This is a genomic window from Desulfosarcina cetonica JCM 12296 (genome assembly GCF_001311845.1).
In the GTDB taxonomy this organism is placed as follows: Bacteria; Desulfobacterota; Desulfobacteria; order Desulfobacterales; family Desulfosarcinaceae; genus Desulfosarcina; species Desulfosarcina cetonica.
In genome coordinates this window covers 1-114531 of sequence record NZ_BBCC01000001.1, presented here as the reverse complement: position 1 = coordinate 114531, position 114531 = coordinate 1, and the positions used below count along the sequence as shown (strand labels likewise).

General features: G+C 56.9%; 107 protein-coding genes, 2 tRNA genes and 13 pseudogenes. 64 read left to right on the top strand and 58 right to left on the bottom strand.

Translation table 11 applies throughout. The annotated features are described in order from the left end of the window. The 3 genes and pseudogenes from JCM12296_RS00585 to JCM12296_RS00575 all read left to right on the top strand — a co-directional run. Positions 1–1694: AMP-binding protein (locus JCM12296_RS00585; protein ID WP_054688804.1), on the top strand; the 1694-nt coding region annotated here is incomplete at its 5' end. A gap of 52 nt (positions 1695–1746) precedes the next feature. Continuing rightward, a pseudogene (locus JCM12296_RS00580) lies at positions 1747–2915 on the top strand (ABC transporter substrate-binding protein). Positions 2916–3120: 205 nt separating this feature from the next. Then, positions 3121–4278, top strand: coding sequence for an SPOR domain-containing protein (locus JCM12296_RS00575; protein ID WP_172683701.1), 1158 nt, complete (start codon positions 3121–3123; stop codon positions 4276–4278). 5 nt (positions 4279–4283) lie between these two features. Here JCM12296_RS00575 and JCM12296_RS41100 read toward each other — a convergent pair whose 3' ends face one another. From JCM12296_RS41100 to JCM12296_RS00555, 4 genes are all read right to left on the bottom strand, one after another. Continuing rightward, a complete protein-coding gene (locus tag JCM12296_RS41100) occupies positions 4284–4715 on the bottom strand; it encodes an amino acid ABC transporter permease (RefSeq protein ID WP_054688790.1) in 432 nt (143 codons plus the stop codon). A 157-nt stretch (positions 4716–4872) separates the two neighbouring features. After that, entirely contained in the window at positions 4873–5172 is a 300-nt protein-coding gene (locus JCM12296_RS41095) for a hypothetical protein (RefSeq protein ID WP_054688788.1), read from the bottom strand. Continuing rightward, positions 5169–5993 (bottom strand): transporter substrate-binding domain-containing protein, encoded by an 825-nt coding sequence (locus JCM12296_RS00560; protein ID WP_054688786.1) that lies wholly within the window; start codon positions 5991–5993, stop codon positions 5169–5171. The genes JCM12296_RS41095 and JCM12296_RS00560 overlap by 4 nt, the downstream gene beginning before the upstream one ends. Before the next feature lie 60 nt (positions 5994–6053). Next, on the bottom strand, positions 6054–6878 hold the full coding sequence (locus JCM12296_RS00555) for an amino acid ABC transporter permease (protein WP_246803878.1): 825 nt from the start codon (positions 6876–6878) through the stop codon (positions 6054–6056). Positions 6879–7362: 484 nt separating this feature from the next. Between JCM12296_RS00555 and JCM12296_RS00550 the strand changes: the two genes are divergently transcribed. Beyond that, positions 7363–7722, top strand: a complete 360-nt coding sequence (locus JCM12296_RS00550) for a DVU0772 family protein (RefSeq protein ID WP_054688784.1) — start codon at positions 7363–7365, stop codon at positions 7720–7722. Between the two features lie 172 nt (positions 7723–7894). Here the strand turns inward: JCM12296_RS00550 and JCM12296_RS00545 are convergent, their stop codons facing one another. Beyond that, positions 7895–8074: a YgaP family membrane protein gene (locus tag JCM12296_RS00545; protein ID WP_246803877.1), complete on the bottom strand. Its 180-nt coding sequence runs from the start codon at positions 8072–8074 to the stop codon at positions 7895–7897. A 249-nt stretch (positions 8075–8323) separates the two neighbouring features. Here JCM12296_RS00545 and JCM12296_RS00540 point away from each other — a divergent pair, with 249 nt between their 5' ends. The 3 genes from JCM12296_RS00540 (at position 8324) to JCM12296_RS00530 (ending at position 10251) form a co-directional block, all read left to right on the top strand. Further along, positions 8324–8785 (top strand): ferritin-like domain-containing protein, encoded by a 462-nt coding sequence (locus JCM12296_RS00540; RefSeq protein WP_054688782.1) that lies wholly within the window; start codon positions 8324–8326, stop codon positions 8783–8785. A 33-nt stretch (positions 8786–8818) separates the two neighbouring features. Then, on the top strand, positions 8819–9604 hold the full coding sequence (locus JCM12296_RS00535) for a ZIP family metal transporter (protein WP_281491888.1): 786 nt from the start codon (positions 8819–8821) through the stop codon (positions 9602–9604). Between the two features lie 140 nt (positions 9605–9744). Continuing rightward, a complete protein-coding gene (locus JCM12296_RS00530) occupies positions 9745–10251 on the top strand; it encodes a universal stress protein (protein ID WP_054688780.1) in 507 nt (168 codons plus the stop codon). A 62-nt stretch (positions 10252–10313) separates the two neighbouring features. Here JCM12296_RS00530 and JCM12296_RS00525 read toward each other — a convergent pair whose 3' ends face one another. The 9 genes and pseudogenes from JCM12296_RS00525 to JCM12296_RS00495 form a co-directional block, all read right to left on the bottom strand. Continuing rightward, positions 10314–11348 carry an EamA family transporter gene (locus JCM12296_RS00525; RefSeq protein ID WP_054688777.1) on the bottom strand — a complete coding sequence of 345 codons (1035 nt, stop codon included), beginning with the start codon at positions 11346–11348 and terminating at the stop codon, positions 10314–10316. Beyond that, positions 11333–11806 (bottom strand): thioredoxin-dependent thiol peroxidase, encoded by a 474-nt coding sequence (gene bcp / locus JCM12296_RS00520; RefSeq protein ID WP_054688775.1) that lies wholly within the window; start codon positions 11804–11806, stop codon positions 11333–11335. The genes JCM12296_RS00525 and bcp overlap by 16 nt, the downstream gene beginning before the upstream one ends. Before the next feature lie 55 nt (positions 11807–11861). Then, complete coding sequence (locus JCM12296_RS00515) at positions 11862–12392, bottom strand: acyl-CoA thioesterase (protein ID WP_054688773.1); 531 nt, start codon at positions 12390–12392, stop codon at positions 11862–11864. After that, positions 12389–13444 (bottom strand): NAD(P)/FAD-dependent oxidoreductase, encoded by a 1056-nt coding sequence (locus JCM12296_RS00510; protein ID WP_218187905.1) that lies wholly within the window; start codon positions 13442–13444, stop codon positions 12389–12391. The genes JCM12296_RS00515 and JCM12296_RS00510 overlap by 4 nt, the downstream gene beginning before the upstream one ends. A gap of 16 nt (positions 13445–13460) precedes the next feature. Then, positions 13461–13619 (bottom strand): annotated as a pseudogene (locus JCM12296_RS43110) (thioredoxin family protein); the annotation flags it as partial. 390 nt (positions 13620–14009) lie between these two features. Continuing rightward, entirely contained in the window at positions 14010–14879 is an 870-nt protein-coding gene (locus JCM12296_RS46860; RefSeq protein ID WP_054688771.1) for a DUF2231 domain-containing protein, read from the bottom strand. 102 nt (positions 14880–14981) lie between these two features. Further along, on the bottom strand, positions 14982–15656 hold the full coding sequence (locus JCM12296_RS51260; protein ID WP_479690842.1) for a citrate/2-methylcitrate synthase: 675 nt from the start codon (positions 15654–15656) through the stop codon (positions 14982–14984). After that, positions 15631–16146, bottom strand: coding sequence for a citrate/2-methylcitrate synthase (locus tag JCM12296_RS51255; protein WP_479690841.1), 516 nt, complete (start codon positions 16144–16146; stop codon positions 15631–15633). The genes JCM12296_RS51260 and JCM12296_RS51255 overlap by 26 nt, the downstream gene beginning before the upstream one ends. Positions 16147–16467: 321 nt before the next feature. Next, complete coding sequence (locus tag JCM12296_RS00495) at positions 16468–16887, bottom strand: Fur family transcriptional regulator (protein WP_246803876.1); 420 nt, start codon at positions 16885–16887, stop codon at positions 16468–16470. 413 nt (positions 16888–17300) lie between these two features. Between JCM12296_RS00495 and JCM12296_RS46855 the strand changes: the two genes are divergently transcribed. The 9 genes and pseudogenes from JCM12296_RS46855 (at position 17301) to nqrF (ending at position 23091) form a co-directional block, all read left to right on the top strand. Further along, positions 17301–17639 (top strand): hypothetical protein, encoded by a 339-nt coding sequence (locus JCM12296_RS46855; protein WP_054688769.1) that lies wholly within the window; start codon positions 17301–17303, stop codon positions 17637–17639. 46 nt (positions 17640–17685) lie between these two features. Continuing rightward, on the top strand, positions 17686–18276 hold the full coding sequence (locus JCM12296_RS46850; protein WP_054688767.1) for a hypothetical protein: 591 nt from the start codon (positions 17686–17688) through the stop codon (positions 18274–18276). Continuing rightward, positions 18252–18641, top strand: a complete 390-nt coding sequence (locus JCM12296_RS00480) for a 4Fe-4S dicluster domain-containing protein (RefSeq protein ID WP_054688765.1) — start codon at positions 18252–18254, stop codon at positions 18639–18641. Before JCM12296_RS46850 ends, JCM12296_RS00480 begins: the two co-directional genes overlap by 25 nt. Positions 18642–18671: 30 nt before the next feature. Next, positions 18672–19864 (top strand): annotated as a pseudogene (locus tag JCM12296_RS49985) (NADH:ubiquinone reductase (Na(+)-transporting) subunit B). Then, positions 19857–19994 carry a hypothetical protein gene (locus JCM12296_RS43095; protein WP_246803875.1) on the top strand — a complete coding sequence of 46 codons (138 nt, stop codon included), beginning with the start codon at positions 19857–19859 and terminating at the stop codon, positions 19992–19994. The pseudogene JCM12296_RS49985 and the gene JCM12296_RS43095 overlap by 8 nt, the downstream one beginning before the upstream one ends. 5 nt (positions 19995–19999) lie before the next feature. Next, on the top strand, positions 20000–20566 hold the full coding sequence (locus JCM12296_RS00470; RefSeq protein WP_054688763.1) for an FMN-binding protein: 567 nt from the start codon (positions 20000–20002) through the stop codon (positions 20564–20566). A 51-nt stretch (positions 20567–20617) separates the two neighbouring features. Further along, positions 20618–21235, top strand: coding sequence for an NADH:ubiquinone reductase (Na(+)-transporting) subunit D (locus JCM12296_RS00465; protein WP_054688799.1), 618 nt, complete (start codon positions 20618–20620; stop codon positions 21233–21235). A 5-nt stretch (positions 21236–21240) separates the two neighbouring features. Then, entirely contained in the window at positions 21241–21849 is a 609-nt protein-coding gene (gene nqrE / locus JCM12296_RS00460) for an NADH:ubiquinone reductase (Na(+)-transporting) subunit E (RefSeq protein ID WP_054688761.1), read from the top strand. 15 nt (positions 21850–21864) lie between these two features. After that, positions 21865–23091: an NADH:ubiquinone reductase (Na(+)-transporting) subunit F gene (nqrF, locus tag JCM12296_RS00455; RefSeq protein WP_054688759.1), complete on the top strand. Its 1227-nt coding sequence runs from the start codon at positions 21865–21867 to the stop codon at positions 23089–23091. 123 nt (positions 23092–23214) lie between these two features. Here nqrF and JCM12296_RS00450 read toward each other — a convergent pair whose 3' ends face one another. Beyond that, positions 23215–23547, bottom strand: a complete 333-nt coding sequence (locus JCM12296_RS00450) for a ferredoxin-thioredoxin reductase catalytic domain-containing protein (RefSeq protein WP_054688757.1) — start codon at positions 23545–23547, stop codon at positions 23215–23217. Next, entirely contained in the window at positions 23547–23801 is a 255-nt protein-coding gene (locus JCM12296_RS00445) for a glutaredoxin family protein (RefSeq protein WP_054688756.1), read from the bottom strand. Before JCM12296_RS00445 ends, JCM12296_RS00450 begins: the two co-directional genes overlap by 1 nt. Positions 23802–24172: 371 nt before the next feature. Between JCM12296_RS00445 and cooS the strand changes: the two genes are divergently transcribed. From cooS to JCM12296_RS46835, 8 genes are all read left to right on the top strand, one after another. After that, positions 24173–26146, top strand: a complete 1974-nt coding sequence (gene cooS / locus JCM12296_RS00440; RefSeq protein ID WP_054688754.1) for an anaerobic carbon-monoxide dehydrogenase catalytic subunit — start codon at positions 24173–24175, stop codon at positions 26144–26146. A gap of 172 nt (positions 26147–26318) precedes the next feature. Continuing rightward, positions 26319–26564, top strand: a complete 246-nt coding sequence (locus tag JCM12296_RS00435) for a hypothetical protein (RefSeq protein WP_054688752.1) — start codon at positions 26319–26321, stop codon at positions 26562–26564. 2 nt (positions 26565–26566) lie between these two features. Beyond that, positions 26567–28252, top strand: coding sequence for an ABC1 kinase family protein (locus tag JCM12296_RS00430; protein WP_054688750.1), 1686 nt, complete (start codon positions 26567–26569; stop codon positions 28250–28252). Positions 28253–28465: 213 nt separating this feature from the next. Continuing rightward, on the top strand, positions 28466–30481 hold the full coding sequence (locus JCM12296_RS00425) for a TonB-dependent receptor plug domain-containing protein (protein WP_246803874.1): 2016 nt from the start codon (positions 28466–28468) through the stop codon (positions 30479–30481). 11 nt (positions 30482–30492) lie between these two features. Further along, complete coding sequence (locus JCM12296_RS00420; RefSeq protein WP_054688748.1) at positions 30493–31059, top strand: YfiR family protein; 567 nt, start codon at positions 30493–30495, stop codon at positions 31057–31059. 8 nt (positions 31060–31067) lie between these two features. Beyond that, on the top strand, positions 31068–32831 hold the full coding sequence (locus JCM12296_RS37675; protein ID WP_172683700.1) for a hybrid sensor histidine kinase/response regulator: 1764 nt from the start codon (positions 31068–31070) through the stop codon (positions 32829–32831). Beyond that, positions 32780–33961 carry a response regulator gene (locus JCM12296_RS37670; protein WP_054688744.1) on the top strand — a complete coding sequence of 394 codons (1182 nt, stop codon included), beginning with the start codon at positions 32780–32782 and terminating at the stop codon, positions 33959–33961. Before JCM12296_RS37675 ends, JCM12296_RS37670 begins: the two co-directional genes overlap by 52 nt. Continuing rightward, positions 33958–36084, top strand: coding sequence for a putative bifunctional diguanylate cyclase/phosphodiesterase (locus JCM12296_RS46835; protein WP_054688742.1), 2127 nt, complete (start codon positions 33958–33960; stop codon positions 36082–36084). Before JCM12296_RS37670 ends, JCM12296_RS46835 begins: the two co-directional genes overlap by 4 nt. A 7-nt stretch (positions 36085–36091) precedes the next feature. On the opposite strand, the gene JCM12296_RS00400 is transcribed toward JCM12296_RS46835, so the two are convergent. From JCM12296_RS00400 to JCM12296_RS00390, 3 genes are read right to left on the bottom strand one after another with little or no spacing between them, the layout of a single operon-like run. Continuing rightward, positions 36092–37096, bottom strand: coding sequence for a PilZ domain-containing protein (locus JCM12296_RS00400; protein WP_054688740.1), 1005 nt, complete (start codon positions 37094–37096; stop codon positions 36092–36094). Beyond that, positions 37093–37896, bottom strand: a complete 804-nt coding sequence (locus JCM12296_RS00395; protein ID WP_054688738.1) for a methylenetetrahydrofolate reductase — start codon at positions 37894–37896, stop codon at positions 37093–37095. The genes JCM12296_RS00400 and JCM12296_RS00395 overlap by 4 nt, the downstream gene beginning before the upstream one ends. 10 nt (positions 37897–37906) lie before the next feature. Then, the gene (locus tag JCM12296_RS00390; protein WP_054688736.1) at positions 37907–39085 is read right to left on the bottom strand and encodes a sensor histidine kinase; all 1179 of its coding nucleotides are present in this window, start codon (positions 39083–39085) and stop codon (positions 37907–37909) included. A gap of 319 nt (positions 39086–39404) precedes the next feature. Here JCM12296_RS00390 and JCM12296_RS00385 point away from each other — a divergent pair, with 319 nt between their 5' ends. The 16 genes and pseudogenes from JCM12296_RS00385 (at position 39405) to JCM12296_RS00315 (ending at position 52854) form a co-directional block, all read left to right on the top strand. Continuing rightward, positions 39405–39593, top strand: coding sequence for a hypothetical protein (locus JCM12296_RS00385; protein ID WP_054688734.1), 189 nt, complete (start codon positions 39405–39407; stop codon positions 39591–39593). Positions 39594–39825: 232 nt separating this feature from the next. After that, positions 39826–39901: transfer RNA gene (locus JCM12296_RS00380), tRNA-Gly, on the top strand. A gap of 86 nt (positions 39902–39987) precedes the next feature. Beyond that, positions 39988–40611, top strand: coding sequence for a ribosome maturation factor RimP (locus JCM12296_RS00375; protein ID WP_054688732.1), 624 nt, complete (start codon positions 39988–39990; stop codon positions 40609–40611). Then, a complete protein-coding gene (locus JCM12296_RS48775; RefSeq protein WP_306303927.1) occupies positions 40611–40955 on the top strand; it encodes a NusA N-terminal domain-containing protein in 345 nt (114 codons plus the stop codon). The genes JCM12296_RS00375 and JCM12296_RS48775 overlap by 1 nt, the downstream gene beginning before the upstream one ends. Beyond that, the gene (gene nusA, locus JCM12296_RS00370) at positions 40904–42043 is read left to right on the top strand and encodes a transcription termination factor NusA (RefSeq protein ID WP_306303926.1); all 1140 of its coding nucleotides are present in this window, start codon (positions 40904–40906) and stop codon (positions 42041–42043) included. Before JCM12296_RS48775 ends, nusA begins: the two co-directional genes overlap by 52 nt. A gap of 67 nt (positions 42044–42110) precedes the next feature. Continuing rightward, complete coding sequence (infB, locus tag JCM12296_RS00365; protein WP_054688730.1) at positions 42111–44972, top strand: translation initiation factor IF-2; 2862 nt, start codon at positions 42111–42113, stop codon at positions 44970–44972. 7 nt (positions 44973–44979) lie between these two features. Further along, positions 44980–45267: a DUF503 domain-containing protein gene (locus JCM12296_RS00360; protein ID WP_054688728.1), complete on the top strand. Its 288-nt coding sequence runs from the start codon at positions 44980–44982 to the stop codon at positions 45265–45267. A 55-nt stretch (positions 45268–45322) separates the two neighbouring features. Continuing rightward, on the top strand, positions 45323–45709 hold the full coding sequence (gene rbfA / locus JCM12296_RS00355) for a 30S ribosome-binding factor RbfA (RefSeq protein ID WP_054688726.1): 387 nt from the start codon (positions 45323–45325) through the stop codon (positions 45707–45709). Continuing rightward, the gene (locus JCM12296_RS00350; protein ID WP_083455663.1) at positions 45675–46667 is read left to right on the top strand and encodes a DHH family phosphoesterase; all 993 of its coding nucleotides are present in this window, start codon (positions 45675–45677) and stop codon (positions 46665–46667) included. The genes rbfA and JCM12296_RS00350 overlap by 35 nt, the downstream gene beginning before the upstream one ends. Then, entirely contained in the window at positions 46652–47557 is a 906-nt protein-coding gene (gene truB, locus JCM12296_RS00345) for a tRNA pseudouridine(55) synthase TruB (protein WP_054688722.1), read from the top strand. The genes JCM12296_RS00350 and truB overlap by 16 nt, the downstream gene beginning before the upstream one ends. A 135-nt stretch (positions 47558–47692) precedes the next feature. Continuing rightward, positions 47693–47962: a 30S ribosomal protein S15 gene (gene rpsO / locus JCM12296_RS00340; RefSeq protein ID WP_054688720.1), complete on the top strand. Its 270-nt coding sequence runs from the start codon at positions 47693–47695 to the stop codon at positions 47960–47962. Positions 47963–48166: 204 nt separating this feature from the next. After that, positions 48167–50265, top strand: a pseudogene (gene pnp / locus JCM12296_RS00335) (polyribonucleotide nucleotidyltransferase). Next, positions 50240–51316: a M16 family metallopeptidase gene (locus tag JCM12296_RS00330; RefSeq protein ID WP_054688717.1), complete on the top strand. Its 1077-nt coding sequence runs from the start codon at positions 50240–50242 to the stop codon at positions 51314–51316. The pseudogene pnp and the gene JCM12296_RS00330 overlap by 26 nt, the downstream one beginning before the upstream one ends. Next, a complete protein-coding gene (locus JCM12296_RS00325) occupies positions 51286–51510 on the top strand; it encodes an insulinase family protein (protein WP_054688714.1) in 225 nt (74 codons plus the stop codon). The genes JCM12296_RS00330 and JCM12296_RS00325 overlap by 31 nt, the downstream gene beginning before the upstream one ends. A gap of 67 nt (positions 51511–51577) precedes the next feature. Then, entirely contained in the window at positions 51578–52036 is a 459-nt protein-coding gene (gene dut, locus JCM12296_RS00320) for a dUTP diphosphatase (RefSeq protein WP_054688795.1), read from the top strand. A gap of 29 nt (positions 52037–52065) precedes the next feature. Further along, positions 52066–52854: an MBL fold metallo-hydrolase gene (locus JCM12296_RS00315; protein WP_246803873.1), complete on the top strand. Its 789-nt coding sequence runs from the start codon at positions 52066–52068 to the stop codon at positions 52852–52854. A gap of 54 nt (positions 52855–52908) precedes the next feature. On the opposite strand, the gene JCM12296_RS00310 is transcribed toward JCM12296_RS00315, so the two are convergent. The 8 genes and pseudogenes from JCM12296_RS00310 to lpxC form a co-directional block, all read right to left on the bottom strand. After that, entirely contained in the window at positions 52909–53820 is a 912-nt protein-coding gene (locus tag JCM12296_RS00310) for a selenium metabolism-associated LysR family transcriptional regulator (RefSeq protein WP_054688711.1), read from the bottom strand. Between the two features lie 3 nt (positions 53821–53823). Continuing rightward, positions 53824–54306 (bottom strand): pantetheine-phosphate adenylyltransferase, encoded by a 483-nt coding sequence (gene coaD, locus JCM12296_RS00305; RefSeq protein ID WP_054688710.1) that lies wholly within the window; start codon positions 54304–54306, stop codon positions 53824–53826. A 60-nt stretch (positions 54307–54366) separates the two neighbouring features. After that, a pseudogene (gene rsmD, locus JCM12296_RS35590) lies at positions 54367–54865 on the bottom strand (16S rRNA (guanine(966)-N(2))-methyltransferase RsmD). A 154-nt stretch (positions 54866–55019) separates the two neighbouring features. After that, complete coding sequence (locus JCM12296_RS00290; protein WP_246803872.1) at positions 55020–56258, bottom strand: sigma-54-dependent transcriptional regulator; 1239 nt, start codon at positions 56256–56258, stop codon at positions 55020–55022. A gap of 61 nt (positions 56259–56319) precedes the next feature. After that, complete coding sequence (locus JCM12296_RS00285) at positions 56320–57804, bottom strand: sensor histidine kinase (RefSeq protein WP_246803871.1); 1485 nt, start codon at positions 57802–57804, stop codon at positions 56320–56322. A gap of 17 nt (positions 57805–57821) precedes the next feature. Beyond that, positions 57822–58559, bottom strand: coding sequence for a hypothetical protein (locus JCM12296_RS43070; RefSeq protein WP_246803870.1), 738 nt, complete (start codon positions 58557–58559; stop codon positions 57822–57824). A gap of 17 nt (positions 58560–58576) precedes the next feature. Beyond that, on the bottom strand, positions 58577–59104 hold the full coding sequence (locus JCM12296_RS00280; protein WP_083455667.1) for a DUF4390 domain-containing protein: 528 nt from the start codon (positions 59102–59104) through the stop codon (positions 58577–58579). Positions 59105–59243: 139 nt separating this feature from the next. After that, positions 59244–60131 (bottom strand): UDP-3-O-acyl-N-acetylglucosamine deacetylase, encoded by an 888-nt coding sequence (lpxC, locus tag JCM12296_RS00275; protein WP_054688701.1) that lies wholly within the window; start codon positions 60129–60131, stop codon positions 59244–59246. 437 nt (positions 60132–60568) lie between these two features. Between lpxC and JCM12296_RS00270 the strand changes: the two genes are divergently transcribed. Both JCM12296_RS00270 and JCM12296_RS00265 read left to right on the top strand, forming a co-directional pair. Then, on the top strand, positions 60569–61756 hold the full coding sequence (locus JCM12296_RS00270; RefSeq protein ID WP_054688700.1) for a thiolase family protein: 1188 nt from the start codon (positions 60569–60571) through the stop codon (positions 61754–61756). 27 nt (positions 61757–61783) lie between these two features. Next, complete coding sequence (locus tag JCM12296_RS00265; RefSeq protein WP_054688699.1) at positions 61784–63811, top strand: 3-hydroxyacyl-CoA dehydrogenase/enoyl-CoA hydratase family protein; 2028 nt, start codon at positions 61784–61786, stop codon at positions 63809–63811. A 216-nt stretch (positions 63812–64027) separates the two neighbouring features. Here the strand turns inward: JCM12296_RS00265 and JCM12296_RS00260 are convergent, their stop codons facing one another. Then, positions 64028–64387, bottom strand: a complete 360-nt coding sequence (locus JCM12296_RS00260) for a MarR family winged helix-turn-helix transcriptional regulator (protein ID WP_083455661.1) — start codon at positions 64385–64387, stop codon at positions 64028–64030. 382 nt (positions 64388–64769) lie between these two features. On the opposite strand from JCM12296_RS00260, the gene JCM12296_RS00250 reads away from it, so the two are divergent. From JCM12296_RS00250 to JCM12296_RS43060, 9 genes are all read left to right on the top strand, one after another. Then, complete coding sequence (locus JCM12296_RS00250; protein WP_054688693.1) at positions 64770–66311, top strand: YifB family Mg chelatase-like AAA ATPase; 1542 nt, start codon at positions 64770–64772, stop codon at positions 66309–66311. 42 nt (positions 66312–66353) lie between these two features. Continuing rightward, positions 66354–66722, top strand: a complete 369-nt coding sequence (locus JCM12296_RS00245; RefSeq protein ID WP_054688691.1) for a hypothetical protein — start codon at positions 66354–66356, stop codon at positions 66720–66722. Next, positions 66656–67675 (top strand): ABC transporter substrate-binding protein, encoded by a 1020-nt coding sequence (locus JCM12296_RS00240; RefSeq protein WP_083455660.1) that lies wholly within the window; start codon positions 66656–66658, stop codon positions 67673–67675. The genes JCM12296_RS00245 and JCM12296_RS00240 overlap by 67 nt, the downstream gene beginning before the upstream one ends. 23 nt (positions 67676–67698) lie before the next feature. Then, complete coding sequence (locus JCM12296_RS39545) at positions 67699–68016, top strand: hypothetical protein (protein ID WP_054688687.1); 318 nt, start codon at positions 67699–67701, stop codon at positions 68014–68016. Position 68017: 1 nt separating this feature from the next. Next, a complete protein-coding gene (locus JCM12296_RS00230; RefSeq protein WP_054688685.1) occupies positions 68018–69694 on the top strand; it encodes a HAMP domain-containing histidine kinase in 1677 nt (558 codons plus the stop codon). Continuing rightward, positions 69676–70056 (top strand): response regulator, encoded by a 381-nt coding sequence (locus tag JCM12296_RS00225; protein WP_246803880.1) that lies wholly within the window; start codon positions 69676–69678, stop codon positions 70054–70056. Before JCM12296_RS00230 ends, JCM12296_RS00225 begins: the two co-directional genes overlap by 19 nt. Positions 70057–70062: 6 nt before the next feature. Continuing rightward, complete coding sequence (locus JCM12296_RS00220; RefSeq protein WP_054688680.1) at positions 70063–71247, top strand: pyridoxal phosphate-dependent aminotransferase; 1185 nt, start codon at positions 70063–70065, stop codon at positions 71245–71247. Between the two features lie 76 nt (positions 71248–71323). Continuing rightward, positions 71324–72172: an NAD(P)-binding protein gene (locus tag JCM12296_RS43065; protein ID WP_246803869.1), complete on the top strand. Its 849-nt coding sequence runs from the start codon at positions 71324–71326 to the stop codon at positions 72170–72172. Beyond that, positions 72163–72738 carry an FAD-dependent protein gene (locus JCM12296_RS43060; RefSeq protein ID WP_246803868.1) on the top strand — a complete coding sequence of 192 codons (576 nt, stop codon included), beginning with the start codon at positions 72163–72165 and terminating at the stop codon, positions 72736–72738. The genes JCM12296_RS43065 and JCM12296_RS43060 overlap by 10 nt, the downstream gene beginning before the upstream one ends. 50 nt (positions 72739–72788) lie before the next feature. Here the strand turns inward: JCM12296_RS43060 and JCM12296_RS00210 are convergent, their stop codons facing one another. Genes JCM12296_RS00210 through JCM12296_RS00200 form a run of 3 tightly spaced genes read right to left on the bottom strand, consistent with a single transcriptional unit; the run spans position 72789 to position 76821 of the window. Next, on the bottom strand, positions 72789–73229 hold the full coding sequence (locus JCM12296_RS00210) for a hypothetical protein (RefSeq protein ID WP_054688678.1): 441 nt from the start codon (positions 73227–73229) through the stop codon (positions 72789–72791). Between the two features lie 33 nt (positions 73230–73262). Next, complete coding sequence (locus JCM12296_RS00205; protein WP_054688676.1) at positions 73263–76007, bottom strand: nitric oxide reductase activation protein NorD; 2745 nt, start codon at positions 76005–76007, stop codon at positions 73263–73265. A gap of 1 nt (position 76008) precedes the next feature. Next, positions 76009–76821: a CbbQ/NirQ/NorQ/GpvN family protein gene (locus JCM12296_RS00200; protein ID WP_054688673.1), complete on the bottom strand. Its 813-nt coding sequence runs from the start codon at positions 76819–76821 to the stop codon at positions 76009–76011. A 349-nt stretch (positions 76822–77170) separates the two neighbouring features. On the opposite strand from JCM12296_RS00200, the gene JCM12296_RS00190 reads away from it, so the two are divergent. Together JCM12296_RS00190 and JCM12296_RS48770 are read left to right on the top strand one after the other, a co-directional pair. Continuing rightward, positions 77171–78058: a TraB/GumN family protein gene (locus JCM12296_RS00190; RefSeq protein WP_306303925.1), complete on the top strand. Its 888-nt coding sequence runs from the start codon at positions 77171–77173 to the stop codon at positions 78056–78058. Positions 78059–78108: 50 nt separating this feature from the next. Further along, on the top strand, positions 78109–78339 hold the full coding sequence (locus JCM12296_RS48770) for a hypothetical protein (protein WP_306303924.1): 231 nt from the start codon (positions 78109–78111) through the stop codon (positions 78337–78339). 16 nt (positions 78340–78355) lie between these two features. Here the strand turns inward: JCM12296_RS48770 and purN are convergent, their stop codons facing one another. Then, on the bottom strand, positions 78356–79159 hold the full coding sequence (purN, locus tag JCM12296_RS00185) for a phosphoribosylglycinamide formyltransferase (protein WP_054688670.1): 804 nt from the start codon (positions 79157–79159) through the stop codon (positions 78356–78358). Between the two features lie 131 nt (positions 79160–79290). On the opposite strand from purN, the gene JCM12296_RS00180 reads away from it, so the two are divergent. The 5 genes from JCM12296_RS00180 (at position 79291) to rpmB (ending at position 82631) form a co-directional block, all read left to right on the top strand. Next, positions 79291–80508 (top strand): EAL and HDOD domain-containing protein, encoded by a 1218-nt coding sequence (locus JCM12296_RS00180; RefSeq protein WP_054688667.1) that lies wholly within the window; start codon positions 79291–79293, stop codon positions 80506–80508. A 155-nt stretch (positions 80509–80663) separates the two neighbouring features. After that, the gene (gene trxA / locus JCM12296_RS00175) at positions 80664–80993 is read left to right on the top strand and encodes a thioredoxin (RefSeq protein ID WP_054688665.1); all 330 of its coding nucleotides are present in this window, start codon (positions 80664–80666) and stop codon (positions 80991–80993) included. Positions 80994–81116: 123 nt separating this feature from the next. Continuing rightward, positions 81117–81812 carry an outer membrane protein assembly factor BamD gene (locus JCM12296_RS00170; RefSeq protein ID WP_054688663.1) on the top strand — a complete coding sequence of 232 codons (696 nt, stop codon included), beginning with the start codon at positions 81117–81119 and terminating at the stop codon, positions 81810–81812. After that, the gene (locus JCM12296_RS00165) at positions 81809–82255 is read left to right on the top strand and encodes a 2-thiouracil desulfurase family protein (protein WP_054688662.1); all 447 of its coding nucleotides are present in this window, start codon (positions 81809–81811) and stop codon (positions 82253–82255) included. The genes JCM12296_RS00170 and JCM12296_RS00165 overlap by 4 nt, the downstream gene beginning before the upstream one ends. A 184-nt stretch (positions 82256–82439) precedes the next feature. Then, positions 82440–82631: a 50S ribosomal protein L28 gene (gene rpmB, locus JCM12296_RS00160; protein WP_054688660.1), complete on the top strand. Its 192-nt coding sequence runs from the start codon at positions 82440–82442 to the stop codon at positions 82629–82631. Positions 82632–82634: 3 nt separating this feature from the next. Here the strand turns inward: rpmB and JCM12296_RS00155 are convergent, their stop codons facing one another. The 20 genes and pseudogenes from JCM12296_RS00155 to rpmF all read right to left on the bottom strand — a co-directional run bounded on the left by JCM12296_RS00155 (position 82635) and on the right by rpmF (position 99875). Further along, a complete protein-coding gene (locus tag JCM12296_RS00155; RefSeq protein ID WP_306303923.1) occupies positions 82635–84230 on the bottom strand; it encodes a RelA/SpoT family protein in 1596 nt (531 codons plus the stop codon). After that, positions 84125–84775 carry an HD domain-containing protein gene (locus JCM12296_RS48765; RefSeq protein ID WP_306303922.1) on the bottom strand — a complete coding sequence of 217 codons (651 nt, stop codon included), beginning with the start codon at positions 84773–84775 and terminating at the stop codon, positions 84125–84127. Before JCM12296_RS48765 ends, JCM12296_RS00155 begins: the two co-directional genes overlap by 106 nt. Before the next feature lie 71 nt (positions 84776–84846). Beyond that, positions 84847–86367, bottom strand: coding sequence for a proline--tRNA ligase (gene proS / locus JCM12296_RS00150; protein ID WP_054688658.1), 1521 nt, complete (start codon positions 86365–86367; stop codon positions 84847–84849). Between the two features lie 22 nt (positions 86368–86389). Next, a complete protein-coding gene (ispG, locus tag JCM12296_RS00145) occupies positions 86390–87493 on the bottom strand; it encodes a flavodoxin-dependent (E)-4-hydroxy-3-methylbut-2-enyl-diphosphate synthase (RefSeq protein WP_054688656.1) in 1104 nt (367 codons plus the stop codon). 14 nt (positions 87494–87507) lie between these two features. Continuing rightward, on the bottom strand, positions 87508–88158 hold the full coding sequence (locus JCM12296_RS00140) for an MBL fold metallo-hydrolase (RefSeq protein WP_054688653.1): 651 nt from the start codon (positions 88156–88158) through the stop codon (positions 87508–87510). Positions 88159–88200: 42 nt separating this feature from the next. Next, positions 88201–88653, bottom strand: a complete 453-nt coding sequence (gene nusB / locus JCM12296_RS00135; protein ID WP_054688651.1) for a transcription antitermination factor NusB — start codon at positions 88651–88653, stop codon at positions 88201–88203. A gap of 6 nt (positions 88654–88659) precedes the next feature. Then, positions 88660–89132 (bottom strand): annotated as a pseudogene (gene ribH, locus JCM12296_RS00130) (6,7-dimethyl-8-ribityllumazine synthase). A 20-nt stretch (positions 89133–89152) separates the two neighbouring features. After that, positions 89153–90377, bottom strand: a pseudogene (locus JCM12296_RS00125) (bifunctional 3,4-dihydroxy-2-butanone-4-phosphate synthase/GTP cyclohydrolase II). A gap of 251 nt (positions 90378–90628) precedes the next feature. Then, positions 90629–91162: a riboflavin synthase gene (locus tag JCM12296_RS00120; RefSeq protein WP_281491885.1), complete on the bottom strand. Its 534-nt coding sequence runs from the start codon at positions 91160–91162 to the stop codon at positions 90629–90631. A gap of 41 nt (positions 91163–91203) precedes the next feature. Then, a complete protein-coding gene (ribD, locus tag JCM12296_RS00115) occupies positions 91204–92304 on the bottom strand; it encodes a bifunctional diaminohydroxyphosphoribosylaminopyrimidine deaminase/5-amino-6-(5-phosphoribosylamino)uracil reductase RibD (RefSeq protein ID WP_054688649.1) in 1101 nt (366 codons plus the stop codon). Positions 92305–92388: 84 nt separating this feature from the next. Continuing rightward, entirely contained in the window at positions 92389–92850 is a 462-nt protein-coding gene (gene nrdR, locus JCM12296_RS00110) for a transcriptional regulator NrdR (RefSeq protein WP_054688647.1), read from the bottom strand. Positions 92851–93010: 160 nt separating this feature from the next. Beyond that, on the bottom strand, positions 93011–93529 hold the full coding sequence (locus tag JCM12296_RS00105) for a deoxycytidylate deaminase (protein WP_054688645.1): 519 nt from the start codon (positions 93527–93529) through the stop codon (positions 93011–93013). 8 nt (positions 93530–93537) lie between these two features. Then, positions 93538–94796: pseudogene (locus JCM12296_RS00100) on the bottom strand (serine hydroxymethyltransferase). Positions 94797–94842: 46 nt separating this feature from the next. After that, positions 94843–95265: a ribose 5-phosphate isomerase B gene (gene rpiB / locus JCM12296_RS00095; protein WP_340147727.1), complete on the bottom strand. Its 423-nt coding sequence runs from the start codon at positions 95263–95265 to the stop codon at positions 94843–94845. Positions 95266–95511: 246 nt separating this feature from the next. Then, positions 95512–96777, bottom strand: a complete 1266-nt coding sequence (gene fabF / locus JCM12296_RS00090) for a beta-ketoacyl-ACP synthase II (protein WP_054688641.1) — start codon at positions 96775–96777, stop codon at positions 95512–95514. Positions 96778–96811: 34 nt separating this feature from the next. After that, positions 96812–97039: an acyl carrier protein gene (acpP, locus tag JCM12296_RS00085; protein ID WP_054688639.1), complete on the bottom strand. Its 228-nt coding sequence runs from the start codon at positions 97037–97039 to the stop codon at positions 96812–96814. A gap of 156 nt (positions 97040–97195) precedes the next feature. Then, a complete protein-coding gene (gene fabG / locus JCM12296_RS00080; RefSeq protein WP_054688637.1) occupies positions 97196–97942 on the bottom strand; it encodes a 3-oxoacyl-[acyl-carrier-protein] reductase in 747 nt (248 codons plus the stop codon). Next, positions 97939–98478: an acyl-CoA dehydrogenase family protein gene (locus JCM12296_RS39540; RefSeq protein ID WP_083455657.1), complete on the bottom strand. Its 540-nt coding sequence runs from the start codon at positions 98476–98478 to the stop codon at positions 97939–97941. Before JCM12296_RS39540 ends, fabG begins: the two co-directional genes overlap by 4 nt. A 3-nt stretch (positions 98479–98481) precedes the next feature. Further along, positions 98482–99353, bottom strand: a pseudogene (locus tag JCM12296_RS35580) (acyl-CoA dehydrogenase family protein); the annotation flags it as partial. 340 nt (positions 99354–99693) lie between these two features. Beyond that, positions 99694–99875: pseudogene (gene rpmF / locus JCM12296_RS35575) on the bottom strand (50S ribosomal protein L32). A gap of 404 nt (positions 99876–100279) precedes the next feature. Here rpmF and gltX point away from each other — a divergent pair. The 3 genes from gltX (at position 100280) to JCM12296_RS00050 (ending at position 103831) form a co-directional block, all read left to right on the top strand. Beyond that, a complete protein-coding gene (gene gltX / locus JCM12296_RS00060) occupies positions 100280–101692 on the top strand; it encodes a glutamate--tRNA ligase (RefSeq protein WP_054688631.1) in 1413 nt (470 codons plus the stop codon). 73 nt (positions 101693–101765) lie between these two features. Continuing rightward, positions 101766–101839, top strand: a tRNA-Gln gene (locus tag JCM12296_RS00055). Positions 101840–102529: 690 nt separating this feature from the next. Then, entirely contained in the window at positions 102530–103831 is a 1302-nt protein-coding gene (locus JCM12296_RS00050) for a hypothetical protein (RefSeq protein ID WP_054688630.1), read from the top strand. Positions 103832–103925: 94 nt separating this feature from the next. Here the strand turns inward: JCM12296_RS00050 and JCM12296_RS00045 are convergent, their stop codons facing one another. The 4 genes and pseudogenes from JCM12296_RS00045 to gatB form a co-directional block, all read right to left on the bottom strand. Then, positions 103926–104645, bottom strand: coding sequence for a hypothetical protein (locus JCM12296_RS00045; RefSeq protein ID WP_157067259.1), 720 nt, complete (start codon positions 104643–104645; stop codon positions 103926–103928). 38 nt (positions 104646–104683) lie between these two features. Then, positions 104684–105268, bottom strand: coding sequence for an FG-GAP repeat domain-containing protein (locus JCM12296_RS00040; protein WP_054688627.1), 585 nt, complete (start codon positions 105266–105268; stop codon positions 104684–104686). Then, a complete protein-coding gene (locus JCM12296_RS00035; protein WP_054688625.1) occupies positions 105229–106395 on the bottom strand; it encodes an FG-GAP repeat domain-containing protein in 1167 nt (388 codons plus the stop codon). Before JCM12296_RS00035 ends, JCM12296_RS00040 begins: the two co-directional genes overlap by 40 nt. 109 nt (positions 106396–106504) lie before the next feature. Beyond that, positions 106505–107871 (bottom strand): annotated as a pseudogene (gatB, locus tag JCM12296_RS00030) (Asp-tRNA(Asn)/Glu-tRNA(Gln) amidotransferase subunit GatB). A gap of 343 nt (positions 107872–108214) precedes the next feature. Between gatB and JCM12296_RS00025 the strand changes: the two are divergent. Further along, positions 108215–108991, top strand: coding sequence for an enoyl-CoA hydratase/isomerase family protein (locus JCM12296_RS00025; protein ID WP_054688623.1), 777 nt, complete (start codon positions 108215–108217; stop codon positions 108989–108991). An 80-nt stretch (positions 108992–109071) separates the two neighbouring features. On the opposite strand, the gene JCM12296_RS00020 is transcribed toward JCM12296_RS00025, so the two are convergent. Then, entirely contained in the window at positions 109072–109359 is a 288-nt protein-coding gene (locus JCM12296_RS00020; RefSeq protein ID WP_157067258.1) for a hypothetical protein, read from the bottom strand. A 510-nt stretch (positions 109360–109869) separates the two neighbouring features. Here JCM12296_RS00020 and dnaK point away from each other — a divergent pair. After that, positions 109870–111785, top strand: a pseudogene (gene dnaK, locus JCM12296_RS00015) (molecular chaperone DnaK). A gap of 114 nt (positions 111786–111899) precedes the next feature. Here dnaK and JCM12296_RS00010 read toward each other — a convergent pair. Then, a complete protein-coding gene (locus tag JCM12296_RS00010) occupies positions 111900–113249 on the bottom strand; it encodes a sigma-54 interaction domain-containing protein (RefSeq protein ID WP_054688617.1) in 1350 nt (449 codons plus the stop codon). A gap of 650 nt (positions 113250–113899) precedes the next feature. Here JCM12296_RS00010 and JCM12296_RS00005 point away from each other — a divergent pair. Then, a pseudogene (locus JCM12296_RS00005) lies at positions 113900–114531 on the top strand (FAD-dependent oxidoreductase); the annotation flags it as partial.

Sequence of the window (114531 nt, the reverse complement as noted above, 5' to 3'; positions counted from 1 at the left end):
CCGGCACCCTTTCCGGGGGCGAGCAGCAGATGCTGGCCATGGGTCGCGCCCTGATGGCCCGCCCGCGCCTGCTCTTGCTCGATGAACCCAGCCTGGGGCTGGCGCCGCTGATCACCGATGAGATTTTCGATATCATTCACCAACTGTCGCGCGCCGGCGTGACTATTTTGCTGGTCGAACAGAATGCCGCCCGGGCACTGTCCGCCTCCCACCGCGCCTTTCTGATGGCCGGTGGGCGTATCGTCCAGAAGGGACGCAGTGCCGACCTGCTCGTCGATCCGGCCCTGCGCGCCGCATTTCTGGGCGCCGCCAGCGAAGAGAAACCCGCGGCCAGCCGGTTGGGGGCCGCCGGCCTGACCAATATCCGTTTGGAGAAACCTGCCATGCACAACCAGACCTTTATGCCTGACTTCACCGATGAAGCCGCCCTTGCCGCCCGTCAGCTCGAGGGGCTGAAGTGGACCGTGCGCCATGCCTACGAGGGATCGAGTTTTTACCGCGAGCACATGGATGCGGCCGGCGTCGATCCGGAGGCGATTCGCAGCCTGGACGACTTGCGGCGGCTGCCCTTTACCTCGGCCCAGGACCTGCGCGACGGCTATCCGTTTCCCTTGCGTGCCGTTCCCTTCGAGCAGATCGTCCGCATTCACGCCAGCTCCGGCACGACCGGCAAACGCAAGATCCTCGGCTATACCCAAAAGGACCTGGATGACTGGATCCACTTCTTCGCCCGTTGCTATGAAATGGCCGGGGTCACCCCCCTGGACCGGGTGCAGATCGCCGTGGGCTACGGCATCTGGACCGCCGGCATGGGCTTCCAGTTGGGATGTGAGAAGATGGGCGCCATGGCCATTCCCGTGGGGCCGGGCAATGTGGACATGCATTTGCAGTTCATGGAGGACGCGCGCTCGACGGTTTTCTGCAGCACCGCCTCCATGGCCCTGCTCATGGCCGAGGAGATCCACCATCGGGGCATTGCCGACCGCATCCATATCCGCAAGATCATTTACGGCTCCGAGCGCAGTTCGCGTTCCATGCGCCGCAAGATCTCGGAACTGTTTGGGGGGGCCGAGCTCTTCGACATCACCGGCCTGACCGAGCTCTACGGTCCCGGGGCCGGTATCGAGTGCCCGGACCACGACTGCATCCACTACTGGGGGGATTGCTACATCCTGGAGATCATTGATCCGCAGACCCTGGCGCCGGTGCCCGACGGCGAATGGGGGGAGATGGTCGTGACCACCCTCGGCAAGGAGGCCGCGCCCCTGATCCGCTACCGTACCCGGGACATCACCCGCATCATTCCCGGGCGGTGCACCTGTGGCTCGATCATGCCCCGCCATTCGCGCATCAAGGGCCGCAGCGACGACACGATCAAATTCCGCGGCGTCAATATCTACCCGTCGACCATGGATACGATCCTTTCGGCCATCCCGGGCCTGGGGTCCGAATACCAGATGCACCTGACCCGCGACGGCGAATCGGGAAAGGATTTCATGCGCCTGGTCGTCGAACGCGGCCAGGGGGTGGATGCCGGCCGCGGTGCCGAACTGATCCACGAGATCGGCTACCAGATCAAAAAACAACTGCTGGTAACCATCGACGCTGAACTGACCGATTACGGCTCCCTGCCGCGCAGCGAGCGCAAGGCCCAGCGGGTATTCGACACGCGCATTACCGATGAGATCGTTTGATACGGTAAGACCATCAAGTACGGATTGGCTTAAGAAATAAGGAGGAGGCGCAATGAAAAAGATCGGGAGACTGGCGGCCGTGGCCGTCGCATTGATGCTGGTGGCCGGCGGGGCTGCCTTTGCCGCGGATACCATCAAGATCGGCGCGTTTTTCGACGTGTCCGGTCCGGCGGCGGTCATCGGTACCCCCACCAAGCTGGTGGCCGACATGGTGGTGGACAAGATCAATGCCGCCGGCGGGGTCAACGGCAAGAAAATCGAGCTGATCCTCGGTGATACCGAGGGCGATCCGGCCAAGGCGCTAACATCGCCAAGAAGTTCATCTACAAGGACAAGGTGGCGGCCATCATCGGGCCCACCCGTACCGGTACCGGCATGGCCGTCAAGAAGATCGTCCAGCAGGGCAAGGTGCCCACCTTCATGACCGTGGGCGGTGATCCGGTGATCATGGGCGGAGAGAAGTTGGGGCCTTTCGACTGGGTTTTCAAGTCGCCCCAGCGCTCGTCGGTGGCGGTCAAGCGGCTCTACATGTACCTCAAGGAGAAGGGGCTCACAAAGATTGCCCTCCTGACCGCTTCGGACGGCTTTGGCAAGGATGGTGATGTTTGGCTGACCCAGCTGGCCCCCGAATTCGGCATCACGGTCGTGGCCCAGGAGGCTTTCGGACCCAAGGACACCGATGTCACCACCCAGCTGACCAATGTGAAGAACGCCGCTCCCCAGGCCCTGGTGGTCTGGACCATCGGTCCGGCCGGCGCCATCGTCGCCAAGAACCGCGCCCAGCTGGGCATCGATATCCCCTTGTTTCAGTGTCACGGTCAGCCGGACCCCACCTACATCCAGCTGGCCGGCAGCGCCTGTGAGGGGGATCGCATGCCGGCCACCAAGCTGATGGTGGCCGATGAACTGCCTGACGACGATCCGCAGAAACCGGTGATCCAGGAATTCGTGCGGCTCTATACCGATCAGTACCATTACGACAGGCAGTTCCCCATCAACACCCATTCGGGCTACGCCTGGGATGCCATCATGATCGTGGCCAATGCCATGAAGACCGCCGGCATCGAGGCCGAGGCCCTGCGCAGCGCCATCGAACAGACCAAGGGCTATGTGGGCGTGTCGGGTGTCTATAACCTGACGCCGGAAGATCACAACGGCCTGGATGTGGATTCCATGGTGATCGTGCAGGTCAAGGACGGGAAATTCGTGATGGCCAACTAGGCGCGAGACCGTTTGCGGATTCAGGATGCCGGGCGCCGTTTGCTGATGATGGAGCTCGGCATCTTGTCAATATTTTGTTCTTTACTAAAAACGATGGTTCTCGTTGACTTTTGTCATCGGAACCGGCACGATGACCAAAACGATGACCAAAACGATAATCAGAACGATGATCGGATCAATGATAACCCCATTTTGTGTTGAGACCATGCAAAAGCCAAACGCGAAATCATCCAAGAAGACCCCTACCCCCCACTTGATCCAAAAAGGCGAGGCTCCGCCCTGTATCAAACGCGGCCCGCAGTGCCGCGGCTGCTTCGGGTGGCAGAACATGATTCAGGCTGCCGAGCAGGATCCGAACTGGCGGAAATATCCCCTCTGTTGCACCATCACCGGACTGACCATCGCTTATAGCATGGTAGATAACACGGATGTCACCCTTGACGGCCGCTTCGTCCCATGCGATGGAACGCAAAGGCGAGTTTTAGGTGGCTTTGGGGTATTTCTATTGGCATTCGGTAAGGAGGTGGCGGCATTGAAGCGCAATGGCTCTGCAAATGGTGAGAAGGGGCCCTCGGGGTGGTGGTATTTGATGGCGCTGGGGGTTGTGGTCGTGGCGGCCGTTGCCGTCATTGCATACCTTTCCGGTCGCTCAACCCCGGTATCCCCGTCGTCGACCGTGGTCTCCATGAAAGTCCCCACGGTACCGGTTCCGGAGTCAACCCCGCCGACACCGGCCGCTGGCCCGGCTGCCGAGATGGCGGCAGAGACGGCTTCGCCGAAGGATAATGCCCAACCCCAGCCGGCCGTGGAAAACCCCGCGCCAAGCGCTACCGATCTGCCGGCCGGTCCACCCGCATCAACGGCGGATCAACCGGCCTTTCCCGCAACCGCGTCCAATGGTCCGCCACCGGCGCCGGCAGCGGCCGATGACGCTGGCGAACAGCCCTTTCTGCCGTCACCGCCGGAATCCCCAACGGCGGATACGGCACCTGTAAGCCCCCCTCCCGCATCTTCCGATGAAACGCCGACAGTGTCTCCCGAGATGGCGGTCGATACGCCGGAAACCCAACCGGCGTCGAATCCATCCGGATCATCGGTAGACGCGCCAATGCCGCAGGAAGCCGCCTATACGGTTCAGATCGGTGTCTTCCGCAACCGTGCCTACGCCGAGGCAGCGATCGCCCGGCTGAGCCATCTCGGCTACCCGGCGTATACCCTGGAAACCACCGACAATCGACAACAGCCCCTTTACTGGGTTCGTTTCGGCGGCTATGCGACCCTTGCCGAAGCGGTTGCGGTAATGACGCAATTCAAGAAAAAGGAACGGATGGATGCGGTGGTGGTGCGTTTCAATGCCAAATAGACGGGTCAGTGGGCGCGGCTGGGGCGTTTCAGGCGGCGTTCGATATGTTCCACCAGGAGGGCGCACGCCAGACAGATGACGAAGTAGATGACCAGGATGGTAAACCAGACCTCAAAGGTGAGAAAGGTGGCCGCCATCAGTTCGGTGCCCTGGAAGGTGAGTTCCTGAATGGAGATCACCGAGACGATGGCCGAGTCCTTGATCGTCGAGATGAACTGGCCGGCCAGGGGCGGCATGATTCGACGGAGGGCCTGGGGAAAGATGATGTAGCGCAGTTGCTGGCCGCGGCTGAATCCCAAGCCCGCGGAGGCCTCCCACTGGCCCTTGTCGATGGACTGGATGCCGGCACGAATGATTTCGGTGATGTAGGCGCCCTCGTAGGCCGCCAGGGCCAGGACGCCGGAAATGAAGACCGGGGCCCGCGAGGGGGCCGCCACGAAAAGACGCAGGCGCCGGCCATGGGCATGTCCGGACGCATGTTGCCGGTGCTGATGCCGAGGGCCGGCAGGAGCCGGTCGCCGATGAAGTAATAGAAAATGAAGATCCACACCAGGACCGGGATGTTGCGGATCAGAGCGACATACCCCCCGCCGATCATGCGCCAGTAGCGACTGCAGCTGGTGCGCAAAAGGCCCATGAGGCTCCCATGACAAGGGCCAGCAGCATGGCCCAAACGGAAAGCCGCAGGGTGACCAGCAGTCCCTGGAGGATCAGGCCGGGAACCCAGTGGCCGCTTTGCGCATCAAAACGCAACAGATACTGGGGCATGGCCTGCCAGTTCCAATGATAGTCGGCGGAGAGAAACGCCTGGTAAAGCAGCCACGTCCCCACCGTACCGATGCCGCCGAGCAGGATCAGGTCGGCGGGGGTGGCTTTTACACGTTTAGGGATCACTTGAGCTGGGATTCCCAGTCGTTGGTTTCAAACCAGTAGGTCTTGCGCTCCTTCAGCCAGCCCTCGGCCGACACATAACCGATCCAGTTGTTGAAAAAATTGAGCGTGTCCACATCACCCTTGCGCACGGCAAAACCGATGGGTTCCTTGGTGAAGGTACCCTGGATGGGCATGAACAGCTTGTCCGGGTTTTTCAGGGCCTGGAAAGCCGGCGTGGGGGCCGATCCGACCACGGCGTGCACCCGGCCATTGAGCACTTCCTGGTAGGCCTGGGCCTCATCGTCGAAGAGGCGGATCTCGGCCTTGGGCAGGTATTTCTTGGTGGCCGTGACCGCGGTTGAACCGAGCCGCGCGGCGATAATCACGCCGGGTTTGTTGTAAGCCTCCAAGCCCATCATGCCCGCGGCCATTTTTTTGCTCGCCACCATGGACATGCCCGTGAAGTCATAGGGATGGGTGAAGTTAACCTTTAGGTTCCGGCTGGGCAGGATGCCCATGCCGCCGATGATCACGTCGAATTTGCCGGTGAGCAGGGCCGGGATGATGCCGGACCATTTGGTGGGCACGAACTCCACCTTGACGCCCGCGTCCTTGGCGAGGCGCGTGGCCACGTCAATTTCAAAACCGATCAACTGGCCGGTTTTGTCCTTCATGGCCCAGGGGACGAAGGTGGACATGCCCACCCGCAGCACCCCGCGTTGAATCACCTGCTCGATGACACTCGTCTGGGGATCGGCGGCCATGGCGGCGGGGACGCCGGCCAGGCAGAGAACCAGGGTGGACAGCAACATGATCCGGAATGTACGGGCTACGCTTTTCATGCATGGACTCCTTTCCTGAAAAGTAATTTCTCGCGATTCATCACCACGCCCAGGATTCGCCTACTGAGGCATGGCCAGCCGCCGCTCGATCATCCGGGTGATCCCTGAGAGACCGAGGGTCAATAAAAGGTAGATGGCCGCAATGGTGAACCACAGTTCAAACACCAGATAGGTTTCGGCGATGATCTCCTGCCCCCGCATGGTCAAGTCATAGATGGCGATGGTGCTGACCAGGGCCGAGTCCTTGATCAGGGAAACGGCCTGGCTGACCAGGGGCGGCGTCATGTGCCGCAGGGCCTGGGGCAGCACCACGTGCCGATAGATCCGGTAACGGCTGAGACCGAGACTGTCGGCGGCCTCCCATTGCCCTTGGGGCACGGCCAGGATGCCGGCCCGGATGATTTCCGAGGCATAGGCGCCTTCGAACAGGCTCAGGGCCAGCACGGCCGAGGCAAAACGGCTCAATCCGACCATGGGGGAAAAAACGAAGTAGATGAAAAAGAGCTGGACCAGCAACGGGGTGTTGCGGATCAATTCCAGATAGGCGCGTGAAAGCACCCTTGCGGTGAAGGACCCGGAAAGCCGGCAGATGGCCGTCACCAGACCGAACAGGCTGGAGAAGAGCAGGGAAACACCCGATACTTGCAGGGTGACTCCCAAACCGTGAATCAGGGGGCCGGCCGAAAAGTGGCCGTCGGATAAACGATACAGGTACGGGGGAACCCGGTACCACTGCCAATTGTACCCCAGCCCGGATTCACCGGCCGCCACCAACCAGACCAGCAGGCCGGCCGTGACCATGAAGGCGATCGTGTCGCGCAGGTGCACCCCTGGACCGATGCCGACCCCGCCGCCGGATATGGATGGATCACATGTCTTCGTCATGAAATAGCAACGCTCGGCCGCTTTGGAACGGAACCTTCTGCCTGATGTCGATTTCTGGGTTGTTGTTCGGCGAAAATGAGACGTGCCGGCCTATTTTTCGCTCCGGGTGAAATCTTAAAATGGACCATTTTTGAAAAATTGCAAGTTTTTGCCGTGATCGAAGCATGATTTGATCGCTTCTCCGAAGGCCGGGTTGATCGATGTGTTTCATGTATTATATTAAAAATGATACATGTTTGTATCGGATTGATTCGGGCGGGCGGTCCGAGTGCCCCGCAATCATCATCGGCCGGGGGAAACACCCGTTCAGGACGATTGCGAGTATGTTTAAAACCACCTTAAATGATTAATGATAAGGTGAAATGTGGTGGCGCGGGGAACGCTTGCGCAACGACTGGCATGCTTCTGGCTAAACCGCTATGCAGATACCAGAATCGCAAGAATGACCCATTAAGTATCCTGTTTAAGTATTGGGAGCCGCATCATGATGAATATTGATGAAATCAAAGGCAACAGAAACCTGGTCAATTCCATTGACTGGGAGATGACCCCGGAAGAGGCGGTCCGTCTTTACCTGGAATGGGGTAACAACTGGGCCCGCGGCAATTACGTGATCCGATCAAAGGATGATGTGTCTCACTATTTTGTGGTCAACACCTGGAAAGATGAGCCGGTCATCTACTTTATCCGTCGAAACAGCGAGGAAGCCGTGGAATTGGCCAAAATTGATCTGCCGCCTGAGTTGAGATCCCGTTATCTGCATTCCCAGGGGCGGCACAAAGGGGTGTGGGCTTTGGAGGGCGAGGTGAAAACCTGGCTTAAGAAGAGGCTCGACGCCCATTGAGAGGCTGCTTGAAAAGCCCGTTGAATCCCTCTCTTCTCCCGCAACGCCGGGGCCTTCGGCATGTCGCCGAAGGCCCCGGTTTTTTGTGGGTCTATGGCTGCCATCGGATCGTTGGACCCGTTTGGCGAATTGGGTAATGGCAGTATTGCTCAATCGAATGCCTGCCCGGGTTTTACGCCCAGCATTTTGAGAACTTTGGCCAGGGGCAAAAGCCGGTGAAACTGGCTTGCAGCAGATTCGCGCCGACAAACGCGGTCAGCCACAACCAGTAGATGCTGTGCAGTTGAGAAAGGAGCAGCGAAATAAGAATCACGCTGCCGGCAAATGCCAAGACGATACGATCAATGCTCATGTCAAACCTCCATCAAGTTTGTTGTCTCAGGTTAAAGAGATGTTTGGATCGCAAGGTGTTACATTTTTTATGCGGTCTTCCAGCGAAAAAAGCAGTTCAAAAAAATCAATGGCATATGAGTTGCTTTTTTAGTATGTTGAAGGCGCCAATGCATGGCTTGCAGATTCGCTTAACCCATGCTCAGGGGGATGACCCTCCGCTGACTTTTCCGATTTTATCGATTACCATTTTTTGTATCAAGGGGGTAAAATGAATTTCAGTTCCTTCGAAGAGATCCTCGATTTTGCCATCGAAAGGGAAATACAGTCCGTCAACTTTTACCAGAAACTGGTGGACGGCGAAGTCTTTCCGGCCTCACGGAATACCCTTGCGGAGTTTGTGGAGGAAGAGAAAAAACATCAGCACCTGCTGGAGGACTTTAAAAACGGCAACCGCACGGTGGTGGAATATAAATATGAGTGGATCCCCGATATCAAACGTTCCGATTACATCGTTGACATGCGGTACGAGCCGGGCATGGATTTCGCCGAAATCCTCAGACTGGCCATGAAGCGCGAGGAAAAGGCCCTGCGGCTATACAATGCCCTGGCGACCAAGACCGACAATCCCGACTGCATCAAGCTGTTCAAGCTGCTGGCCCAGGAGGAAGCCAAACACAAGCAAACCTTCGAGACGCTTTATGACGACCACATGGCCAAGCTCGGGGATTGATCGCAGGAATACTTCGAATCCGTTAAATTCACCATGATTGATTATATCGCCCAGTTCAACCCCGTGGTTCAAGCGCTTCTGGCAACCCTTTTCACGTGGGGACTGACGGCGCTGGGGGCCGGCGTGGTTATTTTTACCAAGCGTGTCGATCCCCGCCTGATGGACGTCTCCCTGGGATTTGCCGGCGGGGTCATGATTGCCGCCAGTTTCTGGTCCCTCCTGGCACCCGCCATCAGCATGGCCGCAGAGGCGGGCATGACGCCCTGGATGCCGGCTGCCGTGGGTTTTGTCGGCGGAGCGCTGTTCATGCGTCTGGTGGACGCACTTTTGCCCCACCTGCATTTGGGGTTGCCGACCAGCGCGGCCGAAGGTCCCAAGACATCCTGGCAACGCTCGACCCTTTTGGTGCTGGCCATCACCCTGCACAATATCCCCGAGGGGTTGGCCGTGGGGGTGGCTTTTGGTGCCGTTGCCTCGGGACTCGGTTCGACCACGGTTGGCGCGGCCGTCGCCCTTGGCATCGGCATCGGCCTGCAGAATTTTCCCGAAGGGATGGCGGTTTCACTGCCCTTGCGGCGGGAGGGCATTTCCCGCAGCAAGGCCTTGTGGTATGGTCAGCTGTCGGGAATGGTGGAGCCGGTGGCTGGTGTCGTCGGCGCTGCGGCCGTCATGTTTTTCTACCCGATTTTGCCTTTTGCCCTGGCATTTGCAGCCGGTGCCATGATTTTTGTGGTCATCGAAGAGGTCATTCCCGAATCCCAGCGGGGCAATAACGGTGACATCTCCAGCTCGGAACGGTCCTCGGATTTACCACGATGATGATTCTGGACGTGGCGTTGGGATGAACCGGCATTGTTCCCCGCGCAATCACCATAACCGTAAATTCATTGGATGGAAACGTTCCTGACAATTTCCCAACCGGTCGATCCATGGACGATCCATGCCAGCCAGGAGGACTCATGCTCCCACAAATCAAGAACATTCTCTACGCCACCGATCTTTCGGAGAATGCGCGTTACGCTTACCGTTATGCGGCCAGCCTGGCCCAGCAGTACGGTGCGCAGATTACGATTTTGCATGTTATCGAAAGGCTTTCCGCCGATACCTTTTTGCAGATCCAGGGATATTTGGGAGAAGATCGCTGGCAGCAGCTTCAGGAAGAGAAACAGGCCGATTTCGTCAACACGATCCGGGGCCGGTTGAGCAATTTCTGCGATGAGATCAGCAGTGAGATGGATGCCTGCACCTTTCAGGTGGAAAAAATTCTTGTCAAGGAGGGGGTCGCCGCCGATGAAATCCTCCAGCAGGCCGAACTCAACGATGCGGATGTGATCGTCATGGGCACGCGCGGGTATGGGCCTTTCAAGGATGCCCTCATGGGCGGGACGGCACGGCGGGTGGTCCGGCGCAGCATGATTCCGGTCATGGTCATTCGCCTGCCGGATACCAGTGAAGCGGCTGTTTAAAAAGCCCGTCTAAGCCGCGTGAAAGCGGCACGGTAGCTGGATCGCTTCGCCCTGATAGCCTCTCAGGTGGGCTCATCCTGAATGGAGCGCAGACAAATGGCCGCTCCGGCAATCGTCAATCCACAGGATAGCCACAGGATCGATCCGGGGAGCACCTTTAGGTACACACAGCTCAGGACGGTGGAGATGAGCGGCAGAAACATGGAGACGATGCCGAGAAAGACGATCTTGCCGCCCTGGGTGGCCGCTGTCCAGAGGACGTAGGCGAGCAGCCAGGGGAAAAGGGCCAGGTAGAGCAGTTCCCCACATGCCCGGGCGGACCATACGGCGGCTTCGTTGAAGAAGGGCTTGGCGGCCAGCATGATGATTCCCGACAACAAAAACACCGGGGGGACGATCAGGTGGCTGCCGGACAGGTCCGCCCGCTCGGTCCACCATTTGTTCAGCACCGAATAGAGTCCCCAGCTGATCGCGGCGGACAGGGACAGCAGATAGGGGGCCGGGCTGCCTTGCATTTCCGCCAGGAATGCCGACCAGGAGAGTCCGGCGTTTTGAATGACGGCCAGGTAGGCGCCGCCCATGGCGATGACCAGCCCCAGACCCATTGCGGGAAGGTTGGCCCGACGCCTGAGGATGGTCACGCTGAACACCAGGATCAGGGACGACCAGAGGTAGTTGATCAGACCGACGCCGAGCACCTGCAGCCGGTTATCGGCCAGGCCGATGGCCAGGTAAAGGGCGATGTTGTAGAACACGAAAAGCCCGCCACAGCCCATGAGGTAGCCGCGCGGCAAGGCCAAAAGTGCCCGGATGCGCGGGCCGCTGAGGAGAATATAAACGCTGCCGATGATCCCGCCGATCATATACGAATAGCTTGCCGAGGTAAAAGTGCCGACCTGCTCGGACAATGTGCGGGTCACCGCCACCGTTGTACTCCACAACATCAATGCCAATACGCCCAGCAGCGACCGGTGCCACTGGTCGCGCGATGCATTTTTCTCCATGTTAGATCGATTCTTTCTCAGACGGACGATGGCCATCCCCCATTGCTGGGAGATGGCATCAAGACGTTGGGTGGGGGTCAGCTCAGGCTGCACAGCCGCTTGTATACGGCATCGGCGTGGTCCTTGACCTTGACCTTCTCCCAGACCTCGCGGATGATTCCCTCGGGGTTGATGAGAAATGTCGTACGTACGATGCCCATGTATTCCCGGCCGGCCATCTTCTTCTTTTGCCAGACCCCGTAGCGCTCCAGGACGAGATGTTCCGGATCGCTGAGCAGGGTCACGGACAGCCCGTGTTTTTGGGCAAATTTGGCATGGGAAGCCTGGGAGTCGGCGCTGATGCCGATCACCAGCGCCTGTTGTTGATTGAAATCAGGCTGTCGGGCACTGAAATCCTTGGCTTCGGTGGTGCACCCCGAGGTGTTGTCCCTGGGGTAGAAGTAGAGCACCACCCACTTGCCCCGTGACTCCGAAAGAGAGAAGGGGGTGCCATCCTTGTCGTTGAGCGTAAAATCAGGCGCGGGATCTCCTGCGGTCAGCCGTTGTGTCATGGTGGTATCTCGACAATCGAACCCCGGTGCCTTCCAGTCCGGCACCGGGATGCAATCAACAGATTTCGGGGTTTTTCTGGCAGGCTTTCTCTTTGGTTTTCTCTGCCAGGCGGATTCGACGGCGTTCCTGAGCCTCGCGGTTGCGTCGCCGGTCATCGTCGGTCTCCAGTAACAGAGGCGGCACCATACGGGGATGATATTTCTCATCCAGGGCCACGAAGGTCAGATACGCCGAGGCGGTATGTCGGACTTCACCGGTTTTGAGATCCTCGGTCTCGACGCGCACGCCCACCTCCATCGAGGTCCTGCCCACCAGGTTGAGGCAGGCCTTCAGGGTCAGCAGGTTGCCGATGAAGACCGGGTTGTGGAAATCCAGGCGGTCGATGGAGGCGGTAACGGCATTGCCGCGGGTGTGTCGCAAAGCCGCCACGCCGCAGGCATCGTCAATGTGCTTCATCACCACGCCGCCATGCACGATGCCGGCCGGGTTGGCGTCCTGGGGCATCATGATATGACTCATGACCACCATGGAGTCGCTCACCCGCTTGGGGGTCAGGATAGCTTCTGTTTCGGTTTGTTCGGTCATGCCTTTTTCCAATACGGATTAATGATGTCTTCGAATACCGCCAGGGCCGCCTCGGAACCGTAGCCGGCGGCGGTGACGATCTGTTTGGAACCACCGGTGACATCGCCGGCGACATAAATCCCCGGAATGTTGGTGCGGAATTCCTCGTGCTTGATATATCCCTCTTCGGTCAACGCAAGGCCCACCTTGCGGGCCAGGTCAACGGCCGGGTCGTAGCCGATGGCCAGAAAAACCCCGTCGGCCGCTTCGGTGGTGGTCGTACCGGTGGTGTTATCCAGCAGGACCACCTGGGTGACCCGGTTCTCGCCGATGATTTCCTTGACCTCGGTGTTATAGCGGATCGGAATCCCGTTGTCGAGCAGCTGGTGAATCAACACATCCTGGGCCTTGAGACGGTCGCGGCGGTGCACCAGGGTGACATTGACGCCCATGTTGTGCAGGTACAGGGCCTCGGTAGCGGCGCTGTTGCCGCCGCCGACCATGAATACCCGTTTGTCGCGGAAGAGCGGCCCGTCACAGGTGGCGCAATAGCTCACGCCACGGCCGGCGAATTTGGCTTCGCCGGGTACGCCCAGGTTGCGGTGGGTTGCCCCGGTGGCCAAAAGAACCGCCTGGGTCTTGAATTTTCGGCGGCTGGTCTGAACGATGTGCGGCTGGCCGGGGATGATGTCGACGACTTCCTCTCCGGGAAAGATATCCACATATTCCAGGGCATGGGTAACCATGATATCCACCAGGGTTTTGCCACCCACCTGCTTCATGCCCGGATAGTTCTCCACCACCGGGGTGAGGGCCACTTGGCCACCCAGAACACCCTTTTCGACCACCACGGATTTCAGACCGCTGCGGGCCGCGTAGATGCCGGCAGTCAATCCGGCCGGGCCGCCGCCGATGATCACCAGCTGGCATTCCACCTCGGCCGCATCGCTTTCGGGAATGAAGACCGTCTGCTGGGTCATTTTGTCCAGGGAGGCAACGAACAGCTCTTCGGTCTGGGCGCAGGGCGATGAGCATATCGTTGGCAAAGGCCTGGGGGACCGAATGGGCACCATACTGATCGGCCAGATCGGTATTGGCCTGGATGTCAATGATTTCCAGGGAGACCGTGTCGGGCTTGGCCACGGCGGTTTTAAGGGCGTTCAATGCCTGCTGGGGGCAGTACGGACAGGAAGCGCTGACGAAAATCTTGACCTGGCGGGGTTGATCCAACCGCTTCAATACGTCCATGGCCGCTTCGCTGAGATCACTCTTGCCCGTTCCGATGCGCAGGAGGACTTCCAGGAAAATACGACCCTCTTCGCCCAGCGGTGCGCCCAGCCAACGGATGTTGTAGCGCTCGGGATCGAAAACCAGGGTGGGTGAATGGTCGATCCCCATTTCCCGGGCCTTGTCGTGGCTGAGGTCGAACTCCCGCAGGACGATCTTATCGGTCAGCTGTCTGAAAAACCGTAGCGCCTGTCGGGCGGCATCGTTGAATACATCGTTCTTCCCGCTTTGGGTAAAGAGGAAAATGGGAATTTCATGTTTCAGGCCGCTCAGGATGCGGCTCAATTCCATCTGCATCTGTTGCATCTGGGCGTCATCGATATCGTGTTGCTGATTCATGGCTGAATCTCCTTATTCTCTAAAAACCAGCTTGCCGCCGTACCAGCCGGCGGTTGCCGCGGCTCCCAGCATGATAAGATTGATCACGAAAAAGGCAACCCGCGGTGCCTGCCCGGTGGTCACGACCTCCGGGCTGATCAATAGCCAGATGAAAAGAATCCAGGACGTGACCGTAACGGTGATCCCGCAGGCAATTTTGACGTTAAAGACATGGGTTCGGGCGCCATTGAATCGGTTTTGCCAGTCCACCCAGCCGGTGAACAGCACCAATGGCATGGACAGGGCAACAACCCCCAGATTGTAGACCGCCGCCATGGCCATGCCGTTGATACTGAAGATGGCGGACAGGAAAACAAAAAGCACGGCAACGGGAAGCAGGCCGTTGGGAATGTGAACGCTGATCGGATGACCATGGAACTTGGTGAGCATATCGAACAGCATCCGGTATTTTGGACCCCTGAACCAGGCGGGGGCATTCGCTGCGTCGATCTGGCCCTGGCCGGCAGTTTCGTCCTCCGATGCTGCCTCTGCGGGCGTATTTTTCGGTCCGGGCCCGTCAGCTGTCTCGGCTGGCACGGGTTTGGGCGCGCTGTCGTCGGTGACCTCGACAAACCGATTTTTGGGTGCGCCGCAGACCGGGCATTTTTCAGGCGGCTCGGGGCCGGTATGAATGTAGCCGCAGACCGTGCACTTCCATTTTTTCATCGTCTGTTCGGGTTCGGCGATCTTCTCCTCGGCGGGTGGGGTGGGCGCCGATTTGGGCGTGCCGTCGTCGTCGACTTCGACAAACCGATCTTTTGGGGCACCGCAGACCGGGCATTTCTCGGGCGGTGCGTCACCGGTGTGAACGTAACCGCAGGCCGTGCATTTCCATCTTGTCATCGTTTACTTCGATCCTCATCTGTTAGTGGGTGGTATCCATCCTGAACCGGCGCTTGTCAAGCGGGCCAGTTCAGTCCTTGACGGATAGGCGCTATCTATCCTTCATCGGCACAAAGGCGCATTCATCGGTCCGCAATAATCCCCAATGTAATCGGATTCCGGGCGATAGAGCGTTGGCTTGGCCGACGCGCCGCCGAATTGCTCCTCGATCACATGGGCGGTCCAGCCGGCGATGCGCGAAATGGCGAAGATCGGTGTGAACAGATCCACGGCGATGCCCATGTAGTAGTAGAGCGAGGCGCTGTAGAAATCGACGTTGACAAAGATATCCTTGCCTTTGCGTTGTTTGAAGGCTTCCTTGCCCTTGATCTCCAGCGCTTTGGAGAGATCATACCAGCGGGTGTCGCCGGCGCGTTTCCCCATGGCCTGGGACATGGGTGCCAGAATATGGGCCCGGGGATCGTCCACCTGGTAGACGGCATGCCCCAGCCCCATGATCACACCGCCCGTGTCCAGGATGCTGGCCACGTAGTCGTCTACCTTGCCGACGTCACCGATCGCCAGGAGCATCTGCATCACGCGGGTGTTGGCGCCGCCGTGCAGCGGTCCCGAAAGGGAGCCGACGCCGGCGGCCACCGCCGCGTAGATATGAGCCTTGGTGGAAGCGACTTCACGGGCGGCAAAGGTGGACGCATTGAACGAATGTTCGGCGTGGAGCACCAGGCAGGTGTCGAAAAAGTGGGTCAACTCTTCATCCGGGACATTGCCGCTGAGCATATACAAAAAGTTGGCCGCCTGGCTCAGGCCGCGTCCGGATCGATGGGAGCTTGCCGTTACGGATTCGATCCCAGGCCGCCACGATGGTGGGGAATTTGGCGATCAGGCGGATGGCCATGCGGCCGGTGCTTTCGACATCGGTCTTGCGGATATCGGGATCATAGCTCGCCAGCATGGGGACGGTTGCCTGGAGCACATCCATGGGCAGGGCATCCTTGGGCATTTGCTGCATGGCGCTGAGAATTTCAGCCGGAACGGCGCGCTGTTCGGCGATCTGCCGGCGGATGCTGTCGAGTTCCTGGTGATTGGGCAGGTGTTCGAACAAAAGCAGGTGGACCACTTCCTCGAAGGTGGTCTTGCCGGCCAGATCCTTGACCAAGTAACCCCGATAAATCAGTTTCCCCTCGGCCCCATTGACGTCGCTGATTTTCGTGCTGGCAATCGTGACGCCCCTTAATCCTGTGTTGATAACGGGTTTGCAAGCTTCCATAGGCCACCTCGTTTCTGTCTCGGATGAATATAATGATTGATTTCGAATCGCAGGCGAAGATGTTCCGGAGTCGAAAAAGCAATATGTATGCCAGCGATCCTTCGGTATTTTCAGCCGCTTCAATCAGCGCCCGCGGTGCTCCGGGTTCGGCGTCAAGGCAGTGCCCACCAGGACCGGACAATATCACGTAACCGGTTGGGGCTCAGCCTTGACATCGCGGCCCGCTTCACGGGGCATCAATCCCAATTTTGTCTCATTTTTAATTTGACACACAATTGTATCTTAAAACAAAACGATGGAGAGGGTGGATTCGGGTTGCCGTCAGCCGGCGGCCTTGTGTTGGGCGCGTTGCCGCGAACATTCCGGACACAAGCCGGTAAACTCCAGGTTGTGGCCGATAATTTCAAAAACCGTGGTGCCGTAAAGATCGTCTTCGAGTTCGTTGAGCGGTGCAATGGGGGCGTCGTCGACCCGGCCGCAACCGACGCAGCGAATGTGGTAATGTTTCTTTGCCACACCATCATAGCGCTTCATGGCGCCGGAGAGTACCAGACACTGAATTTCGCCCAATTCACAGAGAACCTCGAGATTTCGATACACCGTCCCCAGGCTGATACGCGGTAGGCGCTTGCGCACCCGTTCATAAATTTCGTCGGCGGCGGGGTGGTTGTTGTAGCGCCGAATCTCTTCGAGGATCACGCGTCGTTGTTGGGTCATGCGTGTTTTTTTATCGGTTGCCACGGTTACACGTTCCACGGTTGTAGGTCTGATTTTGTCCTAAGCCGAAATCGAGCATATGTCAAGAGGATGCGCGGACAGCCACCGGCTAACCGCATTTGGATTTCAGCCTTGAAAAAAATTAACAATAAACCAAATGCAGGTTACCCTGCGGACATGCGTGGGTCGATGGATCATGGCTTGCAGCAGTGAGGAAAACATGGCAGAATGGGGCCGATTCAAACGAACTCGTTAAATATCATACCTTAATTCTCAGTATGCCTTGTTGATGGTATGCGTTTTGCCTTTTGAACGTCGCGTGTCGGTTCCCACGGGAAAGGCGGCCTGCCGCCGTATCATCTTGTCATACCGTCACGGTCAACCGTCAAAATCGTTTTTCAACAGCGCACCCGGTGCGTCACAATCAAGGTTAGCGGATGAACGCCATTCACCTGAAAAAGGGGTTTTCGCCCAAAATTGCCGGTATCCCCGCACGACAGTTGCGTGAGCTGGAAAAACCCCGCCATGTGGGCATGGTCCCGCGACATATCCCTTTCATCAAGCCCCGACTGCTGGTTCAGGAGGGGGATACGGTGGCCATCGGTACGCCACTTTTCGAGGATAAACGCAATCCGCGCATTCGTTTCCCTTCCCCCGGTGGCGGCACGGTGACGCGCATCGTTTTTGGCCCCCGGCGCGTCATCGAAAAATCGTCATTCTCCTCGATGCCGAGGAAAAATGCGAAACGATTGCCGTGCCGCCGGCCGAAGGGGTAGCGGCAATTTCCCGGGAAGAGCTGGTTGCGCTTTTGCTGGCCGGGGGATGTGGCCTTTCCTGCGCGCGCTGCCGTTCATGGATTTGGCCGATCCCGATACAACCCCGCCGGTGATCATCGTCCGCCTGGGGGATGACGAGCCCTTTGCCCCCGAGCCCGCGGTTTACCTCAGTGATCGGCAGGCCGCCTTTGCTGCCGGCATGGACCTGCTTGGCAACCTGTGCCAGCGCGTGGCCGTCCATATTACCGGCGATGCCGCCGTGGCCGCAGCGGTTCCCGGGGGCGTGACGGTCCAACACTTCTCCGGGCCGTACCCGACGGGAAACCCGGCGGTCCAGCTGTACCGCACTAAAAAGGGAACCGCCGAGAACCGGGCCTGGTTCATCGACGGGCAGGATGTGGCCCTTTTGGGCCAGTTCATCACGACCGGTTGCTATCCAGTGTCGCGCACTGTTTCCGTGGGCGGCAGCATGGCTCCCGAGACGGGACACGTTCTCACCCGCGCCGGGATTCCCCTTGCGCTGCTCGCCGGTACATCGCTCGTCAAGCCGTCGGCCGCGCGCTACATCGTGGGGGGCGTGTTCAGCGGTTTTGCCGCCGGTGCCGACGCTACATGGGATTTTACCAGAACGCCCTGAACCTGATCGACGACGGTGACCGCGAGGAACCGTTTGCCTTCATCCGTCCGGGATTCAATAAGCCCAGCTATTCCACCGCCTTCCTCTCGGCCCTGCACAAGTCGGCCCTGCCTATGGATTGTGGCCAACATGGCGAGGCGCGCGCCTGCGTCAACTGTGGTACCTGCGCGCGGATCTGTCCGGTGGACATCCTGCCCCAGTTTGCCATGAAGTGTCTGGTGGCCGATGAGGTGGAGGAGGCCCTGGCCCATGGTTTGCTGGACTGCGCCGAGTGCGGCCTGTGTACGTACGCCTGTCCGTCCAAGATCGAGCTTAGGGAGGTGTTTCGCGCCGCCAAAGCGCAATACCACAAGGAGACCCTGTAACTTATTACCCGCAAGGTAGAACCCAGACGAATGAAATCCCTCAAATATCTTTTTGATGTCGCCCGGCCTGTCTTTGCATCCGGTGGCCGGCTGGCAAAATTGCATCCCCTGTTCGATGCCATCGAGACCGTGGCCTTTGCTCCGGCCCTGCCGACCCGGGCCGATGCCCACATCCGCGACAGTCTCGATCTGAAACGCTTCATGACCTTCGTGATTATCGCGCTGCTGCCACCGTTTTTTTACGGTATTTACAATACCGGATACCAGGCCGGTGTTGCAACCGGGCTGGACGTCAGCATCCTGGCATCCATGTATCGCGGTGCCTGGGTCGTCTTGCCCATGCTGGTGGTTTCCTATGCCGTGGGACTCTTTTGGGAGATCCTCTTCGCCTCCGTGCGCAATCACAAGATCAGCGAAGGCTTTCTGGTCACCGGGCTTTTGTTTCCCATGACCCTGCCGCCCTCCATTCCCTTGTGGCAGGTGCCGTTGGCATCAGTTTTGGCGTGGTGATCGGAAAAGAGGTGTTCGGTGGGACGGGGCGCAACGTCCTCAATCCGGCCTTGACCGGACGCGCCTTTCTCTTCTTCGCCTATCCGGTCAACATGTCCGGTGACCGGGTCTGGACCGCGGTCCAAAAGGTGGGCGGACAGGCCGTGGATGCGGTTACCGCCGCAACACCCCTGGCGCTCACCTCCCTGGCCGCTTCCGGCGAATCGGTGACGCAGGTTCTGACCCATGCCGGCTACACCTTCGGGCGCCTTTTCATGGGCAACCTGTCGGGCAGCGTGGGTGAAACCTCGACGCTGATGATTCTTGTCGGGGCCATTTTTCTGCTCGTTACCGGCGTGGCCAACTACCGCATCATGCTCGGCGGCGTGCTGGGGATGCTGGCCGTGGCCTATCCCGGGTACCTGCTCAATCTTTCCTCCGGCGGGCAAGCGGCACCGTTGTTTTCCGTGAACCCCTTTTGGCACCTGGTCATGGGCGGTTTCGCCTTCGGCATCGTCTACATGGCCACCGATCCGGTTTCGGCACCGGGAATGAACCTGTCACGCTGGATCTACGGTTTTATCATCGGGGCACTGACCCTGATGATCCGGGTTTTCAATCCGGCTTATCCGGAGGGGACCATGCTGGCCATTTTGTTCATGAACATCTTTGCCCCGCTGATCGACCATTTTGTCATTAAGGCGCGGCTGAGAAAAAGGGTGCCCAATGTCTGATCAATTGAAATCCATCGTCTTCACGGCGGTTGTGGCTTTGGTTTGCGCGCTCTTGCTGACCGGCGCGGCCAGCGGCCTCAAGGCGCGCAAATTGCGCAACGTGGCCGTTGACCGGCAAAAAACATTCTGAAAAGCGTGGGCCTGATCAAGGCCGGTGCATCCATGTCCGCCGCCGAGATCGAGCGGCGCTACGATGCGAACATTCGTTGCTACGACATGGCCGGTACCGGCCGCGTCGTTCCGGCGGACAAGGCCGGCGCCGGGCTGCCGGTCTGCTTCTATGTCAAGGCGAATCATCCGAAAGCGTATATCGTGCCGGTGGATTCCAGTGGGTTGTGGGGCAAAATTCACGGCTACATGGCTATCGAAAATGACGGCAAGACCGTCGCCGGGTTTTCCGTCTACAGCCAAAACGAAACCCCGGGACTGGGCGGTGAAATCGAAAAACCCTGGTTCCAGAAAAACTTTGTGGGCAAGAAGATCGTCGATAAGGCGGGCGATTTCGTCTCCGTGGGGATCGCCAAGGGCAAGGTGGCCGAGGTTATTCCCAAGGACCGCCAGGACAACTATGTGGACGGCATTTCTGGTGCTTCGTTGACCGGCAAGTTTCTTACCGCCGGCCTGAAATCGGTTTTGCGGAAGTACGAACCACTGGCCAAGGCCTTTCGCAAGGGGCCGGTGAGCCTGCCGGCCGGCAGTTGAAACGGGTGATGCCACCCTTATCCATAACCTCTGACGAGTAATCCGTTGACCATGAAAATCAGCCAATCCCAAACCTTCAAGGCCTTTTCCGAGCCGATCGTCAAGAACAACCCGGTCTTCATCCAGAGCCTGGGAATCTGTTCGGCCCTGGCCGTAACCGTTCAGCTCAACACCGCCGTGGTGATGGCCCTGGCCATGACTCTGGTCACGGCTTTCTCAAGCCTGACCCTCTCCGCCATGCGCAAGGTGATTCCCCGCAACGTGCGCATGATCGTGGAACTCTCCGTCATCGCCTCTCTGGTGATCCTGGCCGACGAAGTCCTGCGGGCGTTCTTCTATGACATCAGTAAACAGCTTTCCGTTTTCGTCGGGCTCATCATCACCAACTGCATCGTCATGGGGCGGGCGGAAACCTATGCCCTGGGAAACCCGCCGATCCGGTCGTTCATGGACGGTCTGGGCAATGGTGCCGGCTATGGATCGGTCCTGGTGATCGTGGCCTTTATCCGCGAGCTGTTCGGCGCGGGCAAGCTGTTTGGTTTCGCCATCGTGCCCCAGACGTTCTACGATGCCGGGTACATGAACATGGGGTTCATGCAGCTGGCACCGGCGGCCTTTATCATCATCGGCCTTTTGGTATGGTTGCAGAAAAGTCTGATGAAAGGGTAGGGCATATGGAAAACCTGATCGGTCTGTTTCTCAATTCGGTATTCGTGGGCAATATCCTGCTCTCTTACTTTCTGGGGATGTGCTCCTTCGTGGCCGTTTCCAAAAACATGGACACGGCCATCGGTTTGGGATTTGCCGTGGTTTTCGTGCTCTCCATCACCGCGCCGGTGAACTGGTTGGTGTTTCATTACCTGCTTTCTCCCGGGGCGTTGCGCTGGGCCGGCCTGGGTTCGGTTGATCTGAGCTTCTTGAAGTTCATTACCTTTATCGCCGTTATCGCCGCCATCGTTCAGATGGTCGAGATGGTCATCGACCGCTATTCGCCGGTGTTGTACAATGCCCTGGGTGTTTTTCTGCCGCTGATCGCGGTCAACTGTGCCATCCTGGGGGCATCCCTGTTCATGGTCGAGCGGGATTACAGCTTTGTCGAGACGGTGGTCTTTGGCTTCGGCTCCGGTGTTGGCTGGCTCATGGCGATCGTTTCCATGGCGGCCATCCGCATCAAGATGCGTTACGCCGATGTGCCCAAAGGGCTGGAAGGCTTTGGCATCACCATGATCATGACCGGCCTGATGGCCATGGGCTTCATGCTCTTTTCGGGCATTACGCTGTAAGCAAAGGAGTTTGCCTTGATCTACATTGTGGGAATCACGGTTTTTCTCGCGGTGATCCTGATTTTGGTGGGACTGCTGCTCTTTGTAGAGGCCAAGGTGGTCCAGAAGGGCACCAACCGGATCGTCATCAACGGTGACGAAGAAAAGAGCATTGCGGCGCCGGCCGGCAACACCTTGCTTTCGGCCCTGTCGGCCAACGGGATCTTCATTCCATCGGGTTGCGGTGGTGGAGGTGCCTGCGGGATGTGCAAGTGCAAAATCGAGGAAGGCTCAAGGGGGCCGCTGCCCACCGAACTGGCCCATCTTTCGCGCAAGGAACGTCAGGATAACATCCGCCTGGCCTGTCAGATGAAGGTCAAGGAGCCGCTGCGTATCCGTATTCCCGACGAAATTTTCTCGGTCAAGAAATACACGGCCACCGTGGTTTCCAACGACAACGTGGCCACCTTCATCAAGGATTTGGTCCTCGAGCTGGATCATGACGAGCACCTCAATTTTACCGCCGGTGCCTACATCCAGATCGATATCCCCGAATACGAAATTCCTTTCGAACACTTCCGCATCCGGGTGGCCGAGCGTTACCGCCCCGACTGGGACCGGTTCAATCTGTGGGGTTTGCGCGGCAAGAACCTGGCGCCCGTTTTCCGGGCCTATTCGTTGGCCAACCCGCCGGCCGAGTCCACCCGGCTGCGCTTCACCATTCGCATCGCCACCCCCCCGCCGGGAAGAAAGGACCTGCCGCCGGGCACCGGCTCCACCTACATCTTCGATCTCAAGCCCGGGGACCAGGTGACGTTAAGCGGGCCTTTCGGCGAGTTCTCCGTGAAGGAGACCACCCGCGAGATGTGCTTCGTGGGCGGCGGTGCCGGCATGGCGCCTCTGCGCAGTCAGATCCTGGACCAACTCCAGCGGGTCAAGACCGACCGCGTGCTTTCCTTTTGGTATGGCGCCCGATCCAAGCTGGAACTGTTCTTCGACGAAGAGTTCCGCTCACTGGCCGAACAATACCCCAACTTCTCCTACCATGTCGCCCTTTCCAACCCCATGCCCGAGGACAACTGGACCGGCCTGACCGGGTATATCCACCAGCAGCTGAATGACACCTATTTGAGCAAACACAAGGACCCCACCGAGATCGAATACTACCTGTGCGGCCCGCCCATGATGGTCACTGCGGTGGAGGGGATGTTGGACAGCCTGGGGGTCGAACCGGAGATGATCGCCTATGATAAGTTCTCCTGATGGGCGGGCCGAGGCTGGACGGTAATTTTTAGGGATCGGCAGGATAGACAACGGCCGCTGTTTGCCGGGATATCGTTCCGCGGCAGGTAGCGGCCGTTTTTTATCTTTAATTCGTTAAGCCGGTTAAAAAAACATTTTTTCCGGCGGACGCCGCTCGGGTACGTATTCCCGGTCGATGCTGCCGTCGTTCCAGGCCTTGGAAACATAGAGATTGCAGTAGCAGGAGCCGAACTCGGCCACATCGGGCTCACGGTACTCGCAGGGACAGATGATGTCCCGGTCGTTGTCTCGGTCACCCGAGGCCAGCCGGCAGGGACAGGCCATGTAACCGTAACGGTTTTTATTGATCAACAGCGCATCCAACAGTTCCATGACCCGCTGGTGGTCGCTGCTGAAATAGTATCCTTTGGGTTCGTTGATTTTCTTCAGTTTTTCATAGAGTTCGGTGGTATCCATCAGATTCCCAGCGCCTCCTTGATTTTGTCTTCCTTGTATCCGACGATGACCTCGTCGCCGATAATCACCGTGGGAAACGAGCAGCGCGGATTGAATTTCTTCACATCGGCAAGAATGGCCTTGCGCTCTTCTCCATCCAGAAGATCCACATCGACGAATTCATATTTAACCGTGCATTCATCCAGAAGCCGCTTGGTCGATTTGCAATGGCTGCAGGTGCTCAGCGAGAAAACCTTTACCGGTTTGTCATTCATTATGGTTTCCTTTCACCATGGATGACCGGGGATTTGCCAGTGTCCCCGGATGGGTCCGTTATCAGATGACGGGAGCCCCTACCTTAAAGGGCTGAACGAAGCCGGTCAAGGAAATAATGGCCAAGCGAAGCGAGGGCTTTATTAATTCTTCACCGAAAGAAAAGAGTGCTTGACACGGCATGGGAAATCAATTAGTGAAAATAGTAATCATTCCTGATTAGGAGGCCCATACTTGATTCTTCAAGATTTTCGCTGTCCGTCTGGATCCAAGTCGCATGCATTTTAAGGCCACATTTTTTGAATTGTCGACTGAACCATCAGTAACCCATTACTATCGCGTACCCGCATAATCTTTCCACGAAGGAGGGAACATGGTCGAGAAGAAAGACGTTAAAGCCCAGAAAGAGATCCCGATTAAAGATCTCACTATTTGTGAAACCACGCAGCAGATGTTGGCCAAGGCCAGAAAGGACGGTGTCAGTACGGCATTTGACCGGGCCATTGACATGAAGGCCTGCCCCATCGGTGCCGATTCGGCTTGCTGCAAACATTGTTCAATGGGACCTTGCCGGCTCAACGCCAGGGATCCCTACGGCAAGGTGGGGGTTTGTGGCGCCACCATCGATACGATCCAGGCCAGAAACTTTGCCCGCATGGTTTCCTCCGGGTGTGCGGCCCATACGGACCACGGCATGAGCATGCTGGACCTTTTTCGTGAGGTGGTCAATGGTCGCATTACCGATTACGCGATCAAGGATCCCATCAAACTGGAATCCGTGGCCCAGTCCGTGGGGATCGAAACCGAGGGGAAAAGCCAGAAGGAGATCGCCCTTGAACTCTATGCGGAACTGGAACGGACATATACCCAGGTGGACGGTGAAATTCCGTTTATGAAGCGGGTTCCCGAAAAGACCCTGGAGACCTGGCGCAAGCTTGGTATCGTTCCCCGTGGCGCCATGCGTGAAATCATGGAGATGATGCATCGCACCCATATCGGCGTGGATCAGGAGTATAACAACATCATGAAACAGGTCAGCCGCACGGCTCTTGCGGACGGCTGGGGCGGTTCCATGGTCGCCACGGAAATTTCCGATATCCTCTTCGGTACGCCGACGCCGGTCGCCGTGGAAGTTGATATGGGTGTCCTGGAGGAAAAACAGGTCAATATCATCGTGCACGGCCACGAACCCAACCTGTTCGAATCCATGATTGCTTCGGTCAATGAACCGACCCTGATCCAGGCGGCCAAGGATGCCGGCGCCGAAGGTATCAATCTGGTCGGCATGTGCTGCTCCGGTGCCGAGGTGCTGGTTCGCCACGGCATTCCGCATGTGGGGAACTTCATGTCAACGGAAGCCGTACTGGTCACCGCTGCCGTGGATGCCATGACCGTGGATGTCCAGTGTATCAAACAAGGGCTGGCCAGTGTGGCGGAGTGCTACGGCACGCCCCTGATCACCACCAACCCGCGGTGTCATATCGAAGGCGCCACGCATGTTGAATTTCATGAGCACGACCCCAAGGCCTGCACGGACGAGATCGTGATTCGCGCCATCAGCCGTTTCAAGAACCGTAAGGCCAAGGTGGAGATCCCCAAGAAGAAGGGCATCGGGGTTCACGGATTCTCCCACGAATATATCAATTACATGCTCGGCGGGTCGTTCCGTGGTTCCTATACGCCGTTGAACGAAAACATCATCAATGGTCGCATCCGCGGCGTGGCCGGTGTGGTGGGCTGTACCAATCCGCGCATGAAACAGGATTGGGTGCATGTGGAGCTGGTCAAGGAGTTGATCAAGCAGGACGTTCTCGTGCTTCAGACCGGTTGCTCCCAGATCGCCCTGGCCAAAGCCGGTTTGACGTCACCTGAAGCCGCCGCCCTGGCCGGTCCCGGTCTGGCCGAGGTGTGCGAAACGGTCGGCATGCCGCCCGTGCTCGGCATGGGATCCTGTGTGGACAACAGTCGTATCCTGGTGGCTGCCGCGGAAATGGTCCGTGTCGGCGGTCTGGGACAGGCCATGGCCGATCTGCCGGTGGCCGGTGCCGCACCGGAATGGATGAGTGAGAAAGCCATCAGTATCGGGCAGTATTTTGTCGCCTCGGGCGTATATACGGTTTTTGGGGTGACCTTCCCGATCGTCAAGGAGACCAAGTTCCACAAACTGCTTTTCGACGGATTGGAGAGCCAGGGACTGGGCAAGTGGGGTTTTACGCCCGATCCCTATGAAATGGCTAAAATGATGGTCGCGCACATTGACAAGAAACGCCAGGCCCTGGGCATCGACAAAGCCAGGGAGCGCGTGCTCATGGATATGTCCGACCGGCGGGATATCGAGGCTGCCTGATCCACGGCGGACAACGACACCTATTTGGATACCCTCCTCTCTAAAAGGGGGCTCGGCAACGAGCCCCTTTTTATCGTTTTTGGATCGACGTTGACACCATACCGGGATTGCGGCATAACACAAACGTCCCATCCATCGATCAACCCGCCGGAAAACCAATGGAGGAGAATCCATGAAACAGGGAAAATGCCCCAAGTGCGGATCGACGAACATCTATGGCCCCGCCGATCTGCCGCTTAAAAGCGGCCCCTTCGGCAGTAATTCGATTCCTGTCAGCCTGACGGCCATGGCCGCCCTGGACAACTACGTGTGCGTCGACTGCGGTTTGGTGGAGAGCTACGTGGCCGATGATCGCATGCTCAAGAAAATCGCCGAAAAATGGAAGGCCGTGAACGCATCCGTGGATGAAGAGGACTAAGCATGCCATTCCCCTTTTCCAGTCGCCGCCTGAGCGGAATCCGTCATTTCGGGCTGATTTCACGCGTGCTGATCAGGCATGGCCTGGGGGAGATCGTCGACCGCCTGAGGGGGGGCGGCAGCACGCGCATCAAATCCGGTCTTCCCGATCCGGCCCGTATCCGGCGGATACTGGAGGAACTCGGCCCCAGCTTCATCAAGCTGGGCCAGTTGATGAGTTCCCGTGGGGACCTTTTCCCGCCCGAATATATCGACGAATTGACCAAACTGCAGGATCAGGTGCCGCCGGTCGCCTTCGAGGAAATTCGCGGGCTGATCGAAAGTGAGCTGGGAGAGCCCCTGGAGCAGTTGTTCACAAGCATTGACGAGAAGGTGCTGGCGGCGGCCTCCGTGGCTCAGGTCCACACAGCAACGCTCAAAACCGGCGAAAAGGTTGCCGTGAAGGTGATCCGGCCGGGTATCGAGAAACGCATCCGCAATGATATCCAGGTAATGTATTATTTTGCGGCCCGATTTGAGCGCACCTTCGATCTGGGGCGCATCGTGGGCGCGGTAAATCTGGTCAAGGAGTTCGAGCGCACCATCTTCCGTGAACTGGACATGCTCATCGAGGCGGGCAACATCGAGCGCTTCAGCCACAGTTTCAAGGATGTGGAGGAGATCTACATCCCCCGGGTGCACTGGGACCACACCTCCCGGTCCGTGCTGGTGATGGAATATATCGATGGCATCAAGATGGACCATGTGGAGGCGATTCGCCGGCAGGGCATCGATCCCAAGGAAGTGGCCATGATCGGGCTGCGTTCCTTCTCCCGGCAGCTCATGGAGGCCGGCATCTTTCACGCCGATCCCCATCCGGGCAACACCCTGGTCATGCGTGACGGACGGGTGGGCCTGGTGGACTTCGGCATCGTGGGCTACCTGGACGAGGAGACCATGATGCAGGTCGCCCACCTTTTTCTGGGGTTTGCCGAGCATGATTACGAGATGGTTATGGACGCCTTCGAGGCCGCCGGCCTGGTGAACCCGCGCAGCATGGACCTGAAAAGCTTCCGAACCGACCTCAAGGACATGGCCGAACCCTTTTATGGTCGATCCCTGAAGACCATTGCGGTCAAGGATGTTTACGATCAGGTGATGCGTCTGGTGTTCAAGTATCGCATCCACCTGCCGCGCAACCTGCTGCTGTTGTTCAAGACCTTTATCCAGACCGAGGCCCTGGGGAAGATCCTCGGTTCGGATGCCAGCCTTCTGGAAGTGACCCGGCCGTATGCCAAACGCCTTCTGCAGAAGGGCTACGAGGCCCACAAAGTATTGAAAAATATGGGGCGCGATGCCAAGCAGGTCGGTGGATACCTGCGCCAGGTCCCCCAGCTGGCCCATGGCCTTTTCAAACGCCTGGCCACCGAGGCACCCCGATTCGACATCGCCCACACCGGCCTCGAGGATCCCACCCGCAAGATCGAAAGCAGCATCAACCGCCTGACCTTGGGCCTGGTGACTGCCGCTTCGCTCCTCGCCGCTGCCCTGATTCTCAACTCAAGTCGCAAAGTGATCGTCTTCGAGATCGATTTTTTCGGCCCTCAAATACTTTCGATGACCGATATCCTGGGTTTCAGCGGTTACGTCATTGCCACCATCCTGGGCCTGTGGTTGGTCTTCTCGATTATCCGTTCCGGCAAATTGTGATCTCTAAAACAAACGCCGTGTCTTGATCCATGGCGGCTGACGGTCCTTTGCCCGTTCCCCCCTGCCAATCGCCCCATCCTAAAGTCTATCCGGTTCGGTTCGATATTGTAGCCAATATTGATGCACGCGTTAAACGTCGTGGTTTCGACGAATTTGTCAAAAGCCCGAGATCAAGGCTTGCGGATTCTGAGGAAGGAGGCGCACATCATTTATTTGAAACGGCATATTCCGGGGCGCGCCATGCAGGTGTTTAGCGTGATCTTGGCGCTTTTCTTCTGCCTGTCGGGACTTGCGGCCGCGGAACCGTCGGCGTTGACTGAATTCAGTATCGAGGAGCTGATGAACATCAAGGTTACCTCGGTCAGCAAAAAGGCCCAACATCTTTCCGAGAGCGCCGCCGCCATCTACGTGATCACCGATGACGACTTGCGGCGTTCGGGGGTGACCCACATCGTCGACGCCCTGCGCATGGTGCCGGGAATGAACGTGGCGCGCATCGATTCCAACAAGTGGGCGGTGAACGCGCGCGGATCGAACAGCCGCTTCTCGGACAAACTGCTCGTGCTGGTCGACGGGCGTAGCGTTTACACGCCCTTCTTTTCCGGCGTCTATTGGGAAGTCCAGAACATCATGCTGGAAGATGTGGAGCGCATCGAGGTCATCCGTGGCCCCGGGGCTGCCCTGTGGGGGGCCAATGCGGTCAACGGCGTGATTAACATCATCACCAAATCGGCTGCCGACACCCAGGGCGGATTCGTCTCGGCGGGCGGCGGCAGTTATGAGAAAGCTTTTGCCAATGCCCGCTTCGGCGACCAGGTGGGCGACAACACATACTACCGGATTTACGCCACGGGCAACCAACGGGGGGCCTTCAAATTTCTCGACGGCGCCGATGCACACGACGACTGGGATATTTTCCAGGGGGGCTTCCGTCTCGATTCGGGCTTGACGGCCAGCGACTATTTGACGGTTCAAGGCGATCTTTATGAAGGTGATATCCATCAGCGGTTGAACCTGCCAATGACCGAAGCCCCTTACCAATCCACCCTCGACGATGATGCCGAGGTTTCCGGCGGAAACCTGCTGGCCCGCTGGCAACGCACCTTCTCATCGACCGCCGACCTCGCCCTGCAGCTTTACTACGACGCCAACCGGCGCAAGGAAGCCTGGTCCGACCAGGATCGGGATACCTTCGATATCGACTTGCAGCACCACTTCAGGGCCAGCGAACGCAACGACATGGTTTGGGGCCTGCGCTACTACCGGACGCAGGACGCGTTCAACAACACGCCCATCCTGTCCCTCGATCCCACCACGCGTACCGATGAATTGTTCAGCGCCTTTTTGCAGGATGAGATCACGCTGATTCGTGAGCGAGTATGGCTCACCCTGGGGTCCAAGATCGAGCACAACGACTATACCGGTTATGAGTTCCAGCCCAGCGCCCGTCTTTTCTGGTCGGCGGCCGAAGACCACAAGTTCTGGGGCTCGGTTTCCCGCGCCGTGCGGACGCCTTCAAGGATCGAAACCGATGGCCAGCTATATAATGGTGTCCACTTGCCAACCACCCATTTCATGCCACCGGTAATTGTGGGTATTGTTGGCAACGACGATTCCGATTCGGAACGCTTAGTGGCCTACGAACTCGGTTATCGGTTTTTGCCGAATCCGCGATTTTCATTTGATCTATCTATTTTTTACAATGATTATGACGGGTTGAGGATGGTTGAACGGGGCGCACCGGTATTCATGGACAACGCCGCCTATGTTTTTCAGCCGTTGCGCTTTGTTAATGGCTTCTCAACCCAAACCTATGGGGCCGAAGTCGCGGTGGCCTGGCATGCCACCGATTGGATGCGCGTGAATTTATCCTACAGCTACCTGGAGAGCGATTTCGAGGATTCTGTGCAGCTGGGCAAGGCGCCTAAAAATCAGGTCTCCCTGCGGACCGCCTTCACCTTGCGGGAGGACCTCGATCTCGATTTTTGGTTGCGCTACGTCGACGATGCGACCACGGCCTACATCGATTCCGCAAGCGGCTTCTACACCCTGGATGCGTACCTGACCCTGGATCTGCGTCTGGCCTGGCGGCCGATCGACAGCCTGGAACTCGCCATCGTCGGCCAGAACCTCTTGGACAACAGCCATCTCGAATTTGTCCAGGAAGCTTACTCTCCGCCTTCGGAGGTCCCCAGCAGCATTTATGGCATGGTCACCTACCGGTTTTAAGGAGCCCGATAGTGGTGCATCGGCCTGATAAAAAACGATTCAGCGGCGGATGGCGGCTATTCGTCTATCTCTTGATGCTTTTATCGCTGTTGGGGGGCAGTGGCGTTGCAGAGGGCTTTGAGGCAGCCACCCTCAAAGCCGCCTTGGTTTTGAATTTCGCCAAGTTCACCACTTGGCCGCCGGATGCTTTTGCTGGTCCCGAGGCGGATATGGAGCTGTGGGTCCTGGGGGATACCATCATCCAGCAGGCGTTCGCGAGCATCGATGGCGAGACCATCGGTTCAAGGAAAATACACGTCCGGCATGCGGGTTCCGTGTCGGCCACCGATCCTTGCCATATGCTGTTTGTGGCCCTGAACGTGGATCGTCCCATTCTGACCGCGGCCCTTGCTTCCGTCTGGGATCGGCCGGTCCTGAGCGTTGGTGAGACGTCCGAATTTATCCAGTTGGGTGGCATCATCAATATTTTCAACAAAGACGGTCGGTATCATTTTGAAATCAAACCCGCCGCGGCAAACCAGCGAGGATTGAAGCTGAGTTCGCGGTTGCTCAAATTGGCGATTGTTTTGGGCGATTGATGAAGGTCATGCGTTTGAAAAAAAAGCCATCACGGTTCTATTCGATCAAGGACAAGCTGATCATTTTACTCAGTCTGACATCGATCCTGACCGCATTGTTGGTCGCCTCGGCGATGATCTACAATGAACGCCGGAGTACCCGTGAAAACCTGGTCAGTGAACTTCGCTCCATGGCCGACGTGGTCGCACGGAACATCGGCGCGGCCATTTTGTTCAATGATCCGCAAACGGCCGGAGAGGATCTCTCCTCCTTGGCGGCCAAACGGGAAATCACCGCGGCCATTCTTTACGACAAGAACGGTTCCATCTTCAGTCAGTTCAGCAGCGGGAGCAAGGACCTGGCCCTTTATGCGTCAGCCTTCGCCCGGCAGAATCCCGATCCTCACATTCGCCTCAATCGGTTGATGCGCAATGGCGGGACCGTCCTTTTTGCGGATGGAAACGTGCATGTGGTCCGGCCGGTGACCGTGGATCGAAAGGTGGTGGGGGCGATTCAGCTGGTCGACACCATGGCGCAAATGCACGCGCGCTTGAACACGTTCTACATGGTCATCTCTTCCATCGTGTTGGTGACCCTCATCATCGTCCTCCTGGTCTCGGCAAGGTTGCAAAAGATTTTTACCACTCCCCTGTTTGGCCTGATGCAGTCCATTGATACCGTCATCGGCGAGAAGAACTATGCCGTGTGCGTCAAACGGCAGAGCAATGACGAGTTCGGCATTCTGATCGACCGTTTCAATGACATGATCAACGAGATTCAGGGACGCGATGAAAGCTTGAAGGCTTACAGTGCGGAGCTGGAAGCGCGGGTGCAGTTGCGCACGGCGGACCTGGTGGCGGCCAAAGAGGAATTGGAGGCAACCGTCGCCTCCCTGGCGGTCGCCAAGGAGGCTGCCGAAGCGGCCAATCGGGCCAAGTCCCAATTTCTGGCCAACATGAGTCACGAAATCCGCACGCCGATGAACGGTGTCCTGGGCATGACCGGACTGTTGCTGCAAACCCGGCTGACGGATGAACAGCACCGGTTTGCGACGACCATCCAGAAATCGGGTGACGCGCTTCTCAACATCATCAATGACATTCTCGATTTTTCCAAAATCGAAGCCGGTAAATTCCAGATCGAGATTATCGATTTTGATCTGCGCCTGCTGGTGGAGGACGTGGTCCAGCTGCTGTATCTGCGGGCGCACGACAAGCACATCGAACTAACGGCGATGATCCCCGATGATACGCAGGTCAGCCTCAAAGGCGATCCCACACGGTTGCGCCAAGTCCTCACCAATCTGGTGGGAAATGCCATCAAATTTACCCACCAAGGCGAAGTGGTGGTGGACGTGAAGACCACCGATGGTACGGATAATCGCGTCTCTTTGCATATTTCCACCCGGGATACCGGCATTGGCATTGCCGATTTTGATCGAAAAAAACTATTCAAACCCTTTTCCCAGGCCGATGGTTCGACGACGCGCAAATACGGTGGGACCGGGCTGGGGCTGGCCATATCGTCGGAGATTATTTCGCTGATGGGCGGGATGCTGGACTGCGAAAGCACGCCCGGAAAAGGATCCCGCTTTTTCTTCACCATCGAGCTTGAGCGCTGCGAAAAAAGAGCGATGCCGATGGTGATGGCAGCAGCGTCCCTGAAAGCGAAGCGGGTGATGATTATCGACGACAACGCCACCAACCGGGATATCCTGCGCGTCAGACCGCTGCCTGGAAAATGCAGAATGCCAGCGCGGATAGCGGCCCGGACGGGATTGCGCAGCTTCTGACGGCAGCCGCACAGGAACGACCATTCGATGTCGTGATCCTGGATATGGACATGCCCGAAATGGATGGCATGACCGTCGCTCGCAAGATCAAATCCGACCCGGCCATTGCCGGTATTCCCTTGATCATGCTCACCTCCACCGGTATGCGCGGGGATGCCAGCGAAGCCCGACAATGCGGGATTTCCGCGTATTTGACCAAGCCGGTTCGGCAAATGGAGCTGCATGCCACCCTGGAACAGGTGCTTGGCGATTACCCTGCGGGGGAGACGCCCCAGATGGTCACCCGCTATACCTTGGCCGAGGCGACCCAGCAACTGAATCTGACGGTCCTGGTGGCGGAAGACAACCCGACCAATCAGGAAGTCGCCGCCGGGATGCTCAAGGCCTTGGGCTGCCGGGTCGAACTGGCGGACAACGGACACGCGGCGGTTGCCGCCGTCCGCCACCAGGACTACGATATGATTTTGATGGATTGTCAGATGCCGGTGATGGACGGTTACCTGGCCACGGCCGAAATCCGGCGTGCCGAACGGCAGAAGACGCCCCATCGGCACACCCCGATCATTGCCCTCACCGCCAATGCCCTCGAGGGCGACCGTGAAAAATGTCTGGTGGCCGGGATGGATGATTACATGAGCAAACCTTTCAGATCAAAGGATCTCCTGGAAATGATCCAGCGTTGGAAGAGCCAGCGGACGTTGAAAACCGTTCAATCGGTGGAGCTGGCTCCCACGCCCCCGTCGTCGCCATCACCGCCAATTGCCCAGGATAGCCGGGACAATCCCGTTGACAAAGGGATTCTTTATGCCCTTAAGGCCCTGCAGATCGAAGGGGAACCCGATTTCCTCCAAAGCCTTGTCAGAACTTACCTGGACGGAGCGGATGCATTGGTTGACCAGCTGGATGCGGCCGACGCCCGAAATGATACCGATCAATTGGCATTCATCGCCCATCGGTTCAAATCCAGTAGTGCCAACGTGGGCGCCATGGGATTGAGTGAATACTGCCGGGACCTGGAAATGACCTGTAAGAAACATTTGGATGGCGATATCAGCGCGATGATTGCCGCCATCGCCACCGAATACACAGCGGTTAGAGACGTCCTGAAAGGAGAACTTGAGGCCGTATGACAATCCTGAATGACACCCGACCCGGAGGATCCCTGGCCCTGGTGGTGGACGATGACCCCTCATTGCGGTTGTACATGGGGGTTTCCCTGAAAAAAGCCGGTTTCGAGGTGCTGGAAGCCGACGGGGGGGAAACGGCCCTGGCCCTTTTCGCCGCTCATCGGCCCGACCTGGTTTTGCTTGACGTGGTGATGCCGGACATGGATGGCTTCGACACCTGCAAGGCCTTGCGCAAACTTCCCGGCGGCCGCTATGTTCAGGTGCTGATGGTGACCGGCCTGGATGACAGTGAATCCATCGAGCGTGCCTTTGACGCCGGTGCCAACGATTTTGTCTCCAAACCCATCAATTGGACCGTTTTGGGCCACAAGGGACGGTATCTGCTGCGCGCCGGAAGGGCCTTCAGAGAACTGGACCGCAGCCGCAGCCGGTTGGCCAAGACGCAGGAACTGGCACGGCTGGGCAATTGGCAGATCGATCTGTTGAAGGGGGAATTCAGCTGCTCTTCAAAGACCTGTCGACTGCTCGGGATTACTTCCCAACGACCGGAGACCATCGACGATTTCCTGCAGTCGGTGATTGCCGGCCAGCGGGATACGGTGAAGGCGGAGATCGATCGGGCGGTCCAGCATCACCAGGACATTTCCCTTAATTACCCGGTGATCCTGGACGATGGTACCCAGAAACACATCCTGAACCAGGCGGAAGTCCTTTTCAACGAACACGGTTCCCCGGAGCTCTTGCTGGGCGTCGTTCAGGATGTGACCCAATTGAAGCGGGCCGAGGAGGAAATCCGCCTGTTGGCTTTCTATGACAGCCTCACCGGTTTGGCCAACCGTGCCCTTTTTCTCGATCGGCTTGAAAAGACCATTGCCGGCGCCCAGCGCAACCAGCAGAAATTTGCCATGCTGTTCCTCGACCTGGACCAATTCAAACTGATCAATGACACCTTGGGCCACCACATCGGCGATCTGCTACTGAAAAAGGTTGCCGCCCGGCTCAAACGCAACATCCGCAGCACCGACACCGCGGCCATACTGGGAACAAGGATGTCCGATTCGGTGGTCGCACGTCTCGGGGGGGATGAATTCACCGTCTTGCTTACCGACATCGAAAAACCCGAAGCGGTTGCCAAGGTGGCCGCGCGCCTGATTCGGGAGCTATCCGACATCTACCCTATCGATGGTCATGAACTGTCCATGACGACGAGCATTGGCATCAGCATTTTTCCCGAGGATGGAGAAGATCCGGCGGCCCTTTTCAAGAATGCCGACTCGGCCATGTATCACGCCAAGAACAGCGGCCGGAACCGTTATCAGTTTTATAAGGAGTCCCTCAATCGGGCCGCATTGGAACGCTTTTCCATTGAACGGGATCTCAAACGGGCACTGGCTACCGATGAAATGGTGCTTTTTTACCAGCCGCAGATTGAACTGGCTTCCCGACGGATTGTGGGGGCCGAGGCGCTGATCCGATGGGTTCACCCCAATAAAGGGATGATTCCGCCGGACCGTTTCATCGCCATTGCCGAGGAGTCCGGCCAGATCATCGACATCAACCGCTGGGTGGTCCAGACGGCCTGTCGGCAAATGCAGCAGTGGCGGACGGCCGGTTTGGCGCCGATCCGCATCGCGGTCAACCTTTCCGGCTACAGACTCTCCAGCCAGGACATCATCCAGACCATCAAGGACGCCTTGGGCAGCGTGGCCGCCGAAAACCAGGTACTCGAAATAGAGATTACCGAAAACGTGCTCATGCAGGACACCAAGGAGACGATTGGTACCCTGCAAGGCATCAAGGACCTGAAACTGAGGATTGCCCTGGATGATTTCGGCACCGGCTATTCCTCCCTGCGTTACCTGACGACGTTTCCCGTGGATACGATCAAAATCGACCGTTCTTTTGTCATGGGGTGCACCACGGAGCCCAAAAATCTGGTTATTATCCGCGCGATCATCGCCATGGGCCACAGCCTGGGCAAACGCATTGTCGCCGAGGGCATCGAGACCGAGGAGCAGTATGCCTTGATGAAAGAATTGGGCTGCGATGAAGGGCAGGGGTATTTGTTCAAACATCCGGTCCCGGCAGACACCTTCGCCGAACTGTTGGTCAACGCGGTATTATGATGGCATTTTATTTGCTGTTGCTGGGAATCGGCGAACAGCGGGTTTCCATCAGGGAGCGGATGACCTGTTTCTGATGCAGGCTCAGTTCATCGAAGCGAATGCCAATGCCTTTGGGGTCCCGGCGCACCACCGTGCCGTGAATCGCGCAAGCGCGATCGAGCACCGGGGAAGAGATCGACATGATCAGCCGCTGGTTGGTTTTTATGGCATGTTCGGTTTCGATGTAGGCGCCGCCCTCACTGATGTCGCGCATGGAGCACTGGTACGTCCAGTCGCTGATTTCATAATCGACCCCCACCAGGCAGTCATAGCGGGCATGTTTTCTCAGATTGACGCGTTGACTCTGGTTTTCGTCCGCAATTCGACCACTTTCCAACAGCAGGTTCATCAATGGGGTGGTGATCTCCGGTTCGACTTCCCGAGGGAAATAATCGATATCGATCAATACGTTTTCCCAGGTGAGGATATGCAGGATGGCCGGCTTGCCGGTCAAAAGTCCCATTCTGGCCGCCACGGGCTTGCCGTTGGCGATAAATAGGGTGCCACTCTTGCCCTTGGCCGAGATCTGTAGACGGCATGAGCGGTCTTCCAATTCCAGCATTTGCAGGAAGGACGACAGGGTGAGCCCCCGGATCTGTCCGCCATAATCGATTTGCAGCTCGGTAAAGAGCCGCTTGGTCAGCATGCTGATGTCGATGACCTGATCGAAATGGATGACCGAAGCCATGGTTTTGACTTTGGCACGGAACATGGCGGAGGCATTGTTGGTCATGACAAAAACGCGTACCTGGGGATAGGTTGCTTCCATCTGGGTCAGGAGTTCGAACGTATCCATTTCAGCCACGTGCAGGCCGGTCAGCAGAACGTCGATCTTTTCACGGCTCAGGATATCGAGAGCCGTCTGGAAACTGCTGGCCGATAAGATCTTCAGGAAGGCGCTTTGGCTTTTCAAAAGCCCGGCAAACGCTTGAAGCGTGATGACATCTTTGTCGAGAATGAGGATGTTTTTCACAGGATATCACCCAGAATTTCATAGTGGTCAAAGGGAGGCATGATGCAGGCGCCAGCAAAACGCTGGCGAGCAATCGTTAGCATTTCACGTGCATTGGCGGCGCCTGCGGCCACGGGATCGGTGGCGGTGTGCATGCGCCGTCGAACCGCTTCGGGAACGGTGATGCCGGCCACCCGGGTATGCAGGAACTCCGCGTGGCGCGGGGTCCTCAAGGGAAGGATGCCCATGATCACGGGGATGCCCATGGATTGGGTCGCCTGGGCGAGTTCGTCGGCACCGGCTTCGTCGTAGACCGGCTGGGTGACGGCAAACTGGGCGCCGGCATCGACTTTGCGCTTCAAGTGGTTGACGGCCTTTGCCAGGCCGTTGCTTTCCGGATGGGTGTCGAAAACCACCCCGGTCTGAAGTCCCGCCTGGCGGGCCATGCCGACCAGCGCGTAGACATCGGCATCGCGCACGGTGGTGGTCTGGTGACGGTCCTTCAGCGCCACGAAGTCACCGGCGGCAACCATGACGGTTTCGATGCCCAACGCCCGGGCCCCCCACAGCTCTGCCTGGAGGCTGAGCCGGTTATGGTCGCGGGTGGTCAGGTGCAGAATCGCCGGCTTGGCGGTCCGTTGCTGGATCATGGCGCACAATGCCATGGCGCTCATGCGCGGTTTGGCGACGGGGTTGGTAGCGACGCTGAATCCGTAGAACCGGTGGGCCGTGGCGGTTTTCAGCATGGCCAGAAGCTTGGCCGGGTCCGGGCCTTCCGGAGGGACGACCTCGATGGTGATGACAAACGGATCGCTAAACATTCAGTATTCCCTATTCAGGTTGTGGTTTGAGGGCGTGAAGATGCCCTGGCGCCTGCCTGGGTGAACGGGGCAAACGGAAACGGAAGGTGGTCCCATCCTCCGGAGAGGTGGTGAAGTCGATTTCGCCGCCCAGAAAACGCTCGCCGAACAGCTTCATCGAATAGGTCCCGAGTCCTCGGCCGGATGCGGCCTTGGTGCTGATATTGCGCTGAAAGATGCGCTTTACGACCGCATCGGTAATCGGTTGATGATTCCATACGCAAAAGGTAATCGTCGTTTCGTCGGCCGTGGCCCACAGTCGGATGGCACCGCCCTTTTTCGTGGCTTCCAGGGCGTTGGTGACCATGTTGGTCAGCACCCGTACGATGAGAAAGAAATCGCTTTTGAAGGATACATCACCATGGGCGGAGTCGATTTGGATGTCCTTGTTCCGGGTGGCCGGGTGGGTGCCAAAGACCGCCCCCAGCTCCTGGAAGACACGCTCAATGGTCAGTAACTGGAAGGTGGGGTGGAAATCGGCATCGGCGATCTGATTGAGGTGCTTTTGCATTTGCACCTCCCGGGATAGGTGCAGGGCCAGGCGGTGGATGCGCGCGGCAATGGCGTGGTTCTGCGCGCTAGCCTGCTCCAGCATGATCTCGCTGTTGCCCATAAGCGCATAAATGATGTTGCTCAGGTCGTGGAAAAAGACCCGTCCCAGGGCCTCCCATTGCTGTTCGTGAGTGATGTCCTGAAGGAACAGCAGCATCAGCTCCTGCTGCTCCACCGTAATCGGGCAAGCGCGCACCCTAAGGAAGAGGTCTTTTTCGGTGCCATGTTGGTTGACCTGTATGGCGCACTCTTTTTCCCAGGGTGAATTCCGTTCCAGGCAGGTGACCATGGCGATTGCCGCGCCGCAGGTGCTGCAGTAGGTCGATGTTCCGCAGCCGTTTGGACCGACCGCCTGGTGGATACAGCCCAATGCTTCTCCCAAACGCAGCCCCAATGCCTTTTGGGGATCATCGATACCCAATAAGTTCAGGAACGAATCATTGAGCGCCAGAATCTGGCGGTGGGTGTTGAGAACGGCCAGCAGGCCGCTGACCGTATTCAAGAGGCCATTGATCACCGGATTGACCACGGCGGCATTGATTTCGACGGTCAGTGCCTTGTATTCCAGCCGTTCGGCCGGGGCGAAGTATGTTTCCATAGGCGTGAGAAATCGGACGATGCTCGAAGTATAATGGTTACAGATGGATATTCCTCATCTCAATCTATCGTTTCGCTCCACCCAGGTCAAGCCCCGATACATCCATCCCTGCTGCAGACCATGGAGATATACATTTTTGTATATACATAAAATCAAACATACGAAAATGTATATTTCAAGATTGCCCTTGAAAATCCAACGAAGTGTTAATCTCATTGAAATATCATCTGATTTCCAGAAATCAGACGCGTTGGCATACTGTTTGATTGTTAAAATAACAAACGTAGACCATCAAAGATCAAACACAGAGGTTTAAACGATGATAGCGATCAACAAGATCAATTGGAATGGCGAAATCTGGCGGAAAATTCTCAATAGTGTTGCCGGAAAATATAACTGCGGTGTCAATTTCACCATCAACCGTGGTCAGCTGAATTTCGAAGGCGACCGGGATTGTGCAGAAGAGATCGTCAAAGAGGTTCTGGCCATTTTTGGAGGTTTACACTGATGCCTTAACCCTTTGCCATCTCCCCCGATCATCGACATAGCGTTGACGATATCCGTCAACATCTTGTATCCTTCAATTTTCCAGTTGATCGGCGGGGGCTTGCCGCGTTTGGCCGGTGCCCGTCGTGTCACGCCCGCTTTGTGCTCGCGGTGTGCGATGCTGGGATCCTGTATGTCAAATAGAAAGATATTGACAGGTGGTTCGTTTTGCCTTAATTAGTAGGCTTTGGTGAGCGGGCATAGCTCAGTTGGTAGAGTACAAGCTTCCCAAGCTTGGTGTCGCGAGTTCGAATCTCGTTGCCCGCTCCATTTCAAGTCCGGTTTCGTCTGTTCCGGTAGTGGTTGCTGGAATAAAGGCGGGTTTCCCGCCTGGCGTGGTGCTGATGGACTGGTAGATGACGGTATCCATAATCGGTTTGAAAATGGAAACGGGCGTTTTGCCCGTTTTTGTTTTTTGGTTTGATGAGAAGATGGCCAAGCGCGCTAAAAAAACAAAAGAGGCGTCCAGTGCTCCGGCGGAACCCCAATTGTCGGCCGTCGAGCGCTTGAAGCGGCAGCGGGCGATCGTCGAATCGATCATCCAGCTTACCGAACCGTTGTGCAATGCCGAGGGGATCGAGCTGGTTCATGTGGAGTACCAGCGTGAGCCCGGTGGGTTGACGCTCCGATTTTACCTGGACCGGCCTGGCGGGATTACCCTTGACGACTGTGTGGCGGTCAGTCGGCAACTGGAAGACATCCTTGATGTCCATGCCCAGGCGCTTCCTCCATACCGGCTGGAGGTCTCATCGCCCGGCATTGATCGACCCGTGGGAAAACTGGCCGACTTCAGCCGTTTTAAGGGGCAGATGGCAACGGTCCGTTTGGCGACGGCCATTAATGGCCGGAAGAATTTTAGTGGCATCCTTGCCGGTGTCGTCGCAGAAACCGTTCAACTGCAGGTGGGAGACGAGACGATCAGTCTGAATTTTAATGACATTACACGGGCACGGCTGATCAACTATAACGGAGAACGCTGATGTTTATAGCAGATATCAAACGTGTGGTGGAACAGGTAAGCCGGGACAAGGGCATTGATGTAGAGATCTTGATCCGTGCCCTGGAAGAAGCACTTCGTTCCGCTGCCCGAAAGAAATTCGGCAGCAAGGTCGACATCGAAGCACAATACAGCCCTGATACGGGTGAAATCGAAGTCTTCCAGTTCAAAGAGGTTGTCGATGATGAGGTGACCGAACCGGACCTGCAGATCAGTTTGGTGGAGGGGCGTAAACTCGATCCCGATTGCGAGGTCGGTGACAGCTCGGTACCAAAATGGATACGTCCACCTTTGGCCGCATCGCCGCCCAATCTGCCAAACAGGTGATCATCCAGAAGATGAAGGATGCCGAACGGGACGCCGTTTACTCCAGCTATGTCGATCGCAAGGGCGAAGTGATCAACGGGATCGTCCAGCGCGTGGATCGCGGGAACATCATTGTCAATCTGGGATCCACCGAGGCGATTCTGCCGACCCGTGAACAGATTCCACGGGAGAATTACCGTCGGGGAGACCGGATCCGGGCGCTGATTCTTGATGTCCTGTATGATACGCGCGGACCTCAGATTGTTCTTTCGCGAACCCATCCGGATCTCTTGATCAACCTTTTTAAAACCGAAGTGCCCGAAATCAGTGAGGGCATTGTGGAGGTGAAAGGGGCTGCGCGTGAACCCGGCAGCCGCGCCAAGTTTGCCGTTTCCTCACATGATTCCGATATCGATCCGGTAGGCGCCTGCGTGGGGATGAAAGGCAGTCGCGTACAAAATGTGGTTCAGGAACTCCGCGGGGAAAAAATCGATATCATCACCTGGCATGTGGACGCCGCGAAATATGTTTGTAATGCATTGGCGCCGGCGGAGATCTCACGGGTGATTATCGATGAAGAAAACAAGTCCATGGAAGTCATCGTTCCTGACGAATTCCTATCGGTTGCCATCGGCAAGCGGGGACAAAATGTCCGATTGGCCTCGAAACTGACCGGCTGGCACCTGGATGTCAATTCTGAATCCAAATACAATGAGATCATGGAACGCGGCTACGAATCCTTGGTCAACGTGCCCGGTGTCGGCGGAACCCTGGCCGATGCGTTTTTCGAGAAAGGAATTTATTCGGCCGACGAGTTGGCCGAATCAGCGGTTGAGGAGTTGACCGAGATCCGTGGAATCGGACCGGAGAAGGCCGCCGTTTTGATTGAAAGCGCCAGACAGTATGTTGTCGAGGCCGAGCAACGGGCCGAAGCCGAGCGACAAGCCGAAGCCGAGGCGGCGCTTGCCGCGGCGCAATCGGCCGAGTCTGAGTCTGAGTCTGAGGCTGAGGCCGGGGCAGTAACGGACGACGCGGACGGGGTGACGATGCCTCCGGATGAGACCGGTGACGCGATGCCTTCGGATGCCGAATCCCTGGGGGATGGATAGGCGTGGACCGGCGTAATGGGTTTGGCAACAGAGCGACAACGGTATAATAAAGATTGGGGGGGAATGGATGGCAAAAATCAGAGTTTATGAGTTTGCCAGAGATCTTAACATGACGAACAGGGAACTCTTGGACAAGATCCGGGACCTTGATATCGAAGTCAACAGCCATATGAGCTCTCTGGATGATGATGTGGTGGCAAAGGTCAAATCGGCCCTTTTTGGCGAAAAGGATGATCAGCTGGAAGAAAAACGTGTACGTCCAACGGTGATTCGGCGACGTAAAATTGCTACCCCCCAGGAGTCCGACACCCAAGCAGCCGCTTCTGTTTCTGAAGCCGAACCGGAAGATCTCCCCCCGGCTGAAACCGAACCAGAAATTCCGGCTGAGGCAACGGCCCCCACGGAGCCCGAACCGGAACCGAGACCGGAAGAGAAGGCCGTGCCGCCGTTGGAGTCCGCTCGAATTATAGCCCGTCCCGAGCCGCCACAACCGGTGGACGTCCCGCCGATGGTTTCGGAACCCGAACCCGAACCGGAACCCGAGCCAGAGGTCGTGCAAGAATCCCCGCCGGCAGATGCACCCGTCGCCGAGTTGCCGGTGGAGGTGACACCGGCCGAGGAGACCGAAGCGGTTGCGGTGGACACCACCGATTCCGTTGTGCCGGAGAAAGACGAAGTCCCGGCGGTAGCGCCATTGGCATCCCCCCCTGCCGAGGAGACCGCGATGGATTCGTCAGCGGCTGAAACCGTTGTCAAAGAACCCAAAACCGATACTCCCGCCAAGGCCACCCCGGCCAAGGCAAAAAAAGGTAAAAAAGAGACACCGGCGAAAATTATCAAGCTGCCGACCAAACCCGTATTGCCGACCAAGCCGGCAGGACGCCCGTTACCAACCGAGCCGTCGAGCATGCCCTACGCGAAAGAGGCGGCGGGAGACGACACGTCATCCGCAGCCAAGGAAAAAGACAAGAAGAAGAAAGGCTGGCGCAAGAAAGATGCCGGTGCCGATGAAATGCGCCCAACCAAGAAAAAGGGTGGCCTGCGTAAAAAGGAAATCGTTGAAGGCGCGGCGCTTTATACCGGTAAGGGGCGCGGCCAGAAGGGCCGCAAGGGAAGCAAGTTGAAGGCGATGCCGGTCGGCCAAAAAACTCAAATTACAACCGCCAAGGCAATTAAGCGGCGCATCAAGGTTGACGAGACCATTGTCCTTTCGGAACTGGCCAAGCGGATGGGGATCAAGGCCAATGAGATGATCGTCAAACTCATGGGCATGGGTGTCATGGCCACGGTGAACCAAACCATCGATTTTGAGACGGCGGCTCTGGTGGCGGGAGAATTTGGCTATGAAGTCGAGAAAGCTTCTTTTGAGGAAGAAGTGATTCTCAAGAAAACCGAACAGGAAGACCCGGAAAAACTGCAGCCGCGTCCACCGGTGGTGACGATCATGGGACACGTCGACCACGGCAAGACATCCCTGCTGGACGTGATCCGCAAAACCCGCGTTACCGAAGGTGAGGCCGGAGGAATTACCCAGCACATCGGCGCCTATCACGTGCAAACCGAAAAGGGCGTCATCGCCTTTCTGGATACACCGGGGCATGAAGCCTTCTCCGCCATGCGATCCCGCGGGGCCAAGGTGACCGATATCGTCGTTTTGGTGGTTGCCGCGGACGATGGCGTGATGCCGCAGACCATTGAAGCGATCAACCACTCCAAAGCATCCCACGTGCCGATTATCGTTGCGATCAACAAAATGGACAAACCGGATGCCGACCCGGACCGGGTGCAGCGCGAACTGAGCGAACACGGCCTGGTTCCCGAAGCCTGGGGTGGGGATGCCATCTTCGTGAAAGTATCGGCCAAGAAGAACACCGGCATCGACGAGTTGCTGGAAATGATTCTGCTTCAGGCGGAAATTCTGGAGCTGAAAGCCAATCCGAACAAGTTGGCCTCCGGCCACGTGGTCGAAGCCAAACTGGATTCGGGGCGCGGACCGGTGGCTACGGTGCTGGTGCAGGATGGTACCCTGCGGGCCGGCGATTCGGTCGTTTGCGGGATGCACTATGGCAAGATCCGCGTGCTGCAAGACGATTTGGGCCGTACCGTGGAGTCTGCCGGTCCCTCCATGCCGGTCGAGATCGTGGGCCTTTCCGGCGTGCCCATGGCCGGTGATGAGCTGGTGGCACTGGCCGATGAGAAAGATGCCCGTCAGGTCAGCCAGCATCGGATGCAGAAACAACGGTCCAAAGAGCTGGCCAAGACCAACCGGCTTAGCCTGGAAGGCCTCTTTGAAAAGATGCAGAAGGGCGAGGTCAAGGATCTGAACTTGATCATCAAGGCCGATGTGGATGGATCCATCGAGGCCCTGCGGGATTCGCTGGTCAAGCTCTCCAACGACGAGGTGAGTATCAATGTGATCCATGCGGCCACGGGTACGATTACCGAATCGGATATTTCACTGGCCGCCGTATCCAACGCCATCATCATCGGCTTCAACGTTAGGCCCAACGTCAAGGTCCAGGAGCTGGCCACCGAAGAGAATGTGGATATGCGATTCCACAACGTCATCTACAATGTCATCAAGGAAGTCAAGGATGCCATTGTGGGCATGATGGAGTCCATCTACGAGGAACGGGTGCTGGGTCGTGCCGAGGTGCGTCAGACTTTCCATGTCCCCAAAGTGGGTACCATTGCCGGCTGTTATGTCACCGATGGTAAAATTCAACGTGGCCAATTGATGCGCTTGTTGCGGGACGGGATTGTAACCTATGAAGGCAAAAACAGCAGTCTGCGCCGCTTCAAGGATGATGTCAAAGAGGTTCAGTCCGGGTACGAGTGCGGTATCGGCATCGAGAATTATAACGACATCAAGGTCGGCGATGTGATCGAGAGTTATTACCTGGAAGAAATTCGACCGGAAGTGGAGTAGGACAAGGATGGTGGTGGGCGCCGGGTGCTTGGTTTTCAGGATTCATGACTGCCACTCGCTGAAAGCAAAGCGGAGTGTCGTTAAAGCCATTGTGGCGCGTATCCGCAACAATTTCAACGCATCCGTGGCGGAAGTGGCGGACAACGACGTTTATCAGCGGGCGACCATCGGTGTTTGCATGGTCGGCAGTGACCGACGGCTGATCAACACCAAGCTGGACAAGCTGTTTAACTTTGCCGAGGCACTGGGCTTGGCTGAAATAATCGACACGGATCTGGAAATTATCTCTCTGTAGCCGCTGACGGTACGCCCTTGAACCGGTGGACCCCCCGGCTGGAAGTATAACCAACGTGGTAAAACGAACATTCAATCGTGCCGAGCGAGTCGGCGGACAGGTTCAGCGCGTGCTGGCAAACCTGATCCAAAAAGGGGTCAACGATCCCCGGTTGGCTCAGGCCACCATCACCGGCGTCGTGCTGAGCCGTGACCTGCGCATCGCCAAGATCTATTTTGCCACGCCCGGTGGGGAGGTGGAAAAAGAGACGATCCTGTCAGGATTCGAGAGTGCCAGGGGGTTTATCAAACGGGAACTGGCCCGGGAATTGGGCCTTCGGTACATGCCGGATTTGAAATTCTTCTATGATGGGTCCTTTGATTATGGCGCCCAGATCAACCGGGTGCTGAAATCCCTACAAACCGACGATGAAACAAATAATCCAACAACTGACGAGCAGTGAGCATATCCTGCTTGCATCGCATTCCAATCCGGATGGTGACGCCATTGGCGCCTTGTTGGCGCTTGGCCTATCGCTCGAGAAGTTGGATCGCCACGTGACGCTGCACAACGAGAGTTCCATTCCCGAAGTCTATCGATTTTTGCCTTCGGTCCAACGCATCCAAAAGCAGATCACAACCCCGGCGCAGTTCGATACGGCGGTGATTCTGGATTGTGGCAGCCTCAGCCGGGTCGGATCGGCGGCGGAGGCGATCGGTGCGATTCCGGTCATCATCAATATCGATCACCACACCACCAACAAACGCTTCGGGCAGCATCACCTGGTGGATGTGGATGCCTGTGCCACATCCGAGATCGTTTATCGGTTGATCAAGGCCATGGGGCTCGAGATCGACCCGGCCATTGCAACGGCCATCTATACGGGAATTCTGACCGATACCGGATCCTTCCGTTTTTCCAATACCAACCAGGCGGCCTTTGCGATCTGTGAAGCCATGGTGGTGGCCGGGGTGAAACCGTCCGCGGTTGCCCAGTACGTCTATGGTACCTACTCCTTGGGACGTATCAAGCTGCTCAACCTGGCGCTCGACTCCATCGAGGTCTCCAACAACGGCTATCTCTCGATTATGACCGTAACGCGCGAGATGCTGGCCGAGACCGGCACCCAGCCCGAAGACGCCGATGGCCTGATCAACTATGCCCGGCGGATTCGGGATGTCAAGGTTGCCGCCCTGATTCACGAATTGGAAAATGGCGCGGTGGATGACGGTGGACGCAAGTCCTTTCATGTCAGTTTGCGCTCGGATGGCAGCGTGGACGTCTCGCGCATCGCAACGACGTTTGGTGGCGGCGGGCACGCCGGTGCGGCCGGTTTTTCCGTGGAGTCGCGCCTCTCCGATTTGAAGCAGACCATATACAACCTGTCTGATGGTTTTGGCGAACCATGTCGGGTGAATTAAACGGGATTATCGTCCTGGACAAGCCCGAGGGCATTTCGTCGGCGGCGCTGGTGGCCCGGGTCAAGCGGGTTGTCGGAGCGAAAAAGGTGGGCCACAGCGGCACGCTGGATCCGTTCGCCACGGGGGTCATGGTGTGCTGCCTGAATCGGGCGACGCGACTTTCGCGTTTTTTGCTGGAAGGCGACAAGACCTATGAGGCCGAAATGGTCCTGGGGATTTCTACCGATACCCAGGATGCAACGGGTCGGGTGATGGCTGAGCATCCGATAGACGGCATTACGGCCGCCTCGGTCCATGCGGTGGTGCCGCGCTTCATCGGCGACATCGAACAGATTCCACCGGCTTACTCGGCCCTGAAACACCAGGGCACGCCGTTGTATAAGCTGGCGCGCAAGGGCATTGCCGTGCAAAAGCCGGCCAGGCCGGTACGGATTCACCAGTTGACGATATTGTCCATCGACCTGCCGGTGGTTCGTCTGCGGGTTTCCTGTTCGGCGGGAACCTATATTCGCACCCTGTGTGCGGATATGGGCGCGGCCCTGGGATGTGGCGCGCATTTAAAGCGTCTGCGCAGAACCGCCAGTTGCGGTTTTGATGTTGATACGGCCCTGACGCTGGAGACCCTTTGCGCGTATCGGGACGAAGGGCGCCTTGAAAAAGCGGTGATTCCCATGCATGCGGCCCTGCCGCGGATGCCTGCCGTTACCGCGGATGACGGATTGGCCCAAAAGATCCGCAACGGGAAAAAGCTGGCCAGCACCGATTTCGCGGATTCGTCACCCCTGTTAGAAGGCACGTTCAAGGTGATCGATTCCGGCGGCCAGTTGATTGCCGTACTGGAGGCGACATTGGCGGGCAGTTATATTTATTGTTGTGTTTTTTCAGTATAAAGGTGATATTTACAAGCCTGTCGATTTTTACGAGGCAATGATTTTTGCAGGCCGGACCTGCTTTGGGTCAGGGCGGACGCGTCCGGATGCGAACCGAATGAATATGTGGTAACCATTTCAAGGAGGATGAGAACAGTGGCCTATACTGCCGAAACCAAGAAAGAACTGATTGAAAAATACAAAAAGCACGATACCGACACCGGGTCGCCGGAGGTTCAGATCGGGCTTTTAACCCACCGGATTTCCTACCTTACAGAACATCTGAAGGTGCACAAGAAGGATCATCATTCCCGTCGTGGCTTGCTGATGCTGGTGGGTAAACGCCGCAGACTGCTCAATTATGTCAAACGCAACGATGTGCAGCGCTATCGCTCCATCATCGAAACCCTTGGTTTGCGGCGCTAAGGTGTTTCGACCCTGGCAACCCCGGGTTGCCGAATCCTTTTTGCCGGTTCCCACGGATTCAACTGCCGGCGGTACTCCCGCCGGCCAGATGACCGGGAGCCTTCCGGTGAACACCGGACAGATGGCCTGACCATCGGCAATTTCCGGGCAATGGGCGGACAGACTTTCGCCCTTGCCGCACTTTATTCAGGAGAAAGACGTTAAATGGAATATACATTCAAGGCGGATGTGGGGGCAAACACCCTTAGCATCCAGGCAGGTAAAGTCGCCAAACAGGCCTCCGGGTCGGTTGTGGTGCGATATGGTGACACGATTGTCCTGGTTACCGTTGTATCTGCCAATGACGAGAGAGATACCGATTTTTACCCCTTTCCGTGGAGTATCAGGAAAAGGTCTATGCTGCCGGCCGAATTCCGGGAAACTATTTTCGTCGCGAGATTGGCCGACCCAGCGAGAAGGAAACCCTCACCGCCCGCCTGATTGATCGCCCCATCCGCCCGCTCTTTCCGAAAGGCTACCGCTTCGAGACCCAAGTGATTGCCACCGTGCTCTCCATGGATCAGGAGAATGATCCGGACATGCTGGCCATGGTCGGCGCCTCGGCGGCCCTGGAAATTTCGGACATCCCCTTCGCCGGTCCCATCGCGGCGGTCCGCGTGGCCCGTGTGGACGGCCAGTTCGTGGCCAACCCCACGCTGGCCCAAACGGCCGTCAGCGATATCAATATTATCATTGCCGGCTCGCGCACCGGGGTGGTCATGGTCGAGGGTGGCGCAGACGTGGTCAGCGAAGCGGACATGCTGGAGGCGATTTTCTTCGGCCATCGTGCCATCCAACCGATTATCGATGCCCAGGAACAATTGAAGGCGGCCTTGGGTAAACCGAAACGCGTCTTTATGCTGCCCGAAAAAGATCCTGCCCTGGTCGAGCGGGTTCAGGAAAAAGCCACCGCTTCGTTGCATGCGGCCTTGACCATTCCGGAAAAAATGGAGCGCTACGCGGCCGTCCGGGCCGCCAAGGCCCAGATTATCGAGGGGATGGGCGAGGAAGGCACCGAGCGGCGCGAGGAGATCGCTGCCATCCTGGGCGACCTGCAGAAACAGATCTGCCGGGACATGATTCTCAAGGAAGGCCGGCGGATCGACAATCGCCGCTTCGATGAGATCCGCCCCATTACCTGTGACGTGGGGATTTTGCCCCGGCCCCACGGCAGTGCCTTGTTTACCCGTGGAGAGACCCAGGTGCTCGGGATTCTGACCCTGGGCTCGGGTGGCGACGAACAGCGCGTCGAAACCCTCAGCGGCGAAGAGAACCGGCCTTTCATGCTGCATTACAACTTCCCCCCCTACTCGGTGGGCGAGGTCAAGCGTGTCGGTGCTCCCAGTCGGCGGGATATCGGCCACGGCGGCCTTTCCACCCGGGCGTTGGAACGGGTTCTGCCCGAAAAAGAGACCTTTGATTACACGATTCGCGTGGTTTCCGAGGTGCTCGAATCCAACGGATCCTCCTCCATGGGTACCGTGTGCGCCGGCACGATGGCCCTGATGGATGGGGGGGTGCCGATCAAGGCTCCGGTCTCCGGTATTGCCATGGGATTGGTGAAAGAGGGCGACCAAGTCGTCATCTTGTCAGACATTCTGGGCGATGAAGACCACACCGGCGACATGGATTTCAAGGTCACCGGTACCACCGAGGGGATCACCGCCCTGCAGATGGACATCAAGATCCTCGAGCTTTCCCGCGATATCATGGAGAAGGCGCTGGCCCAGGCCAAGGCCGGCCGCATGCATATTCTCGATAAGATGCTCCAGGCCATCGAAAAACCGCGGGATGACATCTCTCCCTTTGCCCCCAAGATCGTCTCCATCAAGATCAACCCGGACAAAATCCGTGATGTCATCGGCCCTGGTGGCAAGGTGATCCGGGCCATCCAGAGCGAAACCAACACCAAGATCGAAATCGACGACAGTGGCCTGGTCAAGATCGCCGCCACCTCCGCCGAGGATGGCGATGCCGCGCGCCAGCAGATCGAGTCCCTGACCATGGAGCCCGAGGTAGGGGCAACCTACGAGGGCAAGGTGGTCAAGACCACCGATTTCGGTGCGTTCGTCCAACTCGTTCCCGGAACCGACGGCCTGGTCCATATCAGCCAGCTGGCCAACCGCCGGGTGGCCAAGGTGACCGATGTGGTCAAGGAAGGGGACATGCTCAAGGTCAAGGTGCTGGAAATATCCAAGGACGGCAAAATCCGCCTCAGCCACAAAGCCGTACTCGAAGATGAACGCAAAAACGGCGGTGAATAAAACCACCCTGGAGAACGGCGTTCGGATCGTCTCCATGACCATGCCCCACGTGCGCTCGGTCTCCATGGGCGTCTGGGTTCACGTGGGGGCCCGTGACGAAAGCGAGGCCGAAAGCGGGCTCTCCCACTTTATCGAGCACATGATCTTCAAGGGGACGGTCAAGCGCAGTGCCTTCCAGATCGCCAAGGAGTTCGATGCCATCGGCGGTCAGACCAATGCGTTCACCTCCATGGAACATACCTGCTACCATGCCCGGGTGCTGGACAGCCAGTTCGCCACCATGGTGGATATCCTTTCCGATATTTTTCTCAATTCGGTCTTTGACGAGCGAGAGGTCGCACGCGAGCGGCCGGTGATTTTCCAGGAAATCGGGATGGTCGATGATACCCCTGAGGAGTGGGTCCACACCATGATGGGACCCGCCTTGTGGGGGAATCATCCCCTGGGGCGCTCCATTTTGGGCGCACGGGAGAATATCCTCGGGTTTGACAGCCAGATCCTCCGGCATTTTTTCGGACGCCTGTACCAACCCGACCGGATCGTGATCGCCGTGGCCGGCAATGTGGCCCATGACCGCATCGTCGATCTGACCGCCCCCTTTTTTTCCGCAATTACCCCTGGCAATGGATTTGCTCCGCGCACGACGCCTGCCGACGGCCACGCGATCATCACGCGTCACCGGGATCTGGAACAAGCCCATATCTGCCTGGGCATGCCCGGGGTGTCGGTGCATGATCCACGCCGGTATGCCGCTTCCCTGCTCAACACCATTTTAGGCGGGAATATGAGTTCGCGCCTTTTTCAGACCGTGCGGGAAGAACGCGGGCTGGCCTATACGATTTATTCGTTCCTCACCTCCTATGCCGATACCGGCATGCTGGGGATCTACACCGGCGTCACCCCGCAGGATGTGGCCCAATGTCTGTCGTTGATCATGCAGGAACTTCAAAAACTCAAAGACGAGCCGGTTCCCGAGGAGGTCCTGCGCGATGCCAAGCGTTCACCGAAGGAAATTTGCTCATGGCCGAGGAGAGCCCGGACAGTCAGATGATGCGCCTGGCGCAGAACGAATGCTACTTTGGGGACGATATCCCCATGCAGACGGTCATCGATCAGATCGATGCGGTGACGTCCGCCGACATTCTCTCCCTGGCCAACGCCTTATGGTCCAGCGGAAGCCCGGCGCTGACCATGCTTGGCCCCCAAGCCGATCGTATCAATCCGGAAGTGCTGCTGCACGTTTAACGGGGTGCGCTTGGGCTGCCGATGGTTTGATTTCACCAATTCCCAGCTACGGATTTGAATGGTTGTCATGCACCCTGCCGTAAATGTTGCTTTTCAAAGACTGGATGGCGAGAAAAACCGTGATCTGCCGTTGCCCCGTTACATGACGGCAAGCAGCGCCGGCATGGATATCTGTGCCGCCTTGGAGGAAGATTTGGTGCTCTCCCCAGGAGCGATCCATTTGGTGCCCACCGGTTTTGCCATGGCCTTTCCCGATGGGTTCGAGGCCCAGATCCGACCCCGTAGCGGCTTGGCCGTCAAACATGGTATCGGCATCATCAACGCACCGGGTACGATTGATGCCGATTATCGGGGGGAAGTCAAAATCGGGCTGATCAATTTGGGACCGGACGCGGTAACGATCAAACGCGGCGACCGTATCGCCCAGATGGTCATTCAGAAAGTCTGGCGTGCCCGTATCAACGTGGTTGACCGGCTGGATGAAACCGACCGCAGTACCGGCGGCTTCGGGCATACGGGCCGTTGACCATGGCCATCGGGGGGAATGATGGCGTCGTGCGGCGCGAAAAATTTCGGCTCTCGGTGTGTGTCCTGGCCAGTGGCAGCCGGGGCAATGCGACCTACGTATCCGACGGCCGGACCTCGATTCTGATCGATGCCGGTCTTTCCGGCAAGGAGATTCAGCGTCGGATGTCAGCCAACGGCTTGGATCCAAAGCAACTGGATGCCATCCTGGTGTCCCATGAACATGCCGATCACATCCAGGGGGTGGGGGTCCTGTCCCGGCGCTTCGACCTCCCCGTGCATATCAATGACGCCACGCTGCAGGCATGCGAGAACACCGTGGGCCGCCTGGCCCGGGTGAGACCGTTTGTTTGTGGTGAGTCGTTCCCGGTTGGCGAACTGAACATTCATCCGTTTTCCATTTCCCATGACGCCGAGGACCCCGCCGGTTTCACCATTACCGGCCATGGCGTCAAAATCGGCATGGCCACCGACCTGGGGGTGGTTACCGGCATGGTCCGAACCCATCTGGAGGCCTGTGATCTGCTGGTCCTCGAAGCCAACCACGATCCGCAGATGCTGATCGACGGACCCTACCCATGGCCCCTGAAACAGCGCATCCGCGGCCGCAGCGGCCATCTATCCAATGAGGATGCGGCGCTTTTACTGACCGAACTGCTCCATGCCAGGCTTCAGCATGTGGTGCTGGCCCATCTCAGCGAAGCCAACAATACCTCCCAAAAGGCCCACGCAGCGGTGAGCCGGGCGCTCAACGGCAACGCCATCCAACTGCACGTGGCCTCCCAAGCCGAGGGCTGTGGTCTTCTGACGATCGATTGACCTGTTTCTGGTTGCCATCATTTTGGTGCGCAATTGGCACGTTTAAGTGGCCGTTCAGCTGCGATGGGGTGGTGAAATCGGCTGGCTGTTGATGAAGTCGATGAAGATACGACTCAGCGGGGAGAGGCTCCGATGCTGGTGATGGGTGAGATAAAAGGCGCGTTTGAGGTTCAGCCCCTCGATGGACAGGGTATGCAGGCGGCCCGCGGCCACATCGTCGGAAACGGCAATGGCGGACAGAATCGATACACCCATGCCGTTGCGGATGCCCTGGCGGATCGCTTCGGTGCTGCCGATGCGGGCCACCACCTTGAGCTCGGCAAAATTCAGCCCGGCTTCCAAAAAACTGGCCTGAATCGACTTCAGGGTTCCCGATCCCTTTTCACGAATGATAAACGCCTCGCTGAACAGCTCTTGAGGGGTGACCCGTTCCCTGCCGGACCACGGGTGGCTGGCCGGAACCACCAGACACATTTCGTCTTCCACCAATTGGGTTTGGGCGATGGCGGTCATATCGGCGATGGCCCCGACAACGCCCAGTTCGAGGTCCCCGTCAAGGATCGCTTCGATGATCTGGCGCGTGTCGGCGATGGTCAGGCTGACGTTGACTTCCGGAAAACGGGTCGTGAATGCACCGATGATCGCCGGCAGAACAAAGGCGCCGGGGATGGTGCTGCCGCCCAGGTCGAGGCTGCCTTTGACCTTGCCCTTGAACTCGGCCATGGCACTTTCGGTTTCGTCACGCAGGGCCAGGATCCGTTTGGCATAGCGGTAAAGCAGACGGCCAGCTTTGGTGGGCAGGGCTTCCTTGGCCAAGCGGTCAATCAACCGACAATCGAAATGGTCTTCAAGATCCTTGATGTGGCTGGAGACCGTCGGTTGGGAGAGGTGCACGGCGCGTCCGGCCCGTGAAAAGCTTTTCAGGTCCACGACCTTGCAGAAAATGTGCAACTGCCAGATATCCATGGATCAGAACCCGAATTTGGCCTGGATCCGCCGGTTGACCCCAGGCGGTACCATGTCGGATATATCACCGCCGAAGCGGGCCGCTTCCTTGATGATCGATGAACTGGTAAAAATCCAGCGCAAACCGGTCATGAGAAAAACCGTCTCCACTTCCCGGTTGAGCTTTCTGTTCATCAACGCCAGCTGAAATTCATATTCGAAGTCGGAAACGGCCCGCATGCCTCGCAGAATCGCGCTGGCTTTACACCGGTGGGCATAATCCACCAACAGGCCGTCAAACGTGTCAAACTCGACATTATCGATTCCCATCATCGATTCGGCGAGCATTTCCAACCGTTCCTCAACGGTGAAGAGCGACTTCTTGCCCGGGTTGTGCAAGATGGCGACGATGATGCGGTCGAACAGTTTCAGCCCACGTTTGGCGATGTCGAGATGGCCGTTGGTGACAGGATCGAATGAGCCGGGATAGATAGCAATGCGTTGCATGATTTCTCCAGCGGTTCGTCTCAGCAAATGAAAATGGGCGCATAATGATTTGGAAACGGTCTATAACACGGCATTCAGAAAGGAAACAAGGGTTTTCCCAAATTGTCGCTGGCTAACCAGGACCAACCCGGCGGGAACCGGGAGGATGGTTTCCCGGCGGCTGTGTTCGACGACGATCCGGGCCGTATCGGCCAGCATGCCACTTATGGTCAGCGCCGTCAGTGTCGGCAAGACGGCATCGGTTTCATAGGGCGGGTCCATGAAGATCAGGTCAAACGGCTGAGGTTCGGTCCTCAGGCAATTGAGGTTTTTGCGGATATCCCATTGAATGACCCGGGTGCGGGCTTCCAACTGGAGATCCCTCAGATTGCGCCGGATTGTCGCGAGTGCTGGTTTTGCCTGATCAATGAAGACCGCCGTCAACGCGCCCCGGCTCAAGGCTTCGATTCCCAGCGCCGGTACCGGCAAACAGGTCGAGCACCTTTTGGGCCTGAATGGTGGGGCCGAGGATGTTGAACACCGATTCTTTTATTCGGTCGGCCGTGGGGCGGGTGTTCATTCCCGCCGGCGCCACCAGCCGCCGTCCCTTCAGCCGACCGCTGATCACCCTCATCCCTTGCGCTCCGCCAGGAGCGATTTGATATATGCGGTCTTCACGCCGATGGCTTTCGCCGTTTTGGCGACATCGTTATCGTTGGCGGCCAGCTTCTTGTTCACATATTCCCTTTCGAAAGCCCGGCGTGCCGCGTCCAGATGATCGATGGAAAAGAGCTCATGGGGGCCGGTCTTCGGATCGAAGAGGTGGGGGGCAGGTGGTTGCATTGGATAACGTCCCCCTGGACCATGATCACCAGCCGCTCGATGAGGTTTTTCAATTCGCGCACATTGCCCGGCCAATTATATTGGGTCAGCACGGGCAAGGTCTCGGCGGCCAAGGTCTTGCGTTTTTCACGATTGCTGGTGGCCGCCTCGGCAAGGAAAATTTCAGCCAGCACGGGAATATCGTCCTTGCGCTCGCGCAGGGGCGCGACCTCGATGGGAACCACGTTGAGCCGGTAGTAAAGGTCATCTCGGAACCGCCCGTTGGCCATTTCCGTTTCCAGGTCCTTGTTTGTGGCGGCAATAATCCGCACATCCATGGTCAGGTCCCGCCCGCCACCCACGCGCTGGAATTTTTTTTCGTCCAGCACGCGCAGAATCTTGGCTTGGGTGTTCAGGCTCATGTCGCCGATTTCGTCAAGGAAGATGGTTCCGCCATTGGCCAGCTCGAATTTTCCTCGCTTTCTGCTGTTCGATCCGGGGACAACACCTTTTTCATGGCCGAAGAGCTCACTTTCAATAAGACTTTCGGGAATGGCGGCGCAGTTGACATCAATCATGGGGGCATCGGCCCGGGGGCTGAGCTGGTGAATGGTTCTGGCCACCAGCTCCTTGCCGGTACCGTTTTCACCCTTGATCAACACCCACGACCCGGTGGGCGCCACAGTGGCGATCTGTTGCTTCAACACCTGGACGGGCGGGCTGTTGCCGCTGATGGAATGCCGTTCAATGGTCTTTTTGCGCAGGTATCGGTTCTCTTCCTCCAGGCGACGGAAGTTGAGCGCGTTGTTGATGGCCACGATGACTTTGTCGATGTTGAGCGGTTTTTCGATCAGGTCATAAGCGCCCAGCTTGGTGGCCTTTACGGCGGTTTCGACATTGCCATGGCCGGTAATGATGATGACCGGCAGCGCCGAGTGGTTTTTCTTGATCTCTTTCAAGGTTTCGATGCCATCGATGCCCGGCATCCAGATATCCAGCAGAACCAGGTCGGGCAATTCGGCGTCGATGGTTTTCAAGGCTTCGTAGCCGTTGCTAGCGGTGATGACATCAAAGCCTTCATCGGATAAGAGGCCGCTCAGGGATTGTACGATGGACGGTTCGTCATCGACAACCAGGATCGATGGAAACATGCGTCACGCTCCTTTTTCCAGCCTGCGCCATGGGCCTTTGTGAAGGTTGGGGCAAAAACGCCTAGACAGGCAATTCGATGACAAACTTGGCGCCTTTGGGCAGATTGTCCTGCACCCGTATCATACCATTGTGGTCGCTGACAATGGAGTTGACGATGGTCAATCCCAATCCCATACCGGATTTTTTCGTCGAGAAGTTGGGTTCGAAGAGGCGAATTTTGTCGGCATCGGAAATGCCGGTGCCGTCGTCGGCGACTTCGATGCGAACGCGTTTCAGAATGGGATCAAAGATGGCCGAAATGGTAATGTGGCCCTGGTTGCGAACGGCCGCAACCGCATTGTCCACCAGATTGATCATGGCCTGTTTGAATTGTTGACGATCCAGGTTCAAGATGGGAATGCCTTCCTCCATCTGGACGCCGAAGGTAATTTCCGGATGCCCTTCACGGTAGAGTGCGACGGTTTCCTCGATGATGGGTGGCAGGTGACCCGGTTTTGGATCCGCCGTGGGAAAGCGGGCGAAAGTTGAAAATTCGTTGACCAGGTTGCGGATCAGGTCCACGTGATCGATGATCATCTGGGTGCATTCGTCGAAAACAGGCTCGTTGATGCGGCCGGAGTAGCGCCTTTTCAAGCGTTGGGCCGACAGGCTGATGGGGGTGAGGGGATTCTTGACCTCATGGGCGATGCGTCGGGCCACTTCCCGCCAGGCCGCCATGCGCTGGGCTTTTTCGAGTTCGGTCAGGTCGTCGAAAACCATGACGAACCCGATGGGGTTGCTCTGCTCGTCCCGAAGCGCCGTGACATAGACCAAGAAGGTCCGCGGCTGCCCGCTGACCACGACCCGCATGGGGATTTCCAGGGTTTGTTCGCCCACGCCCAAGACCTCTTCCATCACGTCATCGGCGAACTGAAGGTGTTTGGTGACGAGCAATTCACTGTAATGTTTTTCAAGGATTTGACCGGCATCGATGTCCAGCATGTGTTCCGCTGATTTGTTGAAGGTGGTGATCATCCCGTTGGCATCGGTCGTGATGACGCCAGCGGAAACATTTTGCAGAACGATTTCCATATACTGCCGCCGGGATTCGATCTCCTGGTTCTGTTCGGTCAGTTTGCGGGCCGACAATTCCAATTGCTGGCGGTTGGAACGCAGATCGCGCGTCATTTTGTTGAAGGCTTCGATAAGGCTGCCGATTTCGTCATCGGCGGCCATGCTGTCAATGGTGACCGTCAGATCCCCGTCGGCCACGCGTCGGGTTCCGTCGGCCAGATCCATGATGGGGATGGTGATGGTCTTGGCCAGGTAAAAACCGAACCATACCGCACAGAAAAGCACCAAAAGGGCCACGATGGAAAGGGTAATGTAGTAGGTGACCTGGATCGGCTTTTTGAGCAATTTGATCTGCTGGTATTCGTCTATTCCGCGGGAGATGGACTCCAGGTTTTCGGCCAGATCGCGAGGAATCAGATTCCCCAGGGCAAGGTAGGCGATGGCTTCATTGGACGCGGCACCAAAGGGTAGGGTGCTGATGGTTCGCAGCAATTCCCCCTCACCCAGGGTTACGGTCTGGGTGCGAATGCCTCGCGTGCCGATATCGGTGGTAAATGTGCCCGGTGAGGCGGCTTGACGTCCATCGCCTCCAGGTTTTTCCCCAGCGCGTAGGTGAGACGGTTATAGTTGGCGGAGTATACTTCCACCACATCGATATCAAACTCGCGCTGGACGATCTGAAGATAATGGTTGAGTTCCTTGGTCTTGTCCGGCGCGATCATATCTTTGCGCTGGATCTGATAAGCGATGCGTTCGAGGAAGAACCGATGGCGTACCTCGTTTTCACGGTAGAACTTTTGCCCCACCAGGAGAGACTTTTTCAATGCCTGTTCGACGGGTACGTTGAACCAGAATTCAATACTGTTGGTGATGAAATTGATGGCGAAAAAAAATAAGATGGTGGTGGGCAGCAGTGACAGCGCCACGAAAGCCATGACCAGTCGGGTACGCAGCCGGGATCCCATCGCTTTGCGGCGCCGGGCATAGAGCAGTTTTACCAGATTGCGGAAAACCAGAAAGATCAGCAGGATCAGGAGCAACAGATTGATGTTGATCAGGATGAACATCAATATGGTATTGGAGACGGGAATGTCCGTGCCGAAAGTGACGATGCGGTTTTCCGCCAGGGTGAGCAGGGTCACCATGATAATGACGACGATGCCGATCACCAACTCGCGCTTGCGACGTCTGCGTTCCTCCGGGGAGAGACGTGGTCGATGGGGCGGGTTGCCGTTGCCGTAGTTCATTTTAGCAGGTGCGACCGTTAGTAGATAAAATCGATGGTATACCAGTCGGTTTCAAAATCCCAGAGGGATAGAAAGAAGAGAACGTAATGCAGATAGTAGGGCAAGGTTACCCGACTGAGTTTCGCTTTTGCCTGTATTTGGTAATGGCTGTCCTTGGTCAGTTGTTCCAGCCGAATCACGTTGAGACTGTCGATCTCGGTCATGAGTTTTTTCGCCATATCGAAGGAGTGAACGACCACGGGGCTGTTGGGGTCCCATGACCGCGATATGGCATACTCTTTCTTCAGGCTGTTGTACTTGATGGTGTGGGTCAGGGACAGATCCACCAGCTCTTTATCGAACCACATGCCACGGGTTCGATAAAGCTTGATAAAAAAAGAAAACGTGGCCGGGATGCCGTTGTTGACGGCCGCTTCCATTTTGGGGGTGAAGGCCCCTTCCACCGACAGGTAGATTAACAGGTCGTCCCGGGTATTGGTTACGATGATGTTGGTGAGTGTGGCTTGTTTGGCCATGGCCGGGACCCGGGCGGCGAATACAAGCATGGCCGCTATAAAAAACCGGCAATCCACCGTCCGGATCGGTTCATGGCCCCGTCACTGATCGTTTGAGTTGACTAAATAGAAGAAAACAATACGAAAACCGAACATAGCGGAGTTGGTTGAAAATGGCAAGGTGTTTTGATTACGAACCGTTTGCCGATACCGCGTCACAGGCCAGGGTAAACGTTTCCCAAGATTCTTTTTGACTGAAGAACTTTTCCAGGAAGGCGTGATTGAAGGCATGCCCGGAACGCTCGGTTACCACATGGCCGATGATGGGCATGCCGATCAGGGAAAAATCGCCGATGCAGTCCAGTGCCTTGTGGCGGACAAATTCATCGACAAAGCGCAAACCGCCGTCATTGAGGACGTGGTCGCCATCAATGACCACGGCATTGTCCAGGGATCCGCCGCGACCCAGGCCAAACCGTTTCATCATTTCCACTTCATGCAGAAAACCGAAGGTCCTTGCCGAAGAGATCTCTTTCCGGAAGACTTCCGGGGTGACCACAAAATCGCAGGTTTGGGTGCCGATCAACGGATGATCATAAACGATGGTGCAGGTGATTCTGAAGACATCCGCAGGATAGATGGTAACGGATTTTCCGTTCTCGGCCAGGGTGATGGGCGCGGTGACCTTGAAGTAGCACTTATTGCCGTCTTGGTGCTGGATGCCTGCCGATTGAATCAGTTCGGTAAACGGCTGGGCACTGCCATCCATGATCGGCAGTTCATAGGCATCGACCTCGACAATGGCATTGTCGATGGACATACCGCTGAACCCGGCCATCAGATGTTCAATCGTCGATACGATGCATCCCTCGGCGCCGATGACCGTTGCCAAACTGGTGTCGACCACATTGTTGAAATGCGCCGTCACACCGGGACGGCCCGGCAGGTCGGTACGCACGAAGCGAATACCATGGTTGGGGGGCGCGGGGTTGATCGTCAGGGTAACCGTTTTCCCTGAATGAACGCCAATTCCAGAACTACTCACCACCCGAGCAAGGGTTTGCTGATGCTTGTTCATGCGCCGATTTTATCCTGTCATGCGCCGAGCCGATATCGTGGCGAGCGCTTGCGGGCTGTTGTATCCGTGTCTCTATTTGGGTTCGTTTGTCCGAGTTGCCGATGCACGCTGAAAGCCTCTCCCAGGAACCAGCGCCATCGACAAAATTGGGCAATTCTAATCATCGCTTTACTTTTTGACAACATTTAAATGCAGTCGGTTCCGCAAGATCAAACCGATGATGCGTTCCCGTGGCCGTGCTAATAGTTAATATCTTAATAGTTGACATATGAATTAAGGCCCGCTAAATTCTATATTTATGGAAAATCGATATCCTGCCATTTTGTTTTGTACCCTAACGAAGATCCACCGTTGTATCGCATGATCGTGTGGGATTGTTTTATCTGTATGGGCAGCACAATGAACCCTTTGACACCTAAATTATTTAAGGAGGAGATATGTTCAGCAAGGCGTTTGTTCCTTATAAAGGCTACTGGAGTTCACCGTTCAGCCGCTGGCAGGGAATGCTGGCAAACCAGGACTCGGTGCATCTGGCGGCTGCGGCCACGCGGCAATTTTTTACCCTCCGGGGGTATACGCCGGATTTGTTCGACGGCATTGTGTTCGGTACCACCATCCCCCAGAAAAGCTGGTTTTATGCGTCTCCCTACTACGCTTCGCTGATGGGGAACCCGAAGATCAGCGGACCCTTGATGGCCCAGGCTTGCGCCACTTCTACCGTATCGCTGAATTATGCGGCCAATTGCATCGAGAACGGCAACAATCAGACGATGCTTGTGGCCACGACAGATCGCATGTCCAACGGCCCCAATATCCTCTGGCCGAACCCCACCGGTCCCGGCGGCCAGCCGACCTTCGAAAGCTGGGTGATGGACGGTTTCGCCATGGACCCCATGGCCGAGACCAGCCCCACCGGCACGGCCGAGAACGTGGCTAAAAAGCATGGGTTCACCCGTGAGCAGTCCGATGCCATGGCCATCGCGCGTTATAACAAATATACCGATGCGTTGAAAAATGACCGCGAGTTCCAGAAACGCTACATGCTGCCCTTGGAAGTTCAGGTATCCAGGAAGAAAACCGTCGTTTTTGCCGAGGACGAAGGCATTACCCCCTGCACCGAGGAGGGGATGGCCAGATTGAAGACCAAACCCGGTTGCGTGATCACCTTCGGCGCCCAGACCCATCCGGCCGACGGTAACGCCGGCATGATCGTGACAACGAAGGCCAAGGCCGACGAACTTTCCGCCGACAAGAACATAACCATTCAGCTGATCGCCTATGGCGCGGCCCGGGCCGACAAGGCCCATATGCCTGAAGCGGCCACGTTTGCCGCCCAGAATTCGCTGAAAAACGCCGGGCTGAGCGTTGCCGATCTGGCAGCGGTGAAAACCCACAACCCCTTCACGGTCAATGACCTGACCATGCAGAAGATCATGGGGGTCGACGAGAAGATCTTCAACAATTACGGTAGCTCCATGATTTTCGGTCATCCCCAGGGGCCCACGACCATGCGTCTGTTTGTTGAACTGATCGAGGAATTGGTTATTCTGGGCGGTGGCTATGGCCTTCTGTCCGGTTGTGCCGCCGGCGACAGCGGCGCTTCCCTGATCGTCAAGGTCAACTGATCGGCCGTAACCCTAGGAGACGTGAGCATGGCAAACCAAAAGAAACTCTATCCATCCTTTCAGAATCCTTACCTCATCCAGCCGACGGTCGCCCTGCCCGATGAGATGGCGGTGGTGGGTGCCGGCCATATCGGCCCGGATATCGCTTATTACCTGCGTACGGGGTTGCCCGACAGGAAGCTCTACCTGGTCGACGTGGTCGAGGAACCGCTTAAAAAGGCCGAGGCCCGATTCAAGGGGTACGCCGAGAAGGCCGTACAAAAGAAGAAGATGAAGCCCGAGGTGGCCGAGAAGGTGCTCGCCAACATCGTCTACACCACCGATTACGGCCAGTTGAAGAATTGCGGGCTGGTCATCGAGGCGGCTACGGAAAACCTGGCGCTGAAGAAGAAGATTTTTGCTAATCTGGAGGCCGCCACCAGTGAGAAGGCGATCCTGACCTCCAACACCAGCGGTATTCCGGCCCATGAGATCTTTGCCGAAATGAAGCATCCGGAACGCAGCACGATCACCCATTTTTTCGCCCCGGCCTGGCGCAGTCTGCCCGTGGAGGTGATCAATTGGGAAGGCGCTTCGGACGAACTGATCAACAATCTGTTGTGGTTTTTCGCCAACACGGGCAAGGCGCCTTTGGTGACGGACAACGTCTACTCCTTTCTGTTGAACCGCATCTTCGAGAGCTACACCAGCGAGGCGGTCTTTCTTCTGGACCGCGCCACCGCCAAACAGGTGGACCGTGTGGCCGAATCCCTGGTGGCTGCCGGACCGTTTTTCGTGCTCAACCTGACCGGCGGCAATCCCCTGATCTACGAATCCCAGACCCGGCGCATGGGGGAAAATCCCTGTTACCAGCCGTCGAACCTGTTACATTCGGTGGCCCAGTGGACGGTCAACCGTCCGGGGACCCAGGTGGATGTGCCGGAAGATGTGGCCGGCTGGATCAAGGATCGGCTGTTGGGGCTGGTGTTCTCCCAGTGCTTCGACATTGCCGATCGCGGCGTAGGAACACGCTCGGATCTCAACTTTGGTAGTATGATCGGTCTGGCTTTCAAGAAAGGCGTGTTTGAATTGATGGCCGACCTGGGTGAGGCCGAGGTCCAACGGATTGCCGACGCCTTTGTCAAGGAGCGGCCCGGGTTCCCGGCGCCCACGCGGCCCATCGCCGAATACACCGACTTCCCCCGCGACATCCTGGTGGATGACAACGATGGCGTGCGCATTATCACCATGCGTCGGCCCCAGGCGGCCAATGCCTTGAGCGCTTACAGCTGCGATGAAATTCTGGCCGAGCTGAAAAAGGGCGAGGCGGATTCAGCGGTGAAGGGGTTCATCATCACCGGATACGGCACCAAGGCTTTTTGTGCCGGTGCCGACATCGGCGGATTCATCGCCACTTTGGGCGACCATGCGGCTGGTGCGGCCCTTTCCCGCCGTAACAGCAAGCTGATCGAATACATCGACCAGATGGACAAACCCGTGGTGGCGGCAGTCAACGGCTTGGCCATGGGGGGCGGCGTGGAAGTGGCCATCGCTTGCCACAGCCGGGTGGCGGATAAAAAGGCCTTTTTTCAATTGCCGGAGATTACCCTGGGCATCCTGCCCGGCATGGGCGGGGCGGTGATGCCCTACCGTAAGTGGCCGCAGGCCGCGGAGACCTTCCACGGCATGGTGGGCGAGGCCAAACGTCTCACTTGCCAGGAAGCTGTGGAAATCGGCATGGTTCAAACCGTTGCCAGCAGTTTTCCGGAACTGATTCAGGCTGCCATGGCCGAGGTCGATCGCCTATCCGGCCAGATTCCCCGGGCGGCCACCGGTGCCGTGAGCATTCCCGAATTCACGGTTCCGGACGAACCCAAGGCCGGCAACATGCCGTTGAGCAAAGAAGCCCTGGGCATCGTCGCCCGCGTGGTCAACGAGGGTGCCGCTGCCGACAGCCTCAAGGCCGCCATGGAGATTACCTACGAACGTTGCGGGGATATCTCTTGTATCGACGCCCCCCGGGAAGGGTTTTCGCCTTCCTGGAAAAACGCAAGCCGAATTTTACCAAATAGGTAGGGGCCAATAATCGGCATGCTGACCGAGGCCTAACGCCCCGCACATGGGGGGCTTGATCGGCCGAGTATCGAAAAAGCCAGGACGAAAGTCGCTCCTGGCTTTTTTTATGATCAAACCCTATGGTTCGTTTAGCGGATGAAAGCGCCGCTATCGGCTGCTGTCAATTGTCGGTGTCGTTGACGATGGTTTCTTTTTTGAGAATATCATTCAGGATGGTCAAGAGTTCGATTTTTTTGGGGTGGAATAGTTTTCCAGAAATGCGTTTACCAGGCGATCGTTCCAATCCGCGATGTCGCTTAGCACCCGCCTTCCCTTTTCCGTAATTTCAAGCCGTTTTAAACGGTCATCATTTGGGTCGTTGGTCCGGATGATGAATCCCGTCTTTTCCATCCGTTTGGTGATGCCCGTCATGTTGGCACCGGAGACCAGCATGATGCGGTTGATGTCACGAACCGTGTTCTGACCATTTTCAGACGCATCCAGCACTCTGAGAACGTTGTATTGCGGAAAAGTGAGATTGAAATTCTTAAAAAAGTGCTGCGGACTCTTTTTTGAACCGCTCAGCGACCCTGACAATGGCCATCAGCACCCGTTCATCGATGCTTCTGTCATTTGTAAAGTTGCTTTTCGCCATGGCGCCCTTTTTACTGGCAACTAGTTTGCTAATATTTAAATAGTTAATGTGTGAATAGTCAATAGTAAATCGATGGCGCATCGCGCTTTAGATGACAACCGGTCTATAACATTATGGCATTTCGGCTACAAGGCCTATGCTGACAGCCGCAGTTTTCAAACAGTTTCTCGGGCAACAGTCTCTTGACCTTTTGTTGTACAGCAATTCAGCCGTCGTTAATCAGGTTATTGCACAAAAACATTGTCCTCCATCGGAAGGCCTGCTATAGAATTTACTTCGTATGTTTTGCACGAATAAAATCATTGTCTTCCTTGGAGGTCGGGATTGCTGGCCAGAGTCTTGAGCAGTGCCGTGATCGGCATCGATGCCTATTTGGTGGAGGTCGAGGTCGATATCGCTCAGGGATTGCCCACCTTCACCACCGTGGGGTTGCCCGAGACGGCCGTCAAAGAGAGCCGTGAACGGGTCAAGTCCGCCATCGCCAACTCCGGCTACCGTTTTCCGGCGGACCGGATTACCGTCAATTTGGCGCCGGCCAACATTAAAAAGGAGGGCACCGGTTTTGACTTGCCCATGGCCTTGGGGATTCTTTCGGCGACCGGTTTGATCCCCGGAAATGGACTGGCCGGCTATCTTTTTCTCGGAGAGCTCTCTCTGGACGGACGCATCAAGGCGGTTAACGGATCTTTGCCCATGGCGATTGCCGCGCGCAAGGCCGGTTATCGGGGAATTGTCGTGCCGGCCGAGAATGCCAGGGAAGCGGCGGTGGTGGCCGATCTGAACGTTTACGGCGTCCATACATTGGGGCAGGTGGTTGATTTCCTACGCGGACTCGTATCCATTGCACCCGAGCGGGTCGATTGCCAGGCCATGTTCACGCAGCCCATTCCCGCCGGCATCGATTTTGCCGAGGTGATGGGCCAGGAGCACGCCAAACGGGCGTTGGAGATCGCCGCCGCCGGTGGCCACAATCTCCTGATGGTCGGGCCGCCAGGTTCCGGCAAGACCATGCTGGCCCGGCGACTGGCGACCATCCTGCCGCCCATGTCCTTTGACGAGGCCATCGAGACCACCAAGATTTTCAGCATCGTCGGCATGCTGGACCGAGCGCGGCCGTTGGTGACCCATCGTCCGTTCCGTTCTCCCCATCATACCATTTCGGATGCCGGACTCATCGGTGGCGGGCATTTTCCCAGACCGGGAGAGGTCAGTCTGGCCCACAATGGCGTCCTGTTTCTGGACGAGCTGCCCGAGTACAAGAAAAACGTTCTCGAAGTCTTGCGTCAGCCGCTGGAGGATTTGCAGGTGACCATCTCCCGGGCCGCATCAACCCTGACGTATCCGGCAAGTTTCATGCTGGTCGCGGCCATGAATCCATGCCCGTGCGGTTATCTTTCCGACCCCCGGCATGCCTGCCGCTGTACGCCCCATCAAATCCAGCGTTATCGGGCAAAGATTTCAGGGCCCCTTTTGGATCGCATTGATATTCATGTCGAGGTGCCGGCCGTGTCCCGCAAGGATCTCATGGCCGGCGGCGATCAAGAATCCTCGGCGACGATCCGGCAGCGGGTAATGGCCGCGCGCAGCATCCAAAGTCGACGTTTTGAACGCACGAAAGTTCATAATAACGCCCAGATGGCCAGCCGCCACATTCGTCGCCATTGCCGTATCGGCGATGATGCCGAAGCCGTGTTGACCTCGGCGATCGATCGTTTGGGGCTTTCCGCCCGGGCGTATAATCGGATTTTGAAAATTTCCCGGACCATTGCCGATTTGGAGGCCATGGCCCATATAGAAGTTCATCATGTGACCGAGGCCGTTCAGTACAGAAGCCTGGATCGATCCCGGAAACAGTTAAATCCCTGAACTCCCGTTACCGTTCCAACCAACCCAGCAACAGGTGCTTCGATGCGTCATATGCTGATCATGCTGGTTCTTTACGGTTTTTTGACAGGCGTCGCTACGGCCTATGACGTCGTATGGGCGGCTTCCCCGGGTTCTTCCGCCCCATCGCAGATGCTTCGTTTCGGTTTGCATGTCAGTACCATGGGCAGCTTTGATCCGCATCTTGCTGCCGGCAGCCAGGATCGTGCCGTGGCGGACATGCTATTCAATGGGATTTTGCGCTATCGGCCGGGAGAGGCACCCCGCATCGAACCCGATCTGGCGGAGGCCATCCCGACCTTTGAGATGATCGATGGCCGTCAAATATGGACGATCCGCTTGCGCCAAGGGGTTTTTTTCATCCCGGTCCGCAAACGGCCGCCTATGAATTGACCGCCGAGGATGTGGTTTTTTCACTGGGCAAGGCTGCCGATGCGGCTTTTTCCGCTTACGCCAGCGAATATGAAGGCCTGGATGTGGCCATTGTGGACCGCTATACGGTTCGTATCCGTCTGTCCACGCCCCTGTCCCCGATTCTTTTTTTACCCAAGTTGACCAATTATGCTGGCGGCTTCATTGTCAGTCAAAGGGCTTTCGAGGCCATGGGGCACGACGCCTTCGCAAAGCATCCTGTGGGGACGGGACCGTTTGTTTTTCAGCGCTATGATCCCGGTTCGGCGCTGGTTCTGACCGCCTACGACGGTTATTTTCGTGGACGACCGCAACTTGACGGCGTAACGATCCGTTTCCTACCGGATATCCACCGGCGCGAAGCAGCCTTCAAGCGGGGAGAACTGGACGTGATCGCGGGCTCCGGTGAAAAAGGATGGATCGCGTCCGTGGACGCTTTAAAGGGGATTGTCGTCGACACGTTTGGGGTCGGTGAAGTGGCCACGCTCTATTTCAATACCCGGATGCCCCCTATGGATGATCGGCGCGTCCGCAAGGCGATTGCCTACGCGCTGGACCGGAATCAATTCTCCCGTTGCACAAGTCCGCGTCTGGTGGGGAAGGCTTTCTCGCCGGTACCGACCTCGCTGGTACCGGGCGGTTTGAGCCCGGCGGAATGCGTTTGTCTGGGGCTGGATTATGCGACCGATCTGAGTCGTTCCCGGCAGTTGTTAGCCGAGGCAGGATATGCGGATGGCTTTTTACTCGATTTGGTGACCAGCGAAAAGCGGCTTTATCGGGCCTATTATGAATCCATAAGAGATCAGTTGGCGCGGATCGGCATTCGTTGTCGGATTCACATCCAAACCCATGCTCAGATGCACCGGACGATCCGTCAAGCGCCCCGGGCTTTGGTTGTTTATGTGCCTGGCGGCCGAATGCGGATACCTATCTGAATCAATTTTTTCACTCCACCGCCATGGGCATCAATGGCGGGCATCCGCATACCAATTTTTCACATTATGACAAGATCGATCGGCTGATCGAGGCCGCGCGGGTGGAAATTCTGCCGGAAACGCAGATCAGCCTTTGGGAACAGGCCCAGATCCGAATCTTGGATGACATGGCGGCCTATCCCATCATGTACACCAAACAGTGTTATGCGCGGCGGGAAAGGGTCGATTACGGTCACCCATTGGTCGCCACCATGGCGCTTTACCCGCAGTTTACCGAACAGACCCGTTTGGTCGCGAAGCCTTTCGCGCGACCCCCGTCTTCCACCGGGAACCCGCAATGACATGAAGATCTATTCTAAAATTCTGGTCACGACCCTGCCGCTGGCCTTTTGTCTGGTATTGGCAACCGTGGGTACGGCCTATCACTTCTCTCGCGCCGCCCTGACCGAAATGGCGAAAAGTTGGCTGGACGCACGTCTTTCCGAAGCCATGAAAGTACTTGTCAGCCAGGAAACGATGTTGCGCCGGTATCGTTTGGAGACCATTCCCGCCAGTATTACCAAGGCGCAGCTGGATGCCGGTACCATCATTGCGGGAATCGATGTGGGCGAAAAGGGGTGCATTTTTGCCATCAGCGCCAGCGGACGAATCGTCGTTCATCCCCAAGCCGGCATGGTGGGCACAGATGTCAGCGCAAAGACGTGGTTCAAGAGGCTCGCAACGAAAAGTCGTCAACTGATCTATGAGACGGATCAGGGCCCTAACCTTGCCATGGTGGCCTATTTCGCGCCTTGGGACTGGTATGTCTTGGCCAGTGATCCGGAACACGAAATTTACGGCGTGGCCCGCCGCATGACCCCGTACCTTTTCGGGATCAGCATTGCCGGATTCTTGGTCATGGCAGGTGTCCTCATGCTGTTAACGCGCTGGCTGGCGGTGCCTTTGCGGCAACTGACGGTCGGCGCCGAGAAATTTGGACGCGGTGAGCTCAATACACGCATCGCCATTCAATCACAGGATGAATTCGGCCGTCTCGCGAGTGTATTCAACCAAATGGCCGGTCAACTGCAAGGAACCCTGACAGAATTGCGACATTCCCATCAGCAATTGGAAGATCGGGTTACCGAGCGCACGTCTGAGTTGTTCCATGCCAATGCGCGGTTGCGCCAGGAAATCAAAGACCGTGAACGCATGAGCCGGGAAAAGGACAAGCTCCAGGACCAATTGCTGCAAGCCCAGAAAATGAAGGCCATCGGGACCCTGGCCGGAGGCATCGCCCATGATTTCAACAATCTGCTGATGGGCATCCAGGGGAATGTGGAGCTGATGGCCCTGGATCTGGGGCCGAATCATGAACAGAATGCCCGTTTGGGAACCATTCGGGAGTGTATCCACAGCGGTACCCGGCTGACGCAGCAACTCCTGGGGTTTGCCCGACTGGGCAAATACGAGGTCAAGGCCACGAACCCCAACGAACTGGTGGACAAATGTATCGACATGTTTGGGCGGACTCGCCAGGAGGTGCGCATTCTGACCCATTTTTCCTCGGACATCTGGGCGGTGAACGTGGATCAGGGCCAGATCGAGCAGGTGATGCTCAACCTGCTCATCAACGCCTGGCAGGCCATGCCCGACGGGGGGACGATCACTCTTGCGACGACCAATGAGACATTGGACCGGCAGCAGGTGGAACTGCACCAGGCCAACCCCGACAATTATGTGCGAATTTCCATTAGCGATACGGGCATCGGCATGGAAAAGACCACCCTGACGCGGATATTTGACCCATTTTTTACCACCAAAACGATGAAACGGGGAACCGGCTTGGGACTGGCATCGGCCTATGGGATCATTCGCAACCATGGTGGATTTATCGATGTGCAGAGCCAGATCGGTCAGGGAACCACTTTTCATGTCTATCTCAAGGCGCTCCATACAGAGCGTGTCGATATCACCCACCCCCCCCATCCTCCCCGTAAGGCAAAGGCACCATCCTGTTGGTGGACGACGATGCGCTGATCGTGGATGTGGGCAGGCAGATGCTGCAGGCTTTGGGATACGAGGTGCTCACGGCCGATGGCGGGCGGGCTGCCATCAGCACCTATCGCATGTATGGCGAAAAGATCGATCTGGTGATTCTGGATATGATCATGCCGGACATGGGAGGGGGGCGGGCCTACGATGAACTGAGGACAATCCATCCAACCATCAAGGTGTTGCTGGCCAGCGGGTACAGCCTCAACGGGCAAGCCAGCGAGATTCTGGAACGCGGATGCAATGGATTCATCCAGAAACCTTTCAATCTGCAGGCCCTTTCGCAAAAAGTCAAAGATATCATGGAGGAATCTCCCAGGGCGGAGAAACCGGAGCGGAGAAAATAGACCGGAATGTATTCGAGACGATTTGACTGGGATGCACAACCGCATCCCTTGAGCCAGGCGACGGACAATCAGATGGTCCGGGGGAAGACGATTGTCAACCTGGTTGACGCCAATCCGACGCGATGCGGGTTTGCCTACCCGGAGGATGCCATTTTATCGGCCATCGCCCGGCCTGACGCCATGACCTATGATCCAGCGCCCAGGGGGCTGCCGGCGGCCCGGGATGCGGTTTGTGCCTACTATCGGGAACAGGGGGCGGTGGTTTCGGCGGAGCGCATCCTGCTGACTGCGGGCACCAGCGAGGCCTATGGGTTGCTGTTCAAACTCCTGGCCGACCCGGGAGATGAAATCCTGATTCCCCGGCCGGGTTATCCGCTGCTTTCCCATCTGGCCGGCTTCGAGGGGTTGATTTGCCACGCCTATCCGTTGCGTTATAGCGAGGCGTCAGGATGGAGGGTGGACCTGGAGGTGGTATCGGCGCTGGTCACGACGCGGACCCGGGCGGTGGTGGTTGTCAGCCCCAACAACCCCACCGGCAATTATATCAAATCCGAGGAACTGGCCGCCCTAGACACCCTTTGTCGCAAGCACGGGCTAGCCTTGATCGTGGATGAGGTCTTTGCCGACTTTCCCCGCCGACCGTCGCATCCGGCTGTAAAGAGCGTGGTGAACCGTACGTCGGCGCTGACCTTTGTTCTCAACGGTGTTTCCAAGATGCTGGGGCTACCTCAGCTGAAACTGGGCTGGATCGTGGCCGGCGGAGATCCGCGTGAGACCGTTACCGCTATGGAACGGCTGGAATTGTTGATGGATTTTTATCTGACGGTGGGCACGCCGGTGCAAACCGGCACGGCGCAACTGTTGGCCGGGCGACAGGATATCCAGCACCAGATCAACGCGCGCCTTACCGATAACGAAGCCTGGCTGGACGCCCGGTTAACCGGTACGGCCAATATTTGTCGGCTGGCCCGTGAAGGCGGCTGGTATGCGGTGTTATCCATCGATGATGCCATCGGCGACGATGCACGGGCGCTGACGCTGATCGAGAAGGCGGGGACCTTGATCCATCCGGGGCTCTTCTACGATTTTTACCGGGAGGGATTTGTCGTCCTCAGCCTGCTCTTGCCGCCGGAGCGGTTTGCCCATGGGGTTTCGAGCCTGATCCGGCGCTTCGGTCGTCCGGCGGCTTGATTGCCAGACGCTGCTGACGTATAGGGTCTTTCATGGATAGCTTGTTTTTTCCTTTGCCAACAGCGAGGCGATTGTTGTGACGACTTCATCTCCAACCAACGGATCCTATGATGTGATCATCGTCGGCGGCGGACCGGCCGGGCTTTTCGCGGCCTATTACTTGGGGGAGCACACCGATCTCAAGGTGCTGCTTCTGGAACGGGGCAAGGGGCCGCTCAAACGCGCCTGTCCGGTGGCCGACCGGCAATTCTGCACCCAATGTCGGCCCTGCAATATCCTTTGCGGCATCGGTGGCGCAGGTCTTTTTTCCGACGGCAAGCTCAATTTTATCCATAAGTTGGGTAAAACCGACCTCACCCAGTTCATGCCGATCTCTACCGCTGAAGCCCTCATCGACGAAACCGAGGCCATCTTCAACCGTTTCGGTATGGACGGGCCGATTTATCCCACCGACAGGGTCCGAGCCCGGGAGATCCGCAAGCACGCCAAGCGGTTCGGCATCGATCTGCTGCTGATCAAGCAGAAACATCTCGGCAGCGACCGCCTTCCCGGATATATTGCCGCCATGAGCGATTACATCCGATCGCGCGGCGTGGTCATCCATACCTCCGAGGAGGTCAAGGATGTGATTGTGGACCAGGCGCGCGTCGTTGGCGTGCAGACCAGCCGGGGCGAGTACCGCTGCGATCATGTGATTTTGGCGCCGGGTCGCATTGGCGCCGATTGGGTGGCCCGCGTGGCCCGGAAATGCGGTATCGGCCTGACCCAGCGCGGAATCGAAGTGGGCGTGCGGGTGGAGGTCCACAATGACATCATGCAGGATCTGTGTGATGTGATTTACGATCCCACGTTTTTGTCCAAACGGGCAAGTACGACGACCAGACGCGCACCTTCTGCACCAACCAAGGCGGATTTGTGTCCCTAGAGAGCTATAGCGACTTCGTCTGTGTCAACGGCCACGCTTATCATGACCGCAAGTCGATGAATACCAACTTCGCTTTTCTCTCCAAGGTGGTGCTGACCGAACCCGTCACCGATAACCAGGCCTACGGCGAGGCCATCGGGCGGCTGGCGACCCTGATCGGCGGGGGAAAACCCATCCTGCAACGTTTCGGGGATTTGAAGCGCGGGCGACGCAGCACCTGGAACCGCATCCGCAAAGGCTATATCGAGCCCACCCTGACCAATGTGGTCTGCGGCGACATCGCCATGGCACTTCCGGAACGGATTCTCACCAATATCATCGACGGGCTGGAGCGTTTGAACAGCGTGGTGCCCGGGGTTTCCAACGATGAAACCCTGCTCTATGCCCCGGAAATCAAGTTTTTCGCCACCCAGGTGGAAACCACCGCCCGGCTGGAGACCCAGATTCGGGGCATGTATGTTGCCGGCGACGGTCCGGGTGTGGCGGGAAACATCGTTTCGGCTGCCGCCACGGGCTTGATTCCGGCCAAGGCCATTTGGGAAACGGTCCGGCCGGCCACCACCTGATCCACCGGCAGCCATCCTTCTGGTAAATGCAGCATGCCCCGGCCGTCCTGTCAGGGGGCCGCGGTGATCAGGGACTTGACCGTATCCAAAAGGGGCGGCTGGAGAGACCGCCAGTTGGGAAAGAGCGCCTTGTCTCCATGCCATTGCAGGTCGACCACTTCGAATTTTTCCGGAATCACCTTCTCGGCGTTCTGGCCGTAAGTCTGCCGCGGATAATATTCGAGCAGAATCATCCGGTGATGATCGATCTTGAATCGGCGGACGATCGTCGTGGCCACATGACTGATACAGGCCCTTACGGAGACTTTTTTCATGGCCGACGGCCGGTCACCGGGCAGATCGGAAACGACTGCGATGATGGGTTTGAGCTGCGCCACGGTGGAACCCTCGTCTTTGGAGAGATCGAAGATTCTCAAGCGACACCGTCCGGCGGCCAGGTTGAATTTACCACCATAACCCTCCCAGTGGAAAACATCGTCAAAAATTTTCACCGACGCTCCTTTTGTTGACCGTTTGGCTTTATCCTAATGCCGTGTTAGGGCGCTGTAAACCCTGACCAGTTTGTCGGGAAGGTCATGAATGTTGCCGATCAGGGTGTGGTGCGAGCTACCATAGAGACGATCCAGTTGTCCATTATCGGTGATATTCACGGTAATGGCCTTGACATGCACGGCGGCGGCACGGGCCTCCATGACGGCCCGGCGGGTATCCTCCACGGCATAGGCCCCTTTGTACTCCAGGTCATTGGGGTACCCGTCGCCCAAGATCAGGATCAGCCGCACCCGGGCCTGTACCGGTTGCATCCGTGCCGTGGCGTGACGGATGGCCGCACCCATGCGTGTACTGCGTTGGGGCGCCATGGCGCCGATGCGCATTTTGACCGTATCGTCAAAGGGGGTATCCAGATCCTTGACCCGGTAATAGTCCACCCCCAGGGGACCGGTTCCGGAAAAACCGGCGATGGCAAATCGGTCGCCCACCACCTGGAGGGCCTCGCACAGCAGAACGATGGCCTGCTTTTCCACATCCAATACCCGGTTGCCACGTTCATCCACCGTGTTGGCCGTTGAACGCGAGAGATCGACCAATAGGAGGACCGCCACATCGCGGATGCGTTTGACACGCTTGATGAACAGGCGGTCCGAGGGCATCAGGCCTGCCTTGCGGTCAATGGCATAATCCAACAGGGCGCGATAGTCGAAGGCGTCCCCCTCCGGCCACTGGCGCAGAATGGTCAGTTCCTCGGGCCGCAACAGCTCGAAGGCGTAGCGGATCCGGCGCACCAGGCCATGGAAAGCCTGCAGGGTCTTTTGGTAAAAAGAGCCGTCCGCGCCATGGATTTCATGCTCCAGCAGGCGTACCCGGCCGGGGAGGTAGTCCCCCATGCACCCATCCCACTCCCGGTAGCGGAAGCTGTTGGCCGGATCGACCTCCTGGACCGACGAGCCCAGGCCGTAGCGGCACATCAGGGATTCCAATTCCAGCCAGGAGAGTTCGACAGCGGCAGCCGTGTCGGTTGTGGTGGATCGACTGGCGATCAACTGACGCAGATCGGATTCGGCCAGCTGACCATTCCGGTCCGCCAGTAGACGTTCGATGTCGCTGCGATAGACCTGGATGTGGTGGGCGTTCAGTTGATTTTTGATTTCGCCGGCAACTCGGCGGTAGGTCGCGTCAAACGGTCCGAAACCATCCGGATCCAGCCGGCGGCCGTAGGGCAGACGTAGCGGCGCATAGGCAGGCGGGGACGCCGCACGCGCAAGATCGGCCAGCCCACCATACCCTTCGATGGTGAGTTGGGCACTGGTTTGCGGCGAGTCAGCGCCTTCTTCCATTAACGCGTGGAAGCGCTCGGCCATGGTTTGGAAGATGGGCCCCAAAGGCGGCGCAACGGATAGTGGCACCTGTCGTGTCAGGTGGCGGTAAAGCGGGTAAAGGGTCCCGCCAACCGGAGCGCTGCCGGGGACCGCCGGTAAGACGGTGCTGTCCGCCTGCCGGAGACGTCGGTCGAGGCCGGGATAGTGCTTACGAACCATGTGGGCGATGCGAGCCTGTTCGTAAAGGGTGAACAGGTCCAGGACCAGGCCCGGGCGATCGAAATGATGGATCAGTCGCTCCAGATCCGAGGCTGTCGAACCGGTGCCTGCCGGCGGCAATGGCATGTCGGCCATGGCGAAGGCTTTTTCCGCATCCAGATCAAAGGTGCCGAATTCAATGCTTCCGGCCTCCAGCCGTGTGATCAGGTTGAACAATGCAGCATTGCCCGGGCGATCTTCCAGGCAGTCCATTTCATCGGGCAGATAGATGGCCCGTCCATCACAGCATACCCATGGCGGCGTTTCTGTCGATCCGCCCGGCAGGGCAGACAGCGGCCGCACGCTGATGGTCCTTCCCGTTCGGGCATTTAGGTAGCGCTCCAAATCGGCCCGTACCGCGGCCAGGGGCACGGCGACCTGAAGTTCCCGGCAGACCTCTCTGGCCTGGCGGGATTCCAGCGAGAGAAAACGCACGCCGGCTTCCGGGCTCCGGAGATAACGATGGATGGCCTGATCCAGAAAATGATTGAGTGCCGTTTCCGAAAGAAGACGCAAGCCGCTGGCCAAACCTTGCAGATAGTCGTCGGCCAGGCGTTCATCGACGCCCATGATGCGGGTTAACCCCCGGATCTGCCATAATCGCCGTGTCCCGGCGAACCCATCCACGGCGCGTGTCAGGGTGTGGGTCAGGTAGACCGTCCGGTTGTAGGTGGTGTCCAGGGTGTAGGTGGTGGTCAATAGATCGAGAAAGGCGTGCGCATCGGCCATTGCTCCGGACCCGATAAGAGCGGAAAGCGTTTCCAAGGGGGCCTTGAGCGTATAGGTGCCCTTTTTCAGCATCACTTGCATGGCCGTTTCAACGTGATCGACCATTGGGGCATCCTTGGCGGTCAGGACGACCGGCAGGTGACGGGCAAGCAGCGTGGCCAAGGTCGGGCCTTTGGCCGCTGCCTTGACCACTTGATCCAGATACCGGTCCAACTGATCCTGCGCGCCGCCGGCAAGCATCCGGCCCACACCCTCGGCCAGGGTGTAGCCGTAGGAGAGCTCGACCGCCAAGGCTTGGATGATCGCGTCGACCGATCGCTCCATGACCGCGGCGGCACCGATTTTCAGGGGGGCTTCGGCCAAGCCGGTCTGCAGCCGCCGGGCCGCCTCGGGGTCGGCCAGTGCCAGATGGTTCAGGAGCCGGCCGAGCGGCGCGGCTGGATCGGAAGTTAGCGGTGCCGCCATATCACAAAAGATCGTCGATCAAGTCGCTAAGCGTTTCCTGCAAGCGGTCGTCATCGGTCAGCGGTTGGCACAACGCCGCCATGCAGGCGCTTTTGAAGGTCACGCCATTACGGATCAGATCGGCGGCGTAGATGAGCAGCCGCGTGGAAGCACCTTCGGTGAGGCCGTGTTCCCGGATGTTGCGGATCTTGCCGGCCAAGGTGACCAGCCGCATGGCCGTGTCGGTGTCGATACAACCCTCGGTGGCCACGATGCGGGCCTCGTCTTCTGGTGGCGGATAGTCGAAGGTAAGGGCCACGAACCGTTGGCGCGTACTCTGTTTGAGGTCCTTGAGCACGGATTGATACCCCGGGTTGTAGGAGATCACCATGAGAAAATCGGGGTGGGCCTGGATCACCTCGCCCTTTTTTTCGATGGAGAGCGTTCGTCGGTTGTCGGTGAGCGGATGGATGACCACCGTGGTGTCTTTGCGTGCCTCGACCACTTCGTCCAGATAGCAGATGGCGCCCATGCGTACCGCCCGGGTCAGGGGACCGTCCACCCAAACCGTCTCGTCGTTTTTAAGCAGATAACGGCCGATCAGATCCGAGGCAAACAGGTCTTCGTGACAGGCGACGGTAATCAGCGGGCGCTTGAGCCGAAAGGCCATATGCTCGACGAAGCGTGTCTTGCCGCATCCCGTGGGGCCCTTGAGCATGACCGGCAAACGGGCCACTGCCGCTGCCGAGAACAGGGCTATTTCGTCACCGGTGGCCAGGTAATAGGGTTCCGTATCGATGATGAAAGGCTTTTTCGAATCAAAATCCGCCGTCATGCTGATATCCTGTTATGGTGGGTTTCGATGGCCTGTCGCCCAACCGCCGATTGACATCCGATGGACATCCCCTGCCGCCCGAACGGCCGGGAAGGAATCATCGTTTGACATCAACGATCGAGCGTATATATTGGCTCAGCTTCAGATCATCCGACAAAGCACCGATCCCGGCCCAAGGCGGATGATGGACCGAAACCGGTTCCATCAGGGCCGGTATCCGCGGGTTGGGTGCCGCTGATCCGGTCTTGATCCGGTCTGCCGGAGGCCGTCGACCGGGTCGTCTGAATGCGCCCATGGGCTCTTAACGGCCGGAATTCGGTCCGGCGACAGGAAAAATACCATAGCTTCGATGAATGATAAACTCAACAACGAGATGATCCATCGGCTCGATTTCGGCGATAAGCACGTGATCCTGGTGGGAACCGCCCATGTGTCCAGGGAGAGTGTGCGCCTGGTCGAGAGCGTTATTGCCGAGACCCGACCCGATACGGTTTGCGTGGAATTGTGCGCAAGCCGGGCCCAATCGATTCGCCAGAAGCAGCGCTGGCAGGAAATGGACATCATCCGTGTGATCAAAGAGAAAAAGGCGCTTTTGCTGCTTTCCAACCTGATGCTGGCCTCGTTCCAGCGCCGGATTGCCGACCGGTTGGAGGTGGCACCCGGCCAGGAGATGATTCAGGCCATGGATTCGGCCGAGGCCGTGGGGGCGGCGATTCACCTGGCCGACCGGGATATCCGTACCACCCTCTCCAGGACCTGGCGCAGCCTCGGGCTATGGGCTAAAGCGAAACTGCTCTTCCAATTGATTCTCTCCCTGGGGGGCGTGGAAGCGATCAGCGAGGAAGACGTGGAAAAAATGAAGCAGCAGGATATGCTGGCGTCGATTTTGGAAGAGGTCGGCAAATCCATGCCCCAGCTGCGCAACAGCCTCATTGACGAGCGGGATCGCTATCTGACCGAAAAAATCCGCACGGCGCCGGGCAACACCATCGTGGCCGTCGTTGGCGCCGGACATGTGCCGGGAATCAAACGCTACTGGAATGATCCGGTCGACCTCGCCGATCTGGAATCGCTGCCGCCCAAGGGGCGCTTGGGCGGATTCCTGAAGTGGTTCATACCGGTGTGCATCTGCCTTTTGATCGTGTATGGTTTTTTCCGTGGCGGCTTTTCCGCCGGCACGGACATGGTCACCTGGTGGATCCTGGCCAATGGTGTTCTGGCAGGGCTGGGCGCCTGATCGCCTTGGGGCATCCTTTGACCATCCTTTCCTCCATTTTGGCGGCGCCCTTGACGTCACTCAACCCCATGATCGCCGCCGGCTGGGTTTCCGGAATAGTGGAGGCCTTCTCGCGCAAACCCAGGGTCAAGGATTTCGAAAGCCTGCCCACCGACATCCTCTCGATCCGAGGATTCTGGCGCAACAAGGTGACCCGCATCCTGCTGGTGGTGGTCTTCACCAACCTGGGCAGCGCTGCGGGAACTTTCCTGGCCATACCGATGATGATGAAATATCTTTAGATCAAGGATTCCAGCCTCAGTCGATTTGGGCGATCTTCACAACCGTGCGTTGACGGATCGCGCCATTGGTTGCGGGATGAGTCATCTTGACGGTCTTTAGTCGATCGTGGGCAAATTGTTGGATGCATTCCGGATAGAGCTGCCACTCCTGTTCGAGGCCCTTGCGCTTCACATCCTCCAGGGTGTCGGTTTCCAGAATCGGAAATGCCCGTTGGCCGATGATCGGGCCGGAGTCTTCCCCATAATCGATAAAATGGACCGTGCAGCCGGCAACCTTGCAGCCGTAACGGAACGTGTCACCGTACCCGTCGACACCGGGGAATGCGGGCAGAAGGGCGGGGTGGATGTTCATGATGCGGGGCGCGGTCGGATCCGTATTGAACCGGTCAATGAAATAAGGCGTCAGGTTGCGCATGAATCCGGCCAGAACGAGAAGGTCGATGGCCCCATGATTCGCCATCGCCTTGAACAGCTGGTTCTCGGCGGCGGCCCGAGTGCTGAAGAAGGCTTTTTGGTGATCTTCCGGGGTGCCGGCGGAGAAGAGGTGCTGTTTCGATAAAACGTCGCCGAGATCGAAATCGTCGGGCGGCGCGAAATGATCGGGATCCTGGCGATAGGCCTGGATAAACGGACCATAGTCAACCACGAAATGCGGAATGCCGTGTTTGGCGGCCCGTTGCAGACCTTTTGCGCCCGGTTGATCAGAACCCACGAAAATGATGCGACCATCGATTCGGCCGTCTTCGCAAGCATCGATGATCGCCTGCAGGTTGGTTCCTCCACCGGAAATCAACGTCCCGATACGAATCTTCTCACCCATTGCTTTTTTCCTTTTTCTCCAAGTTATTCCGCCGGGCTTGTTGCCGGTTTGAAAAAGTGGTAGCAGGAAGGGGTGCCCCGTGTCAATTTGTGCGACAGTTATTGCCGTGATGACCTTTTGGTGGACATGAAATGGAAGACGTTTTTGTTGCCCGGCAGCCCATCCTCGATAAAAACAGGAACGTCCATGCCTATGAACTCTTGTTTCGGGACGGCATGGCCAACATGATGCCCCAAATCGAGGGTGACGTGGCCACGACGACGCTTTTGGCCAATACCTTTGTTACCATCGGCATGGATACCCTTTGCGAGGGTAAAAAAACCTTCATCAATTTTACCCAGAATCTTATAGAAAAGCACGTCCCCCTGTTGCTTCCGAGAGAAACCACGGTTGTTGAAATCCTTGAGGATGTAAACCCCGGACCACTTTTGATCGACGCCTGCCAACAGATTTCATCCGCTGGCTACATCATCGCCCTGGACGATTTCGTTTACGCACCGGAGCTGGAACCCTTGATCGATTTGGCCGACATCATCAAGTTTGATTTCCAACTGACGCCGGTGGCTGAGATCGAGGCTTATCTAAAACGCCTGCCCAAGGGCGGCCTGTGCCTGCTAGCTGAAAAAGTGGAGACGGCATCGGACTTTGAAGCGGCCAAAGCGATGGGGTTCGAGCTGTTCCAAGGCTATTTCTTCTGTAAGCCGGAAATTGTCAAAGGGCGGGAAATCAAGGGATTTCAGCTCAACCTGATCATGCTGTTGGCCCAGATCAACAGCTACCACTTCAGCATCGAGAGGGTCGAGGCGGTGATTTCAAGGGATTTGGGCATCTCCTATAAGCTGTTCAAATATGCCAATTCCGTGTTTTTTGGCCGTGTCAGCAAGATCTCCTCGGTCAAGCAGGCGCTGACTTACTTGGGCGAGGACGAAACCCGGCGCTTCGTATCGCTGGTGGCCATGTCCCGATTGGCCGAGGGAAAGCCCGATGAGCTGTTGCGCATGGCTTGTGTGCGTGGCAAGTTTTGCGAATTGTTGGGGCTTCATGGGAAAGAGACAAGGCCGTCTTCGGAGATGTTTACCTTGGGCCTGTTTTCGCTCATCGATGCGGTTACGGACCAGCCCATGGGGGTGATCCTCGGCGACCTCCCCCTCGCGGAGCCGCTCAAACAGGCATTGATCCACGCCAAGGGCCGCTTAGGCGGATACCTTGAACTGATGCGGTCCTACGAAACCGGTCGTTGGGACAGGGTCAGCCGCCTCAGCCAGGCCTTGGGGCTGGATGGCCCCAAGATCCCGTCGTTTTATTTGCGCGCATGCGAATGGAGTGATGCCGCCAAAAAAGCGATTTGAGCGCGCCTGTCGGGTATTGGACCGCCGGTTGGCATGCGCAGGCTCTCCGATGGGGGTGTGGCTCGGCAGGAACGGTTGACAATTCGGGACCTTGTTATTATGTTGAATGAAATTTTCTTCCGCCATTTCAACTATCATCGAAAGGATATTCCATCATGGCAGCAGATATCATGGAAATAGAGGACAGCAGTTTTGATGCTGAAGTCATTAAAAGCGAAAAACCGGTTGTGGTTGATTTCTGGGCGCCGTGGTGTGGTCCCTGCAAGGCGATAGGTCCTATTCTGGATGAATTGGCCCAGGCTTATGGCGATAAAGTGAAATTCACCAAGTGCAACGTGGATGACAACCCGGTCACCCCCGGAAAGTTCGGCATCAAGGCGATTCCGACCCTGATTTTCTTTAAAAACGGAGAGGTTTCCGATCAGATCACCGGCATGGTTGCCAAAGCCAAGTTGGAGGAAGCCCTGAACAACGTCGCATCCTGAAGGCCCGGCATCTCCCCCTCTTAACTGAACTTGCCGGCGATGTCCTGGTGAAGGCCATCGCCGGTTGTGGTCTCAACCCATGGGAGCTACCCCGTTCCCCACTGCGGCAGGATAAAATCGATCATGAAACGTCTGCTGGTTGCCTGCATGAGCATGTTACTGGTCTGTTCAGGCTGCGCTTGGTTTCAAAGTCCCCGGGAAGACAAGACCGCCCAGGAGCTGGTTCAGGATGGCGTGGATGCGTTTGCCGATGGACGCTACAGGAAGGCGATCGAGAATTTTGAGAAATTGCGGGACTGGTACCCCTTTTCCAAATATGCCATCCTGGCTGAACTGAAAATCGCCGATGCCCATTATAATTTAAAGGAATATGCCGATGCGATTGCGGCGTATGAAGCGTTCGAACAGCTTCATCCCCGCAACGAGGCCATTCCCTATGTCATTTATCGGATTGGGCGTTCCTATTTCAATCAGATGGGAACCCTCGACACCGATCCGTCCAACACCACCAAGGCGCTGGAAACCTATCAACGGCTGATCCGGCAATTCCCGCAGGGCATCTATGCCAACATGGCCCGTAGCGACATGCTGGCCTGCTACCAAAACCTTTCCGGCCATGCGTATTATGTGGGCGTCTTTTACTACAAAATGAAGAATTACAAGGCGGCCAAACAGCGTTTTCTGTCCGTTGTCGAGGATTACCCGGATGTCGGTTTTCATCACGATGCCTTGACTTACCTGGCCAACTGTGACCTCTGGTTAAAAGACCAGACGCAGCAGCCCGAGGAAACGGCATCGGCGCCGCTATCCATTCCATGATTCTCGTGAGTGCTTGCTTGTGCGGTCAGCATTGCCGCTATGACGGGCAGGCCAAGCCCGATGCGTCGCTCATGGCCCGCTTGAACCGGGACGACGTCCTGCCGGTGTGTCCCGAGCAGTTGGGGGGCTTGCCCACGCCACGTCCGGCGTGTCGGCTGGTGGGTGGAACCGGGGCTGATGTGTTGGCCGGGCGAGCCAGCGTGGTCGATCGATTCGGTGTCGACCGTACGCATGCATTCGTTCGGGGGGCACGGCGGACATTGGCTTTGGCAACGACGCACGGCGTCAGGTATTGCTGCATGAAAGCAAAAAGCCCCTCCTGCGGCTCTGCGGCACTGTCTTCGATGGCGGCCGGCTTGTGGCCGAAGGGCTATCGTCCGGTGTTGGGCGTGACGGCGGCACTGCTGATGAACCATGGAATCGAAATCGAAGAGATTCCATAAACGGTCGATGGCCATAAAAGACTTTACAAGCGTATTCTTTTAATTTAAATAACTCAGTTTTGACGGATTCGTAAAAAGCGGCTTACCCCGCCTGACGGGGAAGTATCCCGGTTGCGAATCCATCCTTTTGGGCGGCGGAACACCGCCGAGAATTCTTCAAGTCAAGCAACGGAGATACCTGATCATGTCGAAAATGTGTGAAATATGCGGAAAGAAACCCATGGTGGGAAGTAATATCAGCCACGCCCACAACATCACCAAACGCCGCTTCAACCCCAACTTGCAGAGTGTGCGCACCCTTCAGAATGGCCAGGTCAAGAAGATGGTCGTGTGTACCCAGTGCATTAAATCGGGCAATGTGGTCAAGGCACCCTAATCCCTAACCCAGTCGTTTGACATCCAATACCTGTCGGACCTGTTTCAGCGCTTCGACAACCCGGGTCAAATGTTCGGTGCCTTGAACGGACAGCGTGAAATAGCTGTCCACGGTCTGGTTCTCCTTGGTTTCCGTGTTGGCGCTCAAGATATTGGCGCCGCTTTTGCTGATATTGGCCGCCACATCCGCTAACAACCCTACCCGGTCAAGAGATCTCACCATGATCCGGACCGGGTAGGCGTCATGGGTTTCCTGGTTCCACTCCACTTCGATCTGACGTTCCGGATTCATCTTCATGGCATTGACGCAGGTGGTCCGATGCACGGTCACGCCGAATCCGCGGGTAATGTAGCCCGTGATGGGATCGCCGGGCACCGGTTGGCAGCATTTGCCGAAACGCACTAGGATATCGTCCATGCCCTTGACCACCACACCGCCTTTTTCCCGTCGTTTCTTGTCCTTGGCGATGATTTTGTTGAAGAGCGATTCGTCATTGTCGATCTCTTCCTTAGGCGTCAGCTTGCGTACGATTTGCAGGGGGGTGATTTTGCCGTAGCCGACACTGGCGATCAGATCCTCGGCCTGCTTGAAACCGAAGCTCTCCACAACGGCCTGCATGTCATCGCTCTTTAGCAGCGTATTGAAGTTTAGCCGGAACTTGCGGAAGGCCTTTTCGCACATCTCGCGTCCCAAGGAGAGGCTGCGTTCCTTCTCCTGGGTCTTGATCCATTGGCGAATCCGGGATCGGGCCTTGACGGTCTTGACGAAATTGAGCCAATCCTTGGAGGGCTGGTGGCCTTTGCCGGTGATGACCTCCACGATTTCGCCGGTTTGCAATTCATACTTCAGCGGAACCATGCGGCCGTTTACCTTGGCGCCGACACACTGGGCCCCCACTTCCGAATGGATCAGATAGGCGAAATCCACCGGCGTTGCGCCTTTTGGCAGGGATTTGATCTCTCCATGGGGGGTAAAAACATAGACTTCATCGGGGAAGAGGTCGATGCGCACATTTTCCAGAAACTCATTGGGATCCCGGAAGGCCTCCTGGTTTTCCACCAGGTTTTGCACCCAGGCGAAGGTCTTGGAGACATTTTCGTCGATGACCTTGCCCTCTTTGTAACTCCAGTGAGCAGCAATTCCCGATTTTGCCACCCGGTCCATCTCACGGGTACGGATCTGGATCTCGATACGCTCTCCAAAGGGGCCGATGACGGTGGTGTGAAGGCTTTGGTACATGTTCGGTTTGGGCATGCCGATGTAGTCTTTGAACTTCTTGGCAATGGGGCGCCACAGACTGTGCATGAGGCCCAGGGCTTCGTAGCAATGGGGAATCGTGTCGAGGATGATCCGGAAGGCGATGATGTCGTAAACCTCTTCAAACGGCAGATCCTGGCTCAGCATCTTCTGGTGGATGCTGTAAAAATGCTTGTAACGGCCAACGACGTCCGCCTTGAGATTGTTTTCATCCAGCTTTTTCTGGATGTAGGTCTTCACCGTCGTGATATAGTTTTCGCGGTCTTCCCTGTCTTTGGCGACCCGTCGCTGGATCTCCCTGTAGGCATCCGGATCGAGGAATTCGAAAGAGCGGTTTTCCAATTCGTTCTTGATCCAGTAGATTCCCAGCCGGGCAGCGATGGCGCGTAGATATCGATGGTTTCCTTGGCGATCTTTTTCTTTTTGGCATCACTTTTGTGGAACTGAAGGGTGCGCATGTTGTGCAGGCGGTCGGCCAGCTTGATCAGAATCACCCGGATGTCGTCGGCCATGGCCAGCAGCATTTTCCGGATGCTTTCGGCTTCCCTGGCCCGGGCGCTGTTGAAGGGCAGCTTGCTCAGTTTGGTGACACCGGAGACGATATGCAGCACATCGTGGCCGAACATATCACCGATCTCTTCTTCCGTGGCATGGGTGTCCTCGATCACATCGTGGAGCAGGCCGGCGGCGATACTGACCGAATCGAGCTTCATGTCTGCCAGGATGCCGGCTACCTCCAGGGGATGGGAAAGGTAGGGCTCTCCGGAAAGGCGCATCTGACCGTCGTGGACGCGAGCCGAAAAAATGTAGGCCCGATCAATGATATCCACATCCGCATCGGGGTGGTTTTCCGTGACCTTATCGATAATGTCGGTGATTCGAATCATGCTTGGCTCTCAATTCGCACCGATGACGGCCGATCATAAGCGGTGGCTGCCTGATTGCACGTTATTCGACCCTAATAGGCTTTGGCAAATACCACGCGCCGGTTGCTGGGCTTACCGCAGCAGATGCAGCGGCCCGCCTCGGTTGGCGCGTCCAATGGAATGCAGCGGATGGTGACATTCAGGTCTTCTTTTATTTTGGCTTCACAGGCCCCCTCACCGCACCAGTGGGACATGGCGAATCCGCCATGGATTTCCGGTTTTTCCGCATTCCGGGGGGTGAACCAGGCGTAGAAGTCCTTTTGATCGTCCACCGCACGCGTGTTTTCATCACGGAATTGCAGTGCGCGCTGGAAGAGGTTGGCCTGAATCTCATCCAGTATCGCAGGCAGCTGTTCCACGAAGGTTTTGCGTGGCATGGCCGCCTTATTGCGCTGGGACTGGTCACGCCGTCCGACGAACACCGAATCCTGGGCGATATCCCGGGGACCGATTTCCACCCGCAGGGGAATGCCTTTTTTGATCCAATCCCATCCGCGGGCGCCGCCGATGTCGCGGTCATCGACTTCGACAACCACCTTTCGATCGGCATAGGTTACATCCCGTAAGGTGGCGGCCAATCGCTCAACATAGTCCATGACCGGCTGGCGATCATCCGGGCTTCTGAAAATCGGCAGCAGAACGACCTGCGCCGGCGCCACGCGGGGCGGCATGATAACGCCGTCGTCATCTCCATGGGCCATGATCATGCCGCCGATCATGCGGGTGGACGTGCCCCAGGAGGTGGTCCAGGCGAAGGCCTCGGTTTCATTTTCGGTCTGGAAACGGATGTTGGATGCCTTGGCAAAATTCTGCCCCAGAAAGTGCGACGTGCCGGCCTGCAGCGCCTTGCAATCCTGCATCATGGCCTCGATGCACAGGGTGTCCACGGCGCCGGGAAACCGCTCGGCGGCGGTCTTGCGGCCCTTGATGACCGGTATGGCCAGGTAATCCTCGACCATGCGGGTGTACACGTCAAGCATCATCGCGGTGCGCTCGATAGCCTCGGTGTCGGTGGCGTGCGCCGTGTGCCCCTCCTGCCAGAGAAACTCGCTGGTGCGCAGAAAGATTCGGGTGCGCATCTCCCAGCGCACGACATTGGCCCATTGGTTGATCAACAGCGGCAGGTCCCGATAGCTGCTTACCCATTTGGAAAAAGAGTCACCGATAATGGTCTCCGAGGTGGGACGGACCACCAGCGGTTCGGTCAATCGCCCGCCGGGAATGAGCTTGCCGCCTTCCCCTTGTTCCAGGCGGTGATGGGTGACCACGGCGCACTCCTTGGCAAATCCCTCGACGTGCTCGGCTTCCTTTTCCAGAAAACTGACCGGGATAAACAAGGGAAAATAGGCGTTTTTTACCCCGCTGGCCTTGAACATGGCGTCCATGCGGGCCATGATGTTTTCCCAGAGGGTATATCCCCAGGGCTTGATGACCATGCAGCCGCGTACCGGCGAGCGTTCGGCCATGTCGGAGGCCTTGATGACCTGTTGGTACCATTCCGGATAGTCTTCGTTTCGTGAGGGGGAAATCGCGTTTTTCTGCTGTTTGCTCATTTTGGTCGTCCTAGCACGTTGATCAATTGTCTGCGGGCTCCCCCATTTGACCGGCGTGCTGCCTTTCAAACGCATCCACAGCTTCCAGGACCACGTCCACCAGCTGCGCTTCGGGGAATTTTTTAATGACTTTGCCTTTTTTAAAAAGAATACCCACGCCGCAACCGCCGGCGATACCGATGTCGGCCTCCCGGGCCTCTCCCGGGCCGTTGACCACACAGCCCATGATGGCCACTTTTACGGGCGTTGTGCGGGTCAAAAGTGCTTTTTCCACGCGATCGACGATGTCGAACAGGGGGATCTCGCAGCGTCCGCAGGTGGGACAGGAGATGATTTCCGGGCCACGATGCCGAATATCCAGGGCCCGCAGGATTTCATAGCCCACCCGGACCTCTTCCACGGGATCGCGGGTGAGGGAAACCCGCAGGGTGTCGCCGATTCCCTCGGCCAACAAGCTGCCGATACCCAGTGCCGACTTGACGATACCCGAGTAAAGCGAGCCGGCCTCGGTCACGCCCACGTGCAATGGTAGATCCGTTTGTTGCGACAGCAGGCGGTAGGCGTCGAGGGTCCGCGGCACGTCCGAGGCCTTGATGGAAATTTTAATTTCGTGAAAGTCGAGATCCCGCAAAAGGGCGGCATGCCGCAGTGCGCTTTCGACCATGCCGGCGGCGGTGACACCTCCGTGTTTTTCGAGAATGTCCTTTTCCAGTGATCCGGCATTGACACCGATGCGGATGGGGATCCGGCAATCCCTGGCGCAGTCCACGAGAGCACGAATATTTCGGTCGCTGCCGATGTTTCCCGGATTGAAACGCAGCCCGTCGGCACCTCCCCTGGCTGCGGCAATGGCCAGGCGATAGTCGAAATGGATATCCGCGATCAGGGGAATCGCAATGGCCTTTTTGATCTGCAAAATGGCTTCGGCGGCGGCCAGGTCGGGAACGGCCACGCGCACGATTTCGCAGCCGGCCTGGGTCAGCCGATGAATCTGGGCGATGGTACCGGCAACATCATCGGTTTTCGTGTTGGTCATGGACTGGACGCTGATGGGCGCCCCGTCTCCCACCGGAACGGTGCCTACCCGGATCCGCCGGGTTTTCTTTCGTGAAATGCAAAACGGCATGCGGCTGCTATCCCCTATCGCATCCCGCAGAACGGATTGGTTCGTTTTTCCTGGCCGATGGTGGTGTTGCCCATGTGTCCGGCATAGACCCTGACATCGTCATCCAGCGTGAAGAGGCGGGTCCGGATGCTGTTGATCAACACGTCGAAACTACCACCGGGAAAATCGGTCCGACCAATCGAGCCGGCAAAGAGCGTGTCACCGGCAAAAACCGCTTTTTGAATTTCCCCGCCTTGTGAATATTCGGTGTAAAGGCAGATCCCGCCGGGAGTGTGACCCGGTGTATGCAGGACCGTCAGCGTATGGGTGCCGAAGGTGATGGTGTCACCGTTTTCCAACAGGCGGTCGGCGGGTGGCGAATTCTCGGCGTGCATTCCCCAGGCAGCTGCCGACGCCGCGAGCTGGCTCAACATGGAGGCGTCATCACTGTGAATGAGGATGTCGGCTCCGGTCACCGCTTTAAGACGGCTGTTGGCGCCCACATGGTCGAAGTGCCCGTGGGTATTGATGATATGAACGACCGTGAGGCGGTCTCCCGCAAGCGTGGTCAAAATCCGGTCGACATCGTCTCCGGGATCAATCACGACCGCCTGTCGCGTCTCTTCGCAGCCTAGGATATAGCAGTTTGCCTGAATCGGTCCTAACGCCATTTGACGGATAATCACGTAAATCCTCCTGATAGAATGACAGCTTGCCCCCTACCGGAATCAAGAAGTGTCTTTGCCGGTTTTCGGGACATGCGTGACTTCGCTACGTTCCATGGCCATCCGGATGCTGTCCAAAATGCCATTGATGAATGCGCCAGACTCTTCGGTGCCGAAACGCTTGCCCACGTCAATCGCCTCGTTGATGGAGACCTTGGGCGGGATGTCGGCACAAAAAAGCAGTTCAAATACGGCGATACGCAAGATATTGCGATCGACGCAGGACATGCGCGACAACTTCCAGTTGTTGGAGAAACGTTCAATTTCCTTGTCGATGGTCTCGCGGTGGTCGCGGACACCGTCGACAATCCGGTGGAAAAAAGGTCCCGCCGGCTTGTCCTTGGCAAAACAACTACAGAAGAGCGCTACGGGATCATCATCCACCGCATCGTGGTGCATGTCCATATAGAAAAGGGCCTGAAGAGCCTGCTCCCTGGAAATACGACGGGTTCCCATGAAGCGTTATTCCTTGCTCACCATTTCCACGAGATTGGCCATTTCGATGGCTGCCACGGCGGCGCTCCATCCTTGTTGCCGGCTTTGGTACCGGCCCGCTCAATGGCCTGTTCGATGGTGTCCGTGGTCAGAATGCCGAAAATTACCGGTACGCCGGTTGCCATCGTTACCTGGGCGATCCCCTTGGAGGCTTCGGCGCAGACATAATCAAAGTGGGGGGTGGCCCCCCGGATAACGGCTCCAAGACAGACTACGGCGTTATATTTTTTGCTTTCGGCCATCCGTTGGGCGATCATGGGTATCTCGAATGCACCGGGAACCTTGATGATGTCGATATCCTTGTCCTCGGCGCCGCTGCGGGTCAGGGCATCGATGGCGCCGCCGACGAGCCTGTCCGTGATAAAATCATTGAAACGGCTGGCGATGATACCGAACCGTTTGCCCTGGGCAACTAGGCCGGCTTCGATGATATTGGGCATGAGACGGTTTTCCTTCTATTTTATTGATGGGTTATGGTTTCATCAAAACTGAGTGTATGGCCCATTTTCAACTTTTTGCATTCCAGATAGCAACGATTGTATTCATTGGGCGCAACTTCGATGGGAATCTGTTCCACCACGCTGAGACCATATCCCTCAAGCCCGACCATCTTCTTGGGATTGTTGGTTAAAAGACGCATTTTGCGTACGCCGATGTTGACCAGCATCTGGGCGCCGATTCCATAGTCACGCATATCGTCTTTGAACCCCAGCTTGAGGTTTGCCTCCACCGTGTCCATGCCCTTGCAGCGTTGCAACTCATAGGCCTTGAGCTTGTTGATCAATCCGATGCCGCGTCCCTCCTGGCGAAGGTAGAGAATCACGCCGGAGCCTCTGCATTGATCATCTCCATGGCCTTGTGCAGTTGATCCCCACAGTCACAGCGCATCGACCCGAAGATGTCACCGGTCATGCACTCCGAGTGAACCCGGACCATGGTGGGCACTTCCGGATCGATGTCGCCCTTGACCAAGGCGATATGGGTGAGTTTATCGATATCGTTTTCAAAGGCAATCATTTTGAAATCGCCGCCATGCGACGTCGGGATGACGGTCTCCGCGGCGCGGTGAACGAAGCTTTCCGTGCGGACCCGATACTCCACCAGATCGGCAATGGTGCAGATGCCGATGCCATGCTCGGTGCTGAATTTTTCGAGCGCCGGCATACGTGCCATGGTACCGTCGTCATCCATGATTTCACAAATCACGCCGGCCGGCCTGAGTCCGGCCAGGCGGGCCAGGTCCACGCTGCCTTCGGTCTGGCCGACGCGCACCATCACGCCCCCATTACGGGCCCGCAAGGGGAAAATATGGCCAGGTCTCGTCAGATCGCCCGGCTTGGCGTCATCGGCAACGGCCGCGAGAACGGTCGTTGCCCGGTCGGCTGCGGAGATGCCGGTGGTGACGCCGCATTTGGCTCGATGGAAATGGTGAATCCCGTCTCGAAGGGGCTGGTGTTGTTTTGTACCATCATGGGCAGGTTCAATTGAGCGCATTTTTCTGCGGTCAGCGACAGGCAGATGAGGCCTCTGCCGTACTTGGCCATGAAATTGATCGCTTCGGGGGTGACCATTTCCGCCGCCATGGTCAGATCGCCCTCGTTTTCCCGATCTTCATCGTCAACGAGGATAACCATTTTTCCGTTGCGGATATCTTCAATGGCCTGTTCGATGGAAATTTTTGCCATGGTAGATCGTTTCTCCTGAATGCTGTCAACGTCGATCGCCGATGCGGCGAAGGATGATGGGGGTCTTTCGGATGGGGGGTTGAACACGATCCCGCTACCGAGCCAAAACAATAATCCTTATCAGATAAATCCGGATTTGGCCAGGAAAGCCATGTCGATGCCCCCTGCGGTGTCTGGCGCGGCGGGGTCGCGTGACATTCGACCGGTCACGAAACGTTCCACATACTTGCCGATCATGTCGGTTTCGATGTTTACCGCATCACCGATTTTTTGCGTCCAATGGTGGTCAACGCGGCCGTGTGGGGGATGATGCTGACATCGAACGTGGTGGCATCCAAGCGGTTGATGGTAAGGCTCGTGCCGTCAACGGCGACGGATCCTTTTTCGATCATGTAGCGGGTCAGGGCCGACGGTACGCGATAAGTGATGATGATCGCATTGGACAGGGTTTTGCGCTCCTGCAGGATACCGACCCCGTCAACGTGGCCGGATACCAGATGGCCGTCCAGGCGATCGGAGAGCTTCAGCGCGCGTTCAAGATTGACCCGTTCCCCGATCTTAATTTTCCCCAACACGGTGCGTTTTAGCGTCTCGGGAGAAACATCCACGCTAAACTGTCGGTTTTGGCGGGTGACGGCCGTCAGACAGGCGCCATTCACGGCGATGCTGTCCCCGATCCGGGAGTCCTGAAGATCGAAATCGGATGCGATGACCATCCGACTGCCCGCTCCACTTGGCTGGATGGCCGCGATGGTGCCCAACCCCTCGATAATTCCTGTAAACATGATTTCCTGAAAATAAGGTGCAAACGGTTGATGTCAATCGGTCAGCGCGACTTCAGATACCCTTCCACAAGGATGTCCCCTTCGAATTGGGACACCGTCACGTCGTGAACCGGAAGACTTTGGCGCATGCTCTCCGGTCCCTTGCCGCGGCAGATGGGAACGCCATCGTCGCCGCCCAGAATTTTGGGCGCATAAAAAAAGCATACCTTGTCCACCACCCCGGCGGCAAGTGCCCCACCGATGACCGTCCCGCCACCTTCGATGAGCAGACGGGTCACCGCCATGCGGCCCAATTGAAGCATCAACGCAGCGAGGTCGATGCGCCCGTCCTTCAGTGAGGCAACAACGATCCGGGCGCCGGCGGCTTCCAAGGCCGCCCGACGATCAGCGGCGGCCTCCGGCCCGCAAACGACCCAGGTGGGCGCACCGGATTCCTGGCGCAGCATCTTTGCCGTCACCGGCATGGATAAATGCGTGTCCAGTATGATCCGCGTCGGATCCGACCCGGGTTCTCCCTCCAGTCGGGTGGTCAGGCTGGGGTCGTCTTTGCGCACGGTTTCAACCCCGACCATGATGCCGTCGACCGCATGGCGCAGACGGTGAACCCAAGCACGGGCCGCCGGCCCGGTCACCCAGCGGGAATCGCCCGTTCGCGTGGCGATGCGGCCGTCCATGGTGGCGGCGCATTTCACGATCACAAACGGTTTCCCCGTGGTGACCCAGGTAACGAAACCCTCGTTAAGCGTCCGGGCAGCCGTTTCGCCGATACCGGTGATTACCTCGATGCCGTGGCTTTTCAGGTAGGCGTTACCGCCGCCTTGCACATCGGGGTTGGGATCTTTCATGGCCACCACCACCCGCCGGATGCCGGCGGCAATGATCTTGTGGGTGCATGGTGGCGTACGGCCGAAGTGATTGCAGGGTTCCAGGGTGACATAGATCGTGGCGCCCCGGGCCCGGTCCCCGGCATCATCAATGGCATTGACTTCGGCATGGGGGCCGCCGACCCGTTGATGATAGCCGCGGCCGACGATTTTGCCGTCCCTGACCACCACGGCGCCGACCATGGGGTTGGGCGAGGTCCAGCCCCGTCCTTTCTCGGCCAGTTCCAGGGCCAGTTGCATGTAATCGTGATCGTTCATGGGGAGGTGTTGACGTGTCTATCCGGTTAGAGAAAATCGGTCTGTTTTTTCCCTCGGCCATCGAAGCGGAAAACGGTTTCCACCCTATCGGGATGGATCGCTGAGCATCCGCTTGAGTTCCGATACAAAGTCGTTGACGTCCTTGAATTCACGATAGACCGAGGCAAACCTTACGTAGGCGATGTCGTTGAGTTCATGCAGCTTGGCCATGACCCGCTCGCCGATGTCATGGGAGGGAATTTCCTTCTCGCCGATTTCCCGCAAGTCCCGTTCCAGGTCGTCGATGAACTCTTCGATGACGTTCATGCTGATGTCCAGTTTCTGGCAGGCCTTGCGAATTCCGGATCCGACCTTTTCCCGGCTGAAGACTTCCCGGCGACCATCCTTTTTGATGATCATGATGGGAATTTCCTCGATATGTTCATAGGTGGTGAACCGGCGGGTGCAATCGATGCATTCCCTTCGACGCCGAATGACACTGCCATCCTTACTGACCCGCGAATCGATGACTTTGTTGTCAAGTTCCCCGCAAAATGGACATTTCATGCCTCCCCCTCCCTTTTTTTCACCTACGGTATAGCATTCAAGATAATATTTTTGGGCTGCGTTATCGGTCGTCGCGGTATGTTTTATACAGCTTTATCCCTCTGGCCTTACCAAAAACATTATCTTAAATACTATCGAATAATGGTCCGTTCGTGAAACGCTAAGCCTTTTCCTCCTTCAATCGGATGGTCACCATCGGGCTGGCCGGCGCCAGTCGTCGGCAGACAACACCGGCCTGGTCCAGCATTCGCCGCGAGGCGCGGACAGAGTCGGAATCGGCATACTTGTCGGAAAGGTAAACCACTTCCCGGATGCCGACCTGAATGATCACTTTGGCGCACTCGTTACAGGGGAACAGGGCCGTGTAGATGATGCAGTCGGAAAGGCTGCTTAAGCTGCTGTTCAAAACGGCGTTAAGTTCCGCGTGACAGACATAGGGATACTTGGTGTCCAGGAAATCGCCCTCACGGCACCAGGGCAGGGTATCATCGGAACATCCGGTGGGAAAACCATTGTAGCCGACGCCGACGATATGTTTGTGGGGATTGACGATACAGGCGCCTACCTGGGTGTTGGGATCCTTGCTGCGCTGGGCGGACAACAGCGCCACGGCCATGAAGTAGTCGTCCCAGGTAAGATAGCCGGTTCGTTTGCCGGTATTGGCGGATGTCGTGGACATGTTTTCCCTTACTGCCCCTGGCCCTTCATCTCTGGATAGAGGGGGAAGGCATCACACAACGCCTGGACCTGGCTGCGTGTGCCTTTGATGCGGGTGGCATCGTCGGGATGACGCAAGACATCGGCGATCAGATTGCCGATGGTTTTCATTTCCGCCGTGCGCATGCCGCGACTGGTCACAAAAGGGGTTCCGATGCGAATGCCACTGGTCAGTGCCGGGCCGCGGGTGTCAAAGGGAATGGCGTTCTTATTGACCGTGATGCCGGCGCGTCCCAACGCCGTCTCCGCATCCCGCCCGGTGATATCCATCCGGGTCAGGTTAATCAGCATCAGATGGTTGTCGGTACCGCCGGAAACCAGGTCGAGTCCGTTTTCCTTCAATGTGGCGGCAAGGGTCGCCGCATTGGTCACGATGGCTTTCTGGTATTCCTTGAAGGCATCGCTTTGGGCCTCTTTAAAGGCTACGGCCTTGGCTGCGATAACGTGCATCAACGGTCCCCCCTGAATTCCGGGAAAGACCTGGCTGTTGATTTTTTTCCGCAGGCTTCGCGGGCCAGGATCAGTCCACCCCGCGGGCCGCGCAGGGTTTGTGGGTGGTCGAGGTGACGATATCGCTGTACGGGATCGGCGAGGGGTGAACACCGGCCGCCACCAGACCGGCGATGTGAGCCATGTCGACCATCATCAGGCGTCGATTGATGCGGCGATGTCCGACAGGGCTTTGAAATCGAAAAAGCGCGGATAGCGCTGGCACCGGCGACAATCATTTTGGGTCGGTGCTTGGTGGCCATTTCGGCCACTTGGTCGTAATCGATGGTCTCGGTTTCCCGGTTGACGCCGTAATGCACGAAGTTGAACAGCCGACCGGAGAAGCTGACCTTGGAACCGTGGGTCAGATGACCGCCATGCGCGAGATCCATGCCCAGAATCGTGTCCCCCGGTTCCAGCAGGGCGAAGTAGGCAGCCATGTTGGCCTGAGACCCCGAGTGCGGCTGGACGTTGGCGCTGTCGGCGCCGAACAACGCCAGGGCCCGGTCGATGGCCAGTTGTTCCGCGCGATCGACAAATTCACATCCGCCATAGTAGCGTTTCTCCGGGTAACCCTCGGCATACTTGTTGGTCAAAATGCTGCCCTGGGCCGCCATGACGGCGCGGCTGGCGATATTTTCCGATGCGATCAGTTCCAGGTGGGATTGCTGCCGTTGGGCTTCATCGTCGATGACCCGGGCGATTTCCGGATCGCTTTGTCGAATCAGGTCGGTATTCAAGTTCACTTCTCACTTTCTTGGAGCGGTCATTCTCGATAGGTACTGTCTATTCGATGGTGTCAAACATGTCCAGGCGCCGCTGATGCCGGCCCCCATCAAAAGGTGTGCTTAGCCACGTGTTCAGGATTTCGAGGGCCAAAACATCGCCGATCACCCGTCCGCCCATGACGAGGATGTTGGCATTGTTGTGCCGCCGGCTCATGGCGGCGGAAAAAAGATCGTTGCACAGCGCCGCCCTGACATGGGGATATTTGTTGGCCACCATGGACATCCCCAAGCCGGTGCCGCAGGTGAGAATACCCCGTTCGAATTCACCGGTTGAGATTTTCTGAGCAACGATCTTTCCGGTGTCGGGGTAATCCATGGATGCCTCACTGTGCGTGCCGACATCGGTAACGGCGATGCCTTTGGCCTCGAGGGCGGTTTTCAATATCTCTTTCAGCTGAAAGGCGGCATGATCACAGCCGATAATGATGCGCTGGGGGGGGATGCGTCGGTCATGGTATGGATTCCTTTCGAAGGCAAACGCTCATCAGTGCCGAATAACACGATTACATATCCATAACCATCAATCCTCGCAAGAAAAAAAACAGGTCCGCAAACAAGCCGGCCAGCGATCGGGGACAAATGGCGATGGGAACGAAAAAAGGCAGCGGAATGAATCCACTGCCCTAAAAATTCAACGGGGTTCGTTGCGGATATCGATACCACCCCATCAGGACGGATAACGCTTGACCACCAAGCTGGCATTGGTGCCACCGAAACCGAAGGAGTTGGACATGGCGTAGGTCAACTCGGCCTTGCGGGCCACCTTGGGTACATAATCCAGATCGCATTCGTCATCGGGATTGTCCAGGTTGATCGTCGGCGGAATGATGCCGTTTTTTACGGCCAGCACGGTAAAGGCGGTCTCGATGCCGCCGGCTCCGCCTAAAAGGTGGCCGGTCATCGACTTGGTGGACGAGATCGGCACCTGGGGCGCAAAATCGCCAAACACCTTTTTAATGGCCCGGGTTTCGTAAAGGTCGTTGAGCGGCGTGGAGGTGCCGTGGGCATTGATGTAGTCGATCATTTCACAGGAAATGCCGGCGTTGTCGATGGCCGCCTGCATGCAGCGGATCATGCCGTCCCCATCCGGGCTGGGGGAGGTCATATGATAGCCGTCGCCACTCTGGCCGTATCCCACCATTTCCGCCAGGATCGTGGCACCGCGCGCCAGGGCGTGCTCCAATTCCTCGATGACCAGCATGCCGGCGCCCTCACCGACGACGAAGCCATCCCGGCCGCGATCAAAAGGCCGCGATGCCCGCTGAGGATCGTCGTTGCGCGTGGAGAGGGCTTTCATGGCATTGAAGCCGGCGATGCAGGTGGGCGTGATGACCGACTCCACGCCACCGGTGATCATCGCATCGGCTTGGCCGCGACGGATGGTGTTGCAGGCATCGCCGACGGCGTGGGAACCCGCGGCACAGGCCGTGGCCACGGAGATATTGGGCCCTTTGGCGCCCAGGTGAATGGAGATCATGCCCGGTGCCATGTTGCCGATCATCATGGGGATGAAAAACGGCGTGACGCGTTTCGGCCCCTTGTCCTGAATGGTGCGGGCGGTTACCTCGAGAATCTCCAGTCCCCCCAGACCACATCCGGTGATGACACCCACGCGATGCCCGTTGCTTTCATCAATGGCCAAGCGCGCGTTTTCGACAGCCATGCGGGCCGCAGCCACGGCATAGGCGATGAATTTTTCGGTCCGTTTGGCCTCTTTCTTGGGGAGAAAGTCTTCCGGATTAAAATCCTTTACTTCTGCCGCGATTTTCGTGGCGAACGCGCTTGTATCAAAACGCGTGATTTCACCAATCCCGGAGCGACCTTCACAAAGGGCCGACCAGGTGTTTTCGACGCCAATGCCGAGTGGGGTAACAAGACCCAAACCAGTAACAACAACCCGTCTATTCAACGATTCCTTCCCTTTCTGGAACATAGTTTGGTGATCGATGGGAAAAGCGCGGTGCTGCTCAATGATTTTTGATATAGTCGAAGGCGTCTTTGACGGTTACCATCTTTTCGGCGTCTTCATCGGAAATATCCACGTCAAATTCTTCCTCCATGGACATGATCAGTTCGACCAGATCCAGACTGTCGGCGCCAAGGTCGTCGACAAAGGAGGCTTCGGGGACGACTTCGGAAATATCCACGCTCAGTTTCTCGGCAATGATTTTTTTGACTTTATCTTCTACAGACATGATGATCTCCTTTCAATGGATGGACGCTGGCCAGGGACGGCCGACGCCGGATGATGACGATACAGGTTCAAGATATTGCACGGGGGACAGGCACCCCCCAGGCATCCCCCGGGATGTTTCTCACGGGATGCTTGAATACCGCTTAACGCAGGTGCTTTACATATACATCCCGCCACTGACATGGATCACCTGACCGGTAATGTAGTCGGCGGCGGAAGAGGCGAGAAACGCGACGGTGCCGGCCACATCTTCAGGGGTACCGATGCGCGCCAGCGGAATCTGGCCGATCATGGCGTCCTTGGCCTTGTCGGCCAGATCATTGGTCATGTCCGTGTTGATGTAACCGGGTGCCACGGCGTTGACCGTGATATTGCGGCTGGCCAGTTCCTTGGCCACGGCTTTGGTCAGGCCGATGATTCCCGCCTTGGCAGCCACGTAGTTGGCTTGGCCGGGGTTTCCGGCGGCACCCACCACGGAGGTGATGTTGATGATGCGACCATAGCGCTGCTTCATCATCGGCTTGGCAACGGCCTTCATGCAATTGAAGGCACCTTTCAGGTTAATGTCGACAACGGCGTCCCAGTCGCTCTCCTTCATGCGTACCAGCAGCCCATCACGGGTGATGCCGGCATTATTGACCAGAATGTCGATTCGTCCGGCTTCTTTAACGATCCCGCCGAGCCAGGCGTTGACGGCATCCGGCGTGGCCACATCCACCGGCTGGGAAAAGGCCTTCCCACCGGCGGCCTGGATCGCCTCGGTGGTGGCTTTGGCTGCTTCGGCATTGCTGCTGTAGTTGAAATAGACCACGGTTCCCGGTGCACTCAGGGCTGTGCAGATGGCCCGTCCGATGCCGCGGGATCCGCCGGTGACGACAACGACACGGTCGGCTGTATCCGTCATGCGGTCCTCTCGAAAATGTGATCGGCGATGCGGTCCATATCGTCGATGATGCCCCGGCAACCGTTCTCCAGGGCGGCCAGGTTCAGCGCGGCCACGAATTCATCGGCAACGGTGGTATCGATCGTCTGACAGCCCAGCACGATCAGGCGCGCTTTGTCGGCGATCAGCTTGGCGCAGGTGGCGGAAAATACGCGTGCCGCCGCCAGCGTTACATCGTCGGCTTGGTCTGCGGCCATGCGCGACATGGCGTCGCCGACTTCCACGTGGGTCATCATATCGGCGAGAGCGAACATCACCTGTTGGTGACGGGTCAGTCGATTTTCATGGGCAAAATCGATGATCCGGTTCAGGGTCCGGGCACAGGCGGCCATGGCCAAGCAACCGGCTTGGTCATGATCCGCATGGCGGGCTTCTAAACCTTGAGCCATGTCTCCGTAATAGGCGCCCTTGGTTTTGCGCGATTTTTTCCAGCGGAAGGTGGAAATGATGTTCTGCTGAATTTCGCTGGTTCCCTCATAGATGCAGGTGATTTTCACATCACGCTTGATTTTTTCGACACCGAACTCACAGATGTAGCCATATCCGCCCAGGGCCTGGATGGCATCGTCGGCCGCCCGATTGGCAGATTCGGTGGTGAACAATTTGGCGATGGAGCTTCCACCTGGAGGTCGCCGTCTTCGCTGTCCAGTCGCCTGGCGACGGATTCGATATAGGCGGTTGCGGCTTTCAAGTTGACCCAATGGGGAACGATCAGTTTGTTGGTATAGCCCTTTTTCTCGGAGAGCGGGCCGCCGAACTGGATGCGCTCCTTGGCATAAGGAATGGCGATTCCCAGCGCCGCCTCCCCGGCACCCAGGGCCATGGCGGCAACCATCAGACGGGTATAGCCGAACACCTGGTTGGCCTGCTTGAGCCCTTTTCCAGGTGCGCCGCCAATGAGATTTTCCACCGGTACGACCACGTCGGTAAAGGTCAACGGCGAGGTGTTGGATGCGCGGATACCGTGCTTTTCCTCACCCTTGTGCTGCTCAAAGCCCGGGGTGCCTTTTTCCACCACGAAAAAACTGGGGCCTTCGGGCGTTTGGGCCAGGACGGTAACGAAATCGGCATACCCCCCCGTTGAAATGAACTGCTTGGAGCCGTTGATGCGGTAGCCGGTCACGGCGCCGCCGTCATCCGTGATGGGTTCGGCTTTGGTTTTAAAGGATGCCAGATTGCTGCCGGCCTCCGGTTCGGTGACGGCATACGCCACCAAGCTGTTGCCTTCGGCCACGGCGCCGAGCCATTTGGTCTTTTGTTCTTCCGTGCCCCCGACGATGATCGGGTCGGATCCCAGCTGAATGGCAAAAAAGGCCGTGCCCACGCCGAGACAGAGCTTGCAAACCTCCCGGGTGACAACATAGCAGTCCATGGCGCCGCCGCCCATACCGCCGTAGGCTCGGGGATGAACAACAGCTGAAGGCCAATCTCGGGGCTCAACATCTCCCGAATAACGGCTTCGGGAAAAATTTCGTCACGATCCCATTCCAAGACCGCTTTTGGGGTGAGCAGACGCTTGGACAGCTGATGGACGGTATCGACCACCATCTGCCGGGTCTCGTCGTCCAATCCCCCTCCCTCCGGGCGATGGGTTCCGATCTGGGTCATATTGGCGTTTCCTTATGCAGATGTCTTTCCGGCGGTTTCGCAAACGCTCGGTGCTGGGCCGGGCATGCGAAACCGTCTTTAGATGGATGGGTTTGGGACGCGTATCAATCCTCGTCGGGGGTGAGAGCGCTTTTGCCGTTGTACTCGCCACATTCGGGGCAGGCATGATGGGGGAGTTTGGCTTCACCGCACTGCGGACAGGTGCCGACAGCCGGTGCGTCGATTTTTTATGGGTGCGACGTTTATCCCGCTTTGACTTGGATGTCTTGTGCTTCGGTACGGCCATGAGTAATCTCCTAATATATTGAAATAATTATTTTTAATCCAGAATCCGCCATCTTTTGCAACGATCCCGGCTCTAGTAATTAAAAAGTGTGAGAATGTCAAGGCTTTTCCGGAGATTCTTGTTTTTCCTCCCTTGTTACGGCAGGTGGGATGTGCTATTGAGGTGGCCGACTGTGCCCGGGACCCATGCGATATTCAGGATAAGTCAACTGATTGCGCATGGTTATCCGTTTCGTTGGACTGCTGCTGAGGCGATCCGCAGAACGATGGAGATGACGGGTGTGTGGCGGGTGCTTGACCCGTTGTCGCTTTCCGCCATTACCATGGTCTTGCAGAATAACTTGAATTATGACTAGTAGTAATTCTCTGGTGTAAATCCAATGACTATCCTAAGGTAAGGTTGACATGGAAACCATTATTACCCGATTCCCGCCCAGCCCAACGGGCTATCTTCACGTGGGAGGTGCACGGACGGCGCTGTTCAACTGGTTGTATGCACGGCAGAACCATGGCAAGTTCGTCTTGCGCATCGAAGATACGGATACGGTGCGTTCAACCCAGGCATCGGTAGACGCTATTTTCGACGCCATGCGCTGGCTGGAATTGGATTGGGATGAAGGCCCCTATTTTCAGACCCAGCGTTTTGACATCTATCGGACGTATTTGCAGAAACTGCTCGATTCTGGGGATGCTTACTACTGCACCTGCTCGCCGGAAGATGTCGAGGCGATGCGCCAAAAGGCCATGGCCACCGGCGCGAAGCCCAAATACGACGGCCGTTGCCGGGAACGGGGACTGCCCCCCTCGCCAAATGCGGTGATTCGTTTTAAATCGCCGCTTTCGGGAACGACCGTGGTCGAGGATGTGATCAAGGGCAATATCGTTTTTCAAAACCGTGAGCAGGACGATTTTGTCATTTGTCGCAGCGACGGAACGCCCACCTATAACTTCGTGGTGGTGGTGGATGACATCACCATGGGCATCAACACCATCATCCGGGGTGACGACCATGTGATGAATACGCCCAAACAGATCCTCTTATATAAGGCGTTGAAGGCACCGCTGCCTGTTTTCGGTCATGTTCCCATGGTCCTGGGCAAGGATAAGGCCCGTCTTTCCAAGCGCCACGGCGCCATGTCGGTGACGGCTTATCGGGACATGGGCTTTCTGCCGGATGCCTTCCTCAACTACCTGGCACGGTTGGGGTGGTCGCATGGCGATCAGGAGTTCTTCACCCGTCAAGAGCTGATCGAGAAATTCTCCCTGAAGAATATCGGTCGGTCGCCGGGCGTCTTCGATGTGGATAAACTGACCGCCCTCAACGCCGACCATATTCGGGCCACCCCCGTCGGGCAGCTGGCACCGCGGGTGCTGCCTTTCATGAGGCAGAAGGGTTACGATGCGGCCGATGACGCTTATCTGGTCGGGGTGATCGGCACCCTGCACGCCCGCAGCAAAACATTGGTGGAGATGGCCGACGGCGCCCATTTCTACTATCGGGAGGATGTGCGGCCCTATGACGAAAAGGCGGCCCGGAAATTTTTGAAGCCAGCGGTGGCACCCGTATTGACCATGCTTGCCGAGGCATTGGAAGCCCTTCCGGATCTGGCTGAAAAGACGCAAGAGGCGGCGTTTAAGCAAGTGATGGAGAAGGCCGGTCTGGGGTTCGGCAAAATCGCCCAGCCGGTGCGGGTGGCGCTGACCGGAACTTCCGTCAGTCCGGGGATTTTCGAAATGATCGCGGTATTGGGTAAGGCGCGGGTGTTGGCCCGGCTCAAAGCCGCCGGGGAATATATTCAATCGCTTGAATCCACCTGAGCTTCCATCGATAATGGCGAATTGGGGCTTGACTCGCCTGTCGCTTTTGTGTAAACGGGCACCTACCAGTTGCTGGGGGATCGTCTAATGGTAGGACAGCGGACTCTGACTCCGTCAATCAAGGTTCGAATCCTTGTCCCTCAGCCAAATTCGTCAGCAGAGGCTTCCGACAGACGCGGAAGCCTTTTTTATGCATTCATCGTGGCGGCTGGCCAAATGACGTGAATTGAGAAAAAGGTCCGTGAGCGTCTGAATTTTCAAAGATTGGATCTTTTGCTTGCGTAGAGCTTAATTCCCCACCGCCTGAATGCGTTAATGTCGATAATTTAGATGGTTAAAGCAAAACTACCATATTTGCCCGCCGAGTCGCTAAAATTTCCTCAATATAGTGGTCTGGCTTTTCATGTTTCGGCACAGGGCCTTTAGGGTAGAGCGTTTGGGCTGATTTAAGTTTACTGAAAATGCTTGACACGCTGATGGGCCGTTGATAAAAATCGCCATAATTCATTATGGTGATATGCGCATACTGGTTTATCGATAATTTTTCGGTAGGGTTACGCGTCACCAAGCTGTTCTTGAAAAAGTCTGATACACCGCTTCACGATGGTTTTTAACGCTTCGGGGATTGACCCTTCACGCGAAGGCCTGAGGCTTTAAAATAAATCCGATCCGAGAGGAGGTGATAGGGGGTACGCCATCGCGTATTCGATTTGCAGTTTCAGTTCGTTAATTATTGGGTTGCAGTAAAGCATTATTAGGTTGCAGTAAACTAAAGATCTACGATGACAATTATTAGGTTGCAGTAAACTTAGGTTAACGCGTTAAGGAGGAAGTAAAATGAAAAAATTGATTGGTGTGGCTTTGGCCACCTTGTTCGTCGCCGGCATCATCGCCAATGTCGCCATGGCTGACGATCGTGTGCAGCTGAACGGTGAAATGCGGGTGCGGTACTGGAATACAAATACTCTCCGGTTTTCTGAAGATGGTGCCGTCAATGATAACGAGGAAAGCTGGTTCAATCAGCGTCTGCGCGTGGGTACCACCATCAACGTGGCCGACGGCGTGAAAGTCGTTTCCCGCATGGATTTTGCCGAAGGTGACTGGGGGTATACAGCCGACAACAGCTCGCATTGGCCGGAAGACCAAGAGATCCAGGTTGACCGGGCCTACCTTCAGGTTGACAAGGGCATGATTGGTGTCACCGCCGGTCAGCAGCTGATCACCCTGGGCAATGCCATTGCCTACGATAACAACGGTACCGGCATTAAATTGGACATCAAAACCCCCGTTCTGATCACCCTGGGCTACACCAAAGAATCCGAACGGGATAGCAGAGAAGATTATAACGACTCTACCAATGGTTACACGGCGGACATTGATACATACCTGATCCAACTGGGTTACGCCGCCGACATGTTCTCGGTGAAGGGTTTCTATGCCGCCGCCAAAGACGGCCTTGACGAGGGTTTCGAGCCCCATGTGTTCGGCCTGCAGGGTACCTTTGTCTCCGGTATCATCAGCGTCAACGCCGAGTTGAATGTTTTTGGTGGCGATATCAGCGGCGTCGATGTCATGGGGACCCAGTTCTGGGGCAATGTGGAAGCCGCCGTGATGGATAGCCTGACGATCGGCGTGGACCTGATCTGGTCTGACGGCAATGACACCGATGACGAAATGAAAATTACCGCGCTGAATGACTGGACCGACTGGAGCATCATGGACCGCGGGCCTTACGTCAATGATATCATTCCTGGTGGTGCTTCCGATGCTATGGACCCCGTACCTTTCGGCTCCATTCCGACTGCTGTTGCCGATTATATTGCTGACGACCTTGGTATCGACACGTTTAGTGCTGAATACGGTGCCCAGGAAGGTGCTATCGGTGGTGGTCTTTACGCCATTTTCACCCCGATGGAAGGCCTGAACCTTCAGGCCGAAATCATGTATCTCTCGGCTGAAAACGACGATACTTATGACCTTTGGAACAATGCCCAGGTTTACAGCCTGGCCGCCCAGTGGTTCTTCGCTCCCAACACCTCCCTGAGCGCGCAGTACCACAAGACCGTGTGGGACAGCGATTACGATGAACTGGATGATTCTTCCGATGTTATTGTCGGCCAACTTGCGGTTAATTTCTAATCGCTTGTCGTTCCCGATAGCCTAATCCGCACAATCAAGGCCCGCCGCAAGGCGGGCCTTTTGTTGTTTGTGCGCCACTCACACGCAACTTGCGCTAATCACGATCATGTATTCTGATGCGTGTTCCAAAGGGCAGAATCGGCTGTGGGGCGGCCAGGTAGACCTGGTTGTTTCCGGTCCGTTTGACCAGGGGATGTTCGAAGACCGAATACCAGACACCGACCAAAGCGCCATCCGAAGCGAAAATGCGTGCCCCATTGGGCGTGGTTTTGTATTCTGCATCCGGGACGAATTTGATGGTGTCGATAATGGCTTGCAGCGATGCGGGAGATACTTTCATAGCATGCCAATGGGGTGATTCCAGGGTATAGTCAGGGTTGATGGCCACAATGGCATTGGGTTTGAGTTGTGGCCCCCCATAGTAATACCGGTAGCCTGGCAGTATTTCGCCCGTCTCAAACTGGCGGGAAACATCGTTGCTATTACTAAAATAAGCTGTTGACCCCGCACAGGAAACGACGATCATCAGCAGCAGTCCCCATGCAACACCCGTCAGCACGTTCGTAAAACGATGTCCATTTTTTGCATTCTTGCAACTTGTTTTCATGTCGACTCCTTGCGTTCGTTGTCTAATTGAATGGTTAAAGATGGTAGCCATTGGCGCTTCGTTTGATGTCGTCGATAAATGAGCCAAACAGCAAGCAAGCGTTACAGGCTTGGCGATACGGCTGCTTTTTAAAAGGGGGGATTTGTTGAGGCACGGAAGCGGCGTGAAAGGCTTTAATCCATTTTCCGGGGCATTGTCGGCGAGCATCCGAAAATACCCCGGAAAAGGAAATTAGGGGGTGCGTTTTACTCCTTTTTCAATTCATAGGCGATGACAACACTTTCCGCATCGGTAAACGAAACCCGGCCCTCCTTGCGGACCACGGCGGCGACGAGTTCAGTCGCACCATCGTTATCGAAATCCCCGATAAAATAGTCGGTGACGCGACCTGATATCTCATTGGTTTTCCAGTTTTCGGTCATGCCCATGCCATTCCAGGAAAAGGAACCCAGCCGACTGTTGTTGTAAACACGCTGATTTTTTAGGAGACGATTGGACATTTCATTATTGGTGGCCACGATCAATTCAGATTTTCCATCATCATTAAGATCGGCGGTACGCAGGCGCATGGCAAAGAAGTAAGTATCTTTGCTTCTATTGGGATCCTCCTTGGCGGGAAACTGATAGTAACTCAGGCTGCCTCCATGGGCATCGTTACTCTTCCATTCGACATCCCCATCCGGTCTGAAAATAATGATCCGATCAAAAGCGGTGTAGCCGACCACGCTGGTTTGGTTTTCGCCAAGCAAGTTGCCGGCAGTGACCCCGAGAATGTTGGCCTTGCCGCCGGTCAGAAAGACGGTTCCGGGAGCATAGGTTTTACCATCCAACTCATGCGGAAGATGGGCTGCGAAAGCAGGTTGCCATTTGACGGGGGTTCTTTCTGGCCAATCAGAAAATCCCCCTCTACGCCTGTTTTGACAATGCGAAAATGCCAGGGCAGATCGGTTGCGATTCGCTTGAATTCCGAGCCGTCATATTCGAGGATGAAAGAGTTGAAGGCATCCTTGCGTGGACTAATGGCGGATATGAATATCTCCGGATAGCCGTTGCCGTTGATATCGCCCACATCCACCCCCATGTATTGGTGGGTGTTGATCTTTTCCAAGTCGGCGATTTTAACCATGCGTTGATTTTGATTGCGGTAAATCAATATTTCGTCAACCGTTACAACGACGGTTTCCAGTTGCCCGTCTTTGTCAACGTCACCCATATCGATGCCGGTGATCACGGACTTAAACCGTTGGCTTCTCCAGAAGCTATCGGCGCTGCCGCCATAGGCCGGCGCGGTGGCAATGAACGCCGGATTGGGTGTTTGCGCGTAAGGCTGGCCCATAACCGGGTACTGCCCCTCACTCTGGATGCCGTTTTGCAACAGCTTTTCCGGATGCATTCTGGGATTATAGGCTTGGGGGCCGGTTTGTTGCGCCGTTCTGCCGGCTTGCGGGCTGGCCACTCCCGGCGACGGGGCCACCGCGCGCCCGAAAACCGTAGCATTGATGGTGGTGGCGAACTGGTTAATCTGGGGAATCACCTCACCCATACCACTTGTCTGCGCATAAAACGGCAGGGGGGCCTTTTGTCCGCTGACATCCACCATCTTCGCGTCGATGCTCACGCTTTCCCCGAAGACGGTCAGGCTGCCGAACAGCACATAATTGGCCTGCAGCTTGCCGCCGATTAAAAGGGCGCGGCTCTCTCCATCGAAACCGGATACGGATGACAGGGCGGTTTGGGTTTCTTTTTTATTGATGACCTCAACCTGGTCCGGCCAGGACAAGCGGGAGGCAAGCATGTCGAGAATGCCTTGCTGAAGAAAGGTGAGATCATTTTGCGCATGGACATCGAAAGGCAGGATGGCAACTCGCACCGGCGCGGCAATCGCCGGCGTTGCAAAAAAAAACAATAGGACGACGAATGTAAGGATCATATTGCGGTTCTGATTATTTTTTTTCAATGGGAACTCCTTGTTAAATGCCGGGCACGCATTTTGACTTTATCACGATTGCTGGATCAACGGTGGCGGGTAGAGTGAAATGTCGGTATGTTATGAAACCTGCCTCTGTTCAACCCAGTTTCTTTCTCAAAATTTCATTTACCACTTTCGGGTTGGCCTTGCCTTTGGTGACCTTCATGACCTGACCGACAAAAAGCCCATCAGTTTCTTCTGGCCGCCGCGATATCGCTCAACCTCATCCGGATTTTCGGCGATGATTGCATCGATGATGGGGTCGATGGTAGAGGTGTCGGAGACCTGCACGAGTCCCTTCTCCTCGACGATGGCCTTGGCTGGTTTGCCGGTATCGGCCATGGCCTCGAAAACGGTTTTGGCGATTTTGCCGCTGATGACGTCACTGCCGATAAGCTTGAGCAATCCGGCGAGATTCTCGGGGGTGATGGGTGAATGCTCAATCTCAAGGCCCCGGGCGTTGAGCAGGCCCAAGAGATCGCCCATAATCCAGTTGGCCACGGTTTTGGGCTGATCAAAGCAAGCCCGGCAGGCTTCAAAGTAATCGGAAAGTTCGCGGCTGGCCGTCAGGACCTGGGCATCGGCCGCCGGCAGTTCGAAATCCGTCATGTAGCGTGCCTTGCGCTGGGCCGGCAGTTCGGGCATGTCACTTTGCATGCGTTCGATCCAGGCATCGTCGATGACCAGCGGTAGTAAATCGGGATCGGGGAAATAGCGGTAATCGTGGGCATCCTCCTTGCCTCGCATGGATACCGTCTGCCCCTTGTCCGGCTGCCACAGACGGGTTTCTTGGACGACCTGCCCGCCATCGAGCAGAATTTCCTTCTGGCGAGCGATTTCATAATGCAAGGCTTTTTCCACATGCTTGAAGGAATTTAAATTTTTAATCTCGGTGCGGGTGCCGAAGACGGAAGATTCCTCTGGCATGATGGAAACGTTGGCGTCGCAGCGGAAACTGCCCTCCTCCATATTGCCGTCGCTGATCTCCAGGTAGCGCAGAATGGCTCTGAGCTGGCGCAGATATTCGCCGGCGGCCTCGGGGCTGCGGATATCCGGCTCGCTGACGATTTCCATCAGGGGGGTGCCGGTCCGATTGAGGTCGACACGGCTGATGGGACGATCCGGATCGTGGACCAACTTGCCGGCATCCTCTTCCATGTGGATGCGGGTGATGCCGATGCGCAGGGTTTGGCCGTCAACATCGATATCCAAATGCCCTCCCGTGGCGATGGGCAGCTCATATTGGGATATCTGATAGCCTTTGGGAAGGTCCGGATAGAAGTAGTTTTTACGGGCGAAACGGCTTTCCTTTTGTACATGGCAGCCGGTGGCCAGGGCCATCTTGATGGTATAGTCGACGACTTTCCGGTTCAGCACGGGCAGGGAGCCGGGCATGCCCAGACACACCGGGCAGGTGTGGGTATTGGGGGGCGCACCGAAGGCCGTTGAACAGCTGCAAAAAATTTTAGTGCGGGTTTCAGTTGCGCGTGAACTTCAAGGCCAATGACAGGGATAAATTTCATCGGATCTGTCCATATTGTTGACGAAGTCGTGATCGAGGGTAATACTTCCATAAGACCGCGTAGTGGCATGCAATACCACCAACAGCGAGGATTGTAAAGGATGCTGTGGCGCCGGTTCAAACGCTGCCTGCCATCGTTGGAAACAAGCGTTTCAATCGTTTTACGGGCTTTAGAGTTGTGCTATGCTCATTCATTGTCAGGCCGGATTCGACTGGTCTCCCCACAAGACGCCGACTGTCGCAGGCCAATCCACCCTATCGACCTTAACCCACAGGAGGAATGACATGGCTGAAAGCGTTATCGTTGAAACCCTGGAACATCACATCGGAGAAATTACCTTGAATCGGCCGGAGAGCCTCAATACCTTCACGCTGACGCTGGCTTCGGATTTGACCCAGGCGCTGATTCAGCTGGATGGTGATCCGGCGGTACGGGTCATCCTTATCAAGGGGGCGGGCAAGGCCTTTTGCGCGGGGATCGATGTGGGCGATTTTTTCGGTAAAAGCACCATGGCTTACCGGGAGTGGATCGAATGCATGGAGACCCCGCTGGTTACCATCAGCCGGATCAAGAAGCCCGTTATCGCCCAGGTGCATGGCGTTGCGGCGGCCAATGGGGCCGGCCTGGTGGCCGCCGCCGATTTGGCCATTGCCGACGAAACAGCCCGCATGGGGTTGACCGCCGTCAATGTCGGTTTGAATTGTGTGGGCCCGGTGATTCCGGTTTCCCGTTCGGTGGGGCGCAAACGCGCCATGGAATTGCTGCTCTATGGTGAATTGATCAAGGCACCGGACGCACTTGAGATGGGGTTGATCAACAAGGTGGTGCCAACTGCCGATCTGGAGATGGAAGCTCGGCGCTGGGCCGGTGTGCTGGCCGCCAAAAGTCCACTGGCCGTTCAGATTGCCAAATCCGCGTTTTATGCCGCCGCCGATCTGGATTACGACAAGGCCTTTACCTATATGAATGAGGCGTTTGCCCGGCTTTGTTCCACCGATGATGCCAGGGAAGGGGTGTCCGCATTTCTTGAAAAACGCAAGCCGACTTGGAAAGGTCAGTAGGCTGACGCCTACCCAGAAAGTGTAAAACGATGCGACCTGCCAGGTCGACTGTCATTTCGTGGCCGGCTTGGCAGGCACTTTTAGCGACAATATATCTCGGCGCCGGCAACACGGACCTGGAGGCTTTGATTACCATTGTATTCAACGCTGACTTCGCAGGGTGGTTTGCCGAAAGTGGCGTTGATCAGTTCGTATCGGCCGTGACTGCATCGCGGGGAGCCAATGATGCGGTTGTCGCCTGCGGTCGTCGGAAGAACGAGCAGAATTTCCCCCTCCTTGCTGCAAGTGCCGCTGATTCGCAGCTGGCCGCCGGCGTATTCACTGGTTTCGATGGTAATATGCGATGGTGCCGAGGCTCTCTCGGGCATTGTCTTCGTGAAGTCGAGCCATTGATTATTCTGGTCATCACATCCCGCCACCACGGCCACGAGAACGATTAGACAGATAGAGATTATTGATCTTTTCATCATATCCTTATGGATAGAAGCGTTGTTTCGAATTTTTTCCGATTGTTGCCGTGACTTTTAGATACTGTCTATTGTCGGCCGAACAGCGGATGACTTGATTGGCCGCGGTCCTGCCATTTCCCGTCAGAATGAATTAGCAAGTATGGTACCATTCATGCCCATGGCCTTGATAAGGCCTACAATGGGGCTGAATCGCCGTTCGGCATGTTCCCGGGGCGCAGGCAATGACGCATCTTGTCAATCCGGATGACAAAAAATGGTTGTGCGGATGGGTTTATTCCATTATTCTTAAAAAAATAAATAAAAAGTAATGTAATTTTTTTGACATAATTCATTTGTGATTTAGCTTTTCCTCAGAAAACAAAAACAGGGTTCCCGCATTGGGTACTATCCATCAGGAGGAAAAGACAAATGAGTAAAATTATCGGAATCGATCTTGGAACAACCAATTCATGTGTGGCCATTATGGAAAGCGGTGATTCAAAGGTGATCACCAATGCCGATGGTGGGCGCACGACTCCGTCGATGATCGCCATTACCGGCAGCGGCGAACGGCTGGTCGGCCAGATTGCCAAGCGCCAGGCAGTTACCAATCCGCAAAATACGGTGTTTGGCGTCAAACGGTTGATCGGCCGGAAGTACAGCTCGACCGAGGTCACCAACGACCGCAAGAATCTACCCTACGAGATCAGCCAAGCGGAGAATGGCGATGTGCGCATCAGCCTGAACGGACGTCAGTACAGCCCGGCCGAAATTTCCTCCTTTATTTTGGCGGATCTCAAGAAATCGGCCGAAGCCTATGTGGGCGAGCCGATCACCGACGCGGTGATTACCGTTCCGGCCTATTTCAACGACAGCCAGCGTCAAGCCACCAAAGACGCCGGCAAGATTGCCGGTTTGAATGTCAAACGCATTATCAATGAGCCCACGGCGGCATCCCTGGCATACGGTCTGGACAAAAAGAAGGAGGAGAAAATCGCCGTGTTCGACCTGGGGGGCGGGACCTTTGATATTTCCATTCTGGAGATCGGCGAAGGCGTTTTTGAAGTCAAGGCCACCAACGGCGATACTCACCTCGGCGGTGAGGATTTCGACCTGCGGTTGATCGACTACCTTGCCGATGAATTCAAACGGGAGCAGGGGATTGATCTGCGTGGCGACAAGATGGCCCTTCAACGTCTCAAGGAGGCGGCCGAGAAGGCCAAGATGGAACTTTCCAGCGCCATGGAAACGGATATCAATCTGCCCTTCATCACGGCTGACGCCAGCGGACCCAAGCACCTGAACGTTAAAGTGACGCGTGCCAAATTGGAATCTTTGGTCAGCAACCTATTGGATCGCCTGGAGGCGCCTTGCCGCACCGCTTTGAAAGATGCCGGCTTGACCGGCAGCAATATCGATGAAGTCATTCTGGTGGGCGGCATGACCCGTATGCCGGCGGTTCAGCAGCGAGTGAAGACGATTTTCGGCAAGGATCCTCACAAAGGGGTCAATCCCGATGAAGTCGTCGCCATGGGCGCCGCCATTCAGGGGGCTGTTTTGGAAGGGGATGTCAGTGATGTTCTGCTGCTCGATGTGACCCCGCTTTCCCTAGGTATCGAAACCCTGGTGGAGTGATGACCAAGCTGATTCAGAAGAATACCACCATTCCCACGCGGCAAAGCCAGGTCTTTTCCACGGCCGAGGACAGCCAGCCGGCGGTGACCGTGCACGTGCTTCAGGGGGAAAGGGAGATGGCTGCGGACAACAAGACCCTGGGGCGCTTCGAACTGACCGGCATCCCGCCGGCGCCGCGCGGAACCCCCCAGATCGAGGTGACCTTCGACATCGATGCCAATGGCATCGTGGAGGTCTCGGCCAAAGACAAGGCCACCGGCAAGGCCCAGAGCATCCGTATTACCACCTCCTCGGGTCTCTCCAAGGAGGAGATCGATCGGTTGATCAGGGATGCGGAGCAGCATGTCGATGACGACAAACGCAAGAAGGAACTGGTGGAGGCCAAGAACAGCGCGGATGCGCTGATCCACGCCACCGAGAAGTCCCTGAGCGAGATGGGCGCCAGTATTGAGGGTGGCGTGCGCATGGAGATCGACGATGCGATTCGTAATCTGAAGGAAGCCCTCAAGAGCGAGGATACCGAGCGAATTCGTACATTGACCGACGTGCTTACACGGGCTTCGCATAAATTGGCCGAGTCCATGTACCGTCAGCAGGCCGGCCCCCAGGGCAGCGGGCCGTCGGCCGGACAGGGCGGCGGTGGCCAGCCCCATGCCAATACCGCAAAGGATGATGACGTGGTCGATGCCGAGTTCCAGGAAGTCGCCTAATCGGCAAGACCGAAAGGCGCGTTGAGCGCCAAGTGATGAAAAGCCGGGCATTTGCCCGGCTTTTTTATTTTGGTGGGGGCGCCTCAAAGCGGCACCGATCGTCTGCCATGATCGTCAGTCGTCGGACAGTTCTTCGGGATGATCGGCTAAAAAGCGGTACAGCGTAGCGCGGCCCACGCCCAACGCCTTGGCGGCCCGGGCCTTGTTGCCACCCGTTTTGGCCAGGGCGGCCGTCACGGCTTCCGTATCCAGTTTGCGCACCGGACCGCGTTTGGGCTTTTCAGCAATGAAACCTTTGAGTTCCAGCGGTAAATCCTCGGGATGGATGACCTTTCCCTGACAGCGCACGATGGCGAACTGAACCGCATTTTGAAGTTCGCGGACATTTCCCGGCCAGCTATAGTCCATGAGAAGATTGAGGGCTTCCTTGGAAATCCGTGCCGGCCGCTGGCCGCCGATCACCGGTGCCTTGGAGAGAAAGTGATCCACCAGCAGCGGAATGTCGGTGCGCCGTTCGCGAATCGGCGGGATGTGGATCGGGATCACGTTGAGCCGGTAGAAGAGATCTTCGCGGAACCTTCCCCTTTTAACCTCTTTCTTGAGATCTTTGTTGGTGGCACTGACCACGCGGACATCCACCGAAACGGTTTTCTCGCCACCCACCTTCACGAAATTGCCCTCCTGCAAAAAACGCAATAACTTGACTTGCAGGACCTTGGGCAGCTCGGCGATCTCATCCAGAAAAATGGTGCCTTTGTGGGCCAGTTCGAAGCGCCCCTTTTTGTCGCGGATGGCGCCGGAGAAAGCGCCCTTGACGTGGCCGAACAACTCGCTTTCGATCAGACCCTCGGGCAATGCACCGCAGTTGATGGGAACAAACGGATTGCCGGCGCGCAAACTCTCGTTGTGGATGGCATTGGCCACCAGCTCCTTGCCGGTGCCGGTCTCGCCGAAGATATGCACGGGGTAGTCGTATCCGGCAACATCCTTGATCTGACGAAAGACTTCCACCATTTTGCTGTCGCAGCCGATGATGTTGGAAAAACCGGTCATTTCCCTGGCTTTGACCCTCAATTCAAAAAGATCGGTCACATCCCGAAAAGTGGCCAAAACGCCGAACTCGTGATCGTGTTCGTCGCGCATCATGGTGACCATCATCTCCAGACGGCGCATCTCGCCTTTGCGGGTGATGATATTGATCGGGTATTCGGCCTTGTCTACGAAAATGGGCTGCTTGCCACAGAACGAACATCGGCTACCGCAGAAAGGACCGCCCATGGCTTCGTGGCAGTCTTTGCCGATCACCTCCTCACGATGATATCCGGTGATCTCTTCGGCTTTCTTGTTAAAAAAGAAAATCCTCCGGTCAAGATCGTGGGCGATGATCCCATCCTTCAAATTGTCCAGAATACGTTCGAGGTTAAGCCGATTGGAGAAAATATTATCGATACTCAGGGCCTTCATTTTCGCTCTAAATTCGGTTGAAGGGTGGGGATGCCGGATGCCGAGATGGAGCCCGCTTGTGATCGGGTAACCTCTGATAAGCGAACGTAAGATAACACCGTTAACCGAAATATTCAACCTGAATAGGGCGATCGCAAAAGGATCGGAATCCAATCCGGTTTATCGTGATAATCGGTTTGACCGAAGTCAGTTGCTTTCAAGAAAAGCCAACTTGATTTAATCGTCACCGTCTATGGCATCCATTAATAGTATAGATGGTTTTGTTTTGACATTGTTTCGAAGGATGGACTATATCTAAGCATTCCAATCCATAAATCTCACGATCCACGCATAGGCAGATGGCCATCATGACCCGTCAAATAGGCTTTACCTGAGAGACTTGTCGTTGGCTGCCCGGGATGGCAGGCTCACGGTAAAGCATCCAGTCGGAGGATTTTTGCCTGCATGGCGTTTCTCCACCGCTTCTTGCCGCATTCCAGTCAATTTTTAGGCCAATCGGCGTAATTCAGGTCTCTGTCGGCGCATCGCACGTCGGGACAAGGGGGTTCCACGCGTTATTGATACGGGACCCGTTCGGCGTTCCGCTTCATCAGCGGCGTGCACCTTTATGGTCTTATTTATGCGGTTCAAACACGATCAGGAGAGCGACAATGACAAAAAACGCCATTGGTTCCGTGTTGGTCGTTGGCGGGGGCATCGCAGGCATGCAGAGCGCCCTGGATCTGGCGAACTCGGGCTATTACGTTTACCTGCTTGAAAAATCGCCTGCCATCGGCGGCGTGATGGCCCAGTTGGACAAAACCTTTCCCACCAACGATTGCGCCATGTGTATCATGAGCCCCATCCTGGTGGAAGTCGGCCGGCATGTGAACATCGAGCTGATCACCTATGCGGATCTGGCGCGCATCGACGGCGGTCCGGGGAATTTCCGGGCGGTTGTCGACAAACGCGCCGGTTATATCGACACGGATCAATGTACCGGTTGCGGCGACTGTTCCCAGGCCTGCCCGGTAGAATTGCCCGATGCGTACAACCTGGGACTGATCAACCGCAAGGCCACTTACAAGCAGTACGCCCAAGCCATTCCCATCAACTACACCATCCAGAAGGCCGACAAGGCGCCCTGCCGCCTGGCCTGTCCGGCGGGGATCAACGTGCAGGGCTACGTGCAGATGGTCGGCCAGGGCAAATATGCCGAGGCCCTAAAAATCATCATGGACGAGCTGCCCCTGCCGGCGTGCTGGGCCGTATTTGCCCCCATGGCTGTGAGGACGCCTGCCGA

Bases quoted from the DNA above. Each gene is read 5' to 3' on its own strand.
- JCM12296_RS00575 (WP_172683701.1), top strand. From the start codon at position 3,121: ATGCAAAAGCCAAACGCGAAATCATCCAAGAAGACCCCTACCCCCCAC.
- JCM12296_RS00560 (WP_054688786.1), bottom strand. From the start codon at position 5,993: ATGAAAAGCGTAGCCCGTACATTCCGGATCATGTTGCTGTCCACCCTG.
- JCM12296_RS00555 (WP_246803878.1), bottom strand. From the start codon at position 6,878: ATGACGAAGACATGTGATCCATCCATATCCGGCGGCGGGGTCGGCATC.
- JCM12296_RS00550 (WP_054688784.1), top strand. From the start codon at position 7,363: ATGATGAATATTGATGAAATCAAAGGCAACAGAAACCTGGTCAATTCC.
- JCM12296_RS00545 (WP_246803877.1), bottom strand. From the start codon at position 8,074: ATGAGCATTGATCGTATCGTCTTGGCATTTGCCGGCAGCGTGATTCTT.
- JCM12296_RS00540 (WP_054688782.1), top strand. From the start codon at position 8,324: ATGAATTTCAGTTCCTTCGAAGAGATCCTCGATTTTGCCATCGAAAGG.
- JCM12296_RS00535 (WP_281491888.1), top strand. From the start codon at position 8,819: ATGATTGATTATATCGCCCAGTTCAACCCCGTGGTTCAAGCGCTTCTG.
- JCM12296_RS00530 (WP_054688780.1), top strand. From the start codon at position 9,745: ATGCTCCCACAAATCAAGAACATTCTCTACGCCACCGATCTTTCGGAG.
- bcp (WP_054688775.1), bottom strand. From the start codon at position 11,806: ATGACACAACGGCTGACCGCAGGAGATCCCGCGCCTGATTTTACGCTC.
- JCM12296_RS00515 (WP_054688773.1), bottom strand. From the start codon at position 12,392: ATGACCGAACAAACCGAAACAGAAGCTATCCTGACCCCCAAGCGGGTG.
- JCM12296_RS00510 (WP_218187905.1), bottom strand. From the start codon at position 13,444: ATGGTGCCCATTCGGTCCCCCAGGCCTTTGCCAACGATATGCTCATCG.
- JCM12296_RS46860 (WP_054688771.1), bottom strand. From the start codon at position 14,879: ATGACAAGATGGAAATGCACGGCCTGCGGTTACGTTCACACCGGTGAC.
- JCM12296_RS51260 (WP_479690842.1), bottom strand. From the start codon at position 15,656: ATGCTCAGCGGCAATGTCCCGGATGAAGAGTTGACCCACTTTTTCGAC.
- JCM12296_RS51255 (WP_479690841.1), bottom strand. From the start codon at position 16,146: ATGGAAGCTTGCAAACCCGTTATCAACACAGGATTAAGGGGCGTCACG.
- JCM12296_RS46855 (WP_054688769.1), top strand. From the start codon at position 17,301: ATGAACGCCATTCACCTGAAAAAGGGGTTTTCGCCCAAAATTGCCGGT.
- JCM12296_RS46850 (WP_054688767.1), top strand. From the start codon at position 17,686: ATGTGGCCTTTCCTGCGCGCGCTGCCGTTCATGGATTTGGCCGATCCC.
- JCM12296_RS00480 (WP_054688765.1), top strand. From the start codon at position 18,252: ATGGGATTTTACCAGAACGCCCTGAACCTGATCGACGACGGTGACCGC.
- JCM12296_RS43095 (WP_246803875.1), top strand. From the start codon at position 19,857: ATGTCTGATCAATTGAAATCCATCGTCTTCACGGCGGTTGTGGCTTTG.
- JCM12296_RS00465 (WP_054688799.1), top strand. From the start codon at position 20,618: ATGAAAATCAGCCAATCCCAAACCTTCAAGGCCTTTTCCGAGCCGATC.
- nqrE (WP_054688761.1), top strand. From the start codon at position 21,241: ATGGAAAACCTGATCGGTCTGTTTCTCAATTCGGTATTCGTGGGCAAT.
- JCM12296_RS00450 (WP_054688757.1), bottom strand. From the start codon at position 23,547: ATGGATACCACCGAACTCTATGAAAAACTGAAGAAAATCAACGAACCC.
- JCM12296_RS00445 (WP_054688756.1), bottom strand. From the start codon at position 23,801: ATGAATGACAAACCGGTAAAGGTTTTCTCGCTGAGCACCTGCAGCCAT.
- cooS (WP_054688754.1), top strand. From the start codon at position 24,173: ATGGTCGAGAAGAAAGACGTTAAAGCCCAGAAAGAGATCCCGATTAAA.
- JCM12296_RS00435 (WP_054688752.1), top strand. From the start codon at position 26,319: ATGAAACAGGGAAAATGCCCCAAGTGCGGATCGACGAACATCTATGGC.
- JCM12296_RS00430 (WP_054688750.1), top strand. From the start codon at position 26,567: ATGCCATTCCCCTTTTCCAGTCGCCGCCTGAGCGGAATCCGTCATTTC.
- JCM12296_RS37675 (WP_172683700.1), top strand. From the start codon at position 31,068: ATGCGTTTGAAAAAAAAGCCATCACGGTTCTATTCGATCAAGGACAAG.
- JCM12296_RS37670 (WP_054688744.1), top strand. From the start codon at position 32,780: ATGCAGAATGCCAGCGCGGATAGCGGCCCGGACGGGATTGCGCAGCTT.
- JCM12296_RS46835 (WP_054688742.1), top strand. From the start codon at position 33,958: ATGACAATCCTGAATGACACCCGACCCGGAGGATCCCTGGCCCTGGTG.
- JCM12296_RS00395 (WP_054688738.1), bottom strand. From the start codon at position 37,896: ATGTTTAGCGATCCGTTTGTCATCACCATCGAGGTCGTCCCTCCGGAA.
- JCM12296_RS00390 (WP_054688736.1), bottom strand. From the start codon at position 39,085: ATGGAAACATACTTCGCCCCGGCCGAACGGCTGGAATACAAGGCACTG.
- JCM12296_RS00385 (WP_054688734.1), top strand. From the start codon at position 39,405: ATGATAGCGATCAACAAGATCAATTGGAATGGCGAAATCTGGCGGAAA.
- JCM12296_RS00375 (WP_054688732.1), top strand. From the start codon at position 39,988: ATGACGGTATCCATAATCGGTTTGAAAATGGAAACGGGCGTTTTGCCC.
- JCM12296_RS48775 (WP_306303927.1), top strand. From the start codon at position 40,611: ATGTTTATAGCAGATATCAAACGTGTGGTGGAACAGGTAAGCCGGGAC.
- nusA (WP_306303926.1), top strand. From the start codon at position 40,904: ATGGATACGTCCACCTTTGGCCGCATCGCCGCCCAATCTGCCAAACAG.
- infB (WP_054688730.1), top strand. From the start codon at position 42,111: ATGGCAAAAATCAGAGTTTATGAGTTTGCCAGAGATCTTAACATGACG.
- JCM12296_RS00360 (WP_054688728.1), top strand. From the start codon at position 44,980: ATGGTGGTGGGCGCCGGGTGCTTGGTTTTCAGGATTCATGACTGCCAC.
- JCM12296_RS00350 (WP_083455663.1), top strand. From the start codon at position 45,675: ATGAAACAAATAATCCAACAACTGACGAGCAGTGAGCATATCCTGCTT.
- truB (WP_054688722.1), top strand. From the start codon at position 46,652: ATGTCGGGTGAATTAAACGGGATTATCGTCCTGGACAAGCCCGAGGGC.
- JCM12296_RS00330 (WP_054688717.1), top strand. From the start codon at position 50,240: ATGAACGCAAAAACGGCGGTGAATAAAACCACCCTGGAGAACGGCGTT.
- JCM12296_RS00325 (WP_054688714.1), top strand. From the start codon at position 51,286: ATGGCCGAGGAGAGCCCGGACAGTCAGATGATGCGCCTGGCGCAGAAC.
- dut (WP_054688795.1), top strand. From the start codon at position 51,578: ATGCACCCTGCCGTAAATGTTGCTTTTCAAAGACTGGATGGCGAGAAA.
- JCM12296_RS00310 (WP_054688711.1), bottom strand. From the start codon at position 53,820: ATGGATATCTGGCAGTTGCACATTTTCTGCAAGGTCGTGGACCTGAAA.
- coaD (WP_054688710.1), bottom strand. From the start codon at position 54,306: ATGCAACGCATTGCTATCTATCCCGGCTCATTCGATCCTGTCACCAAC.
- JCM12296_RS00290 (WP_246803872.1), bottom strand. From the start codon at position 56,258: ATGTTTCCATCGATCCTGGTTGTCGATGACGAACCGTCCATCGTACAA.
- JCM12296_RS43070 (WP_246803870.1), bottom strand. From the start codon at position 58,559: ATGAACTACGGCAACGGCAACCCGCCCCATCGACCACGTCTCTCCCCG.
- JCM12296_RS00280 (WP_083455667.1), bottom strand. From the start codon at position 59,104: ATGCTTGTATTCGCCGCCCGGGTCCCGGCCATGGCCAAACAAGCCACA.
- lpxC (WP_054688701.1), bottom strand. From the start codon at position 60,131: ATGAACAAGCATCAGCAAACCCTTGCTCGGGTGGTGAGTAGTTCTGGA.
- JCM12296_RS00270 (WP_054688700.1), top strand. From the start codon at position 60,569: ATGTTCAGCAAGGCGTTTGTTCCTTATAAAGGCTACTGGAGTTCACCG.
- JCM12296_RS00265 (WP_054688699.1), top strand. From the start codon at position 61,784: ATGGCAAACCAAAAGAAACTCTATCCATCCTTTCAGAATCCTTACCTC.
- JCM12296_RS00245 (WP_054688691.1), top strand. From the start codon at position 66,354: ATGCGTCATATGCTGATCATGCTGGTTCTTTACGGTTTTTTGACAGGC.
- JCM12296_RS00240 (WP_083455660.1), top strand. From the start codon at position 66,656: ATGGACGATCCGCTTGCGCCAAGGGGTTTTTTTCATCCCGGTCCGCAA.
- JCM12296_RS39545 (WP_054688687.1), top strand. From the start codon at position 67,699: ATGGGCATCAATGGCGGGCATCCGCATACCAATTTTTCACATTATGAC.
- JCM12296_RS00230 (WP_054688685.1), top strand. From the start codon at position 68,018: ATGAAGATCTATTCTAAAATTCTGGTCACGACCCTGCCGCTGGCCTTT.
- JCM12296_RS00220 (WP_054688680.1), top strand. From the start codon at position 70,063: ATGTATTCGAGACGATTTGACTGGGATGCACAACCGCATCCCTTGAGC.
- JCM12296_RS00205 (WP_054688676.1), bottom strand. From the start codon at position 76,007: ATGGCGGCACCGCTAACTTCCGATCCAGCCGCGCCGCTCGGCCGGCTC.
- JCM12296_RS00200 (WP_054688673.1), bottom strand. From the start codon at position 76,821: ATGACGGCGGATTTTGATTCGAAAAAGCCTTTCATCATCGATACGGAA.
- JCM12296_RS00190 (WP_306303925.1), top strand. From the start codon at position 77,171: ATGAATGATAAACTCAACAACGAGATGATCCATCGGCTCGATTTCGGC.
- purN (WP_054688670.1), bottom strand. From the start codon at position 79,159: ATGGGTGAGAAGATTCGTATCGGGACGTTGATTTCCGGTGGAGGAACC.
- JCM12296_RS00180 (WP_054688667.1), top strand. From the start codon at position 79,291: ATGGAAGACGTTTTTGTTGCCCGGCAGCCCATCCTCGATAAAAACAGG.
- trxA (WP_054688665.1), top strand. From the start codon at position 80,664: ATGGCAGCAGATATCATGGAAATAGAGGACAGCAGTTTTGATGCTGAA.
- JCM12296_RS00170 (WP_054688663.1), top strand. From the start codon at position 81,117: ATGAAACGTCTGCTGGTTGCCTGCATGAGCATGTTACTGGTCTGTTCA.
- JCM12296_RS00165 (WP_054688662.1), top strand. From the start codon at position 81,809: ATGATTCTCGTGAGTGCTTGCTTGTGCGGTCAGCATTGCCGCTATGAC.
- rpmB (WP_054688660.1), top strand. From the start codon at position 82,440: ATGTCGAAAATGTGTGAAATATGCGGAAAGAAACCCATGGTGGGAAGT.
- JCM12296_RS48765 (WP_306303922.1), bottom strand. From the start codon at position 84,775: ATGATTCGAATCACCGACATTATCGATAAGGTCACGGAAAACCACCCC.
- proS (WP_054688658.1), bottom strand. From the start codon at position 86,367: ATGAGCAAACAGCAGAAAAACGCGATTTCCCCCTCACGAAACGAAGAC.
- ispG (WP_054688656.1), bottom strand. From the start codon at position 87,493: ATGCCGTTTTGCATTTCACGAAAGAAAACCCGGCGGATCCGGGTAGGC.
- nusB (WP_054688651.1), bottom strand. From the start codon at position 88,653: ATGGGAACCCGTCGTATTTCCAGGGAGCAGGCTCTTCAGGCCCTTTTC.
- JCM12296_RS00120 (WP_281491885.1), bottom strand. From the start codon at position 91,162: ATGTTTACAGGAATTATCGAGGGGTTGGGCACCATCGCGGCCATCCAG.
- ribD (WP_054688649.1), bottom strand. From the start codon at position 92,304: ATGAACGATCACGATTACATGCAACTGGCCCTGGAACTGGCCGAGAAA.
- nrdR (WP_054688647.1), bottom strand. From the start codon at position 92,850: ATGAAATGTCCATTTTGCGGGGAACTTGACAACAAAGTCATCGATTCG.
- JCM12296_RS00105 (WP_054688645.1), bottom strand. From the start codon at position 93,529: ATGTCCACGACATCCGCCAATACCGGCAAACGAACCGGCTATCTTACC.
- fabF (WP_054688641.1), bottom strand. From the start codon at position 96,777: ATGTTCCAGAAAGGGAAGGAATCGTTGAATAGACGGGTTGTTGTTACT.
- acpP (WP_054688639.1), bottom strand. From the start codon at position 97,039: ATGTCTGTAGAAGATAAAGTCAAAAAAATCATTGCCGAGAAACTGAGC.
- fabG (WP_054688637.1), bottom strand. From the start codon at position 97,942: ATGACGGATACAGCCGACCGTGTCGTTGTCGTCACCGGCGGATCCCGC.
- gltX (WP_054688631.1), top strand. From the start codon at position 100,280: ATGGAAACCATTATTACCCGATTCCCGCCCAGCCCAACGGGCTATCTT.
- JCM12296_RS00050 (WP_054688630.1), top strand. From the start codon at position 102,530: ATGAAAAAATTGATTGGTGTGGCTTTGGCCACCTTGTTCGTCGCCGGC.
- JCM12296_RS00045 (WP_157067259.1), bottom strand. From the start codon at position 104,645: ATGCTCGCCGACAATGCCCCGGAAAATGGATTAAAGCCTTTCACGCCG.
- JCM12296_RS00025 (WP_054688623.1), top strand. From the start codon at position 108,215: ATGGCTGAAAGCGTTATCGTTGAAACCCTGGAACATCACATCGGAGAA.
- JCM12296_RS00020 (WP_157067258.1), bottom strand. From the start codon at position 109,359: ATGCCCGAGAGAGCCTCGGCACCATCGCATATTACCATCGAAACCAGT.
- JCM12296_RS00010 (WP_054688617.1), bottom strand. From the start codon at position 113,249: ATGAAGGCCCTGAGTATCGATAATATTTTCTCCAATCGGCTTAACCTC.